This is a genomic window from Kitasatospora sp. NPDC002522, assembly GCF_053595195.1.
On the sequence record NZ_JBSFXE010000003.1, the window covers coordinates 165,909 to 254,288 of the forward strand.

Genomic DNA, 88,380 nt, shown 5'->3' on the forward strand with positions numbered 1-88,380 from the left:
ATCAACGGCTACGCGGCCGAGCAGGGCAGCCTGCAGCTGATCCAGGGCTTCCTGTTCGCGGTGAGCGCGCTGGTCGTCGGCGCGTTCTTCACGGTGTGGACGGTGCAGCGCAAGCCGGACATCGCGGTGCTGAAGGCGGTCGGCGCGTCCAGCGGCTACCTGGTGCGCGACGCGCTGGCGCAGGCCGCGGCGGTCCTGCTGGCGGGTGCGCTGCTGGGCGGCGCGGTGGGCGCGGTCGGCGGGGCGTTCGCCTCGGCGGCGGTGCCGTTCGACGTCTCGGCGCTGACCGTGGCGGTGCCGGTCACCGCGATGGTGCTGCTGGGCCTGCTGGGCGCGGTGCTCGCGGTGCGCCGGATCACCGCCGTCGACCCGCTTGCGGCGCTGGGGGCGAACCGATGACGCCCCGTCAGCCCCTCACCTCACCGAGCCCCGGGAGCCCCCGCATGACCACCGCCCTCCAGGCCGTCCGCACCGGCCTCGCCCTGCGCGGGGTCACCCTCACCTACCCGGACGGCGACGCCCGGCTGACCGCCCTGGACGCCGTCGACCTGACCGTCGCCCCCGGCGAGTTCACCGCGGTGGCGGGCCCGTCCGGCTCCGGCAAGTCCAGCCTGCTCGCGGTCGCCGCGACGCTGCTGCGCCCGGACACCGGGCAGGTGCTGGTCGACGGCGTCGACGCGGGCGCCCTGGGCGAGCGGCAGCGCACCGCGCTGCGCCGCGAGCGGCTCGGCATCGTCTTCCAGCAGTCCAACCTGCTGGCCTCACTGACCGCCGTGGAGCAGCTGCTGGTCCTGGAGTCGGTCCGCGGCCGCCGGCCGTCCGCCGCCCGCCGCCGGGCCGAGGACCTGCTCGCCTCGGTCGGCCTGGACGGCGCCAAGCAGCGCCGCCGCCCGCACCAGCTGTCCGGCGGCGAGCGCCAGCGGGTGAACATCGCCCGTGCCCTCTTCGGCAGCCCCTCGGTGCTGCTGGTGGACGAACCCACCTCGGCCCTCGACCACGAACGCGGCGCGCAGATCGTCGACCTGCTGCGCGAGATCACCCGCACCCACGGGACCGCCACCGTCATGGTCACCCACGACCGCGACCTCCTCGGCCGGGTCGACCGCGTCCTGGAGATGCACGACGGCCGCCTCACCGAACCCGGCAGCGGCTGCTAGCCCGGAAGCCCCGAGCCCGGCCAGGCGGAGCGGAGCCTGCGACCGGGCGTCGGCGGCCGGGCATCCGGAGGCGCACGAAACCGGCCCCACGACTGGCGCGGGCCGGCCGCAGGCCGTCAGCGGCCGGGCAGGCGCAGAGCGGTGGGGGCGGGCTGCTCGTCGGCGGCCCAGAGGTGGCGGACGTGGCCGAGGTGGCGGGTCATGCACTCCTCGGCGGCCTTGGCGTCGCCGGTGAGCATGACGTCGAGGAGTTCCTGGTGCTCCTCGGCGGAGGAGACCAGTTCGCCGCGCTGGTCGAGCCGGTTGAGGCCGTAGAGGCGGGAGCGCTTGCGCAGGTCGCCGACGGTCTCCACCAGGCGGGCGTTGCCGGCCAGGGCGAGCAGGTCGAGGTGGAACTGGCGGTCGGCCTCCAGGTAGCCGATCAGGTCGTGCTTGCGCGCGGCGGCGACGATCGCCTCGGCCTGTGGGCGCAGCGCCTCCAGCTGCTCGGCGGTGGCGGTGCGGGTGACCTGGCCGACCGTGGGGACCTCGATCAGCGCGCGGATCTCGGTGAACTCGTCGAGGTCGCGCTCGCTCAGCTCGGTGACCCGGAAGCCCTTGTTGCGGACGGCCTCGACCAGGCCCTCGCGGGCCAGGTCGAGCATCGCCTCGCGGACGGGGGTGGCGGAGACACCGAAGTCGGCGGCCAGCGCCGGGGCGGAGTAGACCACGCCGGGGCGCAGCTCGCCGGAGATCAGCGCGGCGCGCAGGGCGTGGGCGACCTGGTCGCGCAGCCGCTCCTGGACGGAGATGAGGTTGCGGGGCTTCAGGTCGGCCATGGTGCTCCTCCGGAGGTTCAACAGAACCTCATTGTACAATGTCACGTTGCGGAGAGTGAATGCCCTGGATGCTGCGCCTCGAACTGGGCCGCCGCCACCGCCAGATCCTGCCAGGCCATGCCGACGCTCTTGAAGAACCTCGGCCGATCATGGCGGACAACTGCCCCGCCGGTCACCAGTTCTGACAGATTAGCAAGCCGCTCCGCCCCGACCCCCGCCTGCAGCAGGTCACCGGCCTCGCGCAGCGCCACCGCCCGGGCCTCGACGAACAGGCCGGCCCGGTGCACCAGGTGCTCGTCGACCTCCCGGGCGTCCGGCTCGTGCGAGCCGACCGCGGCCACCGCCGCGCGGTCCGGCACCAGTCGGCCGTCGAACAGCGGGGTGCGGGCGGTGGTGCAGCACACCACCAGGTCGGCCGCCGCCACCGCGTCGGGCCCGCCGCGCCCGGCGGCCAGGCCCAGCCCGGCGGCGTACCGCACCAGCTCCTCGGCCGGTGCGGGGCGGCGCGCCACCACGGTCAGCCGGCGCAGCGGCAGCACGGTGCGCAGCGCCTCAAGGTGGCCCCACGCCTGCGGTCCGGCGCCGAACAGCACCAGGTGCGCGGCGTCGGGGGCGGCCAGCGCCCGCAGTGCCAGCGCGGTCACGGCGGGGGTGCGCAGCGCGGTGAGCGCGGCGCCGTCCAGCAGGGCGAGCGGCTGCAGGGTGCGGCCGTCCAGCAGCAGGTAGCTGCCGGTGATCCTGGGCAGGCCGGCCGCCGGGTTGGCGGGCACCACCCCGGCGATCTTCACCCCGGCGAACTCCCCGTCGGCGGCGGGCATCAGCAGCAGCTCGCCGGCCGGGACGGCGACCGCCGAGCGCGGCGGGCAGGACTCCACGTCCAACCCGCCGCGCAGGGCGCGCTCCAGCGCGTCGATCGCCTCCGGGTGACCGAGCGTCAGCTCCAGCAGTGCGGTCACAGCAGGAACCCGGCGCCGAGGCTGTCGTCGGAGTCCAGCACGAAGCGGTGCTCACCGGTGCGGTGGGCGGTGCCGGTGACCTCGGTGACCACGCCGTCGGCGTGCTGCCCGCGCACCCGGCCGGTGAAGACCGTGCCGATGATCGAGTCGTGCCGCAGCTGGCGTCCGGGGCCCATCACCGCGTCCTCGGCGAGCAGCGCGAGCCGGGCGGAGGTGCCGGAGCCGCACGGGGAGCGGTCGATCTGGCCGTCGGCGAAGACCGTGACGTTGCGCTGGTGCGGACCTGACGGCGTGTCGGGCAGCTCGTCGTACAGGATGACCCCGTAGACGCCGTCGCGGTGCCCGGCCAGGGCCTCGTGGCCCTCCAGCGCGGCGCGGATCTCCCGCCCGGCGGCGGTCAGTTCGGGCAGCCGGTCCGGGACCACGGACAGGCCGAGCGCGGCGGCGGGCAGCGAGGCGTACACCGCCCCGGAGTCCGCCAGGTCCACCGCGACCACGCCTCGGGAGGTCGGCAGCTCGACCTTGCGGGCCAGCACCCGGGTCGGCACGTTGCGGAAGGTCACGCCGGTGGTGCGGCCGCCGGAGCGGTGCACGGTGGCGCTGACCCGCCCGGACGGGACGTCGATCCGCACCAGCGCGCTGCCGTCGTCCGGCGCGGCCACCAGTCCGGAGTCGACCGCCCACGCGCCGAGCGCCATGGTGCCGTGCCCGCAGGCGGTGGAGTAGCCGTCCTTGTGCCAGAACAGCACCCCGAAGTGCGCCTCGCCGTCGTCCGGCGGCACGATGAACCCGCCGTACATCCCGGCGTGCCCGCGCGGCTCCCGGGTGAGCAGCCGGCGGACGTCGTCCAGCGCGCTCGGCCGCGGCGAGGTGGCCGTGCCGCCCGCGCCGACGGCGAACCGCCGCCGCTCGGCGACGCTGTCCCCCGGGACCGGCGGCAGCCCGGCGATCACGATCCGGAACGGCTCCCCGGCGGTGTGGTAGTCGATGGTCGCGATGTTCACTCAGTTCACCTCGGCGGGAAGGACGCTGACGGTCCGTGACGCGGTGTAGAAGTCCAGCACCGCCTGGCCCTGCTCGCGCGACCCGTACGAGGCCGCCTTCGCCCCGCCGAACGGCAGGTGGAAGTCGACGCCGCTGGACGGCGCGTTGACCCTGATCATCCCCGCGTCCAGCCGGTCCGCGGCGGCCAGCGCCACGTCCAGGCTCCGCGAGTGCACCGAGGTCGACAGGCTGTGCCGGGTGTCGTTGGCCAGCGCGATCGCCTCGTCGAGGTCGGCGGCGTGCAGCAGCACCGCCACCGGCCCGAAGAACTCCTCGGTCAGCAGCGGGTCCCCCGCCGGGACGTTCTCCAGCAGCGTCGGCTCCAGGAACCACCCGGCCCGCTCCGGGCGCACCCCGCCGGTCAGCACGGTGGCGCCACCGGCCCGCGCGCCCTCGATCGCCCCGGTCAGCCGCTCCAGCGCCGGACGGTTGATCACCGGACCGCACACCGTCACCCCGTCGGCCGGGTCGCCGGCCGCGGTCCGCGCCAGCGCCTTGGCCAGCGCCTCCGCGAGCGGCTCGTACGCGTCGCCGACCGCGATCACCCGGCTGGTCGCGGTGCACTTCTGGCCCGCGTAGCCCGCGATGGCGTTCGCCAGGTGCGCGGCGGCCTGCGCCACGTCCGCGTCCGGCAGCACCAGCGCCGCGTTCAGCCCGCCCATCTCCGCCTGCACCGGCACCCCGCGGTCGGCGGTCGCCGCCACCACGGCCCGGCCGACGGCGGTCGAGCCCGTGAACGACACCACGTCGGTACCGGCCACCAGCGCCGTCCCCTCCTCGGCGCCGCCCGGCACCACCGTCAGCACGCCCTCGGGCAGGCCCGCGAGCTCGGCCAGCCGCAGGGCGCACGCGGTCGCCTCCGGGGCGGGCTTCAGCACCACGGTGTTGCCGACGGCCAGCGCCGGCGCGGCCTTCCAGGTCGGGATCGCCAGCGGGAAGTTCCACGGCGTGATCAGACCCGCCACACCGTACGGCCGACGACGCGTCAGCAGCAGCCCCTCCCCCGCGGCCGGCTCGTGCACGGCGCCCGCGGCGGCGAACGGCGCCTGCGCGTAGTAGCGCCAGATGGCCACCGTCCGCGCCACCTCCCCGCGTGCCTCGGCCACCGGCTTCCCCACCTCCCGCACCACCAGCCGCGCCAGCTCCTCCGCAGCCCCCTCCACCGCCGCCGCAGCCCGCGACAGGGCTGCCGCCCGCCCCGCGGCGCCCAACGCCACCCACGCCCGCTGCGCCCGGCGCGCCGCCACGATCGCCGCCTCCACACCGGCCGCCCCCACGGCCTCGGCGGCGACGACCAGATCCTCCGGATCGGCGGGGTTGTACGAGTTGATGAGGGTCATGGGAACGAAAACCTTTCGTGAACGACGCGCACCACCAGGCTGCGCCCCGACAGGGGCGCGGGGAACTGCGCGGGGCGGAAGGGAACTTGGGGAAGGTCGGGGCACGGACACCGGCCGGGTGCCACGTTCCGCCGCACCCGCCGAGGTGCAACTGACTCGCCATCCCCGGAACTGACTGTGCGTCTCTTCCGACTCGCGCAGTTCCCCGCCCCTGTCGGGGCGCAGCTCGGCGGGGCGCAGCCGATTGCCCTACAGCAGGAAACCGGCGGGGAAGGGGTCGGCGGGGTCGAGGAAGTACTGGGCGGTGCCGGTGAGCCAGGCGCGGCCGGTGACGGTGGGGATGACGGCGGGGTGGCCGGCGACGGTGGTCTCGGCGACCAGGCGGCCGGTGAAGGTGGTGCCGATGAAGGAGTCGTTGCGGAAGTCGGTGTCGAGGGCGAGCTCGCCGCGGGCGTGCAGCTGGGCCATCCGCGCGGAGGTGCCCGTCCCGCAGGGCGAGCGGTCGAACCAGCCGGGGTGGATGGCCATCGCGTGGCGGGAGTGCACCGCGTCGGAGCCGGGGGCCAGCAGCTGGACGTGGTGGCAGCTGTGGATGGAGGGGTCCTCGGGGTGCACGGGGCGGCCCTCGGAGGCGTTGATCACGTCCATCAGCGCCAGCCCGGCGGCCAGGATGTCGTCCTTGCGCCCGCGCTCGAACGGCAGCCCGAACTCGGCCAGCGGCAGGATCGCGTAGTAGTTGCCGCCGTACGCCAGGTCGTACCGCACGGTGCCGTACCCGGGGACCTCGGCCTTCAGGTCCAGCCCGACGGAGTACGACGGCACGTTGCGGATGGTCACCGCGACGGCCGCCCCGCCCTCGACCCGGACGTCGGCGACGACCAGGCCGGCGGGGGTGTCGAGGCGGACGGTGGTGACCGGTTCGACCACCGGGACCATGCCGGTCTCGACCAGGACGGTGGCGACGCCGATCGTGCCGTGGCCGCACATCGGGAGCAGTCCGGAGACCTCGATGTAGAGGACGCCGAAGTCGGCGTCGGGGCGGGTGGGCGGCTGCAGGATCGCGCCGCTCATCGCGGCGTGGCCGCGCGGCTCGTACATCAGCAGCGTCCGGAAGTGGTCCAGGTGCTGCTGGAAGTGGACGCGCCGCTCGGCCATGGTGGCGCCCGGAATGGTGCCGAACCCGCCGGTGATGACGCGGGTGGGCATGCCCTCGGTGTGCGAGTCGACGGCGTGGAAGACGTGGCGGGTACGCATGTCGGTGTTGTCTCCTGACGGCGGGTCAGCCGGGCCGGCTCCCCCCGGAGAGCCGGCCCGGCCGCTTGCGGGACCCGTGCCGGCGGCCTGGCGCGAAGCCCTGCCCGCGGCCCTGGTCGCGGCCCTACTGACGGCCCCTGCTGGTTGCCCCTACTTGTGGCCCTCGGCGAGGGCCTTCTCGGTGGCGGCGCGCACCGCGGCCTCGACCTCGCCGGTGAGCGGCAGTCGCGGGGCGCGGGTCGGACCGCCGCGGCGGCCGGCCAGGTCCATGGAGAGCTTGATGGCCTGGACGAACTCGGTCTTGGAGTCCCAGCGCAGCAGCGAGTGCAGCGACTTGTAGAGCGGCAGCGCGGTGGCCAGGTCGCCGGACACCGCGGCGTGGTACAGCTCGGCGCTGGCGGCGGGCAGCGCGTTGGGGTAGCCGGCGATCCAGCCGACCGCGCCGGCCACGGCGAGCTCCAGCAGGACGTCGTCGGCGCCGATCAGCAGGTCGAGCTCGGGGGCGAGCTCGGCGATCTCGTAGGCGCGGCGGACGTCGCCGGAGAACTCCTTCACGGCGACGATCGAGCCGGCCGCGTGGAGCGCGGCGAGCAGCGCGGGGACCAGGTCGACCTTGGTGTCGATCGGGTTGTTGTAGGCGACGATCGGCACTCCGGCCTTGGCGACCTCGGCGTAGTGGGCGCGGACCGCGGCGTGGTCGGCGCGGTACGCGTTCGGCGGGAGCAGCAGCACGGAGCCGGCGCCGGCCTCGGCGGCCTGCTCGGCGAGGCGGCGGGACTCGGCGCTGCCGTAGGCGGCGACGCCGGGCATCACGCGGGCGCCGTCGCCGGCCGCCTCGACGGCGGTGGTGACGACCTTGGCGCGCTCCTCGGGGGTGAGGGTCTGGTACTCGCCCAGCGAGCCGTTCGGGACGACGCCGTCGCAGCCGTTGTCGATCAGCCAGCGGACGTGCTCGGCGTAGGCGTCGTAGTCCACCGTGAGGTCGTCACGGAAGGGCAGCGTGGTGGCGACCATGATGCCGCGCCAGGGACGGGCGGGGTCGTGGGGGGTGCGGGTCACGGGGGTCTCCCTCGATATGATGTGTGACATTTTATAAACGGGCGACGGTGAACCACAAGGGCCCGGGCCGTCGGCCGTCGCGAGCAGGGGAGCCCGGCGGGGCGGGCTCAGGGGGAAAGTTCGGTGCCGTCGGCGAGTTGGGCCAGCGGGACGGGGCAGGAGAGCGGCCGGCTGTCGGCGCGTCCGGTGGGGCCGCCGGACAGGCGGGCCACCGCGGGGCCGCACATCCGGCCCTGGCACCAGCCCATGCCGGCCCGGGTGAGCAGCTTGACGGTCCGCGGGTCCGCCGCACCGAGTTCGTCGACGGCGGCGCGGATCCGCCCGGCGGGGACCTCCTCGCAGCGGCAGACGTCGGTGTCGTCGGTGACCCAGCCGGTCCACTCCGGTCCGGGCGCGTGCGCGGCGGCCATCAGCTCGGCGAACCGGCGGCGGCGCGCACGGCGGCGGCGCACCGGCTCGGGGGCGGGCCGTCCCGCGATCGCGTGCGCGGCCAGTACGCCCTCGGCGAGCGCGAGGTCGGCGCCGCCGACGCCGCAGGTCTCCCCCGCCGCGTACAGGCCGGGCAGGCTGGTGCGCTGCTCGGCGTCGACCCGCAGGGCGACCGTGCCGTCGGGCAGGGTGCGGGTGGCCGCGCCGAGTTCGGTGGCCAGTTCGATCTGCGGGACCAGGCCGTGGCCGATCGCCAGCGCGTCGCAGGCGATCCGGCGCTCGGTGCCGGGCACCGGCCGCCAGCGGGCGTCCAGGCGGGCCACGGTGACGCCGGTGACGCGGTCGTCGCCGTGCGCCTCGACGACCGCGCTGGAGCGGCGCAGCCGGACCCGGTGGCGCAGCAGCGCGGCCCCGTGCTCGGCGCCCTCGACCAGCTTGGCGGGGTTGGCCAGCAGGGTGGGCAGGCCGCGGGCGTAGCCGAGGTAGTCGGTGGCCTCGACCACGGCGGGGACCTCGGCGCCGGCGGCGACCAGCGAGGAGGCGGCGGCGAGCAGCAGGGGTCCGCTGCCGGCCAGCACGATCCGGCGGCCGGGCAGGACCAGGCCGGACTTGAGCATCGCCTGCGCGCCGCCCGCGGTGACCACGCCGGGCAGCGTCCACCCGGGGAAGGGCAGTTGCCGCTCGTAGGCGCCGGTGGCCAGCAGGACGGTGCGGGCCAGGACGGTGGCCCGGTCGCCGGCCTGGGGGCCGCGGGTGGCGTGCAGGCGCCAGGGCTCGCCGGCTTCGGCGGCCCAGACGTGGTGGCCGGCCAGGTGGTCGACCAGGTGATGGCCCGTCAGCCGCGCCCGCAGCCGGGCGAAGGCGGCCCAGCCGTGGTGCAGCTTCTCGGGGCGGGCGGCGCCGAGTTCGGGGGCGGGGTGCCGGTAGTACTGGCCGCCGAGGCGCGGGCCGGAGTCCAGCAGCGCGACCCGCAGGCCGAGGTCGGCGGCGGTGGCGGCGGCGGCCAGCCCGGCCGGTCCGGCGCCGATCACGGCGAGGTCGTGGGGCCGCTCAGACGGCGAGGTCGGCATGGCCGTGGCCCTCCTGGGTGGTGACGGTGTCGCCGTGCTCGGCGGGCAGCAGGCACAGGCGCTGGTTGGGGCGGCCGTTGACGGTGGCCAGGCAGTCGAAGCACTGGCCGATGCCGCAGAACGCGCCGCGCGGCCGACCGCCGGTGCGGGTGGTGCGCCAGGCGAGCACGCCGTCCGCCCACAGCGCGGCGGCGATGGTCTGGCCGGGCAGCGCGGGGACGGGCCGGCCGTCGAACAGGACGGTCCGGGCCGGGCCGGGCTCGGCGCCGACCAGGTCGATCGGGTCCACGGTCACTCCTCGCTCTCGAACGGTTCGGACGGGCGGCCACTCCCGGCACGTGCTCCGGCGGGCCCGGACGGCTCGAGCCCGACCGGTCGGGTCCGGTGCGCGCTCATCCGTCCTCTCCCTCCGCGCTCTCCCCGCCGGAGGCGAACCGCTCGGGCCGGAACGGGGTGAGGTCGAGATCGGGGGTGTGGCCGGTGAGCTGACGGCTGATCAGCAGCCCGGTCGCGGGGGCCAGGCCGATGCCGGCGCCCTCGTGGCCGCAGGCCTGGTAGAGGCCGGGCACCCGGGCGTCCGCGCCGATCGCGGGCAGGTGGTCGGGCAGGTAGGGGCGGAAGCCCCGGTAGGCGCGCTGCACCTGGACGGTGCGCAGCACCGGGAAGAGCGCGGCGGCCTGCCGGGCGAGCCGGTGCAGCACCTCGGCGCGGAGGGTGCGGTCGAAGCCGACCCGTTCGCGGCTGGCACCGATCAGCACCGGCCCGGCGGGGGTGCCCTCGACCACGGCGGAGGACTGCAGGTCGGCGGAGCCGGAGGCGACGTCGGCGACGTAGTCGGCGGCGTACACCTTGTGCCGGACGATCCGCGGCAGCGGCTCGGTGACCAGCACGAAGCCGCGCCGCGGCAGCACCGGCAGCCGGACCCCGGCCAGCGCGGCGACCTCGCCGCCCCAGGTGCCGGCGGCGTTGACCACGGCGGGGGCGGCCAGTTCGCGGCGTTCGGTGACCACGCCGGTGAGGGCGCCGTCGGGGCCGCGGCGCAGCGCGGTGACGGCCTCGCCGAGGTAGCGGTCGGCGCCGGAGGCGCGCAGCAGGTGGGCGGCGGCCAGCGCGGGCTGCACCTGGGCGTCCTGCGGGTACAGGTAGCCGCCGGGCAGGCCGTCGGCGAGGTGCGGCTCCAGCGCGTGCAGGTCGTCGGCGGCGACCGGGCGGGCCTCCACGCCGGCCGCGCGCTGCCGCTCGGCGAAGGCGTGCAGGGCGTCCAGGCCGGCCGGGGCGGAGGCGACCACCAGGCCGCCCTTGGCCTCGTACTCGACCCGGTCGCCGAACTCCTCGGCGAGTTCGCGCCACAGGGTGGTGGAGTAGAGGGCCAGGTCGAGTTCCGGTCCGGGTTCCTTGTCGGAGACCAGCAGGTTGCCCTCGCCCGCGCCGGTGGTGCCGCCGGCCACCGGGCCGCGGTCCACCACGGCGACCCGCAGTCCGGCGCGCGCGGCGTAGTAGGCGCAGGCGGCGCCGACCACGCCGGCGCCGATCACCACGACGTCGTAGGAGGTTGGCTTCAACACGTCAGTAATATGTCACATGGCTTCAGCGCGGGCAAGCCCCCCACCAGCGCATCTGCACCCACCGGCCCGCGCCGGGCATGCGGAAGGCCCCGGACCGCACCGGTCCGGGGCCTTCCGATCACTCAGCGGATCACGCTCAGGTGATGTCGTCGATCTGCTCGCCGCGCGCCGCGGGCACCGGCGCGGACGACGCCTCGACCCGCTCGGCCGCGCCCACCGCCTCGGCGTCCTCGACGTCCTCCACGGTCAGGTCGACGTGCGAGGCCTCCTCGTCGCTCAGCCCGTTGTCCGGGTTGCGCTCGGCCTTGCGCTTGTCGTTGAGCAGCGAGATGCCGACGGCCAGGAAGTACAGCGCCCAGATCGGCGCGGCCAGCGCCAGCATCGACAGCGGGTCGGCGGACGGGGTGGCGAAGGCCGCGAAGACGGTGATGCCCATCACCATCGCCCGCCACCAGCCGAGCAGCCGCTTGCCGGTGACCACGCCGACCAGGTTGAGCATCACCAGGAACAGCGGCAGCTCGAACCCGGCGCCGAAGACCAGCACCATCCGGGTCACCAGGTCGAGGTAGTCCTCGACCGGCACGATCGAGGTCACGCCGTCCGCGACGAAGCTGATCAGCACCTGCGCGGTCATCGGCATGACCAGGTACGCGAAGGCCGCGCCGGCCAGGAACAGCGGGGTGCCGGCCGTCAGGAAGCCGACGGTGTAGCGCTTCTCGTGCTTGTGCAGGCCCGGCGAGACGAACTTCCACAGCTGGTACAGCCAGACCGGGGTGGCGGCGACCACACCGGCGGTGAGGCTGACCTTGAGCACCAGGGTGAACGGCGTCAGCAGGCCGATGTTGGAGACCTGCGCGCAGTGCTGGTCCCCGGCCACCGGATGCCCGTCCGGCCCGCAGGCGGGCAGCGGGGCGATCAGGAAGTCCAGCAGCTTCTTGTTGTACAGCGCCGCGATGACCGTGAACGCGAGGATCGCGAGCAACGACTTGACCAGCCGGTTGCGCAGTTCGCGCAGGTGGTCGGCGAGCGCCATCCGCCCTTCGGGGTCCTTCGGCGCTTTGGGGTTCTTGCTCAACCCGGGTCCTCGAATCGTGCGGCTCGGTCGACGGTGGTGGAGGCGCTGCCGGTCAGGCGGCGCGGTCGGCGCGCGAGGCGCCGGGGGCGGTCTTGACCACCCGTTCCGGTTCGGCGGCGGGCCGCGCGGCCGGAGTGGCGGGCGTCTCGGCGCCGGCGGCGAACTCGCGACGCAGCGCCTTGCCCTCGCTCTTGAGGATGCGCAGCGAGCGTCCGAGGGCGCGGGCCGCGTCGGGCAGTCGCTTGCCGCCGAACAGCAGCACGGCGAAGGCCGCGAGCAGCAGCAGCGCGGCCGGTGAGATCCGCATCGGGCACCGCCTTCCGTTCCGGGAGGCAGGTCTCCCCCACTGCGGGCGATGGTAGCCGCTCGGGGTGTCGCGGCGGGAACCCGGTCCCTAACGATCGGGTTCCCACCGGCGCCGGGCTACGACCGGGCGGCGCGCTCCAGCGCGGTGACCGCGCCCTCCACCTCGCGGGCCAGCGCCCGGACGTCCAGCCAGAGCCGGGCGGCGAGGCCGCCGAGCAGCAGCAGGCCGGCGGTGGACAGGAGGACGGCGGCGACCAGGGTCCAGGACATGCGCCGACCCTATCCGTCCACCGGCAGCAGCCGCATGGTCCGCACCCCGGCCTCGGTCAGCGCGGCGACGATCTTCTCCCCGGCGACCTTGCGCACGGGGGCGCCGCAGGCCGGGCAGGTGAAGCTGTAGAAGGTGCGCTCCCGGCTGGCGCCCAGCGCCAGCCGGAACTCGCCGACCGGGAGTTCGACCTTCTCCCGGCACTGCGAGCAGTACACCTTGAATCTGGTGCCGTCGCTCACGTGGTGCTGTCCTGCCCGTCCCGGTAGTGCTGCAGGGCGGCGAGCGCGGCGGTGCGGGCCTGTTCGGCGAGCTGCGGCGGGGAGACGATCCGCCCGTCCCGGCCGAGCCGCAGCGCCAGCGGGCGCAGGCCCGACGGGTCGGTGCTGCGCAGGGTGATCCGCAGGCCCCCGTCGGGGAGCTCCTCGGCGCTGTCGTGGGTGTAGTACTCGGCGACCCAGCGGCCGCCGGGTCCGACCTCGACCACCACCTGGGGGTCGTCGGCGGCGGGGGCGACCAGGCCGGCGGACAGGTCGCGGGGCTGCAGGCGCGGCGGGTTGGCGGGCTCGTCGAGGACCTTGATCTCGGCGATCCGGTCGAGCCGGAAGGTCCGCCGGTCCTCGGAGGTGCGGCACCAGCCCTCGAGGTAGGTGTGGCCCTCGGTCACCAGGCGGATCGGGTCGACCTCACGCTCCGTCAGCTCGCCGCGGCCGTGCGACCAGTAGCGCAGCCAGATCAGTCGGCCCTCGCTGAGCGCGCGGTCGATGTCGGCGAAGACGGTGCCCTCGGCCTCGAAGGTGACGCCGACCCGGGCGGCCGACTCGGCGCTCTCCCCCGCGGCGTCCTCGATCTTGGCGACGGCCCGGGTGAGCGCCTGCCGGTCGCGCTCGCGCAGCCCGGGCAGGCCGGCCACCGCGCGGGCGGCGACCAGCAGCGCGGTGGCCTCGTCGGCGGCCAGCCTCAGCGGCTGGGCGACGTCGTCCACGTTGTGCCACCAGATCCGCTCGCCGTCGGTGTCGATGTCGAGCAGGTCGCCGCCGCGGAAGCTGGTGCCGCACATCGGCAGCACGTCGAGGTCGCCGATCAGCTCGCGCTCGGTGATCCCGAAGGCGCGGGCCACCTCGGCCACCTCGGCGCCGGGCCGCTCGCGCAGGTAGGTGACCAGCGACAGCATCCGCCGCGTCTGGTCGATGGCGTTACTCACTGTGCAACCTCCGCGAGACCGGCGACCGCGCGCAGCCGGTCGATGACGTCGGCCCGCAGTTCCTCGGGGCCGACCACGATGACGTCCGGCCCGTACTCGGCGAGGTCCGCGCCGAGCCCGTTGCCGTGCGGGATGTCCAGCTCGTCCCAGTCGGCGTCCACCGGCCGGGTCTCCAGCGCGCGCTGGCGCAGCGGGTACGCGGCGCCACGGCGCAGCCGCACCACGGCCACCGCCGTCGCGCCCTCGCCGGCGAAGCGGGCGACCACGGCGCGCACGTCGACGTGCTGCGGGACCTCACCGGTGAACGAGCCGGCCCGGGAGCGCACCTTGCCGGTGATCCGGGACAGCCGGAACACCCGGGCGCTGCCCCGGTCGCGGTCGTAGCCCGCCAGGTACCAGTGGCCGCGCCAGCACTCCAGCGCCCACGGCTCGACCGAGCGCGGCTCGGTCGCGGCCGCGCCGGCCTTGCGGTACTCGAAGGTGACGGGGCGTCGGTCGCGGGCGGCGGTGAGCAGTGGCTCGAACGCGGCCTCGCGGGCCGGGATGCGGGGCTCCAGGGCGCCGTGCTCGCGGTCCTCGGCGAACGGGACGCCGGCCGCGCGCAGCTTCTGCAGCGCGCCGCTGGCGGCGCCGGACATCTTGGCCTGCTGCCACACCCGGGCGGCCAGGGTGAGCGCGGCGGCCTCCTCGGCGTCCAGCGCGATCTCGGGGAGGCGGTTGCGGTCGCGACGGGCCAGGTAGCCGACCTCGCCGTCGAGCGCGTTCTCGTCCACGTCGATGACCAGGCCGAGTTCGCGCAGGTCGTCCTTGTCGCGCTCGAACATCCGGTTGAAGGCGTCCTCGGAGCCTTGTTGCCAGGCTTCCCGGTACGCCTCGACGGATTCGCGCAGCTCCTTCTTGGAGAGCGGACGCCGGGTGTTCATCAGGCACAGGGCGAGGTTCATCAGCCGCTCTGCCTTGGCGATCGCCATCGCTGACCCTTCCTCCGATCGGGGGTGACCGCCTGACCGTACCGGTCCGGACACGCTCGGCGAAAGCCGAACCCCCGGCTCCAGGCGGAACCGGGGGTTCGAAGCTGCGTCCGAGGTCAGACGCCCAGCAGGTCCACCACGAAGATCAGGGTGGAGCCGGCCGGGATCAGCGGGCTCGGGGACTGGTTCCCGTAGGCCAGGTGCGGCGGGATGATCAGCTCGCGGCGACCGCCGACGCGCATGCCCTCGACACCCTGGTCCCAGCCCTTGATGACCCGGCCGCCGCCCAGCGGGAAGCGGAAGGTCTGGCCGCGGTTCCAGGAGGCGTCGAACTCCTCGCCGGACGCGAAGGTGACGCCGACGTAGTGGACCTCGACGACCGCTCCGGCCTTGGCCTCGGCGCCGTCACCGACCACGATGTCGCGGATCTGGAGTTCGGTCGGGGCGTCGCCGCCCGGGAAGTCGATCTCCGGCTTGGTCAGGCTCACGGTTGCTCTTCTCTTTCGATTGCGTGAACGTCCCTCATCCTAGGCCGCCGACGAGGCGTCAGTCCGCGCCGCCGACGCCCGCGTCCAGGATGTCGATCACGAAGACCAGCGTGGAGTTGGCCGGAATCCCGTTGTTCGCCTGGTCCTTGTAGGCCAGCGAGGCGGGGATGACCAGCTCGATCCGGCTGCCCACGGTCTGCCCGGTGACGCCCTTGTCCCAGCCCTCGATGACGCCGCCGCCACCGGTGACGAAGCTGAACGCCTGGCCGCGGTCGAGCGAGGAGTCGAACTTCTTGCCGTCCTTGTACAGCGCGCCGGTGTACTGGACGACGACCTTCTCACCGGAGGCGATCTTGCGGCCCTTGCCCTGGATCAGGACGTGGCTCTTCAGCTCGGTCGGGTCGGCCGCGCCGGCGACCGGGGTGATGTCGAACGGCTTCTTGCCGTTGTCCTTCACCTTCGGGAAGTCGGCCGGCGGCGGGGTCATGTCGCCGGAGAGCACCGCGTCGGGCGCGGTGGAGTTGCGGATGTCGAGCACGAAGACCAGGTTGTCGGTCCCGCCGACGCCCATGCCGCTGCTGCCGGCGCTGCCGAACGCGGCGGCCGGCGGGGCCACCACCAGCAGCCGGCTGCCGGCCTTGTGGCCGGTGACGGCCTTGTCGAGGGCGGCGATCAGCTTTCCGGAGTCGGCCTGGTACAGCTGCGGCTTGCCGTCCTGGTCGTACGAGCCCTGGATCTCCTTGCCGGTGTTCCAGTCCATCGCGGTGAAGTCGACGCTGACCCAGTGGCCCTTCTCGACCTTCGCGCCGTTGCCCGCGGACAGCTCCTTGACCACGAAGCTGCCGTCGGCGGCCTCCTTGGGCACGGTGATGGTGGCCTTGCTGCCGAAGTCGCCGGCCACCGTGGGCAGCACCTTGGCGTTGTCCTTGATCGGCGGGACCGGGTCCTCGGTCGGGGTCGGCGCCGCGCTGGAGGCCGTCGCCGCGTCCGCCTTGGAGGTGGACTTCCCGTTGTCCTTGTTCACCATGTACAGGGTGATGCCGCTGCCGACCAGCAGCACCGCCAGGATGGTGCCGAGCACCACGCCGAGGCGGCCCACGCTCGGCGGGTTCTCGTCGTAGCCGGCCTCGGAGACGTCCTGCTTGCGGACGGTGGAGGCGAAGACCTGCGGGGTCTCGTCCTCCTTGGCGGTGCCGTTCGCCCGCAGGTCGCCCGAGCCCCAGCCGGCCTGGCCCAACAGCTCGGCCGGGACGACGATCGACTCGCGATCCGCGGCCCCCGGCTTCCCGGTGGTGTCGGCCTCGTCCGGGCTCGACGCTTTCTCAGACATGACTCCCCATTCATCTCGCCCGACGACGCGTGTACCTCATGGTGCGGGGCAGCAGTATGTCAGGTCGCTATGAGAGCCGTTCCGCCGGTCCGTGCCCCGTTACCAGGCAGTTGTCAGACGGCTTCCAGGATGTCGATCACGAACACCAGGGTGGAGTTCGCCGGGATCGACCCGGACGCCTTGTCGCCGTAGCCCAGCGACGGCGGGACCACCAGCATCACCCGGCTGCCCACGGTCTGGCCGACCAGGCCCTGGTCCCAGCCCTTGATCAGGCTGCCGGTGCCGACCTGCAGCGCCTGCGCGCCGCCGTGGTTCCACGAGGAGTCGAACTGCTTGCCGTCGGCCCAGGTGACGCCGGTGTACTGGACCACCAGGGTCTGCCCGGACTTCACCTCCGCGCCGGTGCCCTTGACCAGCACGTACTGCTGGAGCTCGGTCGGCGGGGCCTGCCCGGCCGGGATGGTGATGGTCGGCGCGGCCTTGCCGTTGTCCTTCACCTGCGGGGCGGTGGCCGGGGGCTCGGTCATCTGCCCGGAGATGGTCGAGTCCTGCGGGACGGATTCCACCACGTCCAGCACGAAGACCACCGTGTCGTCCTTGCCGACGCCCAGCGCCGAGGATCCCTGCGAGCCGAACCCGGCGGCCGGCGGGGCCACCACCAGCAGCCGGCTGCCGACCTTCTTGCCGACCACGCTCTGGTCGAAGGCGGGCACCAGCTGCCCGCTGCCGGCCTGGTACAGCTGCGGCTTGCCGCCGCTGTCGTAGGAGCTGGCCAGGTCCTTGCCGGTGGTCCAGTCCTTGGCGGTGTAGTTGACCGTCACCCAGTCGCCCTTGTTGACCGTGGCACCCGTGCCCTCGGTCACGACGCTCACCACGAACTGCCCGCTGGGCTGCTCGGACGGGAGCGTGATGGTCGCCTTCGAGCCGAAGTCCCCGCTGACCGTCGGCATCGGCGAGGCCGAGGCCACCGGGCTCGGCACCTCCGCGGCCGAGGCGGTGGCCGAGGGCGTCGCCCCCGCGGATTTGCCGCCGCCGCTGCTGCACCCGGCGAGCAGCACGGCGGCGAGGGGGACGGTGAGCAGGGAGGCGATTCGACGCATGGGGTCAGCGTATGACCCGTTTCGCCCGGTCCGTCGGAGGCGCGGTGGCGCGCCCCCGACGGGCCGTCAGGCCGGGCGCTACATCCCGGCGATCAGCTTCTCCACCCGCTCGTCGACCGCGCGGAACGGGTCCTTGCACAGCACGGTGCGCTGCGCCTGGTCGTTCAGCTTCAGGTGCACCCAGTCGACGGTGAAGTCGCGGCGCTGCTCCTGGGCGCGGCGGATGAAGTCGCCGCGCAGCCGGGCCCGGGTGGTCTGCGGGGGCACCGACTTGGCCTGGAAGGTGAGCAGGTCGGTGCTGACCCGGGCCGCCTTGCCGTTCTTCTGCAGCAGGTAGAACAGGCCGCGGCGGCGGTGGATGTCGTGGTAGGCGAGGTCGATCTGCGCGATCCGCGGGTTCGACATCGTCATCTGGTGCTTCTCGCGGTACTTCTCGATCAGCTGGTACTTCATGATCCAGTCGATCTCGGTGCCGACCTTGGCCAGGTCCTCGGTGCGGACCGCCTCCAGGGTGCGGCCCCACAGCTCCAGGACGCGGGCCACCGTGCCCTCGTTGAGGCCCTTGCGGTCGGCGAACTCCAGCGCCTTGGAGTAGTACTCCTCCTGGATCTCCAGCGCGCTGGCCTCCCGGCCGTTGGCGAGCCGGACCTGGTGGGTGCCGGTGAGGTCGTGGCTGACCTCGCGGATCGCCCGGATCGGGTTCTCCAGCGTCAGGTCGCGCATCACCACCCCGGCCTCGATCAGCCGCAGCACCAGGTCGGTCGCGCCGACCTTGAGCAGCGTGGTGGTCTCCGACATGTTGGAGTCGCCGACGATGACGTGCAGCCGCCGGTAGCGCTCGGCGTCGGCGTGCGGCTCGTCGCGGGTGTTGATGATCGGCCGGGAGCGGGTGGTGGCGGAGCTGACGCCCTCCCAGATGTGCTCGGCGCGCTGGCTGACGCAGTACACCGCGCCGCGCGGGGTCTGCAGCACCTTGCCGGCGCCGCAGATCAGCTGACGGGTCACCAGGAACGGGATCAGCACGTCCGCCAGCCGGGAGAACTCGCCGTGTCGGGCCACCAGGTAGTTCTCGTGGCAGCCGTAGGAGTTGCCGGCCGAGTCGGTGTTGTTCTTGAACAGGTAGACGTCGCCGGCGATGCCCTCCTCGTGCAGCCGCCGCTCGGCGTCGACCAGCAGGCCCTCGAGGATCCGCTCGCCGGCCTTGTCGTGGGTGACCAGCTCGGTCACGTCGTCGCACTCGGGGGTCGCGTACTCGGGGTGGGAGCCGACGTCGAGGTAGAGGCGGGCGCCGTTCTTCAGGAAGACATTGCTGCTGCGGCCCCAGGAGACAACGCGGCGGAAGAGGTACCGGGCGACCTCGTCCGGCGACAGCCGACGCTGTCCCCGGAACGTGCAGGTGACGCCGTACTCGTTCTCCAGCCCGAAAATTCGGCGGTCCATATGGCGACTCTTCTCTGTGTGAAGCTCCGTGAAACCCCTTGGTGAAGGTGAGGTGTCGTCAGGCGGTCCGCCGCGCGCCGGAACCGGCGCGCGGCGGGCGGCTCGGCGTCAGTCGCCGTCGGTCGCGTCGTCGTCGGTCTCGGCCGACACGTCGCCGCTGAGCAGCCGGCCGAGCTGGCCGCCCAGGATACGCTTGAACTTGCGCTTCTGGATCCGCTTGCGGTCCAGCACCGCGACCTCCAGCTGCTCCGGCGTCATGGTGCGCGGGGAGCCGCCGTTGGGGTCGCGGGCCAGCCCGTCCACGGCCAGCTTGAGCGCCTCCGTCAGGCTCATCCCGGCGCGGTGGCGCTGGCCGAGGTAGTTGCCGATCGAGTCGGCGTTGCCGCCGACCACCACGGCGTTCTTCTCGTCCACCACCGAGCCGTCGGGGGTGAGCCGGTAGATCTGGTCGTCCTCGGTGCTGCGGCCCACCTCGGCGACGATCAGCTCGACCTCGTAGGGCTTCTCGCCGACCGAGGAGAAGATGGTGCCCAGGGTCTGGGCGTAGACGTTGGCCAGGCCCCGGGCGGTGACGTCGGCCCGGTCGTAGGAGTAGCCGCGCAGGTCGGCGTAGCGCACGCCGCCGATCCGCAGGTTCTCGAACTCGTTGTAGCGGCCGACCGCCGCGAAGGCGATCTTGTCGTAGATCTCGGAGACCTTGTGCAGGGCCCGGGAGGTGTTCTCCGCGACGAAGACGATGCCGTCGGTGTAGGTGAGCACGACCACGCTGCGGCCGCGGGCGATGCCCTTGCGGGCGTACTCCGCGCGGTCCGCCATGGCCTGCTGGGGCGAGACGTAGAACGGCGTGGACACCGCCGGTCTCCCTTCGGATGGTTGAGGCGGACTCAGAGAAGCGGGGCCTGCGGGCCGTTGGGGTGCTCGCGCCGCTGGTCGGTGATGGAGACCGCGATCGCGGAGACCTCGTCCTCGTCGAGCCGGCGGAAGCCGTCCTCGGTGATCACCGAGACGATCGGGAAGATCTTCCGGGCCAGGTCCGGCCCGCCGGTCGCGGAGTCGTCGTCGGCGGCGTCGTAGAGCGCCTGGACGGACAGCATGGCGGCCTGCTCGGCCGTCAGGTCGTCCCGGTAGAGCTTCTTCATCGAGCCGCGGGCGAACACCGAGCCCGAGCCGGTGGCGGCGAAGCCCCGCTCCTCGGAGCGGCCGCCGGTGACGTCGTAGGTGAAGATCCGGCCGCGGCCGAGGTCGAGGTCGTAGCCGGCGAAGACCGGGACCACGGCGAGGCCCTGCATGGCCATCGCAAGGTTGGACCGGATCATCGTGGTGAGCCGGTTGGCCTTGCCCTCGAAGGAGAGCACGGCGCCCTCGATCTTCTCGTAGTGCTCCAGCTCCAGCTGGAACAGCCGCACCATCTCCACCGCCAGGCCGGCCGTGCCGGCGATGCCGACCGCGCTGTACTCGTCGGCCGGGAAGACCTTCTCGATGTCGCGCTGGGCGATCACGTTGCCCATCGTGGCGCGGCGGTCGCCGGCGATCACCACACCGCCGTCGAAGACCGCGGCGACGATGGTGGTGCCGTGCGGCGCCTCGACGGTCAGGCCCTCGGGCAGTGCGCGGCGGCCGGGGAGCAGCTGCGGCGCGTGGCTGTCGAGGAAGTCGAGGAACGACGAGGAACCGGGGGTGAGGAAGGCAGCCGGTAGACGCCCGGTGCCACTGAGGTTGGCTTCCACACGTGTCCTTCCGGATCGAAGATCCAATTTGGGTCGTGCCCCGGACCATACCCGCTCCGCGGCCTTGATCCACCTACGTGGGGGAATCCGTCCCCGCGGGCGAGAAGACGACGCCGCAGGCGTGCGCGTGGCACGCCTGCGGCGCTCGACGGCGCTGCTCTCGGGGAAAGGGGACTGCCCCCCTCCTACTGGCCGCCCTTCTGCACGAATCCGCGGACGAAATCCTCCGCGTTCGATTCCAGGACCTCGTCGATTTCGTCGAGGACCGCGTCGACGTCGTCGCTCAGCTTTTCCTGACGCTCCTTGAGCTCGTCGGATGCCTGCGTTTCCGCGGCCTGCTCCTCGACCTCCTCGGAGGAGCGGTTGGCCCGCTGCTGGCCGCCACCGGTGTCCTTGCCTGCCATTTCCTCACCCCGCTCGCTCGGTGTTCTGCTTCAACGCTCGCTGCTCACCTGGATGATTCCCCTTTCGGGAAATGTTCACCCCCGGTGATCGAAAAGTTACCCGCCGGAGAGGATCCGCACCAGGTCCTCCGCGGTGCGGCACCGGTCGAGCAGTTCCTTGACGTGCGCCCGGGTGCCGCGCAGCGGCTCCATGGTGGGCACCCGCTGCAGGCTGTCCCGGCCCGGCAGGTCGAAGATCACGCTGTCCCAGGAGGCCGCGGCGACGTGGTCGGCGTACTGCTCCAGGCAGCGGCCGCGGAAGTACGCCCGGGTGTCCTCGGGGGGCTGCGAGACCGCCCGCTCGACCTGTTCCTCGGTGACCAGCCGCTCGAACCGGCCGCGCGCCACCAGGCGGTTGTAGAGGCCCTTGTCGGCGCGCACGTCGCTGTACTGCAGGTCGACCAGCTGCAGCCGGGAGCTATCCCAGTCCAGGCCGTCGCGCTGCCGGTAGCCCTCCAGCAGTTCCTTCTTGGCGATCCAGTCGAGCTGCCTGGACAGGCTCATCGGGTCGCGCTCCAGCCGGCCCAGCACGTCCTCCCAGCGGGCCAGCACGTCCAGCGTCTGGTCGTCGGCGTCCTGTCCGTACCGGTCCTCGACGTACTTGCGGGCCAGTTCGCAGTACTCCATCTGGAGCTGGACGGCGGTCAGCTTGCGGCCGGAGCGCAGCGACACCAGGTGGGCCAGCGACGGGTCGTGGGAGACCCGGTGCAGGGTCCGCACCGGCTGGTCGACGGCGAGGTCGACGGCGATGAAGCCGTCCTCGATCATCGACAGCACCAGCGCGGTGGTGCCGAGCTTGAGGTAGGTGGAGATCTCCGACAGGTTGGCGTCGCCGATGATCACGTGCAGTCGGCGGTACTTCTCGGCGTCCGCGTGCGGCTCGTCGCGGGTGTTGATGATGGGGCGCTTGAGGGTGGTCTCCAGGCCGACCTCGACCTCGAAGTAGTCGGCGCGCTGGCTGATCTGGAAGCCGTGCCCGCCGCCCTCCTGGCCGAGGCCCACCCGGCCGGCGCCGCACACCACCTGGCGCGAGACGAAGAACGGGGTGAGGTGGCGGACGATGTCGGCGAACGGCGTCGCCCGCTTCATCAGGTAGTTCTCGTGGGTGCCGTAGGAGGCGCCCTTGTTGTCCGTGTTGTTCTTGTAGAGCAGGATCCGGTTGCCGTTGGGCAGTTCGAGGGCGCGCTCGGCCGCCTGCGCCATGATCCGCTCGCCGGCCTTGTCCCAGAGCACCGCGTCGCGCGGGTTGGTGACCTCGGGCGAGGAGTACTCGGGGTGGGCGTGGTCGACGTAGAACCGGGCGCCGTTGGTCAGGATGACGTTGGCCAGGCCGATGTCCTCGTCCGTGAGCTGGCTGGCGTCCGCCACTTCCCGGGCCAGGTCGAAGCCCCGGGCGTCGCGCAGCGGATTCTCCTCCTCGAAGTCCCAGCGGGCGCGGCGCGCCCGGTGCATCGCCGCCGCGTAGGCGTTGACGATCTGGGACGAGGTGAGCATGGCGTTGGCGTTGGGGTGGCCGGGCACGGAGATCCCGTACTCGGTCTCGATCCCCATCACGCGCCGTACGGTCATGCGGCCCTCCTAACCCGTCGGTACTGCCGGTGCAGACGCGCCGTCCGGCTGCGGAGCCCTGCCGAGCGCCGCAGCCGGACGGGGTGGTCGCGTACTACAGGTACTGCCCCGTGTTGGCGACAGTGTCGATGGAGCGTCCGGACTCGGCGCCCTGCTTCCCGGTCACCAGGGTGCGGATGAACACGATCCGCTCGCCCTTCTTGCCGGAGATCCGGGCCCAGTCGTCCGGGTTGGTGGTGTTCGGCAGGTCCTCGTTCTCCTTGAACTCGTCGACGCAGGCGGCGAGCAGGTGGGACACGCGCAGGCCCCGCTGGCCGTGGTCGAGGTAGTCCTTGATGGCCATCTTCTTCGCCCGGTCGACGATGTTCTGGATCATCGCGCCGGAGTTGAAGTCCTTGAAGTAGAGCACTTCCTTGTCACCGTTGGCGTAGGTGACCTCCAGGAAGCGGTTGTCCTCGGTCTCCGAGTACATCCGCTCGACCACCGACTGGATCATGGCGGCGACGGTGGCGGGCACCGAGCCGTCGTGCTCCTTCACGTCGTCCGGGTGGAACGGCAGGCTGTCCTTGAGGTACTTGGAGAAGATGTCCTTCGCCGCCTCGGCGTCCGGCCGCTCGATCTTGATCTTGACGTCCAGGCGGCCGGGCCGCAGGATCGCCGGGTCGATCATGTCCTCGCGGTTGGAGGCGCCGATGACGATGACGTTCTCGAGTCCCTCCACGCCGTCGATCTCGGCCAGCAGCTGCGGGACGATGGTGTTCTCCACGTCCGAGCTGACGCCGGACCCGCGGGTGCGGAACAGCGACTCCATCTCGTCGAAGAAGACGATGACGGGCGTGCCCTCGCTCGCCTTCTCCCGGGCCCGCTGGAAGACCAGGCGGATCTGCCGCTCGGTCTCGCCCACGTACTTGTTGAGCAGCTCGGGGCCCTTGATGTTCAGGAAGTAGCTCTTGCCGGCCTCGCGTCCGGTCACCTCGGCGACCTTCTTGGCCAGCGAGTTGGCCACCGCCTTGGCGATCAGCGTCTTGCCGCAGCCGGGCGGGCCGTAGAGCAGCACGCCCTTGGGCGGACGCAGCTCGTACTCCTTGAACAGGTCGGCGTGCAGGTACGGGAGTTCGACGGCGTCCCGGATCTGCTCGATCTGGTTGGAGAGGCCGCCGATCTGCCGGTAGTCGATGTCCGGGACCTCCTCGAGGACCAGCTCCTCGACCTCGGCCTTCGGCACCACCTCGTAGACGTAGCCGGAGCGGGGCTCCAGCAGCAGCGCGTCCCCCGCCCGCAGGGTCAGGCCGTGCAGCGGCTCGGCGAGGCGCACCACCCGCTCCTCGTCGGTGTGCCCGATGACCAGGGCGCGGTCGCCGCCCTCCAGCACTTCCTTGAGGGTGACGATGTCGCCGATGCGCTCGAAGGCCATCGCCTCGACGATGTTCAGCGCCTCGTTGAGCATCACCTCCTGGCCGCGGCGCACGTCGTCCAGCTCGACGCCGGGGCTGACGTTGACCCGGAGCTTGCGGCCACCGGTGAAGATGTCGGCCGTGCCGTCCTCGTTCTGCTCGAGGAAGATGCCGAACCCGGCGGGCGGCTGGGCGAGCCGGTCCACCTCCTCCTTGAGGGCCACGATCTGGTCGCGGGCCTCGCGCAGGGTGCCGACGAGCCTCTCGTTCTGGGCGGTCACACCGGCCAGGTTGGTCTGGAGCTCGACGATGCGCTCCTCAAGAACCCTTGAGCTTCGGGGCGAATCGGCGAGCTTGCGCCGCAGGACGGCGATCTCCTGCTCGAGGTAGGAGACCTGCGCGGCCTCGTCGGACCCCCGTGCGGGCCTGCCGGCGCTGCGGTCGTAGTCGTCATCGTGGGCTGCCACGGTCCTCACCTCCTCCTGGGGGAGCTGGACGACCCAAACCTACCTGGGACCAGGGTCATGTAAACCCCTAGATCAGAAAGATGGATCGGGCGTGTCCGATCTTCGCCCTTGCGTGCTTCCCCTCTGGTACAGGAGATGCCCACCCCTCATCGGTTCAAAGCAGGCCGGATGTATCGTGACAGGAATGTCCCCGAATGCGGGGGAACCGAAGCGGAAACGGTAGGGGCAATGGCGGGGACCGGCGAGGCACTCGAAGTCTGGATCGACCAGGATCTCTGCACCGGCGACGGCATCTGCGCGCAGTACGCGCCGGAGGTCTTCGAGCTCGACATCGACGGACTCGCCTACGTGAAGGGCCCGGACGACGAACTGCGCCAGCAGCCCGGCCAGACCGCGCCGGTGCCGCTGACGATCCTTCAGGACGTGGTGGACTCGGCGAAGGAGTGCCCCGGCGACTGCATCCACGTCCGCCGGGTCGCCGACCAGGTCGAGGTGTACGGGCCGGACGCCGACTGACGGGGTCTCAGGACCCGGGACCGGCCGCCCCGGGCGGCCGGTCCGGCGGTCAGCGGGCGGGGGTCTTGGTGACGGCCTTCGTCCACTGGCCGTCGTGCTCGGTCCAGGACAGCTCGATCAGCAGGTCGGGGGCGAAGCGGGGGACGTCGGGGGACGAGTAGCCGCGGGCCTGGCCGCGGATCGAACCGTCGCTGCGGATCGCCAGCGCGGTCAGCGAGTAGCCCTCGCTGTCCGGCAGCAGCGTGGCGGCCACCTTCGGCGTGCCGTTCTGGCCGTTCTCCAGCAGGAACACCCCGTCCGGCGGGGTTCCGCCGTCGGCCTGGCAGTGCGCCGCCGCCACGGTCACCGGACGGCCCTTCAGCACGGCGCTGGTCTGCAGGCTCACCGCGACCGGGAACGGGCCGCAGTCAAGCGGAAGTTCGGCCTTCTCGGCCACCGGGGCCACCGCGTCCGGCACGGCCGCGGCGCCGCCCTTCGGGGCGGGCTGACCGGCCGTCACCACGGCCCCGGTCGCCGAGTTCGCGCCCAGCGCCCCGCCGACCACCGCCGCGCACCCCGCGGCCACCAGCGCCCAGTGCTTCAAACCCGCCCGCGCGTGCCCGGGTATCCGACGCTCCGTCACCGACTCCTGACCTCCCGCTGCGCTGGCCCTTGGTCCGGGAATCCTTGCACACGGCGGGGTCCGAGTGGTGTCGGGGGTGTGCAGGTCCCGGGACGACGAGATCCGCCCGGGGCGGGGGTTCCCTCCTCGGGCGGATCTCGGGGTGGATCGACGTCAGTCGAGGTCGCGGGCGTCGTGGGACGCGGCCTCGCGCTGGGCCTTGCGCACGGCGGCGCGCTCGGCGAGCGTCAGCTCGGGCTCGCCGCCGGCGTCGTAGTCCTCGCCGTAGGAGCCCTTGGCGGGGCGGCGGCGGCGGAGCGGGGGCTCCACGCCGTCGGCCAGCCGGCGGGCGGTGAGCAGGAAGCCGGTGTGCCCGATCATGCGGTGGTCGGGGCGGACGGCCAGGCCCTCGAGGTGCCAGGTGCGGACCATGGTCTCCCAGGCCTGCGGCTCGGTGAAGGTGCCGTGGTCGCGCAGCGCCTCGACGGTGCGCGACATCTGCGTGGTGGTGGCCACGTAGCAGCAGATCAGGCCGCCGGGGACGAGCGCCTTGGAGGCGACGTCCAGGCACTCCCAGGGGGCGAGCATGTCGAGGATGACGCGGTCGACGTCCGCCTCGACCAGGTTGTCCTGGAGGTCGCCGACGGTGAGCTTCCACGCGGGGTGCGGTCCGCCGAAGTAGCGCTCGACGTTGCCCTTCGCGATGTCCGCGAAGTCCTGCCGGCGCTCGTAGGAGGCGAGCATGCCGGTGTCGCCGACGGCGCGCAGCAGGTAGGTGGAGAGGGCGCCGGAGCCGACGCCCGCCTCGACCACCCGGGCGCCGGCGAAGATGTCGGCCATGGCGAGGATCTGCCCCGCGTCCTTGGGGTAGATCACCGCCGCGCCGCGCGGCATGGACAGGACGTAGTCGGGGAGCAGGGGGCGCAGCGCGAGATACGGGACGTTGCCCGTCGTGCGGACGACCGTGCCCTCGGGAGCGCCGATCAGCTCGTCGTGCGGGAACGCACCCTTGTGGGTGTGGAACTGGTTCCCGGCCTGGAGCGTGAACGTGTAGTGGCGGCCCTTGGGGTCGGTCAACTGGACCTGGTCCCCGACCTGGAAGGGCCCGCGTCGGCGGGCGGCACCGGTCGGTTCGGACATGGGGGCCATCCTACGGGAGCCGGAGGCCTGCCCCCGACCACATGATCAGCTCAGGCCGCCGGGCGTCCCTGCAGGGCGGCGGTGAGCCGGCGTTCGAGGTCGCTGAGGGCGAGCACGCCGTAGGTGGTGCCGTCGGGGCGGACCACCAGGTACTCGGTGGCGGGGTTGCGGCGCAGCGCGTCGAGGACCTGCTCGCCGGCCAGGTCGACGGGGATGGTGAGGCCCGGTTCGAGGTCGCGGGCGACGGCGGTGACGGCGACCCAGGGCCGGCGGTGTTCGGGGACGGCGGTGACCGCGGACTCCTTGACCACGCCGACCGGGTCGCCGCGGCCGTCGACCAGCACGATCGCGCCGGCCTGGGCCTCGCGGGCGCGGCGCATCGCCTCGCCGAGCGGGGTGTCGGCGGGGACGTCGATGCTGCGCCGGGCGAGCTCGCGGATGCGCAGCTGGGGCAGCACCTGCTTGAGCCGGGCGTTGCGCAGCGAGTTGCCGGCGCCCTGCCAGATGATGAAGCCGAGGATGGCGGCCAGGACGCCGTCCAGCATGGCCTCGGTGGTGGAGCGTTCGGCGTTCTGGGAGGCGCCGATGATCGGCAGGCCGAGGACGACCAGGATGGCCAGGGCGCGGCCGGCCCAGACCGCGGCGAGGGTGCCCTTCATCGGGTTGCCGGTGACCGCCCAGACCACGGCGCGCAGCATCCGGCCGCCGTCCAGCGGGAGGCCGGGGAGCAGGTTGAAGGCGGCGACCACCAGGTTGGAGATCATCAGCCCGGCGAGCAGCACGCCGGGGACGGTAGCGGGTTCGACGGACCGCAGGCCGAGCCAGAACGCGCCGCCGAGGGCGAGCGAGAGCAGCGGGCCGACGAAGGCGAGCCAGAACTCCCGCCAGGGGGTGTCGGCCTCCTTCTCGATCTCGGAGACGCCGCCGAGGAACTGCAGCTGGATCCGGCGCACGCCGAGCCGGTAGCGCAGCCCGACCAGCGTGTGGGCGAGCTCGTGGACCAGCACGGAGCCGTAGAAGGCGACGGCGAAGGAGAAGGCGAGCAGGTAGCGCACGTAGCCGAGTTCGGGCAGCACGTCGGCGAGCCGGCTGCCGAAGATCCAGGTGATCAGGGCGGCCACCAGGAACCACGACGGCGTCACGTACACCGGCACGCCGAACGGCCGGCCCATCAGGATGCCGCCTCTGGGCTGGTCCCCGGTCCCCGGCTTCTCGGGTGCCCGCCCCTTGGTATCGCTCACCGTGCTCCCTTCCACTCCACCCTCGACTGGTCCTCGTACGCTACGTGATCTCCCCGCGGATCGACGGTGCACCCCGCACACCTTTCCTATACCCAGCCCTCCCGGGGGTTCGCCCGGGTTGTCCGTTCGGTGCAATAGGGTCGGGGCATGCAGGACACCGACCCCGCTCCCGCCGTCCGGCCGGCCTCCGCTCCGACCGGGCTGTCGCCGTCGCGGGCGGGCGACTTCATGACCTGCCCGCTGCTGTACCGGCTGCGGGTGATCGACCGGCTGCCGGAGCCGCCGAGCCCGGCGGCGACCCGGGGAACGCTGGTGCACGCGGTGCTGGAGCGGCTGTTCGACCACCCGGCGGCGGACCGCACGCCGGAGCGGGCGCGCGGGCTGCTGACCCCGCAGTGGGAGCGGTTGCGCGCCGAGCGGCCGGAGCTGGCCGAGTTGTTCCCGGAGGACCCGGCGGGCCTGGCGGCCTGGCTGGGCGACGCCGAGAAGCTGGTGGACCGGTGGTTCCGGCTGGAGGACCCGACCCGGCTGCACCCCGTGGAGCGCGAGCTGTACGTGGAGACGGCGCTGTCGTCGGGCCTGCTGCTGCGCGGGTACATCGACCGGGTCGACGTCGCGCCGAGCGGCGAGGTCCGGCTGGTGGACTACAAGACCGGCCGCGCGCCCTCGCGGGACTTCGAGGGCAAGGCGATGTTCCAGATGAAGTTCTACGCCCTGGTGGTGTGGCGCTGGAAGGGCGTGGTGCCCAAGCGGCTGCAGCTGGTCTACCTGGGCGGCGGCGGGGACGTGGTGACCTACGACCCGGACGAGGCGGACCTGCTGTCGGTCGAGCGGAAGTTGGAGGCGCTGTGGGAGGCGGTCTCCCGGGCGGTGGCCACCGGCGAGTTCCCGGCCACCCGCAACCGGCTCTGCGACTGGTGCGATCATCAGGCCAGTTGCCCGGAGTTCGGCGGCACTCCCCCGCCGTACCCGCTGCCCATCGCTGTTGTGACCAACCCCCGCAAGGAGTCGTAGGGTGACGATCCGTGTGCTGCTGGTGGACGACCAGCCGCTGCTGCGTACCGGTTTCCGGATGATCCTGGAGGCGGAGTCCGACCTGGTGGTGGTCGGCGAGGCGGGCGACGGGCAGCAGGCGCTGGACCAGGTCCGCGCCCTGCAGCCGGACGTGGTGCTGATGGACATCCGGATGCCGCGGATGGACGGCGTCGAGGCCACCCGCCGGATCGCCGGCCCGGGCCGCGACGGCCCGGCGAAGGTGCTGGTGCTCACCACCTTCGACCTGGACGAGTACGTGGTGGAGGCGCTGCGCGCCGGGGCCAGCGGCTTCCTGCTGAAGGACGTCCCGGCCGAGGAGCTGGTGCAGGCGATCCGGGTGGTGGCGGACGGCGCGGCGATGCTGGCCCCGTCGGTGACCCGCCGCCTGCTGGACATGTACGCCACCAAGCTGCCGTCCGGCGACGAGACCCCGCCGCAGGCGCTCACCGTGCTGACGGAGCGTGAGGTGGAGGTGCTGCGGCTGGTGGCCCGCGGGCTGTCGAACGCGGAGATCGCGGCCGAGCTGTTCGTCTCCGAGACCACGGTGAAGACCCACGTCGGCCACGTGCTGACCAAGCTGCAGCTGCGCGACCGGGTGCAGGCCGCGGTGTACGCCTACGAGAGCGGCCTGGTCCGCCCGGGCGCGCTCTAGGGTCCGCCCGGAAGCCGAACGGCCCGTCACCCCTCGCGGGGTGGCGGGCCGTTGGTTCGTGCTCCTGACGGAGCGTTACTTCTTGGTGCTGCCGATCTCCCAGAACCGGAAGACGCCGGTGTTGTCGACGGTGGCGTCGACGCCGGTGATGTTGTTCTTGGAGACGTAGAACGACTTGTTCTGGAACAGCGGGATCATCGGCACGCCGTCGGCCAGCATGTTCTGGATCTGGGCGTACTGGCCGCCCGCCGAGCGGTCGGTGAGCTTGATCGACTCGGGCACCAGCTTCTCGCTGATCTGCGGGTTGTCCCAGCCGTTGTGGAACGCGCCGCCGTCGACCACCAGCGGGCTGATGTAGTCGTCCGGGTCGGCGTAGTCGGGGGTCCAACCGACGGTGTAGGCCTGGTAGCTGCCGTTCTTCCAGCCGGCCTGGTAGGCGGTCCAGTCGGGCTCCTGGGTGACCGTCACCTGGAACAGGCCGCTGGCCTCCAGCTGCTTCTTGAAGGCCTCCAGCTCGCCGGCGCCGGCCCGGGCCCGGGACCAGGTCAGGTTGAGCTTGACCGGGGTGGTGACGTGGGCGTTGGTGAGGATCTTCTTCGCCTTGTTGACGTCCGGCTCGCCGTACTTGTCGAAGAAGGCGGTGTTGTGGCCGGTGATGCCGGCCGGGACCACCGAGTACAGCGGCTGCACGGTGCCGGCGTAGACGTCGTGGGCGAGCGCCTTGCGGTCGATCAGCTGGGCGACGGCCTGCCGGACGGCGGGGTTGCCGGCCACCGCGTCCTTGGCGTTGAACACCAGGTAGCGGGTCTCGCCGGTCTCGCCCTCGGCGACCTTCAGGTTGCCCTTGCCGGTCAGCCCGTCGTTCTTGATCTCGGCGGCCGCGGACGGCTCCAGGCTGTTGTCGGTGAGGTCGACGTCGCCGCTGTCCAGCGCGGACTTCAGCGCGTCCGGCTTGTCGAAGTACCGCAGCGTGAACTTGGTGTTCTGGAGCTTCGCGGAGCCCTTGTACTGCGAGTTCGGCACCAGGACGATCTTCGCCGGGGCCTTGCCGTTCATCTCCAGCGAGTCGATCTTGTACGGGCCGGAGCCGACCAGCTTGGTGTTGTCCAGCAGCCCGTCGGCCGGGAAGACCTGGTGGTCGACGATCGAGCCGGCCGCGGAGGCCAGCTTCGCCGGGAGCACCGCGTCCGGGGCGCCCAGGTGGAAGACCACCTCGAGGTCGCCCTTGGCCTCCACGGAGGTGATGGTCGACAGCAGCGCGGACGGGCCGGACGGGTCGTTGATCTTCTTCATCCGGTCGATGGAGAAGACCACGTCGGCGGCGGTCAGCGGGTGCCCGTTGGAGAACTTCTGCCCCGGCTTGAGGGTGCAGTGGTACGTCATGGTGTCCGTGCTGGTGAACTCGCACGCCTGCGCGGCCTCCGGCTGCGGCACGGTCGCCCCGGCCGGGAAGGAGAGCAGCGACTGGAAGGTGTTGTTCAGCACCAGCCAGGAGCCCGCGTCGTACGCACCGGCGGGGTCGAGCACGCTGGTCACGCTGGTGGTGCCCATGGTCACGGAGCTGCCGCCGTCGCCGCCGGAGGCGGCCTTCTCGACGGAGGCACAGCCGGCGGCCGTGGTGGCGACGAGCGCGGCGCAGCTGAGCACGGCCAGGCGGTTCGGCGTAGTCATGCGGGGTGGTCTTCCTTACTGCGTGCGGCCGGCTGTCGCCGGTGGCCCGGCGTCCGGCGCCGGGGTGGGGCGGCGGCCGCGGGTCGGTACGACCGTGCGCTCGCCCGCGGGCCGGGGTCTCCCGGCGGCGGTGCGGCGACGCGGTGTGGGGACTGATCGGATGTAGCGTGCCACATCGGCTCCGGACGGTCACCGGCCGCGCGAGGGGCCGGTGACCGGGGTCCGGACGATCATTCCGGGGCGTCCGACGAGTTGTCAGGCAATGCCCGATTTCGCCCCTGATGACGGACACGTTCCGCATACCACCGAATGCGGAACGACACCGGCATACCACCCGGCCGAGACGAACGTCACACCCTGGTGCCGGCCAGAGTGTGCAGCAGCTCCAGGTCGACCTGCTCCAGCGAGGACAGCACCAGCCGGCCCGGGGCCGGCTCGATGGCGGCCACCGAGGGCACCGCGATCACCGGGCAGCCGGCCGCCTCGGCGGCCCGCACGCCGGTCGGCGCGTCCTCGATGACGACGCAGCGGGCCGGCTCGGCGCCGAACCGGGCGACCGCGGCCAGGTACGGGTCGGGGTGCGGCTTGGTGCGCGGCACCTCGTCGCCGGCGATGGAGAAGGCGAAGTTCTCGGCCCCCAGGCTGTGCAGCACGATGTCGATGATGTGCCGGTGCGAGGCGGACACCAGGGCGGCCGGGACGCCGTGCGCGGCCAGCGTGTTCAGCAGCCGCTCGGCGCCGGGCATCAGCGGGACGCCGCCGCCGAGCAGGTCGACGAAGCGCTGGTTGATCAGCACCGTCAGCTCGGCCGGGCTGAGCTGCACGCCGGTGCGGCCCCGCAGGTAGTCGATCACCCGGGTCATCGGTCCGCCGACCACCTGGGCCCGGTCGGTGGCGTCCAGCGCGTGTCCCAGCTCGGCGAAGAGCGTGACCTCGGCCTGCCACCAGAAGTCCTCCGTGTCGACCAGGGTGCCGTCCATGTCCAGCAGCACGGCCTGCAGGCCGGTGCCGGAGCCGCCGACGCGGATGGGGGTCGAGACCGTCGTCATGCCCGCCGTCCTTCCGAGAGGTCGCCCGGAGCGCGTCCGGGGATGGCACAGGCCGGCCCGCAGGTGAGCGGACCGGCCCGTTCAGGATCATCAAGCTTACGCCCGGGGCTGGTGTTTGCACCGAACGCGCACGAGGCGAACGGATGACCCCGGGTTGAAGATCTACCTGGCGTTGAAGTACTTCGCCTCGGGGTGGTGGATCACGATCGCGTCGGTGGACTGCTCGGGGTGCAGCTGGTACTCCTCGCTGAGGATCACTCCGACCCGCTCGGGCTTCAGCAGCTCGGCGATCTTGGCGCGGTCCTCCAGCTCCGGGCAGGCGCCGTAGCCGAGCGAGAACCGGGCGCCGCGGTACTTGAGCGCGAACATGTCGCGCACGTCCTGCGGGTCCTCGTCGCCGAAGCCCAGCTCGAAGCGCACCCGGGCGTGCCAGAACTCGGCCAGCGCCTCGGCCAACTGCACGGACAGGCCGTGCAGTTCGAGGTAGTCGCGGTAGGAGTCGGCGGCGAACAGCTCGTTCGCGGCCTCGGAGATCCGGTTGCCCATGGTGACCACCTGCAGGCCGACCACGTCGCGCTCGCCGCTCTCCTCCGGGCGGAAGAAGTCGGCCAGGCAGAGCCGCCGGCCGCGGCGCTGGCGGGGGAAGGTGAAGCGGGTCCGCTCGGAGCCGTCCTCGCCGTACAGCACCAGGTCGTCGCCCTTGGAGTTGGCCGGGAAGTAGCCGTAGACCACGGCGGGCTCCAGCCAGCCCTCGGTCTGCAGCCGGTCCAGCCACATCCGCAGCCGCGGCCGGCCCTCGGTCTCCACCAGCTCCTCGTAGCTGGGCCCGCCGCTGCGCGCCGCCTTCAGGCCCCACTGGCCCTTGAACAGCGCGTCCTCGTCCAGCCAGGACGCGTAGTCCTGGAACGGGATGCCCTTGACGATCCGGTCGCCCCAGAACGGCGGGACCGGCACCCGGTTGTCGGTGGCCACGTCGGAGCGGATCTGCCCGAGGTTGACCTCCTCCGGCTCCTCCACCTCGACCCGGGCGTGCCGGCGCTGCTTGAGCTCGGGCAGCACGGCGCCGGGCACGCCGCGCTTGACGGCGACCAGGGCGTCCATCAGCCGCAGGCCCTCGAAGGCGTCCCGGGCGTAGCGGACCTCGCCCTGGTAGACGGCGTGCAGGTCCTGCTCGACGTAGGCGCGGGTGAGCGCGGCGCCGCCGAGGATGACGGGGTAGTCGGCGGCGAGTCCGCGCTGGTTGAGCTCCTCCAGGTTCTCCTTCATGATCACCGTGGACTTGACCAGCAGGCCGGACATGCCGATCACGTCGGCCTTGTGCTCCTGCGCGGCGTCCAGGATCGCCGAGACGGGCTGCTTGATGCCGAGGTTGACGACGGTGTAGCCGTTGTTGGAGAGGATGATGTCGACCAGGTTCTTGCCGATGTCGTGGACGTCGCCCTTGACGGTGGCCAGCACGATGGTGCCCTTGCCCGCGCTGTCGGCCTTCTCCATGTGCGGCTCCAGGTGGGCCACCGCGGCCTTCATCACCTCGGCGGACTGGAGCACGAACGGCAGCTGCATCTGGCCGGAGCCGAACAGCTCGCCGACCACCTTCATGCCGGACAGCAGCGTGTCGTTGATGATCTCCAGCGCCGGACGCTCCGTCAGCGCGTCGTCCAGGTCGGCTTCCAGGCCCTTGCGCTCGCCGTCGATGATCCGGCGCTGCAGGCGCTCGTCCAGCGGCAGGGCCGCCAGCTCCTCGGCCTTGGACGCGGCGTTCGAGGCCGCGGAGACGCCCTCGAACAGCTGCAGCAGCTTCTGCAGCGGGTCGTAGCCCTCGGCGCGGCGGTCGTAGACCAGGTCGAGGGCGGTGGCCCGCTGCTCCTCGGGGATCCGGTTCATCGGCAGGATCTTGGCGGCGTGCACGATCGCCGAGTCCAGGCCGGCCTCCACGCACTCGTGCAGGAAGACCGAGTTGAGCACCTGTCGGGCGGCCGGGTTGAGGCCGAAGGAGATGTTCGACAGCCCGAGCGTGGTCTGCACGGCGGGGTGACGGCGCTTCAGTTCGCGGATCGCCTCGATGGTCTCGATGCCGTCGCGGCGGGACTCCTCCTGGCCGGTGGCCAGCGTGAAGGTGAGGCAGTCCACCAGGATCGAGGACTCGTCGACGCCGTACTCGGTGGTGAGCTGCTCGATCAGCCGCTCGGCGATCGCCACCTTGGTCTCGGCGGTGCGGGCCTGGCCCTCCTCGTCGATGGTGAGGGCGATCAGGCCGGCGCCGTGCTCCCGGGCCAGCGCGGCGATCCTCCCGAACCGGGTGTCCGGGCCGTCGCCGTCCTCGTAGTTGACGGAGTTGAGCACCGCGCGGCCGCCGAGCGCCTCCAGGCCGGCCCGCAGCACCGGCGGCTCGGTGGAGTCCAGCACGATCGGCAGGGTGGAGGCGGTGGCCAGGCGGGTCGCGACCTCGGTCATGTCGGCGACGCCGTCGCGGCCGACGTAGTCGACGCACAGGTCGAGCAGGTGGGCGCCCTCGCGGATCTGCTCGCGGGCGATCTCCACGCAGGCCTGCCAGTCGCCGGCCAGCATCGACTCGCGGAACTTCTTCGAGCCGTTGGCGTTGGTGCGCTCGCCGATCGCCAGGTAGGAGGTGTCCTGCCGGAACGGCACCGACTGGTACAGCGAGGCGGCGGCCGGCTCGGGCTTCGGCTCGCGCACCGCGATCGGGCGGCCCTGCACCCGCTCGACCACCTGGCGCAGGTGCTCGGGGGTGGTGCCGCAGCAGCCGCCGACCAGCGCCAGGCCGTACTCGCGGGTGAACGCGTCGTGCGCGTCGGCGAGTTCGACCGGGCTGAGCGGGTAGTGCGCGCCGTCCTTGGTGAGCACCGGCAGGCCGGCGTTCGGCATGCAGGACAGGCCGACCTTGGCGTTCTTCGCCAGGTAGCGCAGGTGCTCGCTCATCTCGGCGGGGCCGGTGGCGCAGTTCATGCCGATGAAGTCGATGCCGAGCGGCTCCAGCGCGGTCAGCGCCGCGCCGATCTCCGAGCCGAGCAGCATGGTGCCGGTGGTCTCCACGGTGACCTGGGCGAGGATCGGCAGGTCGAGGCCGGCCTCGGCGAGCGCGGCCTTGCAGCCCAGGATCGAGGCCTTGGTCTGCAGCAGGTCCTGGCTGGTCTCCACCAGCAGCGCGTCGGCGCCGCCGGCGATCAGGCCCGCCGCGTTCAGCCGGAAGCCCTCGCGGACCACCGCGAAGGTGGTGTGGCCGAGGGTGGGCAGCTTGGTGCCGGGGCCGATCGAGCCGAGCACCCAGCGGGTGCGGCCGTCCTCGGCGGTGTGCGCGTCGGCGGCCTCCCGGGCGATCCGGGCACCGGCCTCGGAGAGTTCGAAGACCCGGTCCGAGATGTCGTACTCGCCGAGCGCGGCGTGGTTGGCGCCGAAGGTGTTGGTCTCCACGCAGTCCACGCCGACCGCGAAGTAGGCGTCGTGCACCGAGCGGACGATGTCCGGACGGGTCACGTTGAGGATCTCGTTGCAGCCCTCCAGCTGCTCGAAGTCCTCCAGCGTGGGCTCCTGCGCCTGCAGCATCGTGCCCATCGCGCCGTCGGCGACCACCACCCGGGTGGCGAGAGCCTCCCGCAAGGCGTCGGCGCGGTCCTGCTGAGTGGACGTGGGTACGGCGATGGCCATGAGGCTGCTCCCTGAGTGCGACGGCTGTCGGCTATGCGGCCCCACCTGGATCGGGGGCGCACCCCGCCAGGGTATCGGGCCGGTGCCCGGGCGGCGGAACCCGTTTCGCATCGTGGGCGTCCTTGTCCACCGGAAGGGAGCGTGACCATGACCGAACCGGGGGGACGGCGCCGGGAATTGCGGCCGTCGAGAGCGCCGAGCTGGTCCGAATGGCGGACGCTGCCGGGCCGGGCGCGTCGCCGCTGGGCGGGCCGGGTCCGCTGGTCCTGGCGGCGGCGCGCCGTCACCGCGCTCGGCCTGGCGCTCGTCCTGGCGGTACTGCCGCTGCTCGGCGCGGCGGTCGCGCTGCGCTGGGGCTACGCGGGCGAGCCGCCGGCGGACGCCCGCACCCGCGGCCGGGACGCGCTCTGGCTCGGCCACGCCTGGGTGGACGGCCGCCGCTCCCCCGCCGACCTCGGCTCGCTGGTCGCCCGGCTGGCCGGCACCGGCATCCACGACCTGTACGTGCACACCGGGCCGCTCGGCCACGACGGTTCGCTGGACCCGGCGCTGGCGCCCGGCGCCGCGGACTTCGTGCGGCGGGCGCACGCCGCGCTGCCCGGGGTGCGGGTGCAGTCCTGGCTGGGCGACGTGGTCGCCCCGGAGAAGGACGGCCTGCACCTGGACGATCCCGCGGTGCGCGGCCGGGTGGCCGACTCGGCCCGGCAGGTGCTCGACCTCGGCTTCGACGGCGTCCACCTGGACCTGGAGCCGGTGCACTCCGGTTCGCCCGGCTTCCTCGCCCTGCTCGACGAGGTCCGCGGCGTGACCGCGGCGCGCGGGGCGCCGCTGTCGGTGGCGGCCCCGCAGATCGACCCGTGGCCGGGCGTCGGGCGGGTCTCGCTGGCGCTGACCGGCCACGGCAAGTGGTGGTCCCGCGGGTACTTCGCCGAGGCGGCCCGGCGGGTCGACCAGATCGCGGTGATGTCCTACGACACCTCGATGCCGGTGGAGTCGCTGTACGGCGGCTACGTCGCCCGGCAGACCTCGCTGGCGCTGGCCGCCACCCCGCCCGGCACCGACCTGCTGATGGGCCTGCCCGCCTACTGGGCCGACAGCTCCACCCACCACGGCGACGCGGAGACCGTCCGCGCCGCCGTCCGCGGCGCCCGCCTCGCCCTCGGCCCGGACGCCCGCCAGAACTTCGGCCTGGCGCTCTACGTCGACTTCGCCGCGACCCCGGACCACTGGGCGGCCTACCGCGACGGCTGGTGCATCTGACGCCCCGCCAGGACCTGGCGTCAATCCCTAGCGGGAGCGGCGCAGGCGCCAGCGCTTGAGGGCGGGGAGGCGGCGGAGGGCCGCGCGGTCGTGGTCGTCGGGCGGGAGGCCGAGGCGTTCGCGGACGGTGCGGCGCTCCTCGGACAGCTGCGACAGCGGCCGCAGGCCCGGCGCGTCGGGGAGGGGCGCGTCGGGCTCGGCCAGCCGGAGCACCAGGGCGAGGGCGGTGTCGTAGTTCGCCAGGGCCTCGGGGAGCAGTCCGGCCCGGTCGAGGTGGCCGGCCAGTTCCCGGTGCTCGCGCCAGTCCGCCCGCCGGTCGGTCAGCCGCTGCGCGGCCGCGGCGACGGCCCGCCCCTCCTCCTCGCGGCCGGCCCTCAGCAGGGCGTACGCCAGCACGGGTGACGCGGCGTCATCCGGGTCGCCGCTCTGCTCGGCGACGGACCTCAGCAGTTCGACCGCCCGGTCGTACGCACCGGCCGTCGCGAAGTGTTCCCCGGCCTGGGAGAGGAACGCCAGGCGGTCCTCCGGGCGGGCGTCGGCCGCGGCCCGTTCGAGTGCGCGGGCCTCGGCGGCCCAGTCCCAGTCGGCTTTGGTCATGGTGGTTCTCTCGTGGTCTCGGAACGGGGCGGGTGCGGGGGCGCCTCGACGCCCCCGCACCCGGGTGGGGTCAGCGGCGGTGGCGCCGCTGGGTGGCCAGGAACAGCTTCATCAGGAGGCTGTTGCGCGGGACGTTCAGACCTCCCGCCCGCAGGACGCCGCCACAATACGTGGCGCAGCTGTTGTGCATGTAGTCGTACGTGCCGATGCTCTTCGGACGCTTCGCGTAGGCGCCGTCCATCGCGCCGTGTGCTCCGTGCGTGTTGGGGACGTGGATGTCGAAGGCCCGGTTGAACGGACCGTGGCGGTTGGTGGACGGCTCGGTCTTGGGACCGGGCTTGAGGTTGCCGTTGCTGGCGTAGCCGTGCGCGTGGCGGGAGCCCTCCTCGCCGTGGACCTGGATGCTGTAGTGCTCGTTCCCGGTATGGCCGTAGTGGAAGACGGTCGCGTTGGGGGCGCCGCGGCGGCCGGCTCGGGCGGCACCGGCAAAGGCCCGTCCGGCACTTCCGCCGCGCCTGATGCCGCTGCCGACGTGCTTGGACAGCTTGCCGAGCACCAGGCCGGTGGCGACGTCCTTGAACGCCTGCTTGTAGTGGCCGTGGTACACGTCGCCGGCGACGTGCGAGGCGTACAGGCCGGTGTTGACCGCCCGGGCCCCCTTGCCGATGGCGCCGACCACGCGGGCGGTCTTGCTGGCGGCGGCGACGCCGCGCAGCGCGATGGCGCCCTCGCCGACGGCGGGGATGTAGGACGCGACGGCGAGTACGGCCATCGCGCAGTTGCCCCAGCCCGGGTGGGTGGCGCAGCTGACCACGTCGGCGGCGCCGGAGACCTGGTAGACGAAGTTGGCGCCGGTCTCCAGGGCGCTGACCGGGTGCTCGACGACGTTGGTGACGGTGCTGGAGACCGCGTGGGCGGCCGACTTCAGCCACTTCGGCCAGTGGCCGTCGGGGTCGGTGAAGGCCAGCGGGTCGCCGTCGGCGTAGGCGTAGCGGTCCTGGGCGATGCTGGGGTTGGGGTCGGACCACCACGGGTCCATGCCCTCGACGGCGTACCGGTCGGGCAGGTCCGAGACCACGTGGTCGGGGCTGTAGGTGTCGCGGGAGGTGAAGGTGCTGGTCGACGGGTCGTACCAGCGCGCCAGCATGTCGACCTTGCCGGTCACCGCGTCGGTGTAGTCGGACTGGAAGCCGAGCGAACGCCGGGTGCCCGCGGTGGCGATGGTGTTGCCGAGCGGGTCGAAGGCGGCCGAGTCGGCGAGCGCGGTGCCCGTCGGGGCGAGGTCGCCGACGAGGTCGTCGTGCTGGTCGGTCAGGGCGATGGTGTGGCTGCCGCCCTGGGCGATGCCGGTGATCACGCCGCCGGGATCGCGGGAGTAGGCCGCGGTGCCGTCGGAGGCGACCAGGTCACCGGTTCCGGAGTAGGCGAGCGTGGTGGCGCCGGTGGTCAGCAGCCGGTCGAAGGCGTCGTAGTCGTAGGACTGGGCGCCGTCGTTTCGAAGCCGGTCGAAGGCGTCGAACTGCATCGCCTCGGTGGCTCCGCCGTGCGGGGTCTTGCCGGACATGGTGCCGCGGGCGGTGTACGTGTAGCTCGCCGTGCCGTCGTCCAGCAGCCGGTTGCGGGCGTCGAAGCTCTGCGTCCGGTTGCCGATCTGGGTGCGGTTGCCGGCGGCGTCGTACCCGTAGGCCGTGGTCGTGGTCCCGTTGTTCCAGGAGGTCAGGCGGCCGGTCTGGTCGTAGGTGTAGGTGTTGGCGGCGGCCCCGGCGAAGCCGGTGGTGGTCTTGCCGGTGAGCTGGTCGTCGAGGTTGTAGGTGTAGGTCGTCGAGGCGACGGTGCCGCCGCTGCCGGCGGTGACGGTGTCGCTGGTCATCCGGTGCAGCGCGTCGTAGCCGAAGCTGCGGCCGGCGTTGCCGACGCCGTAGCCGACGCTGACGGGCTGGGAGTCCCGGTCGTACCCGTAGCCGGCGGTGGCGCCGGAGGCCGGGTCGGTCATGGTGGCCAGTCGGCCGGCCTTGTCGTAGGTGTAGGACGAGGTGCCGGCGGCGTCGGTGCGGGAGGTCATCTTCCCGGCGCCGTCGTAGCCGAACGAGGAACTCGCGCCTCCTACGTCACCACCACCGCCGACCACGCCGAGGCCGCCCTCGGCGGGCTGTTGATCCGCGACTGCTCGCTGATCGTCACCGCCGCCGCCGACCCCGCGATCGCCCGCGCCGTCACCGAGGCGGCCGGCGCCCACCCCGCCCAGCACTTCCTGTTGATCGCCCCCGACCCCGCCACCCCCAACCTGCAGACCCTCCCCGAGGGCCCCGACCTCCCGACCAGGCTGCGCGACGCCGTGACGGCGAGCGCGAAGCACTCCTGACGGAGCGTCGACAGACGGATCCGCCCGGGGGGCGTCTCACCCCCGGGCGGACCACCCGCACGCCACGGCCCTAGCGGCGGAGCCACACCGCCGTGTCGGTCGGGAGTTGACCGTCCGTCAGTTCGCTGCTGGCGAGAACGACTTCGGCGTCGGTGGGGAGCGGGAGCGCTCCCGCGGTGAGGTTGACGAGGCAGTGCAGGTCGTCGCGGGTGAAGGAGAGGACGCCGGGCGGGGCGTCCGCGCTCCAGGTGAGGGGGCCGGTGATGGTGCGGCGGAGGTGGAGTGCGGTGCGGTAGAGCTCCAGCATGGAGGCGGGGTCGCCGGTCTGGGCGGCGACGGTGAGCGGGGCCCAGTCGGCGGGCTGCGGCAGCCAGGGGTCCTTGCCCTCGCGGGTGAAGCCGTACGGCGGGTGGTCGCCGGTCCAGGGCAGCGGGACGCGGCAGCCGTCGCGGCCGGGGTCGGTGCCGCCGGAGCGGAAGTGCATCGGGTCCTGCAGGGCGGCCAGCGGGAGGTCCTCGACCTCGGGCAGGCCGAGCTCCTCGCCCTGGTAGACGTAGAGCGAGCCGGGCAGCGCCAGCGTGAGCAGGGCGGCGGCGCGGGCCCGCCGGCGGCCGAGCACCAGGTCGGTCGGGGTGCCGAAGGCCTTGGCGGCGAACTCGAAGCGGGTGTCCTCGCGCCCGTAGCGGGTGATGGTGCGGGTGACGTCGTGGTTGGCGAGCACCCAGGTCGCCGGGGCGCCGACGGGCGCGTGCGCGGCGAGCGTGGTGTCGATCGACTCCCGGAGCGCGGCGGCGTCCCAGGGACGGGCCAGGAAGTCGAAGTTGAACGCGGTGTGCATCTCGTCCGGGCGCAGGTAGCGGGCGAAGCGCTCCGCGTCGGGGACCCAGACCTCGCCGATCAGGACCCGCGGCGGGCTGTAGCCGTCGGCGACCGCGCGCCAGGTGCGGTAGATGCCGTGCAGGTCGTCCCGGTCGACGTAGGGGTGCGGGCGGCCGGGTTCGACGTCGGCGAGCTCGGGGTCCTTGGTGAGCAGGCCGGCCGAGTCGATGCGCACGCCCGCGGCGCCGCGGTCGAACCAGAACCGCAGGATGTCCAGGTGTTCGGCGCGGACCTGCGGGTGCTCCCAGTTGAGGTCGGGCTGGGCGGCGGCGAACAGGTGGAGGTACCACTGGCCGTCGGGGAGCCGGGTCCACGGGCAGCCGCCGAACTCGGACTTCCACTCGTTGGGCGGGAGCTCGCCCTCGGCGCCGCGGCCCTCGCGGAAGTGGAACAGGTCGCGCTCCGGGCTGCCGGGGGCGGCGGCGAGCGCGGCCTGGAACCACGGGTGCCGGTCGGAGACGTGGTTGGGCACGATGTCGACGATGGTGCGCAGGCCCAGTTCGGCGGCCTCGGCGATCAGCTGCTCGGCCTCGGCGAGGGTGCCGAAGGCGGGGTCGACGTCCCGGTAGTCGGCGACGTCGTAGCCGCCGTCGGCCATCGGCGAGGGGTACCAGGGGTTGAACCACAGCGCGTCGAAGCCGAGTTCGGCCAGGTAAGGCAGGTTTGCGCGCACTCCGGCGAGGTCCCCGATCCCGTCGCCGTTGCCGTCGGCGAAACTGCGCGGGTACACCTGGTAGATCGCCGCGTTCCGCCACCACTGCTCTGACACGGTCAGGGTTTCCTTTCAGAAGTTGTCGGTGCGGGACTCAGCCCTTGAGGCTGCCCGCGGTGAGGCCCGCCATGATGTTGCGCTGGAAGACCAGGAACAGGGCGATGGTCGGGATGGAGGCGATGAACAGGCCCGCGATCAGCGAGTTCTGCGGCATGGAGGTCGCCGCGGTGTTGACCCCGACGTTCAGCGTCTCGTGCGCGGGCACGGTGATCAGCGGCCACAGGAAGTCCTTCCAGACCGCGACCAGGCCGAAGATCGACACCACGCCGAGGATCGGCCGCGACAGCGGGAGCACGACGGACCACAGCACCCGGACCGGACCCGCCCCGTCGATCGCGGCCGCGTCGAGCAGCTCGTTGGGGATCGAGTCGAAGAACCGCTTGAGCAGGAAGATGTTGAAGGCGTTGGCCACGGTGGGCAGCCAGATCACCCACGGGGTGTTCATCAGGTTCCAGTGCACCAGCGGCAGGTCGAGCACCGTCAGGTACTGCGGGATCACCAGGGCGGCCGCGGGGATCATCATGGAGGCCAGCATCATGCCCAGGATCACGTTGCCGAGCACCGGGCGCAGCTTGGACAGCGAGTACGCGGCGGCGACGCAGAACACCAGCTGCAGGAGCAGCGCGCCGCCGGCGTAGACGACCGTGTTGAGCAGCAGCTGGGCCATCCCGAGCCGGTCCCATGCCTCGGTGAAGGCGTGCGTGCTGGGGTTGCTGGGGATGAGCGTGGGCGGGGTCTGGACCAGTTCCTGGGAGGACTTGAAGCCGCCGGTCGCCATCCAGTACAGCGGGCCGACGAAGACCACGGTGGTGATCAGCAGGGTGAGGGCCAGCACGATCCGGTAGGTCCGGCGTCCGCCGGGCTGGTTGAGGCGGACAGGTGAGATCAGGGTGCGGGTGGCGGCACTGCGGGCGGTCTTGCTCATCGTCACTCCTCCCCGCCCCGGCGCTCCAGCCACAGGTAGACGGCCGAGAAGCAGCCGAGTACCAGCAGCAGGACGACTCCCAGTGCGGCCGCGGTGTTGAACTTGTCGTAGCTGAACGCGTAGTTGTAGAGCAGGTAGACCACCGTCGTGGTCGAGCCCTGGGGTCCGCCGCCGGTGAGCACGAAGGACTCGGTGAACATCTGCATGGTGGCGACCACCTGCAGCATCAGCATCAGCGAGAGGATCAGGCGGGTCTGCGGCACGGTGACGTGCCAGATCCGCCGCAGCACGCCGGCCCCGTCCAGTTCGGCGGCCTCGTAGAGCTCGCCGGGGATGCTCTGCAGGGCGGCGAGGTAGACCAGGGTGGCGCTGCCCATGTTGGCCCAGGTCGAGACGATGACCAGGGAGAACATCGCGGTGTCCTGCGAGGCCAGCCAGGACGAGGTGGGCAGGTGCAGGGCGTGCAGGATCTGGTTGAACAGGCCGTAGCCGGGGTCCATGAAGTACTTGAAGAGCAGGATGCCCGCGACCGGGGGCAGCATCACGGGCAGGTACACCAGGGCCCGCAGGTAGCTCTGCGCGTGCCGGAACTCGTTGATCACGATCGCCGAGACGAACGGCGCCACGAAGCCGAAGACCAGCGCGACGCCGGTGAACTCCAGGGTGTGGCGCCAGGCCGGCCAGAACTCGGGGTCGGCGAAGATCTGCCGGAAGTTGTCGAAGCCGACCCAGTGGGTCTCGCCGTAGCGGACCTTCTGGAACGACATGACGATCTCGCGGACCATCGGGTACCAGGTGAACAGCGCGAAGCAGAGCAGGGCGCCGATCAGGAAGGCGTGGGCCCGCAGGTTGCGCGCCAGCGAGCGGCGCAGGGCACCGCCCGGCGGCCGGGTGGCGGTGCGGGCCGCTTCGGCGCGGGCCCGGCCGCGAGTCAGCGTGGTGGTCATGGGGGTGACTCCTCGTCAGGGTGCCGGCCGCCGGCCGGACCGCGGGGAGGCGCGGTCCGGCCGGACGGCACGGGTCACTGGTTGGCCAGGATCTGGTTCGCCTGGGACTCGGCGGTGGCGAGCACGCTGTCGAGGTTCGCGTTGGGGTCGGTCATGGCCGCCGACATGGCGGTGTCGAGGACCTTGTAGAGCTGCTGGGCGGCCGGGGGCTCGGTCAGCGTGGTGGTGGGGTTCTTGACGTAGGGGTCGTAGTTGGTCAGCGGCAGGTTGCCGTTGGTCTTCAGCGACGCGGTGATCGCCTGGATCTGCGGCGAGTCGGCGCTCCAGAAGTACGGCTGCGGGACGGCGATCGCGACCGGGTCCTTGCTGCTGCCGGCCAGGGTCTTGGCGCGGGCGAAGTTGAACTGGCCGGCGTCGGGGGTCTGGTACTGGAAGTTGATCCAGGCGATCTCGGCCTTGATCTGGTTCGGGGTCTGGCCCTTCTTGATGTAGTACAGGTCGCCGCCGCCGAGGCTGTTGCCCGGGCCGCTGGCGCCCGGCATCGGGCCGAGGCCGTAGGCGTTCTTGTCCGCGCCGAGCACCTCGATCAGGTGCTTCACGACGTCGGGCGCGCCGAGGAACATGCCGACCTTGCCGGTGGCCAGCGGCGGGAAGGCGTCGGCCCACTGGGTGACCGGGGTGGCGCTGATGCTCTGGTCGGTGAAGCGCATGTCGTGCAGGCGCTTGAGGACCTGCTTGCCCTCCGCCGAGTTGAAGGCGGCCTTCTTGCCGTCCGCCGAGACCATCTTGCCGCCGAGGCTGTAGAGCTCGGAGGTGAAGTGCCAGCCGCCGGTGTTGCCGCCGCTGTAGTCCTCGTAGCCGGAGATGCCGTTGCCCAGCGCGGCGATCTTCTTGGCCGCGGCCTGCACCTCGTCCCAGGTCGTCGGCGGCTTGTCCGGGTCGAGGCCGGCCTGCTTGAACAGGTCGCGGTTGTAGACCAGGCCGGTGCTGTAGTAGTTGATCGGCAGCGCGTAGACCTTGTTGTCGACCGTCATGTTCTGCTTGACGCTCGGCAGCATGGACGAGAAGCCCGGCACCGTCTGGTCGTTGACGTACTTGGTGATGTCCTGCGCGTCGCCCGAGTTGAGGGTCTGCTCGCGGTCGGTGAAGTAGGCGTGGAACGCGCCGGTCTCGTCGTGCGCCTTGTACTGCGCGGTCTGCTGGGCCGGCACCTCGCACTGGCCGACGTACGGCTTCGCGTTGATGGTGACGTTCGGGTACTTGGTCTTGAAGAGCGCGAGGTCGTCGGCGTAGTTGGCCTTGCCCGCGGCCTGGTCCGCACCCGGAGCGCAGTCGATGGAGATGGTGACGGTCGCGTTCGGGTCGAGCGGCTTGCCGTCCGCCACCCCGCCGGCGGCATCGCTGCTGCCGGCGGAGGAGCCGCTGCTGCTGCAGGCGGCGGCGGTCAGCAGCATCCCGGCCGCGAGCGCGACGACGGCCATTCTGCTCGATCTGTTCAGCTTCATGCGTACCCCATGGGTGGGAGAGGTTTCGGTGAGGCCGGGCGAACGCCGACGTGTGAGGAACGTAGGTCCTTGAACGTCTCTACGCAAGAGGTTGACGAGAAAGCGAAAAGTTACGACTACGCATCGGACGACAATGTTCTTGCGCGCATCTGTTCTACTTTTGCGCATGAAGAGCAAGCTTTCCCTGGTGGCGCAGCAAGTGGGAGTCAGCGAGGCCACGGTCAGCCGGGTCCTCAACGGCCGGCCGGGGGTCGGCGCCGCCACCCGGGTCGCGGTGCTCACCGCCCTCGACGTGCTCGGCTACGAGCGGCCGACCCAGCTGCGCGGGGAACGCGCCCGGCTCATCGGGCTGGTGCTGCCGGAGCTGCAGAACCCGATCTTCCCGGCGCTGGCCGAGGCGGTCGCGGGCGCGCTCGCGCAACGCGGTTTCACGCCGCTGCTGTGCACCCGGACCGCGGGCGGCCTCGGGGAGGCAGGCCACGTCAGCATGCTGCTCGACCAGCAGGTCTCCGGCGTGGTCTTCGCGGGCGGCCACTGCGCCGAGGCCGACGCCTCCCACGAGCACTTCGCGCAGCTGCGCGAACGCGGCGTCCCCGTGGTGCTGTTGAACGCCTCCGTGGAGCGGCTCGGCTTCCCGCAGGTCTCCACCGACGACACGGTCGCGGTGGCCCAGGCCTTCGGCCACCTGAGCACGCTGGGCCACGAGCGGATCGGCCTGATGGTCGGCCCTGCGGACCACGTGCCGTCCCGCCGCAAACTCGCCTCGTACACCCGCCAGTACGCCCTGCAGGGCCGCGAGCCGCGCCCCGAGTGGGTCGCCCACGCCCTCTTCGGCCTGGAGGCCGGCCACGCCGCCGCCCGGCGCCTGCTGGACGCCGGCGTCACCGGCGTCATCTGCGCCAGCGACCCGCTCGCGCTGGGCGTGGTCCGGGCCGCCCGCCGGGCCGGCCTCGACGTCCCCGGCGACCTCTCGGTGATCGGCTACGACGACTCGGTCTTCATCAACTGCACCCGCCCCCCGCTGACCACCGTCCGCCAGCCGATCCAGGAGCTGGGCCGGGCGGCCGTCGACCTCCTGGTCGGCCAGATCGACGGCGGCGCCGTCGCCCCCGGCGAACTCCTCTTCGAGCCCGAACTCGTCGTCCGCGGCTCCACCGGCCCGGTCCCGCGCCGGGTCTGACGCCCCGTCGGGCCTCCGACGGCGCACCGTTCCCGGACATGCCGAACAGGGCGGGCGCTGTCAGGGGCGCCCGCCCTGTCCGGGGTCGGAGGGGGTTACGGGTTGACGGTGATGTGCATCGTGGACGTGGTGTTGCGGATGTCCACCGCGTTGTTGCTGAGCGTCAGGCGGTTGAAGGTGACGTCACCGACGGCCGGGCCCTGGCCCGACTCCGGCATCTCGTTGGCCCAGAGGCCGAAGCCGGACTTGGCGTCGTAGGCGTCGCCGCTCTTCTGCGCCCCGCTGATCGACACGTTGGTGAAGACGGTGTCCTTGATGGGGTTCTGCGGCTGACCGCCGACGTAGTTGGTCTGGAACATGATGCCGCTGTAGGTCGGGTCGACGATGTCCACGTCGCTGACCCGGATGCCCTGGAACACCTTGGAGGCGGAGAACACCCAGATGCCCGGGAAGGTCTGCGCGCCCCAGAAGTGGCCGCCGGCCCGGACGATGGAGATGTTCTGCAGGTTGGTCGGGTCCGTCCCGAAGCCGTTCATCGGGTAGCCGAAGTCCAGCGAGGAGATGGTGATGCCCGAGTAGCAGAGGGTGTCCGCGATGTGGATGTTGCGGAAGGTGTTGGCGAAGCCGCCGTACACCGCGACGCCCGCCGCGCGCCAGGTCAGGATCGACGTCAGGTTCTGGAAGACGTTGTTCTTCTCGTCCGCGCCGCCCGCGTCGATGGCGGAGAAGAGCGCGAAGGAGTCGTCACCGGTGGCCCGGGCCTCGTTGTTGGAGACCAGGTTGTCGGTCGAACCGTTGGTCATGTTGATGCCGTCGGCGAAGGTGTCGCGGATCCGCGAGTTGGTGATCGTCATGGAGTCCGTGTTGGCGCCCCAGTACATGCAGACCATGTGCTCGGTCCAGATGTTGTCGATCGTGATGTTCGCGACGTTGGAGAAGTCGAAGACCTTTCCGGGGCCGTCGATCCGCGAGGTGTAGTTGCCGAAGTAGGCGAAGCCGCTGAAGGTCGAGCCGTTGGCGGTCGACTCGGCGCGGAAGCCGACGTCGGTGTTGGACTGGCTGGTCGGGGCGTAGAACCGGGTGAACCACGGACCGGCGCCGATCACCTTGACGGCCTTGCCGTAGACCTGGAACTTGCTCGCGGTCTGGTAGTCGCCGGCCGGCAGGTAGACGCCGACCAGGGTGCCGGTGGTGTCCATCCGGACCTTGTCCAGGGCGTTCTGCACGTCCTGGTGCGAGAAGCCCGCCGGGACCACGTACTTGGCCGGGTCCGGGTTGGCGATCTGGGTGGCCTGCTCCAGGCTGACGAAGTCGATCGCGTACTGGCTGGTGTTCGCGGTGTCCTTCTGCAGCCTGATCTTGCTGCCCGCGTGCACCGTGGTGCCCAGCAGGACGTTCGCCTCGTCGTAGATGTGCCGCTGGCTGCCGGCGCTCGGGGTGTTGCCGGGGCTGGTCTCCGAGCCGTACAGCCAGGCGTACTTGGAGGTCAGGTCGATGGACTTCAGGAAGGTGCCGTCGACGTAGACGTTCAGCGTGGCGTTGGTGCCGTCACCGCCCGCGGCGTCCGGGATGGAGAACCGGGTGACCAGGGTGTTGGTGTCCGCCTTGGCGGTGAACTCCACCGACGCGCCGGTGTTGTTCAGGGTGACCGCCTTGCGGCCGGAGGCCTCGCCGGCCAGGTCGCCGATGGTGCGGTTGGGTCCGACCACCTGCGCCCCGCCCGCCAGGACGCCGTCCTCGGCCTCGTAGGTGTCGAACGGCATGTTGGCGCCGCGTCCGACGTACAGGGCCTGGCTGGAGGTGTTGTTGGTCTGCTTCACGGGCAGCTCGTCGGCGTCCGCGGCGATCACCGTCTTGACGGTGTAGCGGCCGTTCGCGGCGGTCCAACTGCCCAGCGAGACCGGGCTGCTGGTGGCGCCGGGGGCGAGCGTGCCGGTGTAGGCCCCGGTCAGGGTCTTCACCACGCTGCCGGTGGTGGCGTCCGTGACGGTCACCGTGATGCCGTGGCTGCCGGACGCGCTCGCCACCGTGCCCTGGTTCTTGACCGCGACGGTGAAGTTCACCGCGCTGCCCGCCGAGGGGTTGGACGGCGACCAGGTGCTGGGCGAGGCGACCAGGTCGGAGGAGGCGACCTGGCTGACCGTCAGCGGGCTGGTCAGCGCGTTGTTGGTCTCGTCCTGCTCGATGACCTGGTTGCCCTCGTCCACCTTGGCGGTCAGCTGGTAACTGCCCGCGTTCTGCGCCGGGATCTGCGCGGAGACGGTGGTGGAGGCGCCGGCCGCCACTGCGCCGACGTTGGCGCTGCCGACCTTGGTGGTGCCCAGGTAGAAGTTGACCGTGGTCGCGCCGGACGGCAGGGTGCCGGCGTTCTTCACCACCGCCGACAGGGTCGGGGTGTCGGTCTCCACCGGCGCGGCCGGGCTGCTGCCGACCGAGGTGACGGTAAGGTCCGGGTTGGCGGCGGGCACGCCGACCACCTGGAACTCGGCCGCCTGGCCGGCGGCGGCGCCGGAGTTGGCGGTGAACTTCAGCTGCACGTCGGCGACGGTCGCGCTGACCGGGATGCTGACGGTGTTCCCGCTCGCCGGGTCGAAGGTGTAGCTCTTCGCCGCCACCAGACTGGTGAACCCGGACGCGCTCTGCTCGCGGCCGAGCACCTCGATGGTCTGGGTGCGGGTCGACCACGCCGAGGCCGGGTTGAGCTTGACCACCACCGAGCTGGTGTTGGCGTTCGCGCCCAGCTGCACCCCGAGGGTGTTCGGGTAGCTGCCGCCCGCGCCCTCCCAGTAGGTGCTGGTGTCGTTGTCGTTGGCGTTGGTGGCCACGTACGTGAAGGTGTACGAGGACGCGGTGATCGGCTTGCCGGCCGCCAGGTTGGTGCCGGTGCCGCCGCCGCTGCCGTTGCGCACCACGGTGTTGGAGGCCGCGGACTGGTTGCCCGCCGCGTCCTTCGCCTTGACGTAGTACGAGACGGTCGCGGTGTCCGGCTGGCTGTCGGTGTACGTCAGCACGTTGCCGGCCACGCTGGTGCGCAGCGCGCCGTTGGCGTACACGTCGTAGCCGGTGACGCCGACGTTGTCGCTGGACGCGCCCCAGGTCAGCTTGATCTGGCCGGAGGCGGGCGAGGTGTACGCCAGGCCGCTCGGCGCGCTGGGCGCCTGGGTGTCGCCGGTCTGCCCGGTGCGGGTGACGGTGTTGGAGGCCGCGGACTGGTTGCCCGCCGCGTCCTTCGCCTTGACGTAGTACGAGACCGTCTCGCTGTCGGAGCGGCTGTCGGTGTACGTCAGCACGGTGCCGGACACGCTGGTGAGCAGCGAGCCGTTGGCGTAGACGTCGTAGCCGGTGACGCCGGTGTTGTCGGTGGCCGCGTTCCAGGTCAGCTTGATCTGGCCGGCGCCGGGCGAGGTGTAGGCCAGACCGGTGGGGGCGGTCGGGGCCTGGGTGTCGCCGGTCGCCGGACCGTACGCCTCCAGCTCGGCGAGCTGGCCGGCCGGCCAGGCGGTGTTGGCGGTGAAGGTCAGCCGCACGTAGCGGGTGGTCGCGGTCGACATGTTCAGGGTGACCGTGTTGCCGCTGGCCGGGTCGAACGCGTAGCCGGCCGAGGCCACCAGGTCGGTGAAGTTGGTGCCGTCGGTGGAGCCCTGCACCTTCAGGGTCTGGGTGCGGGCGCCCCAGCCGGACGGCAGCTTCATGACCAGCTTGTTGACCGGGACGGCCGAGCCCAGGTCGCCCTGGATCCACTGCGGGAACGCGTTGTTGACGCTCTCCCAGTAGGTGCTGGTGTTCCCGTCGCCGACGTTGGCCGCCACGTAGGTCTGGGAGTTGCCGCTGGCCGTGAAGGTGCGCCCGGCCAGCAGGTTCCCGGAGGCGGAGCTGGCGCCGTAGACCTCGAACTCGGAGATCTGGGCGGCCTGCCAGCCGGTGTTGGCGGTGATGTTGACCCGTACGTAGCGGGCGCTGGTGGCGGCGAAGTCGATCGTCACCTTGTCGCCGCTGCCCGGGTCGAAGCTGTAGCCGGTGGAGGCGGTGATGGTCGAGAAGTTGGTGCCGTCGTTGGAGCCGAGCACCTGAAGCGTCTCGGTCCGCTGGCCCCAGGAGCCGGGGAGCTTCAGCACCACCTGGTCGATCGAGGTCGCCGCGCCCAGGTCCACCTGGACCCACTGCGCGGAGGCGATCCCGTTGCTCTCCCAGTAGGAGTTCTGGTCGCCGTCGTTGACGTTGGTCGCGGTGTACGCCCCGTTCGCACTGGAGGCGGTGACCGTCTTTCCGAGCGCGAGGTTGGGGCCTCCCGCCGCCTGGGCCGCCGTGAGGAGCGGTCCAGTGATCATGAGCATTCCCAGTACGGCAGACGACGCCGTCAGCCGCACGAGTATGCGCTTCCTCATGATGTCCCTTCGCAAGGTCGAGAAGATGACAACGATCTGTCCATCTTTTGCGTGATGGCAGCCAAGAGTTACAGCGGCGCTACGGGCATGTCAACGGATCGGTCCAAGACTCCGCATACGAAAAACGGGCGGGTGCCGAAGCACCCGCCCGTTGGCGGACCTGCTGTGACGCCCCGCCAGGGGGCTTGTGGGGCCTTCCGATCAGCCTCGGTCGCGGACCGGGGCGGTCGAGCCGCGGACCACCAGCTCGGGCTCGAACAGCAGCTCGTCGTGGGTGACCCGGACCCCGGCGATCTCGCCGACCAGCAGGTCCACCACCGCGCGGCCCATCGCCTCGATCGGTTGCCGGACGGTCGTCAGCGGCGGATCGGTGCACATCATGAACGAGGAGTCGTCATAGCCGACCACCGAGACGTCGTCCGGCACCGCGAGCCCGGCCCGGCGCACCGCGCGGACCGCGCCGAGCGCCAGCGGGTCGCTCGCGCACACCACGCCGGTCACCCCCTGGCGCAGCAGCCGGGTGGTCGCCGCCTGCCCGCCCTCCAGGCTGAACAGCGCCCGCTCGACGTGCTCCTCCGGCAGCTCCAGGCCGAGCCGCTCCATGGTGGCGCGGGCCGCGGCCAGCTTGCGCTGCGAGGGCACGTGGTCGGCCGGGCCGAGCACGATGCCGATCTTCCGGTGCCCGAGCTGCCGCAGGTGGCCGACCGCCTGCTCCACCGCCACCGCGTCGTCGCAGGACACCCGCGGGAAGTCCAGGTGCTCGATCGCCGCGTTCAGCAGCACGGTCGGCAGGCTGCGCTCGGCGAGCCGCTGGTAGTGCTCGTGCGGGGCGTCGCCCTGGGCGTACAGGCCGCCGAAGAAGACCACGCCGGAGACGTGCTGCTCCAGCAGCAGGTCCACGTAGTCCGCCTCGGAGACCCCGCCCGCGGTCTGGGTGCACAGCACCGGGGTGAAGCCCTGGCCGGCCAGCGCGCCGCCGACCGCCTCGGCGAACGCCGGGAAGATCGGGTTGCCCAGCTCGGGCAGCACCAGGCCGATCAGCCGGGCCCGCTCACCGCGCAGCTGGGTGGGGCGCTCGTAGCCGAGCACGTCTAGGGCGGTGAGGACGGCCGCCCGGGTCGCCTCGGAGACGCCAGGCTTCTCGTTCAGCACCCGGCTGACGGTCGCCTCGCTGACTCCGACCTTCTTCGCCACCTCGGCAAGTCGTCGTGTCATGGGGCGAGTGTACGACAGAAAGCGCAAGCCGCTTGCGTTGGTTTGCAAAAGGAGACGGAACCGCCCGGTTCCGTCTCCTGCGTGCCCTCCGCGTCACCGCATGTCGAACACCAGCCGGGCCGAGACCTTGCCCGCCAGCACCTCCGCGAAGCACTCGTTGACCTCGTCCAGCTGCCGGGTCTCCCGGATCACCCGGGTGCGGCCGAGCTCGTGCAGCCGGAACACCTCCGCCAGGTCCTGCCGGGTGCCGACGATCGAGCCGACCACCTTCGTCCCGTTCAGCACGGTGTCGAAGACCGGCAGCGTCAACTCGCCGCCGGCGGGCAGCGCGACCAGCACCAGGGTGCCGCCGCGGCGCAGCGCGTCGTAGGCGGCCCGGAAGGAGTCGTTGCTGACCGCCAGCGAGACCGCGGCGTCCGCCCCGCCGAGCTTCTGCACCTCGGCCGCCACGTCCTGGGTGCGCGCGTCCACCACGTGGTCGGCGCCCAACTCCCGGGCCAGCGCGAGCTTGTCGTCGGTGATGTCCACCGCGACGGTCTCCGCGCCGAAGATCCGGGCGTACTGCAGCGCCAGGTGCCCGAGCCCGCCGATCCCGGAGATCAGCACCCGGGTGCCCGGCCGGGCCCCCGACAGCTTGACCGCCTTGTACGTGGTCACGCCCGCGCAGGACAGCGGCGCGGCGTCCATCGGGTCCACCCCGTCCGGCACCGGCACCACGTAGTCGCCGTGCGCCAGCGCGTACTCGGCGTAGGCGCCGTCCACCGAGTACCCGGAGTTGTGCTGCGCCAGGCAGAGCGTCTCCCAGCCGCTGACGCACTGGTCGCACCGCCCGCAGGCGTCCGCCAGCCACGGGATCGCCACCCGCTCGCCGACCCGCACGTGCGTGACCTGCGGACCGGCCGCCTCCACGATGCCCACCCCCTCGTGGCCGGGCACGAACGGCGGGCTGGGCTTGACCGGCCAGTCCCCGTGCGCGGCGTGGATGTCGGTGTGGCACAGCCCGGAGGTCTCGATCCGCACCAGCACCTGGTGCGGCGCCGGGCTGGGCACCTCGCGCTCCTCGATCTCCAGCGGCTGGGTGAAGTCCCGGACGACGGCTGCCTTCATGACGATCTCCTCACAGAGCTACCCGGATCAGGCCGAAAGGGAGGGCCCCCGCCCAGCCTCGCCGCTGCCGGCCCGAACCGCCGCTCGACGCGCCCGTCCTGACCCCGACCCTCGCCCGTGCCTGACCCGTCGTCCGACGCCGCTACGCTTGGCACTTCGCCGGCCTCGGTGCGCCGCGAGCGGGTGCGCCGACGACGGTGGTTCGCCGCGGGGTTAATACCCGCCGCGGCTCGCATCAATGACCGTAGGCTGGGCAGGTAGGGACGTGGGGCGGACGGCCCCGCCCGTCGGAGGGAGACACCCGGGTGATCGAGTTGGAAGACCTTCCCGAGTTGATCGATCCGGTGATGGTCTGCGCCTTCGAAGGCTGGAACGACGCCGGCGACGCGGCCTCGGCCGCCCTCGCCCACCTCGACGAGACCTGGGGCGGCAAGGTGTTCGCGGCGCTCGACGCCGAGGACTACTACGACTTCCAGGTCAACCGCCCCACCATCTGGCTGGACGGCGGGGTCCGCCGCATCACCTGGCCGACCACCCGGCTCTCGGTGGTCCGGGTCACCGAGCCGAAGCCGCGCGACCTGGTGCTGGTCCGCGGTATCGAGCCCAGCATGCGCTGGCGCTCGTACTGCAACGAACTGCTCGGCTTCGCCCACGAGCTGGGCGTGGAACTCGTGGTCATCCTCGGCGCGCTGCTCGGCGACACCCCGCACACCCGCCCGGTCCCGGTCTCCGGCGTCACCTCGGACGCCTCCGTGGCCCGCAGCCTCGACCTGGAGGAGTCCAAGTACGAGGGCCCGACCGGCATCGTCGGCGTCCTGCAGGAGGCCTGCGCGCACGCCGGCGTCCCCGCCGTCACCTTCTGGGCCGCCGTCCCGCACTACGTCTCGCAGCCGCCGAACCCCAAGGCCACGCTGGCCCTGGTCAACAAGGTGGAGGACCTGCTCGACCTGCGCATCCCCCCGAGCGAGCTCGCCGAGGACGCCCGCGCCTGGCAGCACGGGGTCGACCAGCTCGCCGCGGAGGATTCCGAAGTCGCCGAGTACGTCCAGCAGTTGGAGGAGGCCCAGGACACCGCGGAGCTCCCGGAGGCCTCCGGCGACGCGATCGCCCGCGAGTTCGAGCGCTACCTCCGCCGCCGGGAGAACCAGGGCCCCAAGGGCGAGAAGCCGATCACCGGCCACGCCACGGACCGCCCGAAGGACGAGGACGAGGACCAGTAGCCCGGCACGGCCTCCGCAACGGCGAAGGACCGCACTCCCGTGGGGGTGCGGTCCTTCTGCGTGGGTCCTTGGGCGTTCCGGTCCGGCGACGGTGCCTACAGGGCGACGCCCAGCAGCGCGTCCACCGTTCGCGACACCAGGCCCGGCGCGCCCTCGTCGGTGCCCCCGACCTCGTGCTGCAGCGCGGCCCAGCGGTCGACCGCGGCGAGCGCCGCGGGCGCGTCCAGGTCGTCGGCCAGGGCCTCGCGGACCTCCGCGAGCAGCGCGGTGGCTGAGGGGCCGTCAGGGCGGGAGACGGCGGCGCGCCAGGCGCTGAGCCGGGTGACGGCGCCGTCCAGGTCGGCGGCGGTCCACTCCCAGTCGCTGCGGTAGTGGTGGGCGAGCAGGGCGAGCCGGATCGCGGCGGGGTCGACGCCGTCGCGGCGCAGCGCCGAGACGAAGACCAGGTTGCCGCGCGACTTGGACATCTTGTGGCCGTCCAGCGAGACCATCCCGGCGTGCACGTAGGAGCGCGCGTAGGGGTGCTCGCCGACCGCGACGTGGGCGTGCGAGGCGCCCATCTCGTGGTGCGGGAAGGACAGGTCGCTGCCGCCGCCCTGGAGGTCGAAGCTCATGCCGAGGAACTTCAGCGCGATGGCCACGCACTCGATGTGCCAGCCGGGGCGGCCGCGGCCGAGCTCGGTCTCCCAGGCGGGCTCGCCCGGGCGGGCGGCCAGCCACAGCAGGGCGTCCAGCGGGTTCTTCTTGCCTGGCCGCTCGGGGTCGCCGCCGCGCTCGGCGAAGACCGGCAGCATCTGCTCGCGGCTGAGCCCGGAGACCTCGCCGAAGTGCGGGTCGGACTCGACGGAGAAGTAGACGTCGCCGTCGACCTCGTACGCGGCGCCGGTGGCGAGCAGCCGCTGGACCAGCGGGACGATCCACGGGATGGACTCGACGGCGCCGATGTAGTGCGCGGGCGGGAGCATCCGCAGCGCGGTCATGTCCTCGCGGAACAGCGCGGTCTCGCGCTCGGCGAGCTCGGTCCAGTCCTGGCCGGTGGCGACGGCGCGCTCCAGCAGCGGGTCGTCCACGTCGGTGACGTTCTGGACGTAGAGGACGTCGTGGCCGGCGTCCTTCCAGACCCGCTGCACCAGGTCGAAGGTGTTGTAGGTGGCAGCGTGCCCGAGGTGGGTCGCGTCGTAGGGGGTGATCCCGCAGACGTAGAGCCGGGCGGTCGGGCCGGTGGGCACGACCTCTCGGACACTGCTGGTGGCGGTGTCGTGGATGCGCAGGGGAAGCCCCTGACCGGGCAGGGCGGGAACTTCGGAGGCGGGCCAGGCGTGCATGGGACCGACTCTAACCTCGCGATCATTTGAAAGACCAACCTGTGCACAGATCGGCCGGATCCGGCTCGTCCCGGGTTTCGGATCGGTATCAGACCGGCGGCCAGGGAATAGACGGCCAGTCAGCCGACGGCAGCGGATGGCGTCCGGTGCGCAACAGCGCCGCCGTACGGGCCCGCAGCGCGTCGAGCTCGACCGCGGTCAGGTGCGGGCGCAGCCGTTCGCCGAGCGCCCCGTCCAGGTCGCGCGCCAGCCGGCCGAGCATCTCGACGGCCTCCGCGGTGAGCGCACGGTCCGCCCAGCCCCAGAGCAGGGTGCGGAGCTTGGGCTCGGCGTGGAAGGTGATGCCGTGGTCGATGCCGTAGATGCGGCCGTCGGCGGCGGGGATCCAGTGGCCGCCCTTGCGGTCGGCGTTGTTGAGGACGGCGTCGAGCACGGCGAGCCGGCGCAGCCGGTCGTCGTCGCGGTGCACCAGCAGGGCCTGGCGGCCCGCCTCGAGTTCGGCGCGGACGATCGGCAGCCAGCCGTCGGCGGGGCCGTCCAGGGGCTGCAGGTCGAGCAGTTCGGGCGCGTCGGGGTCGGGTTCGATCCACAGCTGGACCATGCCGGGCCCGGCGGGGGCCTCCGCGCGCAGCACGGTGGGCGGGACCAGCGGCCAGCCGGTGGCGGCGGCGAGGTCGTGGGCGGCGGTCTCCCGGCCGGCCAGGGTGCCGTCGGGGAAGTCCCACAGCGGGCGCTCGCCGGCCACCGGCTTGTACACGCAGGGGGCGGTGACGCCGTCCAGCGTGACGGTGCAGTACAGCACCGCGTTGGAGGCGTCGGTGACCCGGCCGTGCACCGCGAGGGCGCCGTCCCGCAGCAGGGCGAGCGCGGCGGCGGGGTCGGCGGCCAGGGCGGCGCTGGTGGCCGGGTCGGTGCCGGGCGGCTCGGCGCTCACCAGGTTCTCGCTCAGCGCCGGTAGCCGTTCGCGCGCGGGCACAGGTGGCCCTCGGGGTCGAGCGGGAGGTTGCAGAACGGGCAGGGCTTGCGTCCGGCGGCGACCAGTTCCAGGGCGCGCTTGGCGAAGACCCGGGCCATCACGCCGCTGAGCCGGACCCGGAGCATGTCGGGGCCGTTCTCGTCGTCGAAGACCGCGATCTCGTCCTCGTCGCTCTCCTCGGGCTCCTCGACGAACGCCTGCGCCTCGACCACCAGGCAGTCCTCGCGGGCGTCCCAGGCCAGCGCCATGGTGCCGACCCGGAACTCCTGCTCCAGCGGCAGGTCGAGCGGGGCGGTGTCGAGCATCTCCGCGGGGGCGACGGCGGGGATCGGGGCCTGACCGGAGCTGCGGCGCAGCGCCTCGTCGAGGACTTCCTCGATCCGCTCGGCGAGCGCGGCGACCTGGGCCTTCTCCAGCAGCACGCTGGTGATCCGGCCGCGCGAGCTGGCCTGCAGGTAGAACGCCCGGGCGCCGGGCTGGCCGACCGTGCCGGCCACGAACCGTTCGGGCTGGTCGTAGAAGTGGACCTGACGGGGCACGCTGCTCGCTCCGGATCGGGGGTTACGGGCTTCTCGATCTCACCCTACGGCCAAAGGGCCGTCCCGTGGGGCCGGGGTGGGCAGGTTCAGGACGGGTACGCGCGGCTTTCCCGCGGCACCCCGCCCACGACCCCGGACGGCACGCTCACGCGGTGCCGGTCTCGCCGCCGATCACCGCGTCGCGGCCGCCGTCGGCGCCCTCGGGGCGCGGGTGGGGGGCCAGCCCGCCGAGGGTGCCGGTGTCGCCGAGCCGCAGCAGGTAGGGGCGGTGCGGGGTGTAGCGGATCGCGGTGACCGAGCAGGGCTCGACCGAGATGCGCTGGAAGTGGTCGAGGTGCAGGCCGAGCGCGTCGGCGACGATCGCCTTGATCACGTCGCCGTGGGTGGCGGCCAGCCAGACCGCGTCGGGGCCGTGCTCGACCGTGATCTTGTCGTTCCACTCGCGCACCGCGTCGACGGTGCGGTGGCTGAGCCCGCGCAGCGACTCGCCGCCGGGGAAGGCCGCCGCCGAGGCGTGGTCCTGGACGGTGCGCCACAGCGGTTCCCCGGCCAGGTCGGCCAGCGAACGGCCGGTCCAGTCGCCGTAGTCGCACTCGCCGAGCCGCTCGTCCAGCGCGGGCGCGGCGAGCTCGGGGCGGGCGGCGGCCAGCGGCTCCAGGGTCTGCCGGCAGCGCTCCAGCGGGCTGCTGACCAGGTGCACGATCGGCACCCCGGCCAACCGCTCCGGCAGGGCGGCCGCCTGGGCCCGCCCGGTCTCGTCGAGGTCGACGCCGGGCGTCCAGCCGGCCAGGATTCCGGCCGAGTTGGCGGTGGACCGGCCGTGGCGGACGAGCAGCAGGGTGGGCATACCGCCAAGGGTACGGGGTGGGATCCCTCCCCGGACACGCCCGCTTCGCGCCACAATGGCGGGCATGATCGTGGATTGCGGCATCTACCGGGACGGAAAGCGCAGCGCGGGTCCGGACGACTTCTCGGACGCGCTGGCGGAGGTCCGGGCGGCCGGCGACGGCTTCGTCTGGATCGGCCTCGCCGACCCCACCGAGCAGGAGTTCGGCCACGTCGCCGACGAGTTCGGGCTGCACCCGCTGGCGGTCGAGGACGCGGTGACGGCCCATCAGCGGCCCAAGCTCGAGCTGTACCAGGACTCGGTGTTCGCGGTGCTGAAGACCGCCGCCTACCACCCGGAGAGCGACTCGGTCTCGATCGGCGAGCTGGTGGTCTTCCTGGGCGACTCGTACGTGCTGACGGTGCGGCACGGGCCGGAGAGCCCGCTGAAGAACCTGCGCGCCGAGCTGGAGGGCCAGCCCGACCTGCTGCGGCACGGTCCGGCGACCGTCCTCTACGCGGTCTGCGACCTGGTCGTCGACCAGTACCTCGACGTCGCCACCGAGCTGCAGACCGACCTGGACGAGCTGGAGGCCGACATCTTCTCCCCCGGCCGGGTCCGCGGGGCGGCCGAGCGGATCTACAACTTCAAGCGCCAGGTGGTGAACTTCCGCCGGGCCACCGCCCCGCTGATGGAGCCCGCCCTGCGCCTCACCCGCGGCACGGCGGCCGCCGAGGTCAAGGTTCCGTACGTCCCGCAGGAGCTGCGCCCGTACTTCCGCGACGTCGCCGACCACCTGGCCAAGGTCAACGAGGCGGTCGAGAGCCTGGACCGCCTGCTCTCCGACATCCTCTCCGCGAACCTCGCCCAGGTCAGCGTCCAGCAGAACGACGACATGCGGAAGATCTCCGCCTGGGCCGCGCTGGCCGCCGTCCCCACCATGATCGCCGGCATCTACGGCATGAACTTCGAGCACATGCCGGAGCTCCGCCAGCCCTGGGGCTACCCGGCCGCCCTGCTCCTGATGGGCGCCGTCTGCGTCGGCCTGCACCGCCTCTTCAAGCGGGCGGGCTGGCTGTGAGCGGCCGGGGCGGGTGGGTGCCCGCTCCCGGCGGCCGGCTCACTGGGCGCCGCGCTTGAGGGTGAAGAACTGCAGCTCGCGCACGGCCAGCGCGTGGCCCTGCTGGCCCGGGTAGACGTCCTCGACGGTGACGGTCACGGTGGTGACGCCGTGCAGGTTCAGCCCGCGGGTCTGGAAGTCGGCGGCGTCGTCGAAGGTCAGCTCGACGGCGGGGTGGCCCTCGGCGGCGATCCAGAGGCGGTGCAGCCGGGGCTGCCCGCGGAAGCCGGGCGCGGGGACTCCGGACAGCAGGCCGAGCTGGTCGAGGTCGACGGGGGCCGGGAAGGTGACGGTGAGGACCGCGCCCACGCCGTCCTTGGGGGTGCCGACGGACCAGTAGCTGTCCCCGATCCCGTCCACCGCCAGGGCGCCGCCGTGTCCCGGGTCGGCGGCCGAGCCGGTCGCACCTGACGGGGTGTCGGGCACGTAGTGGCGCGTCAACTCCGATTTCGCCGTGCCCGTCAGACGGGTGACCTGGTCGATCGCCCAGTGCCGCGCCGGGCTGAGGCTGAGTCCGGCCAGGCTGGCGAGCACCAGCAGCGGGGTCAGCCGGCGCACCGTGGTCATGGTCGGGCGGCGGAACCAGCGGCGTCCGCCGGTGCCGGGCGCGGCCGGGCCGGAGGTCTCGTGGCGCCGGAAGCCGCCCGGCCGCTCGCCCGCCGCCCGGCGGCCGTGCCGGGCGAAGACCCGCCGCCACCAGGCGGCCCGCGGCCCCGCCTCGCCCGGGTGGCCGCGCAGCGGCTGGCCGCAGGCCCGGCAGAAGGTGCGGCCGTCGGGGTTGACCACCCCGCAGGACCAGCAGTACGGACCGGTGTACTCCGGCTCCTCGGCGATCGGTTCCGGGGTCGGCCGGACCGCCTCGGCGTCCGGCTGCCGGGCGATCCGGCCTGCTCCCCCGGCCGCACCGGACCGCTCGGCCGGCGTCTCGACCGCCTCACCCGCCCACGCCAGCAGGGCCCCGCAGGACCCGCAGAAGTCGTCCCTGGACGGCGCGGCGTTGCCGCACTCCCGGCAGACGATCATGATTCCACCACCATCTCGATCCGGACCTGGTACTGCACGGGCACCGCCGCCCTGGCCGCGGCCATCACCTCCGCGCCGTCGACGGCGTTCGACGCACGGACCCGGACGCGGACCGTCCCGCCCGCCGCCGGGACGGCCGCGGCGCCGGCCACCCGGGCCCACACCACGCCGCCGGGTTCCTCCAACTCGACCTGTTCGACCGGCACCCGGGCGGCCCGGGCGACCGCCTCGCGGACCCCGGCCGGGGTGCCGCGCCGGTCGTGGGCGGCGACCGCGTCGGCCACCAGCTCCGGCAGCCGGTCGGCCGGGGCCCGCAGCTCGGCGGGGTCGAGCCCGACCAGGCCGCCGAGCCAGCCGAGGAAGTCGGCCGGGGCGAGCCGGGGGTCGAGGTAGGCCGGGAAGCAGTCCAGGGCGGCGGCGATCGGCCCGAGGAGTTCGTCCAGCGCCTCGCACCAGAGGACGAAGACCGGGTCCTCCTGGTAGACCGCCGGGGTGATCGGGGCGAGCCGGTGCGGCAGGCCGAGTGCGCCCGGGCCGGCCTCGTTGATCGGACCTCTCATCGCGGGCCACCGCCCGCGCCGCGCCGACGCACCGTCATGGCCGCACCTGCACCTGGTGGTCGTAGGAGAACGGCAGCACGTCCGGGCCGATCGCGACGTGCTGCCCGGCGGCGCCGCGGGCGCCGGTGACCGGGTCGGCCTCGTACAGCCGGGCGTCCTCGACGTGGCCGAGGCCTTCCACCTCGGCGAGCGCGGCGTGCACGTCGCCGAGGGTGACCGGACGGCCGAACGGCCAGCCGGCGCCGTCCGGCCCGCCGAGCAGCGGGTGGAGGCGCAGGTAGAGCCGGGCGAGGGCCGCGGTGCGCAGGTCCTCGGAGTCGTGGCCGGGCCGCGGGCGCAGCAGGACGGCCACCGTCACGCCCTGGTAGCGGGGCGGTTCGAGGACCACCCGCACGCCCACCAGGCGGCGGGCGTCCAGTTCGGCGGCGACCCGGCGCAGCAGGGCCTCGTCGGGGGTGAGCAGCGGGAAGGGGATGCGGCCGGGGCTCGCGGCGGCGGCGTCCGGCACGATGAGCACCCGGACCGGGTCGGTGGGCTGCGCCGGGGGTACGCAGCGCACCCGGGCGCCGGGGCCGGCCGCCTCGGCCGCGATCGCCTCGAAGTCCTCGGCGGTGACCGCCCGGCCCCGGGACCGCAGGGTGCGTGCTGCCCGCATCTTCGCCTCCTCGACGGTCTCGGCGTCCCGGCCGCCGGTCGCGGGCCGCCGGTTGGTCACCGACCTGACGAACGGGATGGGCGAGCGGAGCACGCTCAGCGCCCCGGCCGCGAGGTTGCCGGCGGCGCCGCCGCCGACCCAGTAGCCGGTCAGCCGCAGCATCGCGCCCTCCGGCGGGATCCGGCCGAAGGCGCGGACCGTGCCGTCGCCGGCCCGGACGGCGGGGCCGAGTTCGAGCTCGCCGGTGCTCTGGTCGAGGGTGTAGTGCGGGTCCTCGCGCCGGCTGTCGGCGAAGCCCGCGACCCGGGTCCACGGCTGCCAGCCGTCGCCGTCGGACACCTCCAGCAGCGGGAGTTCGGGCCCGTCGAGCACGGGTCGGCGGGCGAGCGGGTAGTGGGCGCCGGGTCCGCCGGTGGCCTCGCCGAGCAGGTCGGTGTCGACCCGTTCGGCGTGCACGGCCGCGGTGGTGCCACCGAGGCAGGCCGCGCTGAGCCGGGACAGCACGGGGGTGCGGCTGTACGGCGGCCGGTCGTCGTCCGGCTCGGTGACGACGGCGCGCAGCCAGGCCGCGCGGACGCCGTTGAGCAGGCAGCCGGCGTGCGCGGCCGGCAGGTGCAGCAGGATGTCACCGGGCCGGTTGAGGCCGCCGGTGCCGTCCTCCTCGAGCTCGCACTCGGTCCAACCGGCCGGGGTGTAGGCCTCCCAGCGCAGCGGGGGCCGGTCCGGGAGCACGCCGATGCCCTCGATCCGGCTGTCGGTGCGCAGCAGGACCAGGCCGGCGGGCGCGGGCGCGGAGAGCCCGACGTAGAGCCGGTCGCCGGGTCGGGGGACCGGGGAGAAGCAGGCCGCCTCCTCGTCCCGGGCGAGGGTGGGCAGCAGGTCGCGCAGGTCGTTGTGGCCGGCCTCGACGGCGCGCAGTTCGGTGAGCCGGACGGACGGGATGTCCAGGTCGCGCAGGGTGGTGAAGCCGACGACCTGCTCCCCGGGGGTCCGCCGGGTGGCGACGCCGGTGCGGGCGGGCACCCGGACGGCGCTCGGGCGGGGTGCGGTGAGCCGGAAGGTCACGTCGCAGGTGGCGGCGGACGGCGGGCGCAGCGTGATGCCGAGCAGGTCGAGGAACTTGCGGTGGTGCCGCTCGGGCACCTGGTTGAGCCGGTAGCCCAGCTGGTCGGCGATGGTCGCGACGGCCTCGATCAGGGTGATGCCGGGGTCGTGCACGTTGTGGTCGGTCCAGGCCGGGAGGCGGCGTTGGACGAGGCGTTTGGCGTCGTCGACGAAGTCCTGGAAGCGCCGGTCGTCCAGGTGCGGCGCGGGCAGCGGCATCGGGTCATTCCTCGGGGATGGAGTAGAACGGGAAGACGAGGTTGCGCCGGTCGTTGGTGGCCCGGATCCGGTAGCCGACGGTGATCAGCAGGATGTGCGGGTGGCCCGGGTCGGGTCCGGCGGTGACCTCGGCGACCTCGATCCGGGGCTCCCAGCGGGTCAGTGAGGCGGTGACCTCGGCGGCCACCTGCCCGGCGAGGCCGGCGTCGACCGGGTCGAAGGTCAGGTCGTGGATGCCGCAGCCGTACTCGGGGCGCATCGGGCGTTCGCCGTACGCCGTACCGAGGATCAGCCGGATCGCCTCGGCGACGTCCTGTTCGCCGTCGGCGAGGGCGAAGGAGCCGGCGGCGGTGAGCCGCATCGGGAACGCCCAACCGCGCCCGAGGTAGTCGGCGGCGGGCGGCACCGGGTCCTTGCCGAGCGCCACGTGGTCGGGGTTCACCGTCAGCCTCCGATCAGCACGGTGGCCGCGCTGCCGGTCAGTTGACCGACGGGCTGGCCGCAGCAGGTGGCGGGCGAGCCGGTCCGGGCGGCGGGGACGCCGCCGAACAGGACGGTGCCGCTGCCGGAGGTGATCACCGCCTGCTGGGTCGGCGGGGCGAGGAACGGGTCGGCGGGGTGCAGGCCGACGTGCGGCGGGGTGTTGAGGCCGGTGGCGCCCACCACGACGGCCGGTCGGCCGCCGATCAGGACGGTCGGGCAGACGCCGAGGGTGATCGGCGCGGCGAACGGCAGCGGGGGCGCGGGCTGCGGGGCGCCGGTGGCCGGGTTCGGCACCAGGTGCAGTGTGCAGACCCCGGTCACCCGGTCGCCGCTGACGGCTGCGGGCTCGGCCACGATGTCCCCTTTCCCGAAGACGAGTTGACGGAGTGTCAGCTTCAGTTCAGCTTGACGACGCCGCCGGTGACGGCGACGGACGGCCCGCCGTCGACGGTGACGCCGGCCCGGCCGGAGAGTTTCAGCTCTCCGGTGGCCTGGAGGGTGAGCCCGCCCTGGGCCTTGACGGTGAGGTCGGCGCCGCTGGAGATCTCCACGCCCCGGCTGCCGCTGATCGAGACCGTGCCGGAGCTGTCGACCACGATCCGGGTCCCGGACGAGTCCAGGGTGATGGTCAACTTGCCGTCCCCGGTGGCGAGTTCGACCTCCGAGCGGGAGTCGTCGTCGGACAGCACCAGGCGGTGCCCCTGCCGCGACACCAGGGCCCGACGCTGGACCGTCCCGGCGGTGTCGTCGACCAGGGAGCCGGCGAGCGGCGGCCGGTCGACGCCGTTGTACAGGCCGCCGACCACGTACGGGGCCCGGACGTCGCCGTGCGCGAAGCCGACCAGCACCTCGTCGCCGACCTCCGGCAGCCAGGCCAGGCCGCGCCCGTCCCCCGCACCCGGCTGGGCCACCCGGGCCCACCAGGACTCGTAGTCGTCGGCGAGCCAGGGGAAGCGCACCTTCACCCGGAACTGGTGCCGCGGGTCGCCGACGTCGGTGACCTCGGCGACGACCAGCCCGTAGACCGGCGGCCCGCCGGCCCGGTGCGCGCCCTTGGTGGCGCCCAGCGAGGCGAGCCCCAGCAGCGAGCGCTCCTGGCGGCCGCTGACGGTGAAGTCCGTGTGGTAGCCGTCCTCGTCGTAGCGGTGCCGGGTGGCGGTCAGCACGTACCGGCCGTCGTGCGGCCAGCCGGCGCAGCCGACCGAGACCGCCGCTCCCGGCACCAGCCGCGGGTCGCCGTACGCGGTGCCCTCGGCCTCGGCGTGCGCGCCGGCGATCTGCTCCGCAACGGCCCCCGCGACCGCGTCGGCCTCGCTCTGGCTGTCGACCGGCCGGTCCACCACCACGAAGGGCGCCGCGTCGAAGATGCCCGCCAGTTCGCCGGGCGTGATGCCGACCGCGGCGCTGGCGGTGGCCGCCGTGGCGCTGCCCAGCACGGCCTGCTTGGCGGCCGGGTCCCAGCCGCGCACCCGGACCTCGCCGACCTGCGCGGAGGCGGTGACCCGTGGGCGGAACCGCAGCAGGTTGCGGCCGAGCACCAGTTCGTCCGGGCCGGGCGGCGTGACCAGGTCCGCCGCGGGCGCGGGCGCGTCACCGCTCGACCGCAACGCGCGCCACTCCAACCTGCCGCCCACCGCGGCCAGTTCGTGCCCGGTCTCCTGGGCCCGGGCGCGCAGGAACTCCCAGTCGGACAGGTTGACCTGGCTGACGTGCGGGTAGACCGGCCCGTCCCGGTCGACCGCGCCGAGCGCCACCCCCGCCTCGCCGGCCACCCGGGAGACGATCTCCGCGTCGGTGGTGTCGCGGAAGCTCCGGGTGCGCCGCCCGCGGCAGAGCCGGTGGCACGGGTCGTAGCCGCGGACCACCACCCAGGTGCCGGTGGCGTCGGTCTCCTGCTCCAGCGCGGTCACCTCTCCCGTGACCAGCGCCGTCATGGTGCCGTCGCCGGCGGCGGTCGCGGCGACGGCGACCTTGCAGCCGAACCGGATCCGGCTGCGGTCGAGGACGTCCCGGCCGTGGTCCTGGAACCGCAGCACGAACATGTCGGGCAGGTGCAGGTGACCGTCGACCACCACCTGCACCAGCGCCGGGACGACGTCCGCGGCCAGCGGCTCACCGTCGACGGTGACCGCCGGCCGGCTCCCGAACCGGCCCTGGGAATCGGCCATCTAACCCACCTCCTCCCCCGCACCCGCCAGCCGGACCGCGTGCGCCCGCGGCGGCAGCAGCAACCGGGTGCCGGGCGGCACCCGGGCCGGGTCCTCGATGCCGTTGGCGATCGCCACCGCCCGCCACAACTGCGGGTCGCCGTACTCCCGGTACGCCACCGAGGCGAGCGTGTCGCCCTGCACGGCGACCACCGCCCGACGGCCGGCGATCCCACCGGACGTCGGGTTGGTGCCCTGCGGGTCGTCCGGGATCGCCTGCAGGGTGACCTCGGCCGTGGCGCGCAGCGGCAGGCCGGTCGCGCCGAACATGGTGTACTCGGCGTCGACCTGCATCACGAAGCCCGTGAAGCGCAGGCCCGCCGCCCAGGCGAAGGTGACCGCGGGCGGCTGCGGGTTCTCGGCGTGCCGGCGGTCCTCGGGCACACAGGTCCAGGCCAGCAACCGGTCGACGCTCTCCTGCACGCTCGCCGGGCCGACCCGCTCCCCCGGCCGGTCCGGGCCCTGGTCGAAGCCGTCGAACAGCAACTTGACGGTCAGTCGCTCCGGCCCGGTCCCCACGAACTGCGGCACCGGGTGGTTGGCCGAGCCGCGCGTCGGCCGCTCGGTCCAGGTGGAGGTCTTGCTGCGCCGGACCGTGGTCGGGTTGAACTGGCAACGGACGGCGGTGCCGTCGGCGCCGGTCAGGCGGGCGCGCTGGATCTGACCACCGATCACGGCGAGAACTCCTTGAAGCCCTGGAAGGAGAGTTCAAGGGTCTCCACCGCGACCGTCTCGCCCTCGGGTGTGGTGGTCAGCCGCGGACCGGTGTACCGGACGGGCAGCGCGCCGACCAGCGTCCAGCGCGCGACGACCTTGCGGTTGCCCGTGTCGTACAACTCGATGACGGCCGTCCGCCGGAACGGGGCCCGCTGCTGCGCGCCGAACCAGGACGCGAGCCGGGCACTGTGCTCGTCCACGTTGCGGTGGAGCTGCACCGGGCGGCAGGAGAGCCGGCCCGGCAGCCTGACCACGGTCGAGTTGTCGCCCCCCTCCGGCCACTCGAACTCCTCGTAGGACGCCTCCATCCCGGAGATGCCGGAGAAGGTGGCGACTTCGACACCGTCGACACGGACCCCGAAGTTCAGGGCGAGGCCGGGCTCGAGTTCCATGGTCCCTCCGGATCGGTCAGTACAGGTCGGTGAGCAGGTGCGCGCGTTCGCGGCCGACCAGGAGGTCGGCCGCGAGGTGACCGGCGAGCCGCGCGTGCAGCCGGGCCGCCAGCCGGTCCAACTCCGCCTCGTCGGACCGCACCGGGACGACGAGAGGAGCGCGGACGGGCTGCGGAACGGGTGCCGGTGGGGCGGGGGCCGGCGGGCCGACGGCCTGATGAGCGGTGGGCGTCGTCCGGACGGGCGCGGCGGAGGGTGGGTGGCCTGCGGCCGAGGTGACGGCGGAGCGGGCATCGGCGGTCGCGTCGAGCGGCGGTGCCGGGAGGCTCGGCGGTGCCGGGCGCGGCGAGGCTGTCGGGGGCGGCGAGGCTGCCGCGAGCACCGCGAACGGCCGGGCGAGGGGAAGGGCGGCGGTCGGGGCGACGGGCAGGGCCGGCGCCCACCCGGCCGGTGCCGGGGCGAACGACGACTCGGTCGGGTCGGCGGGTTCGCCCGGCTCGGCGGCGTCGGGCGGGGCGGCGGCGTCGAGCGGGGCGATCGGGCTGGCGGGCGCGGGCCGCACGGTGCTGGCGGTCGGCAGGATCGGGCGCAGGGACACCAACGGGGCTACCGCGGACGGCCGTTGGGGCCCGTGGCCGGAACCCGGAGCGGCCGGTTCGGTGGACGGGAGGGACGGCGGGCGGGAGACGGACTCGCCGAGGTTCGGCAGCAGCCGGGTGATCGGCAGCACCGACGCCGCGACGGGCCGGACGGCGACCGGACGAGCGGGGGGTTCCGGCGCGAAGGACGGGGCCGGTGCTTCAGGCGCCACGGGGGATGCGGTCGGCGCGGCCGGAACGGGGGATGCGCCCGGTGGTACGGGAGTTGGCGCGGGGAGGGCGGCCACCGCACCTCCGCCGGTCCGGTCCGGCGGCACCGTCCGCCGGACGCGTCGGATGGCCTGATCGGCGGTGGACGGCTGAACGCCTTGCCCGCGAGGGGAGTCGTCCGGGTCAGCGGACACCGCGGTCCTCACGTTCCACTCGTCCGAGGCAGCCTCGCCGAGCGACGGCACGCCCGTGGACGACGTGCGGTCGGACGTGCCGTCAGTCGTGGGGGCGGCGATCGGCCAGGGTGGCGGCGGATCGATGGCATTCGCCGGCTGGGGTGCGGTCGGCCCGGCGAGGGGCGGCCCCAGCCGGGAGCGGCGGCGGACGACGCCACGGCCGAGCGACGCCGGACCGGAAGCCGACGGCCCGAACAGCGAGGCGGGTACCTCGGGAAGACGACCGGCAGCAGCTGCGGCAGCGGCCGAGAGGCCGGTCGAGGCCGCCCCCTCGGTCGGCGCCACCCCATCGGTCGACGGTGCCCCAACGGTCGGGACCATCCCAACGGTCGGGGCCATCCCAACAGCCGATGCCGACACACCAGTTGGGGCCGTTCCCCCGGTGAGGGCCGGGTCGGCGACGGGCTGGGGATCGGGCGCGCCGAGCACGGCTGACAGCAGCGAGATGCCCGCGTGCCCGGCCGTGGCCTCGCCCTCCCCCGGCTGCGGGCCGGTCCTGGGAGCGCTCGGCGGCGCGGCGTCCGGCGTGCCGAGGCCGCGCAGTACAGCCGGCACGGCGGTCAGGTCGGCCGCCGCTCGGGCCACCCGGGCGTCGTAGCCGCGCCCGAGCAGGGGTGCCAGGAGCAGTGGCGACGGCTCCCCCGCTCGGGGCACATCAGCCGACCCGGCCTGAGGTGTCGTCACAAGTCCGCCGTCGTCGCCGAGAAGACGTTCGGCGGTGCGGCCCGACGGACGGGCGTCACGGTCGCCGGGCAGCCACGCACCACCGATGGCCCGGCCCGTCGGGCCCGTGTCACCGCCACCAGGAATGCCTTCGGCCGAGCGGCCCGACGAGCCCGCGTCACGGCGGCCGGGCAACCACCCGCCGCCGAGGAGCCGTTCGACCATCCGGGACGACGGCCGCGCGCCACCGTCGCCCGGCGACTCGGCGGAACGGGCAACCGGGCGTGCGTCAGGCGCGCCGCTCGGCCACTCGCCCGCAGGGCCGCCGAGCGGGGCCACCGCCGTACGCCAGAGCAACCCGGCCGCGCCCGACGGCGTCGCGTCACCCGACGTCGCGTCGACCGCCGCGAGCGGCGCGGCCATCGCCGAGAGCTGCCCGCCGGGCGCGTCCGGGCGCACCTCATGCCCCAATCTCCCGACCATGGTGGGAAGTTGCCAACGACTGGGCAGCGTCCGCGCGAACGTCGCGCTGCCCGCCGTGGCGACCGTGCCGAGCACCGCGCTGGACGCGCCGAGGTCGCGCCAGGCGTCGACCGGACGTGGCACGGCCCCGGAGCGGGCTGCCGAACCGGGAGCAGCAGCGGCTGGGGCGACGGGACGGCGGAACGGCCAGCGCATCCGTCACCAGCCCGGGGGCAGGTCGAGTCGCGGCCGCTGCGCGACCTCGGCCGCGGACTCGCCGAACGCGCCGGAAGCCGCGGCCGACTGCTCGTTCAGCCGTTCGTTGATGGTGCCGATCTGCGCGACGAACTCGCGGCGCAGCGGATGCTCGAGGTCGAGGATTTCGGCCATCGGCCAGTGGAAGTGGTAAGCGACGTACGACACTTCCTCGAGCAGCTGCTGCGTGCCGTACGTCACGATCCCCCCTTGCGGCTCCCGGCGCCCGACAGGTCGGCGGCGAAGTGGTGCGAGCACTCCGGGCACGACACCGCGACCCTGGTGTGGCCCTCGGCGTTGATCCGGCGGTAGAGGTCCTGCAGGAAGGCCAGGTCGGCAGCGAACATCCCCTCGACGACGGCGGGGTTGATGGTGGTGAGCGTGCCCAGCTCGGTGATCACCCGGCTGAGCAGGATCACGGTGAGGTACGCCTCGTTGGCCTGCACCCGCGGGTCCCGGAGCGGCATGATCTCGTCGCGGGCGGTGGCGAGGCGCATCCGGCCCTCCCGGTGGGGCACCCCTTCGTCGTCCAGGTAGCCGACCGGCAGCGTGAACGCGAACTCGGTCCGGATCGCCTCGACCGCTCCGTCGTACGGGGCCGGCATCAGGCGACCTCGATCCGCTCCACGGCGAGCACCACGGTCTCCAGCAGCACCTGTTCGCCGCCCGCGGTCAGCTTGCCGATCTCGACCCGGATCGGCCAGGCGCCGAAGAAGTTGATCCGGTGGATCTCGCTGGCGAAGTCGAAGTCGAGGAGGATGATGGAGCCGTCCTTGCGGGCCTGGCTGATGTGACCCTCCTTCACCTGCTTGATCCAGTTCCAGAACTCCTTGTCGCTGACCTTGCCCCGGGAGAGGTGGATGTCGTCGTACTTCACGGTGCCGGGGAGCTTCTGGAGGACGGGCTGCTGCTTCAGCTGGTTCTGCCGGTTCTCGATCACTCCGATGGACATGCCGATCCCGGAGATCTCCTTGAACTGGGCGATGGCCATCCCGTGGATCTCGATGGCGAAGCAGTAGTTGGCGAGCGGGTCCACGAGCGAGGGCATGGTGCGGTCTCCGTATCTCGGTGTGTCTCGCGGCTACTCGCTGAGCGCGGTGCCGGTGGGCAGTTGGGCCAGGCGGAACACGACGAACTCGGCGGGCTTGACCACCGCGAGGCCGATCTCGCAGACGAGTTGGCCCGCCTCGATCACCTCGCTGGGGTTGAGTTCGTCGTCGCAGCGGACGTAGAAGGCCTGGTCCACCGTGTCGCCGAAGAGCGCGCCGTCCTGCCAGACCCGGAACAGGAACGAGCGGACGGTCCGGATCACCCGTTCCCACAGGTCCTTGTCGTTCGGTTCGAAGACCACCCACTGGGTGCCGGTGAGCAGCGAGGACTCGACGTAGTTGTACAGGCGGCGGACGTTGACGTACCGCCAGCTCGGGTCGCTGGAGAGCGTCCGCCCGCCCCAGATCCGGATGCCGCGGCCCGGGAAGGCGCGGACGCAGTTGATCCCGACCGGGTTCAGCAGGTCGTGCTCGGCGCGGGTAAGGTCGCTCTGCAGGCCGAGGACGCCGCGCACCACCTCGTTGGCGGGCGCCTTGTGCACGCCGCGGGTGGCGTCGTTGCGCGCCCACACCCCGGCCACGTGGCCGCACGGCGGGATCGGCGTGGTGGCACCCGAGACCGGGTCGTGCACCTTGATCCACGGCCAGTACAGCGCGGCGAACCTGGAGTCGTAGCCGGCCTCGTGCATCCGCCAGTCGTGGACCTGCTGCGGCGTCAGGTCGGGCAGTGGGTCGAGGACCGCCATCCGGTTGCCCATCAGCTCGCAGTGGTCGATCATGCCGGTCTGGACGGCGCGCACGCCCTCGCGGTCGATCAGCCCGGCCCGGTAGGCGGCCATCAGGTCGGGGACGCACACCATGGTGATGGTCTCGATCGACTCCAGGCCGCCGAAGCCGGTCCGGTCGGCGGAGTCGCCGACGTAGTCCCGGGCCCGCGGCGCGACCTGCTGCGCGACCGGCGCGGTGAGCGCCACGGTCGCGTTGGCGGGCCGCCGCCGGGACGGCTCCGCGGCGCTCTCGGCCAACCGGACGAGCTGCGAGGCGGCGTTCACCTGCGTGACCACGTTCTGCCGGCCCCGCCGGGTGCCGACCGCTTCGTACACCTCCTCGCGGCCGCCTCCGCGGACCACCAGCCGGAAGCTGTCCTCGGGCGATCCCTCCGGCGGGTCGGCGACCTCGACCGTGATCGCCCCGGACGCGGCCTCGGCGCTGACGGCGGTGACCGTGTACGCGGCCACCGCCAGGTCCGTGGCCGCCGGCAGCTCGGCCCGCGGCGGCTCCGGCCGGCCGGCGTCGAGCACGGGGCTGCCGATCCGCACCACGTAGGCCTGGCCACCGCCGTTGAGGAAGTAGCCGTAGACGGCGTGCGCGAGGTACGACCCCGGGACCGGCTCGCCGAAGGTGTCCGTGAACTGGGACCAGTTGGTGACCAGGGTGGGCTGGTGCAGCGGTCCGTCCGAGGCGAGGCCGACGAACGCGGCGACCGCCGTCCCGACGCCCTCGATCGGCCGGACCCCGGCCTCCAGCTCCTGGACGTAGACGCCGGGCGATTGGTAGTTGGGCACGGCGATCAGCCCTCCATCGACGCGTCGGGCTGGTAGTCGAGGTACGGGTCCGCCTCGACCGGGACGGGCTCCGCGCCGCCACCCGCCTCGGGGACGACCTCCGACGACCCGGGCTGGTCGACGATGGCCCCGCCGTCGGCGAAGCTCTCGACGACGGGACCGCCGAGCAGCGGGTCGTCGCCGGCGAACGCGAACGCGTCGTGGCCCGGTTCGAGACCGAAGGCGTCCCCACCGTGGTCGCCGCCACCGACGTCGAACAGCTCGGCGCTCTCCAGCAGGTTGCTGTTGTGGTCGCCGCCGAAGACGTTGTTCCCGCCCTCGATGATGACCGTCCCCTCGAAGATCACATTGCCGTGCCCGTCCCCGTGGCCACCCGCCGGAAGACCCCCACCACCACCGGGCTCACCACCCCCGTGATGACCCCCGGGCGGCTGGTGCCCGGGCGAGCCGTGGTGGCTGCCGCCGCTGGTGTGGCTGACCGAGGTGTTGTGACTGTCAGACGTCGACAGGTTGTGACTGTCGCTCGTCGACGTGTTGTGGCTGTCGGACGTCGACAGGTTGTGGCTGTCGGCCGTGTTGTGACTGTCGTTGTGGCTGTCACTGTCCGAGCGGTTGTGGCTGTCGTTGTGACTGTCGTTGTGGCTGTCGTTGTGACTGTCCGACGTGTTGTGGCTGTCGGCCGTGTTGTGGCTGTCCGAGGTGTTGTGACTGTCAGCGGTGTTGTGGCTGTCGTTGTGGCTGTCGGCCGTGTTGTGACTGTCGTTGTGACTGTCCGAGGTGTTGTGGCTGTCGTTCACGATGACGGTGCTGCCGGGTGCGGCGTTGATCGTGGTGCCGCCCCCGCCCCCGCCCGCGGCCGGGTGGTCTCCCCCGCCGTGGTCACCGTGGCCGAGCCCGAGCGCCGGGTCCACGACCTCACGGACCGCGTCGATGCCCTCCTCGACCTTCCTCACGACCTCGCGCACCGTGTCCACGCCGGGAATCAGGTGCTCGATCCCGCCGAGAATGCTGTCGTCTTCGTCGCTCATGGCGTGCTTCCTCCAGGTACGGGGGGCTGCGGTTGGGCCGCCGGCCGGGCGCCCGCGGTCTCGGTGGCGGAGACGGCACGGGACCGGTCGGCGCCGGGCACCGGCGCCATCCGCAGTTCGGGCTCCCGGCGCACCGGGGCGGCGAGCGGCAGGACGGTGGGCGGGGCCAGCGGTACCGTGACCGAGAACTCGAAGCCGCCCTTGAGCTCGCCGCCCAGGTTCAGGAACATTCCTCGCTTGTGGCCGCTGTCGACCGACACCAGTACCTCGTAGGGGAGTTCGGCCAGTCCGGGCGGCAGCAGCTCGCGGGGAAGGGCCGTCAGCGAGCTGAAGCACTTCAGTACGGCCGCCAGGATCCGGTGCTCGACCAGGACGTTCGGCGCCGCCCACACGGTCGCCGTGTAGTGCAGGTCGAAGCGTGCCGGGGGTTTCTGACGCCCGGTCAGCACGCCGTCGGGGTTCCGGACCTCTTCGAACATGACGTCGCGTCGGCCGGTGTTCTCCTTGATGTCGAAGAGGAAGAAGTTCACCGTCGGTCCCTTGAGGCCCTGGATCCACGGCCGGTTGGGCGGATCGAAGGCGATGCCGATCGGCGAGCCCGCCAGCGCTCTGGCCTTCGCCGTGGCGGCGATCGCCTGGTCCGTCTCGTAGATCACACCGTCGAGCATGCGGCGGAAGCCGGCGCAGCGGAACGGACTGCCAGGCGGCCGAAGTTCCCCTTCCGGCTGCCCTTTCGGGAAGCCGGAAGTCCGGCGCTCAGCCCGTCATGCCCCCGTCGCCGTACCCGCCGTCCCCGTACCCGCCGTCCCCGTAGGCACCGTCCCCGTACCCGCCGCCGTCGTATCCGCTGTCCTCGCTCGCGTACATGGCCTCCCCAGGCTCCGCCGGGTCCGGTGCCAGGTCCGGCGCGCCGGGCTGCTCGCCCGGCAGGTCGGACGGCAGCAGCAGCGGGTCGAGGTGGAACGGGTCGGGGTTGAGGTGGAACGGGTCGGGGTCGGGGGCGAGATGGAACGGATCGAGGTGGAACGGGTCGGGGTGGGTGGCCTGTTGGATCGCCCGGTCCAGCGGGTTGTGCTCCGGGTCGAACGGCGTGGTGCCGTCCGGGGTGCCGCCGTCGGGCAGGTGCCACTCGTCGCTGTTCGAGGTGTCGCCCCACGGCGTGGTGACGGTGACGCTCACGTGGCCGGCCGAGTCGACGCGGGGTGTGAGGCCCACGTCCGGGCCGGGCGGCGATTCGGGGCCGACCCCGGGGTGGGCGTGCGGGTCGTCGAACGGGCCGGGGTCTGCGGTGTCGTCGGGCATCGGCATCTCCTGTACGCGCTACGGCCGGCGGGCTCCCAGTGTTCGGCGCCCAGCCTTCAGCGGCGGGCGGCCGCGGGCCAGAGTCGTTCGCGCAGTTCGCCGGGGGGCTCGCGTTGCCCGCAAGGGCAGCCGGACGGACCGTCCCGACGGCCCCGAGGGCTGCCCGGCGCACTCTGCCCCGGTCGGCTCGCCCGGGCCTACCGTCCATCAGCGTGGGAGCCAATGCAGCGTTGACACCTGCCTCCGTGCCGGTTCTGCCGGGCAGCGAGGCCACGGCGGAGATCTCCGTCACCAACACCGGTCCCGTCGTCGATTCCTTCACCCTCGAAGTGCTCGGCCCGGCGGGGGCGTGGGCCTCCTGCGAGCCGGAGTCCCTGTCGCTCTTCCCGGGGCAGAGCGGTACCGCGCGGGTGCTGTTCCGGCCGCCGCCCGGTTCGGCGGTGCCGCTGGGACGGGTGGTGTACGCGGTCCGGGTGCGTTCCGCCGAGGACCCGGCCGGGTCCGTGGTCGAGGAGGGTGCGGTCGACGTCGGCGCCCTGCCGGTCGTGCAGGCCGAGCTGTCGCCGCGCACCGGCCGGGCCCGCGGGCGGCGCACCAGCCGGCACCGGGTCGCGGTGGACAACCTGGGCAACGCACCCGTGGTGGTCCAGCTGATCGGGCGCGACGAGGACGACGTCGTGGACGTGGTGTGCGACCCGCCGGAGCTCGAAGTCGGCCCCGACAGCGCCGTGTTCGCCAAGGTCCGGGTGCGTGGCCGGCACCGGTTCTGGACCGGTGCGTCGCAGACGCACCGGTTCCAGGTCCTCGCCCAGCCGCCCGGGGCCGCGCCGGTGGCGATGCGCGGCACGCTGCTGCAGGAGGCGGTGCTGCCGCGGTGGCTGCCGAAGGCCCTGCTGGCGCTGGCCGCCGCAGCCGTCGCGCTGGCGGTGCTCTGGTTCACCGTGCTGAGCCCCGTGGTCAAGAGCGCGGCGACCGACGCCGGTGCCGAGGCGGCCCACCAGGAGCTCAACAAGGCGCTGCAGAGCGCCCAGCAGGGTTCCGGTGGTGGCGCCGGGTCTGGATCCGGTTCCGGGTCCGGCAAGGGCACCGGGACGAGTCCGTCGCCGAGCAGCGGCGCGTCGTCATCCTCCGCGCCTTCGCCCTCGCCGGTGATCGCGCTTCCGCCGCCGGTGCCGCTCGCGGTCGAGCTGGACAGTCACACCACCAGCGTCACCGCCGCCGCGAAGCACCAACTCTCCATCACCGACCTGGTGTTGCAGAACCCGGCGGGCGACAAGGGGTCGCTGACCATCAGTGTGGGCGGCAAGGTGCTGCTCAACACCAGGTTGAACAACTTCCGCGACTACGACCTGCCGTTCGTGACCCCGATCGCGGTGGCGGCGGGGCAGACCCTGCAGCTCAAGATCGGCTGCGAGAACCCCGGAGGCGCACCGTGCACGCCCGCAGTGCTGGTCAACGGCACCGACGCCACCACGGCGTTCTGACCGCGGTGCGGCTCAGGCCGGGCCGGGGGGCGGCGCTGGCCCTCGCCCTCGCCCTGGCGGGCCCGCTGTCGGGGCCGTCGGCGTCCGCGGTCGCCGCGGGGCCGGTCTACTCCCTGGTCCCGAACCCGTACATGCTCGTCGGCACCGATCTGAGCGGAGTGACCGTCAGCCTGTACGAGAGCGGCGGGGTGCCGGAGCCGGAGGGCAGCACGGCGCGGGTGTACCTGAACGGCGTGGACATCGGGCCGATGACGCTCTCCTACCCGGGCAACGGGAAGTCCGGGTCGACGACGCTGCACGCGACGGGCGTCTGCGGCACCAACACCGTCACCGTCGGCTCCCTCCGGCAGCCGCTCGCCTCCACCCGGCTGACCGTGCTGTGTCCCACGCTCGGGGTGAAGCCCGGCGTGGTCTACCCGGGCGACCTGCCCTCCTGGTTCTTCCTCACGGTCCAGGGCTTCGACAGCGGCGAGGGCAGCTCCCGGGTGCAGATCCTGCTGGACGGCGTGGCGCAACAGGTGACCTCCGGCGACGCCCTGGCCTTCAGGGCCGCCCCGTCCTGCGGTCCGCACCAGGTCAGGGCCGTCCAGCAGATCGCGGCCGGCCCGGTGACCGCGGACTCCACGATCACGGTCCGCTGCGGGCGGATCGTGCTCGACCCGGCCACCGTCGCCAAGTCCGCCGAGCCGACCGGCACGGTCGTGTCGGGGCAGGAGTTCCCACCGAACGTGCGGGTGCGGCTCGCGATCGACGGGGCGGCCGGGCCCGCGGCCGCCACCGACGGTCAGGGCGGTTTCACCGCGAAGCTGCCGGTGGCCGGCCTGGACTGCGGCCCGCACCAGGTGACGGCCACCGCGGACGGCGCGATCCCGACCACGGCCACCGCCCAACTCACCGTCGACGGCTGCCCGCCCGCGGCCGGCGCCTCGCTGACGGTCGATCCGGACGTCCTCGTCCCGGGCCTGCTCACCCACGCCACCGGACAGGGGTTCGCCCCGGGTCAGCAGCTGGTGCTGAGCTGGCAGACGCCGGACGGCGGCGCGCTGATCGGCGAGACCGAGGTCACGGCCGGGCCGGACGGCAGCGTCGACGCCTGGTGCATGGCGATGCCGCACGACCTGGTCGGTGCCCGGAAGCTGGTCGCGACGGCGAGCACCGCGCCGGGCACGGTGCTCACCTCCGCCGACCTGGTGGTGGACACGGCGGGCATGGAACCGACCGCCGGCAGCCACCTGGTGTTCCGCCGATGAAGCGTCAAGTCCCTTGGCAGGGAACTCAGATGAGGCCTTCGCGCAGCGCGTACGCCACCGCGTGGGGCCGGTTGCGCAACTGCAGCCGGACCATGACGTCGTGCAGGATGTTCTTGACGGTCCGTTCGGAGTACGACAGCGTCCGGGCGATCTCGGCCGTGTCGTGACCGTCGGCGACCAGGCGCAGGACGGCGACCTCACGCTGGGCGAGGCCGGTGAAGGCCAGTCCGCGCGGGTTGAGCACCTGCCGCTGCAGGCGGCCGACCTGTTCGAGCAGCCGGCCGAGCAGGTCGGCCGGCACGGTTCCGTCGCCGCGGGCGGCGGCGGTGATGGCCTCCACCAGCCGGTCCGGGGTGGCCTCGGAGCGCCGGACGATCCCGACCGCTCCGCACTCGATCGCCGTACCGAGGTCCGCCGCGTCGACCTCGGCGGCCACCAGGACGATCCGGGCCGCGAGGCCGGCCTGCCGGACCTGGCGCAGCGCCCGGACGCCCTCCTCCCGGGTGTTGTCGACCACGGCGACCACGACGTCCGCCTCGGCCCGGCCGGCGTCGGTGAGGACCCGGAGTTCCGGGCGTACCTTGAGTTGGCCGGCGACGCCGGCCTGCGAGATGGGATCCGTCGCGAAGACCGATACCCGGACACGATCCACCGGCACCCCCCGATGACGGGCCGCCGGATCGCCGCACGGACCCGGCAGCCTGTGGACACCGCGGACCGTGCCGCGGCTTTCGTTGCGTGAATTGTCGGGGCCCGCGCCCGGCTCGGCATCCGTAATGGACTACGGAGCCCGCCCCGGAGCACTACGCAGGTCGGGACAACTACCCACACAGGTCGACGAGTTGATCGCGGCGGGTGATGCCGAGCTTGCCGTAGGCGTGCGCGAGGTGGGATTCGACGGTGCGGACCGAGGAGCCGAGCAGTTCGGCGATCTCCCGGTTGGAGCGTCCGGCCGCGGCCAGCCGCACCACCTCGTGCTCGCGCGGGGTCAGGCCGGTGGCGACGGTGCGCTCGGCGATCACCGGGCTGAGCGCGCCCTGACACGCCACCAGGTGGCCGGCGGCGGCCGAACCGGACGCGGTGGCCCGGGCGGGCGATCCCTGCCGCCGGTGGGCGTCGGCGGCCTCGGTCGCGGTCTCGGCCGCCAGCAGCCGGGCGCCGAGGGCGGCGAAGAGCCGGGAGACGGCGTCCAGGCGGTGGCCGTCGCCGCTGTCGCGGGCGGCCGCGTGCGCCAGGCAGGCGTCGGCCAGCGGGCCGGCCGCCAGGGCGGCCGCCGCCTCCAGCCGGGTCCGGGCGGCCCGGTCCGCGCCGAGCCGCAGCGCGTCGTGCGCGGCGGTCAGCGCGATGGTGTGCAGGCCCTGGGCGGTGGCGGTGTCGGCGGTGTCGAGGGCGAGCCGGCGGGCGTCGGCGGTCCGGCCGTGGGCGGCGGCCACCCAGGCCCGGCCCAGCTCGACCTGGAGGACCCAGGCGCGTCGGGCCGGGTGCTCGGCCTGCTCGGCGGCCTCCTGCGCGGCGGCCGCCTCGGCCGCCATCGGCCGCCGGTGCTCCGGGTCCGGGGTGAGGGCGAGCGTGCGGGCGAGGGTCGACCAGGCGAGGCCGGCGCAGCCGGTCCGCTCCGAGCTGTCGAGCAGGGTGACCGCCTCCTCCAGCCAGCCCCTGGCCTCGATCACCCGGCCCGCGTCGAGGGCGATCAGACCGAGCAGTTGGGCGGCGGCGCCGACCGTGACCCGCAGGCCGCGGTGGCTGGTCTCCAGGTAGGTCTGCCGGGCCAGTCGCCGGGCCTCGGCCAGCCGGGACGCGGCGCGCAGCGCGGCCGCCACGGCGAGCGCCAGGTCGGCGGCCGCCTCGGGTCCGTCGGGGAGGTCGGGTGGGAGGTCGCCGTGGGCGTTCACCAGGGCGAGGCACCGCTCGCCCTCCGTCAGGGCCTGCTGGATACGCCCGGTGACGGCCAGCGCGGCGACGGCGGTGCGGTGCATCCGGATCCGGCTGGCCGGGCCGGACGGCGCGGCGAGCACCTCCTCGGCGGCGGCGACGGCCTCCGGGGCCCGGCCGGCGCCGTACTCGACGGCGGCGCGCAGCGCCTGGAGCTCCTGGCGGTGGTCCGCGGACGCGACCTGCCGCTCGGCCGCGAGCAGGACGGCCACCGCGGCGGCGGGCTCGCCGCGTCCCCAGCACGCCGCGGTGGCCCGGGCCCGGGCCAGCCGGACCCGTTCGGTGTCGGATCCGACCAGCGGGTCGAGGCGGGCGAGTACCTGCGCGGCCTCGGCGGTGCGGCCCTGCCGTCCGAGCGTCTCGCCGAGCAGCAGGCCGGCCGCGAGCGAGTCGGGTGCGGCCCGGACGGCGGCGCGGGCGAGCCGTTCGGCGCGCAGCGGGTCCGCGCCGGTCAGCTCGCGCTGCGCGGCGGCGAGCCAGAACGCCGGGTCGACGTCGGCGCCGCCGTCGCCGACCGTGAGCTGCCAGCCGGCGATGGCGAGCGGGTCGGTGGCACGGCGGGCGCCCTTGGCCCGGACGGCGTCGATGAGGGTGCGGCAGATCTGGTCGGCGCGCAGGCGCGGGGTGGCGGCGCGCAGCAGCTCGGCGTCGAGCGGGCGGCGCAGCCGTACCTCGCGGCGCCGGTCCGCCGCGTCGACCCGGATCAGCCGGCGGCCTTCCAGGGCGACCAGGTCGGCGTCGGGCACCAGGTCCTGAAGCAGCCGGGCGCCGAGCGTCTCGCCGTGGGCGAGCAGTTCGAGGACGGTGCGGGTGGCCGGGTCGAGTCCGGCGAGCCGGGCCGTGACCAGCTCGCCGAGGCGGGAGTCGGGCGTGACGGTGCCGCGCCAGGACCAGGCCGCGCCGCAGCGTTCCAGCGTGCCGTCGCGGACGGCGTCGTGGACCAGTTCGCGCAGCGTGACGAGGTCGCCGTCGCAGAGCCGGTGCATCCGGTCCAGGGTGTCGCCGTCGACCGGTGCGCCCAGCGCGTCGGCGAGCAGGGCCGCGAGGCCGTCCCGTGGGAGGGGTGCCAGGTCGATCCGGGGCAGGGTCTCGTCCCGCCAGAGCGCCCGCACGGGTTCGGGGGCCGGTTCCTCGGTGCAGACGGTGAGCAGGACGGCGGCGATCTCCTGGGCGGCGGCGTGCCGGATGACCAGGGCGGAGTCGTGGTCGAGCAGGTGGGCGTCGTCGACCACGAGGAGGCGTCGCCCGATCTCGGCCCGCTCGGCGAGCCGCAGCACCGCCTCGCCCACGGTCTGCGGCGGCCGGTCGGCCGCGGAGCCCGCGGCCGGGCCGGGCAGGCCGGCGAACGCGGCGAGCGGTACGGCGGTCGTGGTCGCGGAGGCCACCAGCCGGTCGACGGCTGCGCCCCGGCGCTGCGCGGCGGCGACCAGCTCCCGCGCGAGCCGGGTCCGTCCCACGCCGCGCGGCCCGGCCAGCACGAGGCCGCCGCCCTCCAACGCGGCCGCGCCCGACCGGAGTTCGTCCGCCCGTCCGACCAGCGCGGGCACTCCCCCCGGCCCCCCGTTCCAGCAGGACGCTCCCGCGCCCGGCTTCGACCCCGCCATCGCGACCCCTTCCCCCTGTGACCGCTCCCGCTGTCGGGTTGTGCCCGCAGCCCGGTCCCGGCATCCCCGGTCGAGGACACCTGCGCGCCGCGGAGCCACTGCCGCGCACCAGCCTGCCTGCCCGCCACCCGCACGACGTCCCCGCCGGGTCACCGTTCCGCCACAGACCGTCATCCCCCGGGGGAGCGCAGCGCAGCCGGCTCAGCCCGCATCGCGGGCCGTCCACTCCACCGCTCCGCGAGTGCGCGCTTCGCTACCGCTTGGTGAAGTAGCCGAAGACGTCGGCGATGACGTCGGTGCTGCCCACGTGGTTGAAGACGTCGAACCTGCCGTCGGTGCCGAGCGGGGTGACGACGTGGTTCGGGACGGTCTTCCCGGCCGTGAAGTTGACGTTGCTGGTGCCGGGGCGGGGGGCGCCGTGGGCCCAGACGGTGAGGTAGCTGTCGTCCTGGGAGTTGGTGCTGGTGACGTTCAGCACGGCGGCGGTGGCACCGGCCGGGGCACCGGCCGAGGCGGTGAGGGTGGAGAAGGGGCCGAGCTTGGCGGGGTCGGCGCCTTGGCGGGTGTCGACGGCCCGTCATGGCGGACCGGCTCCACCCTTTCGACACTGCCCCCGGGTCGCCGCCGGTGTCGTCGGCGGGCGCAACCCGAGGGCGTGGACGGTCTGGACTTGCTCCGACAGCCGCGGACCGGTCGGTTGGGCAGGTTCGGACGCCGGAGCGCGGTTCGTCAGATTGCGCCCGCAGCGCGCAGTCATCGGGTCAGCGGCCCCGGCCATCGGTCCCTACCGGTACCTTCTGGGCAGGGGACGGACGAAGTGGGGTGGGCAGTGGACGCGTTGGGGCCGGGCGACCCGCGGCGGGTCGGCGAGTACCGGCTGCTGCGGCGGCTGGGCGCGGGCGGCATGGGCGAGGTCTACCTCGGTCGCAGCCCGGGCGGGCGGACCGTGGCGGTCAAACTGGTCCGCGGTGAGTACGCGGCCGACCAGGAGTTCCGCGACCGCTTCCGCCAGGAGGTGGCCGCGGCTCGCCGGGTCGGCGGGCAGTGGACGGCGCCGGTGCTGGACGCCGACACCGAGGGCGAGCACCCGTGGGTCGCCACCGGGTACGTCGCCGGGCCGCCGCTGAGCGAGGCGGTCCGCGAGTTCGGCCCGCTGCCGCTGGCCGTCGTCCGGGCGCTCGGCGCGGGGCTGGGCGAGACGCTGGCGCACGTGCACGGCACGGGCCTGGTCCACCGGGACATCAAACCGTCCAACATCCTGCTCGCCCTGGACGGGCCGCGCCTGATCGACTTCGGCATCGCACGCGCGCTGGACGCGGCCACCGCCCTGACCCGCTCGGGGTACGTGGTCGGCTCGCCGGGCTTCATGTCCCCGGAGCAGGCCAACGGCCGCCAGGCCGGGCCGCCGGGCGACGTCTTCTCGCTCGGCGCGGTGCTCGCATTCGCCGCCACCGGGATCGCCCCGTTCGGTGAGGGCGTGAGCGCGGCCGTGCTGCTCTACCGGGTGCTGCACGAGGCGCCCGACCTCGGCGGGCTGGACGGCGCGCTGCGCGCGGTGATCCTGGACTGCCTCGCCAAGGAGCCGGAGGACCGGCCCGACCCCACCGAGCTGCGCCGCCGCCTGACCGCCGCCGGCCCGGGCACGGTCCGGCTCGGCCAGCGCGGTTGGCTGCCCACGGCCGTCTCCGAGTCGGTCGGCCGGCTCGCCGTCGAGCTCCTCGCCCTGGACGTCGAGCCCGCCGACGCGGTCCCGGCACACCCGCCGACCGTCACCGACGGCACCGCACCCGCCGAACAGCCGCCGGGTGAACAGCCGCCGGGTGAGCAGCCGGTGGTGCTCGGCACGCCGACCGCACCGCACGGCCCGTCAGGCCGCCGGACCCTGCCGATCGTCCTCGCCTCGGCCGTCGCGGTGGCCGCGACCGCCGGCGGGATCACGCTCTGGCTCACCCACGACACCGCCGCCCCCGCGGGCAACGGCGGACCCACCGCTGCCGCGCCGCCGGCCTCCCCCAGCCCGTCGCCCTCGCCGACCCCCAGCCCCTCGCCGTCCCCCAGCCCGTCCCCGACCAGTCTGGTGCCGGCGGCCTTCCTCGGCGTCTGGCAGGGCGACGTCCACCAGGTCGACAAGGACACCCAGGGCAAGTACCGGATCCAGTTCTCCCCCGGCAACCCCGGCGCCAACGTCGGCCGCGCCTCCACCACCTGGGAGACCACCGGCGTCCCCTGCGGCGCCGTGGACGAGCTCGCCTCGGTCAGCGGCAACACGGTCACCGTCCTGGAGACCACCACCTCGATCAGCGCGAGCTGCGCCGGCGACGTGGCCCTGAAGATCGTCTTCACCCTCACCGACGACGGCCACCTGATCGCCCGGCAGGACGGGTTCGACGACGTCCACATGTCCCGCCAGCAGTGACCGCCGTCAGGCCGGGCGGGGTGGATTTCCCACTCAGCTTCCAGTTCGGCGGATCGCACCACTGAACGGCCGGAACCCGACCCCGGGAAGGCTCATCGTCAGGCGAGTCCCGCCCGCTCCAGCGCCTCGACGCCCGTGCGCAGGGCGGTGATCCGCTCGTCGAGGGTGAAGCCGCTGGGGGCGAGGGTGAGGGTGGTGACGCCGGCGTCGGCGTAGGCGTGCATGCGGTCGGCGATCCGGGCGGTGTCGCCGAGCAGGGCGGTGGCGTCGATGAAGTCGTGCGGGACGGCGGCGGCGGCGCCGGCCTTGTCGCGGGCCAGGTACCGCTCCTGCACCTCGTCCGCGGCCTGCTCGAAGCCCATCCGCCGCATCAGCTGGTTGTAGAAGTTCTTCTCCTTGCTGCCCATGCCGCCGATGTACAGCGCCGCGTAGTCGCGCAGCGTGTTCGCGGCGGCCGCCACGTCGTCCCCGACGGCGATGTTGACGGTGGGGCAGAGGTCGAAGCCGTCCAGCGTCCGGCCGGCCTTGGCGCGGCCGGCGGCCAGCGCGTCGACGGAGAGCGCGGCGTGCTCGGGGGCGAAGAACAGGCCGAGCCAGCCGTCGGCGATCTCGCCGGTGAGTTCGAGGTTCTTCGGGCCCATCGAGGCGATGTACAGCGGGATGTGCTCGCGCACCGGGTGGACGGTCAGCTTGAGCGGCTTGCCGGGCCCGCCGGGCAGCGGCAGGGTCCAGTGCGCGCCGTCGTGGGAGAGCCGCTCGCGGGACATCGCCTTGCGGATGATCTCCACGTACTCGCGGGTGCGGGCCAGCGGCTTGTCGAACTTGACGCCGTACCAGCCCTCGGAGACCTGCGGGCCGGAGACGCCGAGGCCGAGCCGGAACCGGCCGCCGGAGAGGGTGTCCAGGGTGGCGGCGGTCATCGCGGTCATCGCGGGGGTGCGGGCCGGGATCTGGAAGATCGCCGAGCCGACGTCGATCCGCTCGGTCTTCGCGGCCACGTAGGAGAGCACGGTGGCGGCGTCCGAGCCGTACGCCTCGGCGGCCCAGCAGACCGCGTAGCCGAGCCGGTCGGCCTCCTGGGCGACCGCGATGTTGTCGGCGTCCATGCCGAGGCCCCAGTAGCCGAGATTGATCCCGAGTCGCATCTGCCCAAGCCTTCCAGTCGGGTGGTTCGGCGAGCGTAGCCCTGCCGCCGCCCGCCACGCTACTGGCCGGTAGTGGTGCGCCGCGTCACGCCCTCCGACGGCCGACACGACGCCGCGCGGGGCGTCCCCGGCGGCGGGGCCATTCGCCGCTACCCTTCGTCCACGTGGGGGCCGCCGGTCCCGACCTGCGTGTTTCCAGCCGACGGAGGGTCCGATGGAACAGCGACAGCTCGGCCGGACGGGCCTGCGGGTCTCCCGGCTCGGCCTGGGCACCCTGACCTGGGGCCGGGACACCGACGAGCACGAGGCCGCCGAGCAGCTCAAGGCCTTCGTCGACGCCGGCGGCACCCTGGTCGACACCGCCGACGTGTACGCCGACGGCGGCGCCGAGTACCTGCTCTCCCGGCTGACGGACAGTCTGATCCCGCGCTCCGAACTGGTCATCGCCACCAAGGCGGGCCTGCGGACCGGCGCGGGCCGCCGCCAGGACGCCTCCCGCGGCCACCTGCTGAACGCCCTGGACGCCTCGCTGCGCCGCCTGGGCACCGACCACGTCGACCTGTGGCAGGTGCAGGCGTACGACCCGGCCACGCCCACCGAGGAGACCCTGCACGCGCTGGACCTTGCGGTCTCCTCGGGCCGCGCCCGGTACGTCGGGGTCTGCCAGTACAGCGGCTGGCAGCTCGCCAAGTCCGCGGCCCGCCAGCACGCCTCCCCGGGCCGCAGCCCGCTGGCCTCCGTACAGCTGGAGTACTCGCTGCTGCAGCGCGGCATCGAACGCGAGGCGCTGCCCGCCGCGCTGGACGCCGGGGTCGGTCTGCTGGCCTGCTCGCCGCTCGGCCGGGGCGTGCTGACCGGCAAGTACCGGCACGGCGTGCCGCCGGAGTCCCGCGGGGCGTCGCCGCACCTGGCCGGCTCGGTGCAGCCGTACCTGGGCGAGACGTCCCGGCGGATCGTCGACGCGCTGGCCACCGCCGCGGACGGCCTGGCGTCCATCCCGCTGAAGGTCGCCCTCGCCTGGGTCCGCGACCGCCCCGGCGTCTGCGCCACCCTGCTCGGCGCGCGCACCGCCGCCCAGCTGCAGTCATCGCTGTCGGTCGAGGCCCTTACGCTTCCGGGTGAGATCCGCGCTGCGCTGGACGACGTGTCGGCCCCGGTGCACCGCTACCCGGACCAGGACTGGACGGAGCTGTAACCGTCCGGCCGTCGAAGGAGCCTGCCGCATGACCACCCCTGGGGAGACCCCGGCCGCCGACCAGCACGCCGGGACGGTCGCCGCCCTCGCCGAAGCCATCCGCGCGGTCGGCCAGCCGCCCGCCGGCCAGGCGCCCGCTGACGGCCCGTCGACCCCCGCCCCGCGCAGCGGCGGCCCGGCCGACGACGCGCAGCGGCGGGCCGCCCGGGCAGCGGTCGAGGAGGTGCTCGCCGCGGGCGGCGCCCCCGCGCAGCTCGCCCCGGTCGCGGTCGCCGAACTCGGCGAGGGCGCGGCCGAGCTGCTGCGCGAGGACCCGTGGGCGGTGCTGTCGCTGCCGGGCGTCCGGCCCGAGCACGCCGACGGCTTCGCCCGCGGACTGCTCGGCGCCGAGGCCACCCCCGGCGACCCGCGCCGCGCCCAGGCCCTGGTCGCCTGGCTGCTGGAGCAGGCCGCGCTGCGCGGCCACTCCGCCCAGGAGCTCGGCGAGGTCACCGAGGCGCTGAGCGCCCAGCACGTCCCGGACCCGGCGGGCGCCCTGCAGGCCGTCCTGGAGGACGGGCGGGTGATGCCGTTCCAGGAGGAGCTGCCCCTCCCGCCCGGCAGCCACGACGAGGACGAGGAGCCGCCGGTCCGCACCCTGCTGGCCCTGGAGCGGCTGGCGCTGGCCGAGGAGAGCCTCGGCGAGGGCCTGGTCCGCCTCGCCTCCACCTTCGCCCCCGGCGAGGACGACACGGAACCGGCGGACGGCCACCCCGACGAAGACGCCGAGGACGCCGAGGACTCCGAGGACGCCGCTGACGGGCCGTCAGCCGCCGACGACCGCTCCGCCGAACTCCTCGCCCCCGTCCAGCCCGGCCCCGCCGCCTGGGCGGCGGCCGCCGCCGCCGCGCCGTCCAAGTCCGCCCAGGAGCTGATCCGCACGGCGGCCGACAGCGGCCTCACCCTGCACACCGGCGGCGAGGCCGCCCGGGCCGAGCCGGCCGCGCTGCTGCACGCCGCCGCGGGGCTGGGCCTGCGGGTGTGGGGCGCCACCTGGACCGGCCAGGGCGGCGAGGCCCTCGCCGGGCTGCTGCCGGACGGCTCCCCCGCCGCGGGCCGGATCGGCGCCCTCGCCGAACTGCTGTACGGCACGGCCGTCCCGCGCGCCGCGGACGGCACCCTCGCGCTGGACCTGCTGGTGGTGCTGGACGCCCCGCTGCTGGACGTGGAGACCGCCGCGACCCTGCTGGAGGCGCTCGCCGACGGCACCCGGCTGGTGCTCAGCGGCGACCCGGGCGGCCTGTGGTCCGCAGGTCCCGGCCGGTTCTTCGCCGACCTGCTGGCCGCCAGGTCCGGGCCCGCGGTGGCGTCCCGGACACCGGACTTCGGCCCGATCGGCGAGCTGGTCTCCGGGATCGGCATCGGCGAGCTGCTGCCGGTGGACGCCCCGGACAAGGAGGTGGTGATCCTCACCGCCAAGGACGGCGGCGAGGCGGTGCACCGGGCCGTACAGCTGCTCACCGACTCCATCCCGCGGGCGCTGTCCATCCCGGCCGAGCAGACCGTGCTGCTCACGCCCGGCCACGCCGGCCCGGCCGGCACCCGGGCGCTGAACGCGGCCGCCAAGGCCCGGCTGAACCCCGGCCCGGGCCGGTTCGGCGGCTTCGACCCGGGCGACCGGGTGGTGCACTCCCCCGCGCTGGGCGTCAACCTGCCCGGCCGGGTGCTGGACGGCGACGCGAGCGGCCTGCACGTCGAGCTGGCGGACGGCGGGCGCCTGACGCTGAGCCCGGCGCAGGCGGCGAAGCTGCGGCACGGCTGGGCGGTGACGGCCCATCAGGCGGTCGGCCGGCGCTGGCCCGCGGTGGTCGTGGTGCTGCCGGAGGACGCCGCGGCGCAGCTCACCCGGCAGTGGGTGTACTCGGCGTTCGGCCGCGCCGAGCGGCACCTGTCGGTGGTGCACGCGGCGGGCCCGGCGCTGGCCCAGGCGGTCGCCGAGCGGCCCGCCCGGCCGCGGACCACCCGGCTGCGGGCGGTCCTCACCGAGCAGTAGCGGCACACAGGACCCGCGGGACGCGCGGAAGGGCCCGGGAGGCGGTCTCCCGGGCCCTTCCGCGTGTCGGTGCCGGTCAGAGCTCGTCGAGCTCGTCGTCGTAGACCTCGCTGACGTCGAAGCGGCAGATCAGCAGCTCGGGGTCGGCGCCGTCGAAGGGTTCGGGCAGCCACTCGCCGGGCTCGGCCGGTTCGGCGGCCGAGACCCAGAGCGTGGAGTCGCCCTCCTCCAGGCCGAACTCCTCGGCCCGCGCGGCGATCTCGTCCGGTTCGTACTCCCCGAACAGCACCCCGATCGCGGCCGTCACCGCGCCGCCCTCGTCGCCGCCGCCCGGGGTGAGCGAGTCGTCGACCCGCTCGGCCTGGGCCCGCAGGCGCTTGGGATCGGCGACCAGGTAGTCGCGGCGGATCAGCACGCTGATCGCCTCGGGCTGGTCGGGACCCTGGTAGCCGGTCCCGGACTCGTCGCCCGGGACCTCGAACGGGGTGACCTCGTCGTAGACCTCGTACAGGATCTGGTCGTAGGCGATGGCCGCCGCCGCGAGCTCCTCGTAGGCGTGGACGACGACCGGATCGCCGGGCTCGGTGGAGCTGGAGACGGCCTGCAGGTGGCGGTCGATGGCGGCCTTGACCGCCTCTGCGGCGGCCCGTACCTCGGTGATGGTCAGCTGCGCGGCATCAGACATGGTGCAGACGCTATCTCCACACGGCTCCGACACGCACAGCGGTTGTCACCTACAGCCGCTAAATCCGGGCAAGTTCACCCCCGATGTCCGATCCGGGTGGTTCTGCGCCCGGAATTTTCCGGGGTCGCCGGTGGATTTCCGGGGGCGCGCGGGCGGGGAGCCCCGGGTCGGCGGGCCGCGGTGCACCCGTGGTCGGGGCGGTGCGCGCATCCGATCGGGCCCGACGGGGTATCCCTGTCCGGGAGGGAAAACTGATTGACGGTCAGGTCGACCGGGCGGAAGGCTCGTCGCCGTCGCGGGGACCGACCGTGCCCGAACCGGTCGGCTGTCTGCGGCGCGCCGTAGGCTTGCAGGCAGCACAGCAGCGGAGGAGACGCCTTGATCCCTACCAAGCCGGTCCGGCAGCCGGAGTACGAGTACCAGTCCCTGCGACTCCCGCGCGGCACCACCCGCAACGCCGCGCGCCAGCTCCTCACCGAGCACGCCGAGTACGGGCACTGGGAACTCGACCGCCTCCGGCTCGATCCGGACGGCACCCGCACGGTCCGGCTGAAGCGGCGGATCATCCGGCAGCCCCGCGGCGGCTGGTAGGCCCCGCACGGGCGCGTCGGCGCCCGGGTGCCCGGCACGGCGACGGCGGCGAGGCCGGGCCAGGTGGCCCGCGGGGGTATCCGGACCCCGGAGGCGGCCAGGCAGACCGCGGCGATCAGCGCGGCGAGCACT

Annotated in this window: 80 protein-coding genes (1 of these 80 cut by a window edge); 16 read left to right on the forward strand and 64 right to left on the reverse strand. The window is 73.3% G+C overall.

The genetic code is table 11. The features are described from left to right. Both ACWD4U_RS03755 and ACWD4U_RS03760 read left to right on the forward strand, forming a co-directional pair. Positions 1–399 carry the 3' portion of an ABC transporter permease gene (locus ACWD4U_RS03755; RefSeq protein WP_363449247.1) on the forward strand. The gene continues 657 nt to the left of window position 1, outside the view, so 399 of the gene's 1,056 nt are visible here — the last part of the coding sequence; the start codon falls outside the window, past its left edge; its stop codon occupies positions 397–399. A 44-nt stretch (positions 400–443) separates the two neighbouring features. Then, positions 444–1,157, forward strand: coding sequence for an ABC transporter ATP-binding protein (locus ACWD4U_RS03760; RefSeq protein ID WP_363449245.1), 714 nt, complete (start codon positions 444–446; stop codon positions 1,155–1,157). Positions 1,158–1,273: 116 nt separating this feature from the next. Here the strand turns inward: ACWD4U_RS03760 and ACWD4U_RS03765 are convergent, their stop codons facing one another. The 24 genes from ACWD4U_RS03765 to arc all read right to left on the reverse strand — a co-directional run bounded on the left by ACWD4U_RS03765 (position 1,274) and on the right by arc (position 24,474). After that, the gene (locus ACWD4U_RS03765; protein ID WP_363449243.1) at positions 1,274–1,975 is read right to left on the reverse strand and encodes a GntR family transcriptional regulator; all 702 of its coding nucleotides are present in this window, start codon (positions 1,973–1,975) and stop codon (positions 1,274–1,276) included. Between the two features lie 41 nt (positions 1,976–2,016). Then, positions 2,017–2,931, reverse strand: coding sequence for an ornithine cyclodeaminase family protein (locus ACWD4U_RS03770; RefSeq protein WP_363449241.1), 915 nt, complete (start codon positions 2,929–2,931; stop codon positions 2,017–2,019). Further along, positions 2,928–3,935 carry a proline racemase family protein gene (locus ACWD4U_RS03775; RefSeq protein WP_363449239.1) on the reverse strand — a complete coding sequence of 336 codons (1,008 nt, stop codon included), beginning with the start codon at positions 3,933–3,935 and terminating at the stop codon, positions 2,928–2,930. Before ACWD4U_RS03775 ends, ACWD4U_RS03770 begins: the two co-directional genes overlap by 4 nt. Then, positions 3,936–5,315, reverse strand: coding sequence for an aldehyde dehydrogenase family protein (locus ACWD4U_RS03780; RefSeq protein ID WP_363449237.1), 1,380 nt, complete (start codon positions 5,313–5,315; stop codon positions 3,936–3,938). It abuts the gene before it with no gap. 249 nt (positions 5,316–5,564) lie between these two features. Then, positions 5,565–6,569, reverse strand: coding sequence for a proline racemase family protein (locus ACWD4U_RS03785; RefSeq protein ID WP_363449235.1), 1,005 nt, complete (start codon positions 6,567–6,569; stop codon positions 5,565–5,567). A gap of 150 nt (positions 6,570–6,719) precedes the next feature. Beyond that, a complete protein-coding gene (locus ACWD4U_RS03790) occupies positions 6,720–7,583 on the reverse strand; it encodes a dihydrodipicolinate synthase family protein (RefSeq protein WP_449787095.1) in 864 nt (287 codons plus the stop codon). Between the two features lie 152 nt (positions 7,584–7,735). Further along, the gene (locus tag ACWD4U_RS03795; RefSeq protein WP_363449231.1) at positions 7,736–9,127 is read right to left on the reverse strand and encodes an FAD/NAD(P)-dependent oxidoreductase; all 1,392 of its coding nucleotides are present in this window, start codon (positions 9,125–9,127) and stop codon (positions 7,736–7,738) included. After that, entirely contained in the window at positions 9,108–9,416 is a 309-nt protein-coding gene (locus ACWD4U_RS03800) for a (2Fe-2S)-binding protein (protein ID WP_449787089.1), read from the reverse strand. The genes ACWD4U_RS03795 and ACWD4U_RS03800 overlap by 20 nt, the downstream gene beginning before the upstream one ends. Before the next feature lie 103 nt (positions 9,417–9,519). Continuing rightward, positions 9,520–10,692 (reverse strand): NAD(P)/FAD-dependent oxidoreductase, encoded by a 1,173-nt coding sequence (locus ACWD4U_RS03805; protein ID WP_363449226.1) that lies wholly within the window; start codon positions 10,690–10,692, stop codon positions 9,520–9,522. Positions 10,693–10,828: 136 nt separating this feature from the next. After that, positions 10,829–11,767, reverse strand: coding sequence for a twin-arginine translocase subunit TatC (gene tatC, locus ACWD4U_RS03810; RefSeq protein WP_363449224.1), 939 nt, complete (start codon positions 11,765–11,767; stop codon positions 10,829–10,831). 52 nt (positions 11,768–11,819) lie between these two features. Beyond that, positions 11,820–12,074 carry a twin-arginine translocase TatA/TatE family subunit gene (locus ACWD4U_RS03815; protein ID WP_363449222.1) on the reverse strand — a complete coding sequence of 85 codons (255 nt, stop codon included), beginning with the start codon at positions 12,072–12,074 and terminating at the stop codon, positions 11,820–11,822. A 116-nt stretch (positions 12,075–12,190) separates the two neighbouring features. Further along, complete coding sequence (locus ACWD4U_RS03820) at positions 12,191–12,343, reverse strand: hypothetical protein (RefSeq protein ID WP_363449220.1); 153 nt, start codon at positions 12,341–12,343, stop codon at positions 12,191–12,193. A gap of 9 nt (positions 12,344–12,352) precedes the next feature. After that, positions 12,353–12,583, reverse strand: coding sequence for a competence protein CoiA family protein (locus tag ACWD4U_RS03825; protein WP_363449218.1), 231 nt, complete (start codon positions 12,581–12,583; stop codon positions 12,353–12,355). Further along, positions 12,580–13,515: a helix-turn-helix transcriptional regulator gene (locus ACWD4U_RS03830; RefSeq protein WP_363449350.1), complete on the reverse strand. Its 936-nt coding sequence runs from the start codon at positions 13,513–13,515 to the stop codon at positions 12,580–12,582. The genes ACWD4U_RS03825 and ACWD4U_RS03830 overlap by 4 nt, the downstream gene beginning before the upstream one ends. 26 nt (positions 13,516–13,541) lie before the next feature. Further along, positions 13,542–14,516, reverse strand: a complete 975-nt coding sequence (locus ACWD4U_RS03835) for a helix-turn-helix transcriptional regulator (protein WP_363449216.1) — start codon at positions 14,514–14,516, stop codon at positions 13,542–13,544. Between the two features lie 116 nt (positions 14,517–14,632). Continuing rightward, positions 14,633–15,004, reverse strand: coding sequence for an FKBP-type peptidyl-prolyl cis-trans isomerase (locus ACWD4U_RS03840; protein WP_035868835.1), 372 nt, complete (start codon positions 15,002–15,004; stop codon positions 14,633–14,635). A gap of 58 nt (positions 15,005–15,062) precedes the next feature. Further along, positions 15,063–16,334 carry an FKBP-type peptidyl-prolyl cis-trans isomerase gene (locus ACWD4U_RS03845; protein ID WP_363449214.1) on the reverse strand — a complete coding sequence of 424 codons (1,272 nt, stop codon included), beginning with the start codon at positions 16,332–16,334 and terminating at the stop codon, positions 15,063–15,065. Positions 16,335–16,447: 113 nt separating this feature from the next. Then, positions 16,448–17,434 carry an FKBP-type peptidyl-prolyl cis-trans isomerase gene (locus ACWD4U_RS03850; protein WP_363449212.1) on the reverse strand — a complete coding sequence of 329 codons (987 nt, stop codon included), beginning with the start codon at positions 17,432–17,434 and terminating at the stop codon, positions 16,448–16,450. A 78-nt stretch (positions 17,435–17,512) separates the two neighbouring features. Continuing rightward, complete coding sequence (pafA, locus tag ACWD4U_RS03855) at positions 17,513–18,874, reverse strand: Pup--protein ligase (RefSeq protein WP_363449210.1); 1,362 nt, start codon at positions 18,872–18,874, stop codon at positions 17,513–17,515. Between the two features lie 108 nt (positions 18,875–18,982). Further along, the gene (gene prcA / locus ACWD4U_RS03860; RefSeq protein ID WP_363449208.1) at positions 18,983–19,726 is read right to left on the reverse strand and encodes a proteasome subunit alpha; all 744 of its coding nucleotides are present in this window, start codon (positions 19,724–19,726) and stop codon (positions 18,983–18,985) included. A 32-nt stretch (positions 19,727–19,758) separates the two neighbouring features. After that, on the reverse strand, positions 19,759–20,601 hold the full coding sequence (gene prcB / locus ACWD4U_RS03865) for a proteasome subunit beta (RefSeq protein ID WP_363449206.1): 843 nt from the start codon (positions 20,599–20,601) through the stop codon (positions 19,759–19,761). Positions 20,602–20,786: 185 nt separating this feature from the next. Next, the gene (locus ACWD4U_RS03870; RefSeq protein ID WP_363449204.1) at positions 20,787–21,005 is read right to left on the reverse strand and encodes a ubiquitin-like protein Pup; all 219 of its coding nucleotides are present in this window, start codon (positions 21,003–21,005) and stop codon (positions 20,787–20,789) included. A 96-nt stretch (positions 21,006–21,101) separates the two neighbouring features. Further along, positions 21,102–22,613 (reverse strand): depupylase/deamidase Dop, encoded by a 1,512-nt coding sequence (gene dop, locus ACWD4U_RS03875; RefSeq protein ID WP_363449202.1) that lies wholly within the window; start codon positions 22,611–22,613, stop codon positions 21,102–21,104. A gap of 94 nt (positions 22,614–22,707) precedes the next feature. Beyond that, on the reverse strand, positions 22,708–24,474 hold the full coding sequence (arc, locus tag ACWD4U_RS03880) for a proteasome ATPase (protein ID WP_363449200.1): 1,767 nt from the start codon (positions 24,472–24,474) through the stop codon (positions 22,708–22,710). 228 nt (positions 24,475–24,702) lie between these two features. Here arc and ACWD4U_RS03885 point away from each other — a divergent pair, with 228 nt between their 5' ends. Then, positions 24,703–24,990, forward strand: a complete 288-nt coding sequence (locus ACWD4U_RS03885) for a ferredoxin (RefSeq protein WP_363449198.1) — start codon at positions 24,703–24,705, stop codon at positions 24,988–24,990. Between the two features lie 49 nt (positions 24,991–25,039). On the opposite strand, the gene ACWD4U_RS03890 is transcribed toward ACWD4U_RS03885, so the two are convergent. From ACWD4U_RS03890 to ACWD4U_RS03900, 3 genes are all read right to left on the reverse strand, one after another. Next, a complete protein-coding gene (locus ACWD4U_RS03890; RefSeq protein WP_363449196.1) occupies positions 25,040–25,612 on the reverse strand; it encodes a hypothetical protein in 573 nt (190 codons plus the stop codon). Between the two features lie 153 nt (positions 25,613–25,765). Beyond that, a complete protein-coding gene (locus tag ACWD4U_RS03895) occupies positions 25,766–26,731 on the reverse strand; it encodes a tRNA (adenine-N1)-methyltransferase (protein ID WP_363449194.1) in 966 nt (321 codons plus the stop codon). Positions 26,732–26,781: 50 nt separating this feature from the next. Beyond that, positions 26,782–27,972, reverse strand: coding sequence for a site-2 protease family protein (locus ACWD4U_RS03900; protein WP_449787090.1), 1,191 nt, complete (start codon positions 27,970–27,972; stop codon positions 26,782–26,784). Positions 27,973–28,119: 147 nt separating this feature from the next. Between ACWD4U_RS03900 and ACWD4U_RS03905 the strand changes: the two genes are divergently transcribed. Both ACWD4U_RS03905 and ACWD4U_RS03910 read left to right on the forward strand, forming a co-directional pair. Continuing rightward, a complete protein-coding gene (locus ACWD4U_RS03905) occupies positions 28,120–28,986 on the forward strand; it encodes a RecB family exonuclease (RefSeq protein ID WP_363449192.1) in 867 nt (288 codons plus the stop codon). A gap of 1 nt (position 28,987) precedes the next feature. Continuing rightward, positions 28,988–29,659: a response regulator transcription factor gene (locus tag ACWD4U_RS03910; protein ID WP_363449190.1), complete on the forward strand. Its 672-nt coding sequence runs from the start codon at positions 28,988–28,990 to the stop codon at positions 29,657–29,659. Positions 29,660–29,734: 75 nt separating this feature from the next. On the opposite strand, the gene ACWD4U_RS03915 is transcribed toward ACWD4U_RS03910, so the two are convergent. The 3 genes from ACWD4U_RS03915 to metH form a co-directional block, all read right to left on the reverse strand. Further along, positions 29,735–31,330 carry an ABC transporter substrate-binding protein gene (locus tag ACWD4U_RS03915; protein WP_363449188.1) on the reverse strand — a complete coding sequence of 532 codons (1,596 nt, stop codon included), beginning with the start codon at positions 31,328–31,330 and terminating at the stop codon, positions 29,735–29,737. A 350-nt stretch (positions 31,331–31,680) separates the two neighbouring features. Further along, positions 31,681–32,379 carry an HAD family hydrolase gene (locus tag ACWD4U_RS03920; RefSeq protein WP_363449186.1) on the reverse strand — a complete coding sequence of 233 codons (699 nt, stop codon included), beginning with the start codon at positions 32,377–32,379 and terminating at the stop codon, positions 31,681–31,683. Between the two features lie 162 nt (positions 32,380–32,541). Continuing rightward, positions 32,542–36,045, reverse strand: a complete 3,504-nt coding sequence (gene metH / locus ACWD4U_RS03925; RefSeq protein WP_363449184.1) for a methionine synthase — start codon at positions 36,043–36,045, stop codon at positions 32,542–32,544. 147 nt (positions 36,046–36,192) lie between these two features. On the opposite strand from metH, the gene ACWD4U_RS03930 reads away from it, so the two are divergent. Beyond that, positions 36,193–37,305: a glycoside hydrolase family 18 protein gene (locus ACWD4U_RS03930; protein WP_363449182.1), complete on the forward strand. Its 1,113-nt coding sequence runs from the start codon at positions 36,193–36,195 to the stop codon at positions 37,303–37,305. A 27-nt stretch (positions 37,306–37,332) separates the two neighbouring features. On the opposite strand, the gene ACWD4U_RS03935 is transcribed toward ACWD4U_RS03930, so the two are convergent. Further along, positions 37,333–37,902, reverse strand: coding sequence for a tetratricopeptide repeat protein (locus ACWD4U_RS03935; protein WP_363449180.1), 570 nt, complete (start codon positions 37,900–37,902; stop codon positions 37,333–37,335). Between the two features lie 70 nt (positions 37,903–37,972). After that, positions 37,973–39,964 carry an RHS repeat-associated core domain-containing protein gene (locus ACWD4U_RS03940; protein ID WP_449787091.1) on the reverse strand — a complete coding sequence of 664 codons (1,992 nt, stop codon included), beginning with the start codon at positions 39,962–39,964 and terminating at the stop codon, positions 37,973–37,975. A gap of 90 nt (positions 39,965–40,054) precedes the next feature. Between ACWD4U_RS03940 and ACWD4U_RS03945 the strand changes: the two genes are divergently transcribed. Continuing rightward, positions 40,055–40,264, forward strand: a complete 210-nt coding sequence (locus ACWD4U_RS03945) for a hypothetical protein (RefSeq protein ID WP_363449176.1) — start codon at positions 40,055–40,057, stop codon at positions 40,262–40,264. A 70-nt stretch (positions 40,265–40,334) separates the two neighbouring features. Here ACWD4U_RS03945 and ACWD4U_RS03950 read toward each other — a convergent pair whose 3' ends face one another. The 4 genes from ACWD4U_RS03950 to ACWD4U_RS03965 all read right to left on the reverse strand — a co-directional run bounded on the left by ACWD4U_RS03950 (position 40,335) and on the right by ACWD4U_RS03965 (position 45,292). Continuing rightward, positions 40,335–41,912 (reverse strand): glycoside hydrolase family 13 protein, encoded by a 1,578-nt coding sequence (locus ACWD4U_RS03950; protein ID WP_363449174.1) that lies wholly within the window; start codon positions 41,910–41,912, stop codon positions 40,335–40,337. Between the two features lie 37 nt (positions 41,913–41,949). After that, positions 41,950–42,840 carry a carbohydrate ABC transporter permease gene (locus ACWD4U_RS03955; RefSeq protein ID WP_363449172.1) on the reverse strand — a complete coding sequence of 297 codons (891 nt, stop codon included), beginning with the start codon at positions 42,838–42,840 and terminating at the stop codon, positions 41,950–41,952. 2 nt (positions 42,841–42,842) lie between these two features. Further along, a complete protein-coding gene (locus ACWD4U_RS03960; protein WP_363449170.1) occupies positions 42,843–43,787 on the reverse strand; it encodes a carbohydrate ABC transporter permease in 945 nt (314 codons plus the stop codon). A 74-nt stretch (positions 43,788–43,861) separates the two neighbouring features. Further along, positions 43,862–45,292 (reverse strand): ABC transporter substrate-binding protein, encoded by a 1,431-nt coding sequence (locus ACWD4U_RS03965; RefSeq protein ID WP_363449168.1) that lies wholly within the window; start codon positions 45,290–45,292, stop codon positions 43,862–43,864. 166 nt (positions 45,293–45,458) lie between these two features. Between ACWD4U_RS03965 and ACWD4U_RS03970 the strand changes: the two genes are divergently transcribed. Beyond that, a complete protein-coding gene (locus ACWD4U_RS03970; protein ID WP_363449166.1) occupies positions 45,459–46,472 on the forward strand; it encodes a LacI family DNA-binding transcriptional regulator in 1,014 nt (337 codons plus the stop codon). A gap of 95 nt (positions 46,473–46,567) precedes the next feature. Here the strand turns inward: ACWD4U_RS03970 and ACWD4U_RS03975 are convergent, their stop codons facing one another. The 3 genes from ACWD4U_RS03975 to adhP form a co-directional block, all read right to left on the reverse strand. After that, positions 46,568–50,806, reverse strand: coding sequence for a discoidin domain-containing protein (locus tag ACWD4U_RS03975; protein WP_449787092.1), 4,239 nt, complete (start codon positions 50,804–50,806; stop codon positions 46,568–46,570). Between the two features lie 252 nt (positions 50,807–51,058). Continuing rightward, positions 51,059–52,072, reverse strand: a complete 1,014-nt coding sequence (locus tag ACWD4U_RS03980; RefSeq protein ID WP_363449162.1) for a LacI family DNA-binding transcriptional regulator — start codon at positions 52,070–52,072, stop codon at positions 51,059–51,061. Between the two features lie 93 nt (positions 52,073–52,165). Beyond that, a complete protein-coding gene (adhP, locus tag ACWD4U_RS03985) occupies positions 52,166–53,179 on the reverse strand; it encodes an alcohol dehydrogenase AdhP (protein WP_363449160.1) in 1,014 nt (337 codons plus the stop codon). Positions 53,180–53,484: 305 nt separating this feature from the next. On the opposite strand from adhP, the gene ACWD4U_RS03990 reads away from it, so the two are divergent. Next, positions 53,485–54,399, forward strand: coding sequence for a PAC2 family protein (locus tag ACWD4U_RS03990; RefSeq protein ID WP_363449158.1), 915 nt, complete (start codon positions 53,485–53,487; stop codon positions 54,397–54,399). Between the two features lie 95 nt (positions 54,400–54,494). On the opposite strand, the gene mshC is transcribed toward ACWD4U_RS03990, so the two are convergent. From mshC to ACWD4U_RS04010, 4 genes are all read right to left on the reverse strand, one after another. Continuing rightward, positions 54,495–55,724, reverse strand: a complete 1,230-nt coding sequence (mshC, locus tag ACWD4U_RS03995; protein WP_363449156.1) for a cysteine--1-D-myo-inosityl 2-amino-2-deoxy-alpha-D-glucopyranoside ligase — start codon at positions 55,722–55,724, stop codon at positions 54,495–54,497. A gap of 88 nt (positions 55,725–55,812) precedes the next feature. Next, on the reverse strand, positions 55,813–56,700 hold the full coding sequence (locus tag ACWD4U_RS04000) for an SCO1664 family protein (RefSeq protein ID WP_449787093.1): 888 nt from the start codon (positions 56,698–56,700) through the stop codon (positions 55,813–55,815). Next, entirely contained in the window at positions 56,670–57,239 is a 570-nt protein-coding gene (locus ACWD4U_RS04005; protein WP_363449152.1) for a DUF3090 domain-containing protein, read from the reverse strand. Before ACWD4U_RS04005 ends, ACWD4U_RS04000 begins: the two co-directional genes overlap by 31 nt. Positions 57,240–57,384: 145 nt before the next feature. Next, positions 57,385–58,086 carry a histidine phosphatase family protein gene (locus ACWD4U_RS04010; RefSeq protein WP_363449150.1) on the reverse strand — a complete coding sequence of 234 codons (702 nt, stop codon included), beginning with the start codon at positions 58,084–58,086 and terminating at the stop codon, positions 57,385–57,387. Positions 58,087–58,150: 64 nt separating this feature from the next. Here ACWD4U_RS04010 and ACWD4U_RS04015 point away from each other — a divergent pair, with 64 nt between their 5' ends. Further along, positions 58,151–59,146 (forward strand): magnesium and cobalt transport protein CorA, encoded by a 996-nt coding sequence (locus tag ACWD4U_RS04015; protein ID WP_363449148.1) that lies wholly within the window; start codon positions 58,151–58,153, stop codon positions 59,144–59,146. Positions 59,147–59,185: 39 nt separating this feature from the next. On the opposite strand, the gene ACWD4U_RS04020 is transcribed toward ACWD4U_RS04015, so the two are convergent. The 16 genes from ACWD4U_RS04020 to ACWD4U_RS04095 all read right to left on the reverse strand — a co-directional run bounded on the left by ACWD4U_RS04020 (position 59,186) and on the right by ACWD4U_RS04095 (position 73,914). Continuing rightward, positions 59,186–60,208, reverse strand: coding sequence for a zinc ribbon domain-containing protein (locus ACWD4U_RS04020; protein ID WP_363449146.1), 1,023 nt, complete (start codon positions 60,206–60,208; stop codon positions 59,186–59,188). Next, on the reverse strand, positions 60,205–60,768 hold the full coding sequence (locus tag ACWD4U_RS04025; RefSeq protein WP_363449144.1) for a phage tail protein: 564 nt from the start codon (positions 60,766–60,768) through the stop codon (positions 60,205–60,207). Before ACWD4U_RS04025 ends, ACWD4U_RS04020 begins: the two co-directional genes overlap by 4 nt. Before the next feature lie 34 nt (positions 60,769–60,802). After that, entirely contained in the window at positions 60,803–62,746 is a 1,944-nt protein-coding gene (locus ACWD4U_RS04030; RefSeq protein WP_363449142.1) for a putative baseplate assembly protein, read from the reverse strand. A gap of 4 nt (positions 62,747–62,750) precedes the next feature. Further along, on the reverse strand, positions 62,751–63,107 hold the full coding sequence (locus ACWD4U_RS04035; protein ID WP_363449346.1) for a GPW/gp25 family protein: 357 nt from the start codon (positions 63,105–63,107) through the stop codon (positions 62,751–62,753). Between the two features lie 83 nt (positions 63,108–63,190). After that, complete coding sequence (locus ACWD4U_RS04040; RefSeq protein ID WP_363449140.1) at positions 63,191–63,583, reverse strand: PAAR domain-containing protein; 393 nt, start codon at positions 63,581–63,583, stop codon at positions 63,191–63,193. A gap of 41 nt (positions 63,584–63,624) precedes the next feature. Further along, the gene (locus ACWD4U_RS04045; RefSeq protein WP_363449138.1) at positions 63,625–65,397 is read right to left on the reverse strand and encodes a VgrG-related protein; all 1,773 of its coding nucleotides are present in this window, start codon (positions 65,395–65,397) and stop codon (positions 63,625–63,627) included. Beyond that, a complete protein-coding gene (locus ACWD4U_RS04050) occupies positions 65,398–66,111 on the reverse strand; it encodes a CIS tube protein (RefSeq protein ID WP_363449136.1) in 714 nt (237 codons plus the stop codon). Then, entirely contained in the window at positions 66,108–66,545 is a 438-nt protein-coding gene (locus tag ACWD4U_RS04055) for a phage tail protein (RefSeq protein ID WP_363449134.1), read from the reverse strand. The genes ACWD4U_RS04050 and ACWD4U_RS04055 overlap by 4 nt, the downstream gene beginning before the upstream one ends. A 16-nt stretch (positions 66,546–66,561) precedes the next feature. Beyond that, positions 66,562–67,356 (reverse strand): hypothetical protein, encoded by a 795-nt coding sequence (locus ACWD4U_RS04060; protein WP_363449132.1) that lies wholly within the window; start codon positions 67,354–67,356, stop codon positions 66,562–66,564. 1,578 nt (positions 67,357–68,934) lie between these two features. Beyond that, a complete protein-coding gene (locus ACWD4U_RS04065; RefSeq protein ID WP_363449130.1) occupies positions 68,935–69,171 on the reverse strand; it encodes a DUF6760 family protein in 237 nt (78 codons plus the stop codon). After that, a complete protein-coding gene (locus ACWD4U_RS04070) occupies positions 69,168–69,575 on the reverse strand; it encodes a hypothetical protein (RefSeq protein WP_363449128.1) in 408 nt (135 codons plus the stop codon). Before ACWD4U_RS04070 ends, ACWD4U_RS04065 begins: the two co-directional genes overlap by 4 nt. Beyond that, positions 69,575–70,018 (reverse strand): phage tail protein, encoded by a 444-nt coding sequence (locus tag ACWD4U_RS04075; RefSeq protein WP_363449126.1) that lies wholly within the window; start codon positions 70,016–70,018, stop codon positions 69,575–69,577. The genes ACWD4U_RS04070 and ACWD4U_RS04075 overlap by 1 nt, the downstream gene beginning before the upstream one ends. Positions 70,019–70,051: 33 nt before the next feature. Then, a complete protein-coding gene (locus tag ACWD4U_RS04080; protein ID WP_363449124.1) occupies positions 70,052–71,584 on the reverse strand; it encodes a phage tail sheath family protein in 1,533 nt (510 codons plus the stop codon). Positions 71,585–71,589: 5 nt separating this feature from the next. Continuing rightward, positions 71,590–72,612 carry a hypothetical protein gene (locus tag ACWD4U_RS04085; RefSeq protein ID WP_363449122.1) on the reverse strand — a complete coding sequence of 341 codons (1,023 nt, stop codon included), beginning with the start codon at positions 72,610–72,612 and terminating at the stop codon, positions 71,590–71,592. Then, positions 72,609–73,268 carry a Pvc16 family protein gene (locus ACWD4U_RS04090; protein WP_363449120.1) on the reverse strand — a complete coding sequence of 220 codons (660 nt, stop codon included), beginning with the start codon at positions 73,266–73,268 and terminating at the stop codon, positions 72,609–72,611. The genes ACWD4U_RS04085 and ACWD4U_RS04090 overlap by 4 nt, the downstream gene beginning before the upstream one ends. 100 nt (positions 73,269–73,368) lie before the next feature. Further along, the gene (locus ACWD4U_RS04095) at positions 73,369–73,914 is read right to left on the reverse strand and encodes a hypothetical protein (protein ID WP_363449118.1); all 546 of its coding nucleotides are present in this window, start codon (positions 73,912–73,914) and stop codon (positions 73,369–73,371) included. Between the two features lie 245 nt (positions 73,915–74,159). Between ACWD4U_RS04095 and ACWD4U_RS04100 the strand changes: the two genes are divergently transcribed. Together ACWD4U_RS04100 and ACWD4U_RS04105 are read left to right on the forward strand one after the other, a co-directional pair. After that, on the forward strand, positions 74,160–75,398 hold the full coding sequence (locus ACWD4U_RS04100; RefSeq protein WP_363449116.1) for a COG1470 family protein: 1,239 nt from the start codon (positions 74,160–74,162) through the stop codon (positions 75,396–75,398). 5 nt (positions 75,399–75,403) lie between these two features. Then, on the forward strand, positions 75,404–76,648 hold the full coding sequence (locus ACWD4U_RS04105) for a hypothetical protein (protein WP_363449114.1): 1,245 nt from the start codon (positions 75,404–75,406) through the stop codon (positions 76,646–76,648). A 25-nt stretch (positions 76,649–76,673) separates the two neighbouring features. On the opposite strand, the gene ACWD4U_RS04110 is transcribed toward ACWD4U_RS04105, so the two are convergent. From ACWD4U_RS04110 to ACWD4U_RS04120, 3 genes are all read right to left on the reverse strand, one after another. Further along, on the reverse strand, positions 76,674–77,306 hold the full coding sequence (locus tag ACWD4U_RS04110) for a response regulator transcription factor (protein WP_363449112.1): 633 nt from the start codon (positions 77,304–77,306) through the stop codon (positions 76,674–76,676). Positions 77,307–77,469: 163 nt separating this feature from the next. After that, positions 77,470–80,184 carry a LuxR family transcriptional regulator gene (locus tag ACWD4U_RS04115; RefSeq protein WP_363449110.1) on the reverse strand — a complete coding sequence of 905 codons (2,715 nt, stop codon included), beginning with the start codon at positions 80,182–80,184 and terminating at the stop codon, positions 77,470–77,472. Between the two features lie 253 nt (positions 80,185–80,437). Further along, positions 80,438–80,662, reverse strand: coding sequence for a hypothetical protein (locus tag ACWD4U_RS04120; RefSeq protein WP_363449108.1), 225 nt, complete (start codon positions 80,660–80,662; stop codon positions 80,438–80,440). Between the two features lie 339 nt (positions 80,663–81,001). On the opposite strand from ACWD4U_RS04120, the gene ACWD4U_RS04125 reads away from it, so the two are divergent. Beyond that, the gene (locus ACWD4U_RS04125) at positions 81,002–82,600 is read left to right on the forward strand and encodes a serine/threonine-protein kinase (protein WP_363449106.1); all 1,599 of its coding nucleotides are present in this window, start codon (positions 81,002–81,004) and stop codon (positions 82,598–82,600) included. Between the two features lie 98 nt (positions 82,601–82,698). Here ACWD4U_RS04125 and ACWD4U_RS04130 read toward each other — a convergent pair whose 3' ends face one another. Further along, entirely contained in the window at positions 82,699–83,745 is a 1,047-nt protein-coding gene (locus ACWD4U_RS04130) for an LLM class F420-dependent oxidoreductase (protein WP_363449104.1), read from the reverse strand. A 214-nt stretch (positions 83,746–83,959) separates the two neighbouring features. On the opposite strand from ACWD4U_RS04130, the gene ACWD4U_RS04135 reads away from it, so the two are divergent. Both ACWD4U_RS04135 and ACWD4U_RS04140 read left to right on the forward strand, forming a co-directional pair. After that, positions 83,960–84,940: an aldo/keto reductase gene (locus ACWD4U_RS04135; RefSeq protein WP_363449102.1), complete on the forward strand. Its 981-nt coding sequence runs from the start codon at positions 83,960–83,962 to the stop codon at positions 84,938–84,940. 28 nt (positions 84,941–84,968) lie between these two features. Then, positions 84,969–86,972, forward strand: a complete 2,004-nt coding sequence (locus ACWD4U_RS04140; RefSeq protein ID WP_363449100.1) for a helix-hairpin-helix domain-containing protein — start codon at positions 84,969–84,971, stop codon at positions 86,970–86,972. A gap of 76 nt (positions 86,973–87,048) precedes the next feature. Here ACWD4U_RS04140 and ACWD4U_RS04145 read toward each other — a convergent pair whose 3' ends face one another. Continuing rightward, positions 87,049–87,657, reverse strand: a complete 609-nt coding sequence (locus tag ACWD4U_RS04145) for a hypothetical protein (protein ID WP_363449098.1) — start codon at positions 87,655–87,657, stop codon at positions 87,049–87,051. 381 nt (positions 87,658–88,038) lie between these two features. Here ACWD4U_RS04145 and ACWD4U_RS04150 point away from each other — a divergent pair, with 381 nt between their 5' ends. Further along, on the forward strand, positions 88,039–88,248 hold the full coding sequence (locus ACWD4U_RS04150; protein ID WP_363449344.1) for a DUF5703 family protein: 210 nt from the start codon (positions 88,039–88,041) through the stop codon (positions 88,246–88,248). Positions 88,249–88,380: the final 132 nt, after the last annotated feature.

Excerpts from the sequence above, each read along its gene's own strand:
- ACWD4U_RS04095 (WP_363449118.1), bottom strand. The coding sequence starts at position 73,914 with ATGCCCGACGACACCGCAGACCCCGGCCCGTTCGACGACCCGCACGCC.
- ACWD4U_RS03980 (WP_363449162.1), bottom strand. The coding sequence starts at position 52,072 with ATGACACGACGACTTGCCGAGGTGGCGAAGAAGGTCGGAGTCAGCGAG.
- ACWD4U_RS03920 (WP_363449186.1), bottom strand. The coding sequence starts at position 32,379 with ATGACGACGGTCTCGACCCCCATCCGCGTCGGCGGCTCCGGCACCGGC.
- ACWD4U_RS04075 (WP_363449126.1), bottom strand. The coding sequence starts at position 70,018 with ATGCCCTCGCTCGTGGACCCGCTCGCCAACTACTGCTTCGCCATCGAG.
- ACWD4U_RS03960 (WP_363449170.1), bottom strand. The coding sequence starts at position 43,787 with ATGACCACCACGCTGACTCGCGGCCGGGCCCGCGCCGAAGCGGCCCGC.
- ACWD4U_RS04140 (WP_363449100.1), top strand. The coding sequence starts at position 84,969 with ATGACCACCCCTGGGGAGACCCCGGCCGCCGACCAGCACGCCGGGACG.
- ACWD4U_RS03845 (WP_363449214.1), bottom strand. The coding sequence starts at position 16,334 with ATGTCTGAGAAAGCGTCGAGCCCGGACGAGGCCGACACCACCGGGAAG.
- ACWD4U_RS03970 (WP_363449166.1), top strand. The coding sequence starts at position 45,459 with ATGAAGAGCAAGCTTTCCCTGGTGGCGCAGCAAGTGGGAGTCAGCGAG.
- ACWD4U_RS03835 (WP_363449216.1), bottom strand. The coding sequence starts at position 14,516 with ATGGCGATCGCCAAGGCAGAGCGGCTGATGAACCTCGCCCTGTGCCTG.
- ACWD4U_RS04055 (WP_363449134.1), bottom strand. The coding sequence starts at position 66,545 with ATGGAACTCGAGCCCGGCCTCGCCCTGAACTTCGGGGTCCGTGTCGAC.
- ACWD4U_RS04010 (WP_363449150.1), bottom strand. The coding sequence starts at position 58,086 with ATGCCCACCCTGCTGCTCGTCCGCCACGGCCGGTCCACCGCCAACTCG.
- ACWD4U_RS03760 (WP_363449245.1), top strand. The coding sequence starts at position 444 with ATGACCACCGCCCTCCAGGCCGTCCGCACCGGCCTCGCCCTGCGCGGG.
- ACWD4U_RS03790 (WP_449787095.1), bottom strand. The coding sequence starts at position 7,583 with ATGGTCGCCACCACGCTGCCCTTCCGTGACGACCTCACGGTGGACTAC.
- ACWD4U_RS03955 (WP_363449172.1), bottom strand. The coding sequence starts at position 42,840 with ATGAGCAAGACCGCCCGCAGTGCCGCCACCCGCACCCTGATCTCACCT.
- ACWD4U_RS04045 (WP_363449138.1), bottom strand. The coding sequence starts at position 65,397 with ATGGCCGATTCCCAGGGCCGGTTCGGGAGCCGGCCGGCGGTCACCGTC.
- ACWD4U_RS04135 (WP_363449102.1), top strand. The coding sequence starts at position 83,960 with ATGGAACAGCGACAGCTCGGCCGGACGGGCCTGCGGGTCTCCCGGCTC.
- ACWD4U_RS04035 (WP_363449346.1), bottom strand. The coding sequence starts at position 63,107 with ATGCGGCTCACCGCCGCCGGCTCCTTCGCCCTCGCCGACGGCGAACAG.
- adhP (WP_363449160.1), bottom strand. The coding sequence starts at position 53,179 with ATGAAGGCAGCCGTCGTCCGGGACTTCACCCAGCCGCTGGAGATCGAG.
- ACWD4U_RS03785 (WP_363449235.1), bottom strand. The coding sequence starts at position 6,569 with ATGCGTACCCGCCACGTCTTCCACGCCGTCGACTCGCACACCGAGGGC.
- mshC (WP_363449156.1), bottom strand. The coding sequence starts at position 55,724 with ATGCACGCCTGGCCCGCCTCCGAAGTTCCCGCCCTGCCCGGTCAGGGG.
- ACWD4U_RS03940 (WP_449787091.1), bottom strand. The coding sequence starts at position 39,964 with ATGACCTCCCGCACCGACGCCGCCGGCACCTCGTCCTACACCTACGAC.
- ACWD4U_RS03870 (WP_363449204.1), bottom strand. The coding sequence starts at position 21,005 with ATGGCAGGCAAGGACACCGGTGGCGGCCAGCAGCGGGCCAACCGCTCC.
- ACWD4U_RS04025 (WP_363449144.1), bottom strand. The coding sequence starts at position 60,768 with ATGAGAGGTCCGATCAACGAGGCCGGCCCGGGCGCACTCGGCCTGCCG.
- ACWD4U_RS04030 (WP_363449142.1), bottom strand. The coding sequence starts at position 62,746 with ATGCCGCTGCCCGCGCCGCACCTGGACGACCGGCGCTTCCAGGACTTC.
- ACWD4U_RS03905 (WP_363449192.1), top strand. The coding sequence starts at position 28,120 with ATGCAGGACACCGACCCCGCTCCCGCCGTCCGGCCGGCCTCCGCTCCG.
- ACWD4U_RS03850 (WP_363449212.1), bottom strand. The coding sequence starts at position 17,434 with ATGCGTCGAATCGCCTCCCTGCTCACCGTCCCCCTCGCCGCCGTGCTG.
- ACWD4U_RS03780 (WP_363449237.1), bottom strand. The coding sequence starts at position 5,315 with ATGACCCTCATCAACTCGTACAACCCCGCCGATCCGGAGGATCTGGTC.
- dop (WP_363449202.1), bottom strand. The coding sequence starts at position 22,613 with ATGACCGTACGGCGCGTGATGGGGATCGAGACCGAGTACGGGATCTCC.
- pafA (WP_363449210.1), bottom strand. The coding sequence starts at position 18,874 with ATGGACCGCCGAATTTTCGGGCTGGAGAACGAGTACGGCGTCACCTGC.
- metH (WP_363449184.1), bottom strand. The coding sequence starts at position 36,045 with ATGGCCATCGCCGTACCCACGTCCACTCAGCAGGACCGCGCCGACGCC.
- ACWD4U_RS03930 (WP_363449182.1), top strand. The coding sequence starts at position 36,193 with ATGACCGAACCGGGGGGACGGCGCCGGGAATTGCGGCCGTCGAGAGCG.
- ACWD4U_RS04085 (WP_363449122.1), bottom strand. The coding sequence starts at position 72,612 with ATGAGCGACGAAGACGACAGCATTCTCGGCGGGATCGAGCACCTGATT.
- ACWD4U_RS03975 (WP_449787092.1), bottom strand. The coding sequence starts at position 50,806 with ATGCTCATGATCACTGGACCGCTCCTCACGGCGGCCCAGGCGGCGGGA.
- ACWD4U_RS04070 (WP_363449128.1), bottom strand. The coding sequence starts at position 69,575 with ATGCCGGCCCCGTACGACGGAGCGGTCGAGGCGATCCGGACCGAGTTC.
- ACWD4U_RS03965 (WP_363449168.1), bottom strand. The coding sequence starts at position 45,292 with ATGAAGCTGAACAGATCGAGCAGAATGGCCGTCGTCGCGCTCGCGGCC.
- ACWD4U_RS03915 (WP_363449188.1), bottom strand. The coding sequence starts at position 31,330 with ATGACTACGCCGAACCGCCTGGCCGTGCTCAGCTGCGCCGCGCTCGTC.
- ACWD4U_RS04020 (WP_363449146.1), bottom strand. The coding sequence starts at position 60,208 with ATGATCGTCTGCCGGGAGTGCGGCAACGCCGCGCCGTCCAGGGACGAC.
- ACWD4U_RS03895 (WP_363449194.1), bottom strand. The coding sequence starts at position 26,731 with ATGTCCGAACCGACCGGTGCCGCCCGCCGACGCGGGCCCTTCCAGGTC.
- ACWD4U_RS04115 (WP_363449110.1), bottom strand. The coding sequence starts at position 80,184 with ATGGCGGGGTCGAAGCCGGGCGCGGGAGCGTCCTGCTGGAACGGGGGG.
- ACWD4U_RS03830 (WP_363449350.1), bottom strand. The coding sequence starts at position 13,515 with ATGCTGTCGCTGGTCACCTACCTGCGCGAGCGGCCCGGCGCCGAGGTG.
- ACWD4U_RS04145 (WP_363449098.1), bottom strand. The coding sequence starts at position 87,657 with ATGTCTGATGCCGCGCAGCTGACCATCACCGAGGTACGGGCCGCCGCA.
- ACWD4U_RS03815 (WP_363449222.1), bottom strand. The coding sequence starts at position 12,074 with ATGCGGATCTCACCGGCCGCGCTGCTGCTGCTCGCGGCCTTCGCCGTG.
- ACWD4U_RS04015 (WP_363449148.1), top strand. The coding sequence starts at position 58,151 with ATGATCGTGGATTGCGGCATCTACCGGGACGGAAAGCGCAGCGCGGGT.
- ACWD4U_RS03935 (WP_363449180.1), bottom strand. The coding sequence starts at position 37,902 with ATGACCAAAGCCGACTGGGACTGGGCCGCCGAGGCCCGCGCACTCGAA.
- ACWD4U_RS03795 (WP_363449231.1), bottom strand. The coding sequence starts at position 9,127 with ATGCCGACCTCGCCGTCTGAGCGGCCCCACGACCTCGCCGTGATCGGC.
- ACWD4U_RS03765 (WP_363449243.1), bottom strand. The coding sequence starts at position 1,975 with ATGGCCGACCTGAAGCCCCGCAACCTCATCTCCGTCCAGGAGCGGCTG.
- ACWD4U_RS03885 (WP_363449198.1), top strand. The coding sequence starts at position 24,703 with ATGGCGGGGACCGGCGAGGCACTCGAAGTCTGGATCGACCAGGATCTC.
- ACWD4U_RS04130 (WP_363449104.1), bottom strand. The coding sequence starts at position 83,745 with ATGCGACTCGGGATCAATCTCGGCTACTGGGGCCTCGGCATGGACGCC.
- ACWD4U_RS03820 (WP_363449220.1), bottom strand. The coding sequence starts at position 12,343 with ATGTCCTGGACCCTGGTCGCCGCCGTCCTCCTGTCCACCGCCGGCCTG.